Below are 115343 nucleotides of genomic sequence, written 5' to 3' on the forward strand. Positions count from 1 at the left end.
TTATTTTCCATTGATTACTCAAGATGTTAGCTAGAAAATAACTAATTAAATAGCAAAAAATGGGCATGATGTCAGTCATAAACCTTGGACCATAACTATGACCAGCCCACCATACTCTATAGAAACAATAACTTAAAAGTAAAATAATGCCAGCAATGGTCATACATCCTATTAGCTGTTCATCTTTATGAAATCTGAGTTTAAAAACTTTATAGGCTCCAAATATTGAAAATAAAACTACAGGGGAAAATATGACAATTCCTCGGCTAGGACTAATTAGTGTACCTAAAGATGCCTCTATGAAATTGTTCAACGTAAAAATATAAGGTGATGCTGAAAATAGATTTGAATAACCACCCGTTAAATTACCAAAGTAGTATAAATTCCATACAAAACTGGGTATAGCTGTAATTAAGCCACATAACAAAAAAATAGCTTTAAATCTATAGATAAAAACTGAATAAAAAATAGTCGCTATAGCATATATAGCACTTGTTGGACGAATACCAGGAAGAAGCCCACAAAACAATCCTGCTAATAACAACCATTTTTGTTGATATTGATCCGTGGCTCGATTGGCTTTGAGTAAACAAAATATAATGATTATAAGAGCTAAATTAGATATTCCGTGCTGCCATAGTCCTTGAGAACTTGTCATCCAAGTATTAGTAGCAAAAGCAAATATAAAGGTAGAAAGTAAAGATAATCCTTGATTAAATTTTAATCTAAGAGATAAATAGAAGATAGTAACTGTTATCGCTGTAGTTATTGATGCAGCCAATTTTTCAAAAAACAATCTATGTACTTCAAAATTTACAGATGTTAAATCTACTGAAATAGATATATAATGTGTGAATTTTAAATATATATAAAACAATAAATATAGAGGAAAAGTAACTATGGCAGGAACTATAGGATATGAAGAACTTAGATGACCATTATTAGCTTCTGAAAAAAAGTAACAATTTGCATAATCTCGGCAAAGATAGCTTGTCCTGAAAGCATCAAAGTGCAAAGTATGATTTTCAATAAGGTTAAAAGCTAACAAAGTATTAGGAATAGTGTCACCAGCACTTATTGTTACTCCATTTGCAAGATATACTACAACAGAGAAAAATAATATTAAAATGCTAGTTAATAATAAATTTGAATTATATATTTCTTTCATTCTCAAAATTAAAATATATTATATTTAAATATACAATAAATAGCTCTAAAACCATCTTTCCAACCAATCTTTTTCCCCTCTTTATATGTACGTCCATAATAAGAAATACCTACTTCGTAAATGCGACATTCCATTTTTGCCACCTTCGCTGTAATTTCAGGTTCAAAGCCAAATCTATTCTCTCTAATTCTGATAGATTGAATAATTTCCCGGCGAAAGGCTTTATAACATGTTTCCATATCTGTAAGGTTGATATTAGTAAACATATTAGACAACATGGTCAAGAATCCATTACCTACTCTGTGCCAGTAGTAAACAACCCTGTGAGGTCTACCACCTTGAAAACGAGAACCAAAGACCACATCAGCTCTATGGGACAAAATAGGTTCAATTACTAAAGGGTATTCTTGGGGGTCATATTCTAAATCAGCATCTTGGACAATTACAATATCTCCTGTCGCTGCGGCAAACCCTGTCCGTAAAGCTGCACCTTTACCCTGATTTTTTTTGTGATAAATAACTTGGTCTACCTCTAGTTCTAATTTAGACTGTAGTAATTCTCTAGTTCCATCTGTAGAACAATCATCAACAATAATTATTTCTAAGTTTTTAATAGGAGAAGCTTTAACCGATCGTATTACTTGGTCGATTGTTCCTAGTTCGTTATAGCAGGGAATAACAACAGATAATTTCATGTCATCAAATCAACTACGCTTAACAACAGTACAAAAATTATTCATTCCTAACTGAAAGTAGTGATGCTGAAAATCTTGAAACTGAGTAATATCAATTAAAACTTTTTTAAGCTTTTTGCGATTATAGTATCTTTTATGGTCTCGGATTTCAGCTTCACTAACAATTTTTAACTTATATGCTAAAAACTCCAGAACAGGCTGAGACCAAACTGATGGAACTGTTAATACTAATTTTCCACCTGGAATCAGGACTCGGTGAATTTCTTGTAATATTTCCTTTTCATTATCGATGTGTTCCAGCACTGCAAGCATAGTTACTACTTGGAAGCTTTCATCTGCAAAGGGTAGATTATTTTCTAGCCTTAGTTGTTTAGTTTGTATATTCCCACTCTGAAACTCTTTGACTTTAAAATCAACACCAAAACCCTGTTTAATATGAGGTGACATGGTTTTCAGAAAACTGGCTTTAGTACCACAACCTATATCTAATATCACAGAGCCTTTAGGAATATGTTTTTTAACTCTATGCAGTCTTAGTTGCCTTAATATTGGTTCTAAAAATGGCTCACTCATACTCTGTTGTAATTTATATACGTTTATGTTCTTTATTTGAGTCTGAATCATTTGATTAAAATCTTTAATTTATAAGATGATTGGCTAATACACAATTTATAATCATCTACATTAATCTAATTAATCTAATGAATTTTTACTAACTATTTCATTTACACAATCTATTTTTTATTCCTCTAAATCTATCAAAAAACATTTATTTTTCAAAGTAATTTTTAGCATTGCAACCCAAAGCAGCTAAAACAGACTTTTCACGCATGAGATAATTTAGACAACCTTCTGCTTCCATCTCATTTGCATAGAATAGACCAGATTGACTACCACGACAAAGGTTTACAAGTTGATGATTCGTCTCAGGAACTAATAAAGGTCGCCCTTTTTTCAGGGCATTAACTATATCTTGCTGATTGCCTTGCTCATCGACTATCCATAGTAGATCAACTAAATCCCAGTCTTCAGGACTAATCCAGTCACTCATAATAAACTTGCAGTAATTACTATGGTTACTTTGATTGAATAAAGTTATGGCACGGAAACAATCTGGAGAAACTTGTTTACCACTACACAGAATAACCCGATTTAAGTCATGATTTAATGTATTATCATTTTTTTCTAGATAAACTTGGGAAATTCGCTGTACATAATTTTCTAAAGTATCTTTAGCTATTTGCTGATAAGCATTGTGTCCCATTAATCTAACGCGATCATGGTCAAGAGCCATTCCCAGCATCTTTTCTGCTAGCATCTGAGCATTACCTGACTCGAATAAGCAACCATTTACGCCATCAACTACAAGATTGAGATTACCTCCGAGTGCAGACGCAAGTACAGGTATCCCAGTAGCCATTGCTTCCATGATTGTGACTGGTTCGTTTTCAGGCCATATTGATGGATTAATTAATACGTCAGTGGATTGATAAACAGTTTCAATTTCCGAATGCTTAACTTTTCCCCATAGTTTGACAACAGAATTTAATTGATTTTCGGTAACAAATTTTTCTAAATCTTCTAACATGCCACCTGTACCAACAATATTGATTGTGCAAAGATTACCAAGATGACCTCCTTTAAATAAAAGCTTGATAGCTGCCATTAAAACGTGAACGCCTTTATGAACACCTAGATAGCCAATAAACGTAAATCGCATGACAGCTTCAGGCAATTTCTTGGTAATCTGAGAAAAGCGTGGAACATTTACACCATAAGATATGACAGTCAGCTTATCTGACGAAAAACCAGCTTTAATATAAGCTGAAGCTAAATATGAACTTGGTGATATTAATTGCTCTACCTTGCTGAGTTGTAATGCAATGTAATCGTTACGCATCCGGATATGAAGCCGTCGCTGTTGTTTATCTATTAACTCTGGCAAACAATCTTCACACTGAGAAAAATCTTGGCAAACGAAATCATATCCCTTCAATAACGTATTTTTAAAACAAAAGCCCCAATGATCATGTAGGGTGAGTACAGTTTTAATTTTATGTCTATATGCTATTTCGACAATTCCCATTGATAAGCCAATAATATTATGCAAATGAATAACATCTGGCTGAAATTGCTCAATTACAGTGTTAAATAGTTGATTGATTTCTGGTTTATAAAAATTATGATCAACTTGATAGTCTTGTGCGTGTTGGATAACTCGAAAAACTTGTAGACCATCAAAAGTTTCCCGTTTCATAGAATAGCGGCGATCGCTATCATTATGTTTGGCACAGAATACAGCTACCTCGTAACCAGCATTTCTCAATTGACATGCTTGTTCATGGGCAATAATTTCAGCACCACCGACAAAAAAAGGTGGATAGAAATTACTACAAATCAATATTTTATTAACCATAATTACTGCATATATAACAATATTAACGGCGTGACTTGAGAGCTAATTCATAAAAACTATTTGCTGATGCAGAAATAGTCAGATTACCATGTCTTGGCTTGGGAGATAAAAGTGCTAGTGCTAGTCCACCCCACATTTCACCTTGGAAAGCATTGTCATATTCAATAATTCGTCCCGGTACAAAATCTACATCAATCCAGGCTACATAAGGTGAAATTTGCCAGTTGGCAGTCATGATTCCGCGCCGACACTCTGGGTTAAAAGAATCATGCATCATCACAAACATTGGTTTTTTGGGTACATAAGTCAACACAGTTTCAATGTCCCTACGAACTCCATCAGCCGTGTGATCACCGTCGATGAGCAAGAAATCAATTGGTATATTTGCTTCATCAAGTGCTTGAAAAAGCATTGGTAATACAATTTTGGATGGGGCAATTAAATAACTGACATTATCTCTAGGTGGTAACCGTGAAGGTACTTCAGGATCAATGTCAATAGAAAATACCATCTGTGAGTACTGCGAAATTAGAGACAAACTACCGCCATAATAAGTACCAATTTCGACACTACATCTAGGCTGATGCCTTGCGAGTAAACCAGTCAAAGCCATGCGCTCTGAATCTGTCATTTGCCAGCGTTGAATCAGGCAATTGGGATATAGTAGTTCTTCGTAATTAATTACATTCAAATTGATGTCACCCTTATTTAAGTCTGCAGTTTTTATTGTTTTCAAACCCAAAATATTTAAAACTTCTACAGCATAATCATCCCAAGTTTTTAATTGGCGATCGCCGGCCGCTTGAGATAGCTTAGTCAGCAAATCTTGATCAGACGACAAGGTATAAATAGCTTGGGCAATTGCTGAGGCATCTGTCATATCTACTACTAAGCAACCTCCCTCGGTTGCTAGTTCCGCCATGACTCCTTGGGAATGACACAGACAGGCTCTACCATACCAAATACTTTCTAATATGGGCATCCCAAAGCCTTCAACTAGTGAACTGTAAATTGTAAATGTTGCTTCCTCATACAAACGATGTAAGGTAGCATCATCTACTATCCCTAGCCAACGAATCCGAGAGTCTTTAGCTGATGCCTTTTCTACAGATTTGTATACCTCTGGCGCACCTTCATAGCGATTTCCTACCAGTGTTAATTGCCAATCTATTTCCGGATGTTCCTTTGCCAGAATTTCACAGGCTTTTAAGAGTATTAAATGATTTTTACGTGGCTCTAATGTAGAAACGCATAATATTTTTACAGTAATTGACTGTAAGTTAGGCATATTAACATGACGAGAATGCTGTCCAAATTGCCCTGGTAATAATGCTGTACTAACTTGTCCATGAGAGCTTTGATTTTGTTGCCAATAATCCAAAACGCATTGGGCAGAAAATTCAGAAATAGGAATAATAAAATCGACTTGAGATAACATCTCCAAATAAGGAGGAAACAGGGAACTCACAGTATGACTACAAAACTGTGGGTACATCACTGGTATTAAGTCATATAAAATAGCTGCTGTTTTCCACTCTTTTTGTTTTGCATAGGCAACAGCTTGAACACCGCGAGTATCTAATATTGTTTCTGCCAAGAAAAGTATTGCGGATCTTCCTTGTATACTAGGTTCAACTGCAAGGAATTCATCTAATGAAATTGTTCCACGACTGTTGAGTATATCTTTTCCTATACTGGGAATCTCTGGTCCGTTAAACTGTGCTAACTGAGCATAACCACTGGGGGAAGGCAATGTATAAATTTGTGTTGCGAAATCCCAAACTACAAATACCAAATCATAATATTTTTGTAGAGTCCGGCACAGTTGGCGTGTTACCCTAATGACACCAGAGTTAGCAGGATCTCTAGAGCTATTAGTAACATCAATAATTAGCAGTGGGTGATGGGATATATTTTGATTTGAACTGACAATATTCTCGAAATAGTCACAATAGTTTTTAACTACATTTTTCCAGCGAAATTTGCTCTGGAACTGTTCATAATTGATTATATTGATAGCTGCATCAGGAATTTTATCGGATAAAATACAATCCGCTTTTTCTACCATTTCACCGATGTCAGTACAGAGAAACCAAGGATGAACAACAACTTCAGCATGAGCAGCAAGATTAAATGCTAACGTAGGGCGTTTTAACCACTGCATTTCTGCTAACGGTAAATTGAAACCTTCCCACAATGAAACAGATAGTCCCAAAGTGGTAAATTGCATAATTTTTTGCAATTCTCTATCATCTGGAAATCCTATTGGCTGGATATGTTCTTTAATATCTGCGGGAATATTAATATTATTGGCATCTGTTAATACTATTAATACAACTGCTGGATGTCGCTGTATTAACTGGCGTATAATATCGAAACAATCTTCAGAGTTTTTATAACAATTTGGTTCCCAGCGCCCAAGGTTAAAAATAATAGTTTTTCCTCGTTTTTGCAGCTTCTCAACCAATGATAAACTAGTGACATGACGCTTTTCTTGACCAACCATCTGTGCTTGCCAAATGGATAGTTCCATGTGGTCTGCACCTAATAGTATTGTTTGGATACCTTGATTAAACCCCCGGTCAGGTAAACTTTGGGATTTAGCAATAAATTCACTAATAGGTAGAATACCTGTTGTTTGGCTCAAATACTCTTGGCGGAATTTTCTCAGTTTCTGTTGAATAAACAACCCATGACCACTAAAACCATCAAGTGGTACTGCTCCAGGGTCAATGAAAACAACATTTGGGCAAACCTGAGAGAAGAAATTAATTGCCTGAAAAAACGGCCAGCCACCAATTACTATGACATCTGGTCTTTCCGTATTACTAAATAATTTAGACCAGTTAGTTTCTAACCATTGAGCCGTGAACTCATTAGAATTAGCATAATCATCTGGTGCTGATGGCAGGAAAATGAATTTTTTAGCAAACTGATTTATTATATTTTCATCACAACGAGATCCCATCATATAAACATGATGTCCTCGTTCTGCCATACCCTTACCAATAATAATCAGGACACGGTCAAGACCAAACCTAAATAGAAATCGCTCGTTACAAATTAATATGTTCATAAATATACCCGATTCACGCTTTCCACCCAATTACTGCATAATCTTGACAACCCAGGAGTAGACTATTCAAAAACGCATTATCTAGATGATGATTTTCATTCATCGGATGGATACGGCGAATTTCAACTGGAGTAAATCCCCGATTTTCTAAGATAAATTGTGCGGTTGGTGGGGGAATTGGGTTGCGGTGAGTTGGATCTAGATAAAAATTACAAGCTCCTACTATTAAATTTTCAGGGTTGGGTGTTTCTAAAATGATAGTGCCGCCAGGACGTAAAACACGCAATACTTCATCCAATAAAGCCATAAATTGTTGCATTTGTAAATGCTCAATCACGTGAAATGAAGATACAACAGCCAAAGAATTATTTGGTAATGAGCGCAAAAATTGTAGCCCATCCCCTAAAACAGCATTAAGACCAAGACTTTGGCATTGATGTACCATCGCATTATTAATATCAATGCCAGATGTTTGAAAGCCTTGCTCAGAAAGCATCTCTATCCATTCACCACGCCCACATCCTATGTCCAGAGTAGGAGAATTATCTGTGGCTGATACGGCTTTTTCTACTACGGAGATATAAGATAACAATCGGTTTTTGATTTCCTCTCGACTACCGCGAAATTGATCTTCAAAAGCTACGTAAAAAGCATCTAGTGAATGTTGATTCTCGTCAACAAAACTTTGTAGTTGCTCTTGATTGAATGGTTCTGGTAGTCTTCGCTGCGCTTCTTCCAAAAATAAAGATATCAAACGTTTTTGCTGTATTAAATCATTTTTCAGGTAACTATCATTTTTGTGGTAACGTTCATCTATCCTTTGAATACTGCTATCAACACCACCTAAACGTTTTTCCATCCCTTGAAAACGACTATCTATATGATCTAGACGTTCATTGTGTCTTTGAATGTTGTTATCTACAACACTCAGCCGTTCATGCATCCCTTGGAAACGAGTATCCAAAGAACTCAGCCGTTCATGCATCTCCAAAAAGTGCATATCAACAATACTTAAGCGCTCATTTATTCCTTGAACGTTGTTATCTAAATTACCTAAAAATTCATTTATTTCCTGGCAACTATTATCGGGAGCAGCATTAGGTATTTCATTTATCTCTTGCAGACTATTTTTTACCTCAGTAAATTGCTCAGATGTCTGAGTTGTTAAAGTTTGAATCTGTTCTATTAATTGGCGATTTAGCTTTACAGATTCTTTTACAGCTAGCAGTAAATTAAAGTTAACTTCTCGTTGGTCTTTGAATACAAAATTTATAGCTTTTAAAATATTTTTTTGGAGCTTTGAGCTTATATTAAAAGGAAACCGATTTAGTTTATCAGGCCATTTACTGCGGGCATAAGATCTAGATTCTGCATTAATCAGCAAAGATTCGATATAGCTAATATTTGACTTTAAGATTGATATGTCTATATTGTTATTTTTGGTTTCCGTTCGCTGAGAATTTACTTGACGTTTAGCTACTTCTTGGCGAATTTTTTGCATTAACTCATCTACATTAATTTCTGGATTATTAGAATCAATCATGATTTAATTATTGTTACAGTAATTCTTTCAGTTTTAAATTAAAATCAATATTTTTCTAAGCTGGGCGCTATCGCATATTTTTCTGGATAATTAAATGTAATTGTAGATTGTAAATCTATTAAGCCGTCGCAGTAAATACTGTTATTTACTTCAAAGACTACTAATTCATCTACCCAATCATAACTTAAACCTTCTTCAGAATGTACGCCTACGCTAACTGTGTAAACCCCCTTATTGAGATAGCAAGGGACTTGAAACAAGACTTTTAGCCCTTGATTTTCCTGGAGTCCTGGCAAGTTAATTTTTTGTAGATGCGTGTTAGTTCCATAAATTACCAACCCCATTAAATTTCTAATAGAAATACCAACAATTAAATCTGAAATTTCTGCCTTTGCTTCGACTAATATACTAATTTGAAAATATTCCCCAGTTTCTATTTTTTTTATTTCTTTACCTTTTTCATCAAGAATTTTCACATTTTTTACAATAGCTAGTTTATTCCCATGCCTGTGCAAAGTTTGATCTTGATTTTCTTTAATAAAATCATTATCTTCTTCAATTAATGTTACTTCATCAGATTTTATCTTTTCAATTACAACTTCATTATTATCTGAGCTTAATAAAGCAATATAGTGGTTTACTACATCCTTCGGGTCACCAACCTCTAGCATTCTGCCATTATTCATTAATACAGCACTATTGCACAACATTTTTACACTGCCAGAATCATGGGAAACAAATAATATAGTGACACCCTGTTCTTTAAGATGACGAATCCTTTTCATACAGCGAGCTTGAAACTTTGCATCTCCGACAGCCAAGGCTTCATCTACTATTAAAATACTTGGTTTAGTATTAGCAACTACGGCAAAAGCTAGTCTAACTACCATCCCACTAGAATAGGTTTTAACCGGATGCTCAATAAAATCACCAATTTCAGCGAAAGCAGTAATTTCATCAAACTTAGCTTCTATTTCTTCTCGACTTAAACCTAAAATTTGACCATTAAAAAATACGTTTTGCCTTCCAGTAAACTCAGGGTTAAATCCACTACCTAGTTCGAGTAGAGCTGAAACTCGCCCATTTACAAACACTTCACCTGTCGTTGGTGTCAATGTGCCAGCAATAATTTGTAGTAATGTACTTTTACCAGAACCGTTTTGACCAATGATTCCTAAAGTCTCTCCTTGATAAACTTTCAAACTAATATCCCTTAATGCCCAAAACTCTTGCGCGTGGCTGTTACCGGGGAGCAAAATTTCCTTGAGCCGATCTACCGGGCGAGCATAACGCTTGTAGCATTTCGAGATATTCGTCAGCGAAATTGCAATTTCCTCACTCATACCACCACACACTCAACATCATCTAAGCAGCGCATATTTCATAACTGTTCATTTATGAAACTTGTTACAAAACATCCGCAAAAGCCGGGCGCAAACGTTTATAAACTAAGAAACCACAACAAAACATAGTCACTGCGATCGCACTCGCAACTCCCCATTCTCCCCAATGCTTTACCTCCCCCACTAAAATTAAATCACGATAAACCTCAGCGATCGCAGTCAACGGATTTAACCAAAATACCCAATTTCGCCACCCTTCGGGAATTGCTGAGGCAGGATAAATAATTGGTGTTAAATACATCCAAATATTTAAAGCTACTCCCAGTGTCTGCGGAACATCACGTAAAAAAACCGTTAATCCCGCAGCTAAATAACCCAAACCTGCCGTTAACAACAATTGAGTTAGCCAGACTAAGGGTAGCAGTGCCAAGGTATTATGTAAAGTATGAGTGTGTACAGCCACAAAAAAAATCAAGGCCATTAAGCCAAAAGAACTTTCAATGAAGGTTGATAAAATTGGCACTAAGGGTAACAAAGCTAACGGAAATACTACCTTCTTGATCAAATTTGGCTGCCCTACCACTGAACCAGCCGACTGCATGAGTCCACCTGAAAAAGCAATCCACGGAAGCAAACCCGCAAATAACCACAAACCAAAAGTAAAGTTATTTTCTGGCAAACTACTAATGGTAAGCTTGACTCTCAGGACAATAGAAAACACATAAGTATAAATCAGTAATTGTGAAAGCTGATTTACCAAAGGCCAAAAATTGCCCAGAATAGAACCTTTGTACCGCGCCTCTAAATCTCGCCTTACTAGAGTTCGCAGTAAATCGAACTTTGCCCACAATTGCTCATCTATTGGCAGTATAAGCCTCAGTTTACCTGCTTTACTGACAGCACGTCGCATGATTCGCACCAATTCCCGTTTCCTCGCTCACTACACTCACACACCTAATCAATAATCCCACTATTCTAAGTAAATTGCCTCTAATGGCTATTAGTATAAAGCAGACTAAGAACAGAGGCTCATAGCTGCCATTTATCCGCTTGGTTGCAGAATTAATCAACTATACACAAATATTAGGATTACATCACACTCACTGCCCAGAAGATTATTTTGCCTTTAAATTTCCGGACAGTTTCTGCTTAACTTAAACTCTCAGGGTCAACACCCAAAGCACGCAAACGTTCCGCTAGTCGTTCAGCCCGTTGATGTTCCTGTTCAGCCCGTTGTCGTTCTCGTTCAGCCAATTCTGCCAGTTCTGTGGGAATCAGTAATTTAGCCCCCGTATCTAAGCGATAAAACCTTAACAGTTCCCCTTCTACTTCGAGGCGCAATCCCAAAGGCTGAGATAAAGTGTCAGTAATTGGGTGATAAATTTCATTCTGTAAACGATACCCCTGCAATTTTTCGTTAATCCATTCGCCTTTCGGGTCGAATAACCAGTATTCTAAAATACCTAATTGTTCATATAGTAATTTTTTTTGCTCTTGATCCTGCTTTTGAGTACCTGTACTGGTCATCTCAAATACAACTTGCGGCACTTGACCTTCTTCCCAAACTTTATAGTTATCTCTCCCCCCAGGTTGCACATCAAAAATTACCATCACATCTGGTGCAACTCTTAATCTGGGAAAACCCTGAGCATAATAGAGAAATTGATTTGCCAGTACTGTCGCCTGTCTACCTGTGAAATACTGTTTTAGCACTTCCAATGTAGTCAGAATTGCATAGAGGTGTAAATATGTTTCTGCCACAGGCTCTCCATCAGTACTAGGATATTCAATATTTGGATCTGCTAAATTGATTGTGGTAGTCATAGTTGTTACCTAATCAAGGAAACTATCTTGGTTAACTCCTAGAGTCAAACAATTTTAGATTTTGAATTTTGGATTTGGGTTCGATTCACAGATAAATCAGAGGCTTGTACCATCAAGGAACTATGGTTTAGCCTATGTTGCGCTCATTGTTGCCCTTGTCGTCCATTATCGCGGAAATCTATTACCGAAGGGACACCGATTCGGCTAAACTGAGACTTGGTTTATTGCATTGTGACTAGGCATGGAAATCGGACAAAAGGTTAAAGTTTTTCGTCTGCGCGATCGCGTATCTGCTTCTATTGCGAAAAAACTCGGACAAATAGGCATTATTCAAGGCTACAAAGTTACGGATGGTGCTGGAATTGGTGTAGTGGTGCTGTTTGACGATAATTCTTCCACTTGGTTTTTTGAAGATGAAATCAAACTTGTGTAATAGATAGAACTCAACGCGGAAGCTAAGAGTATTTGCCTAGTGCTAAGTTGGAGTGGAAAAGATTGGCGGTGAATATAGGAATCAAGTAATGTCCCTGATATTGACATTTTTGGGCAAAGGCGGTGTAGCGCGGACTAAAATTGCGATCGCCGCCGCCAAGTTATTGGCAAGCCAAGGCAAGCGTGTACTTCTAGCAGGGTTGGCAGAACCAGTTTTACCCATTTTACTGGATCAGACCCTGACTGCTGATCCCCAGGAAATTGCGCCCAATTTACAAGTGGTGCAGTTTCAATCATCTGTATTGCTAGAACGCAACTGGGAAGAAGTGAAAAAACTGGAGGCGCAATACCTCCGCACGCCTATCGTCAAAGATGTTTATGGTCAAGAACTGGTAGTATTACCGGGGATGGACAGCGCCCTGGCCTTGAATGCTATCCGCGAATATGAAGCCAGTGGCAAATATGACGCGATTATCTACGATGGCACAGGTGATTCCTTTACCCTGCGAATGCTAGGGATGCCAGAATCTCTGAGTTGGTATGTACGGCGATTTCAGCAATTATTTGTTAACTCAGATTTGGGAAAGACTATTGCGGAATCGCCTTTAATTCAGCCGCTAATTAGCAGCTTTTTTAATGTCAACTGGACAGCAGATAACTTTGCTCTCCCCACCAACCAAGTGAATAGTTTTTTAGATAAAGGAAAAGCTGCCCTTGCTGACCCCAATCGCGTTGCTGCCTTCTTGGTGAGTACAGCAGACCCCCTAGAAGTGGCAAGCTCCCGTTATTTGTGGGGTAGCGCTCAACAAATTGGTTTAACCGTTGGTGGTGTAATTTTGATATCACCTGAGCCAAACGTCAACCTGTCAGAAGAGTTTACACCTCTAACTGTGAGCGTTGTTCCTGACTCTCCTACAGGCGAATGGCAACCTTTGATAGATGCTCTACCCAACTTTACCGAACAAGCACGACAGGCTCCCAAACCCATAGAAATTGACATCCACAATCGTCAAGTCCGCTTATTCTTGCCAGGATTTGACAAAAAGCAAGTCAAACTTACCCAGTATGGTCCCGAAGTTACAATAGATGCCGGAGATCATCGGCGTAATCTCTTCTTACCCCCAGCATTAACTGGCAGACAAGTTACTGGAGCCAAATTTCAGAATAATTATTTGATAATTTCTTTTTAAGTCCGGCTGGGTAGAGGGGATGAGGTATTGAAAAAATTCTTTCCTATTCCCCATTTCCCATTTCCTATTCATAAGTAAGTTTAGTTTTATGTCAGAATCAACCCCAATTAACCCTAATTCCCAGCCAGCAGAGGCGATAGAGTCAGTGAAACCCAACGAGGAAATTACAGCAGTTGCCGATCGCAGTGCCAAGGCTCGGCAATTACTAGGCATGAAAGGCGCAGCAGCAGGGGAAAAATCTATCTGGAAAATTCGCCTGCAACTGATGAAACCTATCACCTGGATTCCTCTGATTTGGGGTGTGGTCTGTGGTGCGGCTTCTTCGGGTAACTATACTTGGACACTAGAAAATGTCTTGATGTCAGCAGCTTGTATGTTGCTTTCAGGGCCTTTACTCGCAGGTTATACGCAAACCTTAAATGAGTATTATGACCGAGAAATTGATGCGGTGAATGAACCATACCGTCCCATTCCTTCCGGTGCAATTCCCTTACCTCAAGTGATTACACAAATTTGGGTATTGTTAATTTCCGGAAATCTTCTGGCTTTTGCCCTAGATGTTTGGGCTGGTAATGAATATCCGACGATTACAACTATAGCTATACTGGGTTCCTTTATTGCCTATATTTATTCTGCGCCCCCATTAAAGCTGAAACAAAACGGTTGGTTAGGCGGTTATGCCCTTGGTGCTAGCTATATGGCTTTTCCTTGGTGTACTGGTCATGCGCTGTTTGGTGAACTCAATTGGAAAATTGTGGTGATTACCGTGGTTTATAGCTTGGCTGGCTTGGGTATTGCCATTGTGAATGATTTTAAGAGTGTGGAAGGCGATCGCCAGTTCGGATTAAAATCATTACCTGTGATGTTTGGTGTCACCAGAGCTGCTTGGGTCTGTGCCGTGATGATTGATGTCTTTCAAGCTGTGATTGCAGTTTATCTCATCACTCTTCACGAAAACTTGTATGCTGCTATTTTGCTACTGTTAATCATCCCGCAAATCACCTTCCAGGATATGTATTTCCTGCGTGACCCCCTCAAAAATGATGTGAAATATCAAGCCAGCGCCCAACCGTTCCTAGTATTGGGAATGCTTGTAGCTGGTATAGCTCTGGGTCATGCTGGCGTTTAATTGTCATTGCTCAAGGGGAAGAAACTTCTCTCCTGCACCAAATTTATACCTCTGTAGTCAGAAGTAAATAATGAGGAGTTAGGAGTTAAAATACTTCTAACTCTTAATTTTTATCAGGACTTACCGTGTTAGAGTTGACAAATTTTCTGATTCGGGGAATTCAACCATTATTAGTCCCTATTTGCTTTGTTGCGGCTTGGACTGTAATTATTTTGCTGGTAGGGAGTCTTTGGACAGCAGTTCGAGATGGTGTCAGCACAGCCAAACAAATGCATCAAATTCCCTGTGCTAACTGCCAATTTTTTACCGACAATTACCGATTGAAATGCACTGTACACCCATCCACCGCTAGTACAGAAGAGGCTATTGACTGTTGTGACTATCAACCAAAGACCAATCCTATGCTCTACTAGAGATGACACTTAAAAATTGATGCTAATTCAAAAGCTTAACGACTGTCAAGAATTTATTGCTGGGGATAATACCATTCTACGGGAACTACTGCATCCCGATAAGCAACCCCTGGCATTAGGCTATAGTTTAGCTCACGCAACGTTGCCAGTGGGAAAAACTTCTCAACCCCACTCACTTACTACTTCAGAAGTTTATTACATTCTGAGTGGCAAGGGAGAAATGCATATTGATGATGAAACTCAAATTGTTGAACCAGGAGACGCTGTATATATTCCTCCTAATACACGACAATTTATTCGTAACTCTGGTAAGGAACTCTTGGTCTTTATTTGTATTGTAGATCCAGCATGGCGTAAACAAGATGAAACAGTCTATGAAGAAATAGTTTAGTTGGAAGCTACTTCTCTTTTACTGAGCCAAATTACGAAATCATCTGAATGAATTACAATCTCCTTACCCAACGTTTTGATATACACAAGTCCATTGCTAATGTTTAAATCTCTAATTGGGTACCAAGATTCTCGTTTTTGGATTAAAAGCTCCAGGGGAATCCCTGATTTTAAAGTATTTTTGCGATATTTCCACCAAGCTCTCCAGAGCATCACAGATTGAGTGCAATGTGCCTTATAGCCTTGGGGAATTTGAAAGTATAGATACTTATAAAAACCACGTTGGTCTATTTCTAGTACTCCTTTGAGCAAATAATTGTGATCTGCTAAGGCTTCATTCATCAGTTCCCAATGAGATGACTTTGGATTAACCCAGAATTCAGATACTGAGTTATTTAGTTTGTATGTAGCAATCACTCCTTCAGTTTTAGCGGTTAGTTGGTTACTTTTATAGACGGTTTGTGCTGTCAAAGAAGGGTTTGACAACAAAACATCTTTCTTTTGGGTAGAACTTTGTACGAACTCTCGAATTAAATCTAGACTAGACAGCATGAACTTGTTTTATACTCGATGTTGTGGTGTAAAGGAAGTACTCACACACTGCAAAGAAGTAACAATATTAAACTTTGATTTAAATTTCTAAATTTTTGATAACTGGTGTAAATATTGGTACTAATTCCGGACGACTTACAACCAAGGTAGGGAAAGAGCGATCGCTATAATCTTCTCCTGATGACAAAGGAAATGGTTCATCCTTCAGAGGTGTCCAAATACCACCAGCAGCCTGAACAATTACCCAAGCCCCGGCGATGTCCCAAACTTTTGGTGTGGCTTCAATACCACCTAATGTCGCTCCTGTAGCAACTGTGAGAAAATTATAGCTAGCTACACCCAGCATCCGAATTTTGCAGGGAAAGCCTGTTTGAATAACTGAGGTGCTACGGGAACAGAGGTTAAAAAAGTGATTTTTACTAACAGCATCATTACTGCTATGGATGGGGTGGTGGTTAAGAAATGCCCCAGAAGGTGTTGACAATCCCGATGAACCTGCCCAAAAACCATGAAAAGCTTGAGCTAGTGGTGGTAAGTAAATATAACCAAAAACGGGAATGCCTTGATATAGCAATCCCAGTGAAATTGACCAAATGGGCAGACCCCTCGTAAAGTTGGTCGTGCCATCAAGAGGGTCTATTACCCAGCACCATTCCGTACCAGGAAAAATTTTGTCACTTTCTTCGCTCAAAATGCCATAGCCAGAAAAACGAGCCGCTATCGCATCCCGAATTTCCTGATCTGCCCATTTGTCGGCTCGTGTGACTAAACTACCATCAGCTTTTTGGTCAGCTTGGACTTTACCAAAATCTTGCATAAGTTGCTTTCCCACTCTGGTCGTGGTGGTTTCGGCAAAGTCCAGAATTGTTGTCCAAAAATCATTCATGAATTAATTCTCTCGCAAAGAGGCTCCTAAGCCAAGACAAGATACGTATATTTACATAACTAGTCTAAATCATTTTCTAAAACAGCAGCGATCGCTTGTTTAGCATTCCTTTGAAATTCCTTCACATTGACTCGGCGGAGGAACCCAACAGCCAGCAACATTCCCAACGCTTGGATAGCAAAGACTAAACTATAAGCCATAACTAGTTCTGGGAAAATCCTTTTGCCCAAATCCAATATTGCGCCGCCACTCACCGTCGCCACACCCCGCGAAATCGCCTGGGCTAAACCCCACGCCCCGATAAATGTCCCAGCAGTCTCTGCTGCGGTTAAATCTAGCATCAAGCTGATAGCCCCCGTGGTAGTAACACCAGAAGCTAAACCGAAACAAAATAACGCGCTCCTGAGCAGTTGCTGATTAGCAGTGAATCCCGATGAAATCACCAATATAAAGGAAAAAGCCACCAGAAAACATCCCAATCTGGTAGTCTTTTGTTTACCTATGCGTGGCACAACTAAAAATCCTGTGGAAACCAGACCAATCAGCGTCCCCACTCCAGAATAAGCATTAAGTCTAGTACTTTCTGATACAGACATTCCAAAAACTTCACCACCATAAGGTTCCATCACAGATTCTTGCATAAACAAGCTGATGGTCATCACCAACAAAAAGCTAAAAAATAAACCTGTTTGGCGGCTAGCAGTCAGTACCTTGAAAGCTTTTTGCAGAGTAATTTTGTCTTCCCGTTCTACCGCAGTCGAGCGCAAGCGGTAGCGAGAATATTTTTTTTCTACATTATATGTAGATAGTAAAGATAGCCCAAAAACCCCGGCAGGCAGGACTAAAAATACAAGGTTAATCGAGTTTTGCAGTGCTGCTAACTTTTCAGGTTGACTGTAAAAAGATGTTAATGTTGTTCCTAGTAATTCCTGTCCAGTTGTCTCTGCTGGCAATAACAGCGAAATAATGATTGCACCGATGACAATCCCCACTATTAACATTGACCAGACGACACCAACTAATTGAGAACGGTTGTCTTCGTCGGAAACATCGACTAGCAAAGCTGCAAAGGGAGTAGAACTAGAACTCAATGCCAATCCATAGAAGGCAAAAATCCCTGCTAACAGAGCAATCCAGCCATAAGTTGGCAAAGTCCAACCCTGAGCATAAAAACTAGCTCCTAATTGCCAGGTTGCTTGTACAGCTAAAAAGGATGTAATCACAAATACAGCCGCACCGAGGCAAACGTAACCAGTGCGATGATATCCCAGGAAGGGTTTAGCATCCGACATTTGTCCAAACCATAGCCTTGCAGGCGCAACTAATTGGTGCATAGCTATAGTTCCGGCTACCAACGTCGCTGGAATCGCTAATTCTTTAATCATAATCCGATTCAGCACTCCCAGAGTCAGAACTGACATGATGCCTAATCCCATCTGAAATAAGCCGAGGCGAAACATGGTCAGCAGGTTGACTTTGGGTAAAACCTGGGAGTTTATTGAAGAATCAAATACGTCACCACTTGCCATAGATACTTTTTTATTTGGTTTACTGAATCTAGTCTCTACTTAAATAAGGATAAACCGTTCAATAAAACTTAACTCCCAAATTCCCAAATTATTCACCAATTTGGGTAAATATAAATGTATTATTGATATCTAAGTATGTCAAATATTACTCAGGTTATCAGGTATATGGAACAAATATTAAACGAATACTGTAGACAAACTCATCCTGGACTGCTGCTCCTGAGTATGCCGACTGGATTTGGTAAAACCTACAACGTCCTCAACTTTATCTATTCTAATTACCAAGAATTTGCCCAGCAAAACAGAAAAATAATTTTTATTACCAACCTCAAGAAAAACTTACCAATTAACGAACTAAAAAACCGTTTCATTGCTGACGGAAATAAAAAAGAATTTGAAAATCATGTTTTATTTATTGATTCTAACGTTGAGACTGTTATTAACAACCTACTCGCCATTGATCATGAAATTCCTGCTCACTTTAAGACAGAAAACTATAAAAAGCTCAAGTCTCATATAGAAATAATTCAAAATAATAAATTTAATAAAACAGTTAAAGAAATTCTTGAAAAAGAAATTAGCCAAGATATTGAACCAAAATTTCGACGAAGTATTCAAAAAGAATTAAAAAAAGACTTCAAAACAAAAAAAGCTCGGCTGTCAGCCACCAAAAATGATCAAAAATATCAATGGATTGGAAAATTATATCCCGCAGTATTTACAGATGAGAAAACGGTTTTTTTTCTTAGTGTAGATAAGTTTGTCGCTCAAAATAGCACTCTTATCGAGCCATCATATTATTTTAGTGAACGCTTTATTGATAAAGCCCTAATTTTTATTGATGAGTTTGATACAACCAAAGAAGCTGTACTCAACAATATTATTAAATCAGGCTTACGACATCGCGTGGATCTTCTTGATTTATTTTTAAACATTCATAATCATCTGATGCAGAACGAATGTCCTGAATTGCTTATTAAAGAATCCGAATGGCTCAATAAAAAATCTTCAGGTAAAAATTGGTTATCCCCACGACAAAAGATTGAATCTTTCAAACAAAAAGCTAACGACATATTCAATATATATAAATTACAGCACACTTGTAAATCTCATTACGAATTTTCGACAAAAAAAAGGAACTTTTTGTTTTATGATTATCAATTCCATAATGTCATGGATCGTCATCAGCGTATTGAGATTATACAAGATGCACAAAACCTGACAAATTGGATTAAGGGTTCTGATACTAAAAACAAAAAAACTGGTGTTGATATTCACCAACTGCTGAATAAGATTACCGGATTTTTAACCTACTTTCAGACAGGAATTAAGTATTTAGCGGATAACTATCGTCATCTGAAAGAGGAAGATCAAAGCATTCAGGAAACATTTACCCTGGAATTTGCAGTTAAGACGGTTCTTAATAATTTTCGTCTTGATGATACAGATGTCGAATTTTTGACTAGTAAAATTTTGGAAGATGACTTTGCATATAACTATCCAACGGACAAAGGAACAATCCAACGTCAAGGATTTTATGATACAGGATTTCGTTACCATGATATCGTCGATAGTGATGAGCATGATACGTTATCGAAAATATATATGTTCAACTTTAGCCGCACACCTGAATCATTTTTGGCTGGAGTTTGCTCAAAGGCTATGGTAGTTGGTATTTCTGCAACTGCTGGACTCTATACAAACATTGGAAATTACGATCTTGAATATCTAAAATCCCGTTTAGGAAATTCATTTATACATCTTAAAGACGATGATATTATTCAACTCAAGGATGCCTATTCTGAAGCAACTCAAGGATATGATCAAATCAAAATAAAACCTGAATTTATTGGTACAGATTCACAAGAAGAAGCAATTAAACAGCTTGTAGAGCTTTTAAATGATCAAGAAGCAGCCCAAGCTCTATTGAACAAACTTCGCCATCAAATGAGTGATGATGATGATAAGAGTATTGAATTTTCATTTTGCCGTTATGTAAGAGCATTAACTGCATGGAAATATTTTTTAGATAACCCTGATTGTCATGCCTTTCTTTGTCTGTTTAATAAATTTCCGAAACCTTCTGATCCAAATTTCGATTTGAATATATTATATGAATATACAAAATACTTATTAGAAGGCAGAAAATATATCATTGATGGGAGTGTGGAAGATACTATTTTTGTGCTTAATTCAGATAATTTTAAGGAAAAAAAACAACAACTGCTGAATGAACTAAAAGATAACAAACGCCGATTTATTATCTCTGCTTACCAAACAATTGGAGTTGGGCAAAATTTACAATTTCCCATTCCTTCTGACCTAGAGCCATTACATATCAATAGTTTTCCCAAGCATTCGGATATGGATATAAATGGGATTTATCTAGATAAACCCACCCATCTACTTGTTAATATTTATGGAGACAAACTCAAAGATGATGATTTTATAAAATATATTTTTCAATTAGAATTTCTTCGGGAGAACGGAGCTATTTCACTAAACACATTTAAGAGCAAGTTGGATGCAGGCTTTCAAAGATATATAGGCAAATATCTACCAAAAAGAAAGGCTGAAGATTCAACCAAATTACATAATACAGACGCTTATTCACGCTTCTTGAATAAAATAATTATTCAAGCACTAGGTCGGATATGTCGGACTAATATGAAAGCTCCAAAAATTCATATTCTTGCTGATGCTTCAATCAAAAAACATCTCAACCGATTCTATCTACCTAAAGACATAATTCCTGTTCGTGAATATACTGCTCTGCTGGAATTAGTTGGTGAATCGACCAATCAATCAGAAGATTTGATAGAAGCGCAACACCGTGCATCTCACAGAAGTAATCAGACTTCTGCTTACATACGCCGCAAACTAAATCTACCGTGGACAGCTATAAGTGTTAAGGAATGGCAGGATTTAAGAGAGCAAGTTCTCCGTCAACCCGCTATTGCTCAAGAGTCAGAATGCAATGATAACTGGAATATTATTTACCTTAAATTACCCAAACCAGCATCTTCATATCTATATTCAGAGAAAAATGATTATGGAGAGATTCAAGTTTTCTTCTTTGAAGAATGCGGAAAAGAATCAGTGAAACAAGTAAGTGAAAAAACAGCCCGTCTTGCAGAATTGATGAAAATTGATATTTTACGTAAACTATTCATTAATTCTGGCTGGACAACTAGCTTCCCTGAATCTGAACTCATGCTGACACCTCCGATGTTCAATAATATTTATAAAGGAGCATTAGGCGAGGTATGCGGTAAACATATTTTGCAAAGTCTGTTAAATATTAATTTGCTAGAACTTAGCGTAGATGAATTTGAAATGTTTGACTTCAAAACAGATCAGAACATTTATGTAGACTTCAAGTTATGGAATGATCAGATTGCAGTATCATCTGAAGAATTAATTGAAAAAATTCGTGAAAAAATGGAGATAGTTAAAGCCGAAAAGGTTTTGATCATCAATATTCTTGGTACTTCAGACACAGCATTTCGTCCAACTACGTCATTTCGTGGCAAAATTGTCGAAGTTCCTTATCTATGTAAAAATGGTAGAATTGACGGTTCAGCAATTGAATATATTCGGAAGAATTTTTTAACATGAGCATTTTCACCAACAGATTAAAAATAGATTTTCATATTGATGCTATTGAGAGAGACTTTGTTTTTATTCGATTAAAACGAGAAAAAAATGGCAACTGGTGGGGAGCAGAAGAACTAGACCGTATTATTGGTGATGACTATAAAGCTATGTCTGTTGGCTATGCTCAATATGCTTATGCTATGTTTGAAAAAAAGTCAAATAATACTAATCAATTACTTCAAAAACTCAGAACAGATCCTAAATTTGGCGATGTAGCTGCAATTGAGGTCACGCCAGAGGCTGTTTATAAAGGTAATGATGAATGCATCTGTGGAGTAACACTAGCTCGCTTATTAATGAATTCTTTGGGTTCATCACGCTCAAGATTTAAGCAACGACATTTCTCAAATCTTACTGGAGCATTACTTAAAGTTCCATCTTTGACAAATAAGCTTAATGATGTAATTCCTGTTGCTGAAATAGCTCTTAGTCCTGCTGATAGTAAAAAAAACGAATTCTTATTGAATATTAGTGTAGTCTCTTACCGCAAAAAAGTTTCCATATTAAAAGAAGATAGAGGTACGAAATCAAAAAAAATTCCGAAAAGACCCGAATATGTGTTCCATAGTGGCACAGCATCTTTGAGAAGGTGGCTTCCTTCTGACGGTAAAGACCCAGATGCTACAAAGACTTACATAAAACGAGGTAAAGCAGGAACAAAACTGCATACTAATTTCCTTGAGTTTAAAACTATAAAAGACTTTGAGAACAGCCGAGCCGGGATTTTACAGCAAGTTTTTCAAAATATCCAAGACCATCTATCTGAATACATGAGAGTTGATTTCTCTCCCCTTGAAATCGACCACAGCATTGAACTAAAGAAGACTTTACTTAAAAAACCAAAAGAACTTCATTCAAAACTTGATGGACAACCAATAAATATAGTTGATACAGTTAATGATGAAGACTCTGCTGATTTAGTAATTAAGCTGAAAGAATCGCTGCGTCCTTATATCACTAATGAAAAGCTAATTACTGATGGTAAAGGTGATAAACAAGGCGCTCTAAATTTTAGAATTATACATGATGCCGACTTTTATGAACAAAAGGAGCAGAAGGACGAATATCTCCCTTCAACAGATAAATTTCAGAGACAGCACCTCACAATTGAATCAAGCAGAAATATCTCTGACGCTATTGTTAAAACAATTATCAAGGAACAGCTTATCAAACGTGATATTAGCACTCGAAAATTGAACCTGTTTGAGTGGGATAAACTGCAATTAAGTGGAGTTTGGACTTTTGCTGCTTGGGATGAAGATGAAAATGATGAAGATGAAAATCACGTTATTTTTATGGAGATTCAACCCAATGGTGATTTTGAATTTCATCAAATAAAAGGTCAAGACATATTTAACTGGCAGAAGTTTAAAACATATCAAAATTCCATGACAGATAGTAGCTCTGGAGCTAAACTTAGGAACTTAGAAGGTCTTGTTATTTGTGATACAGGGGATATAAATCAGATATTTCGCACCAATGAAATCACCATTCCTGACCTTTCTAAAATTGAAACTATTCTCAAAGAAGTTGAAACAGAACTTCCCGAAAACCAGCGAAGTGGAAACGCTTTGGCTGATATAGTTGAAGACTTTTTGCAAGAAGAATCTAAGCTTGATATTGAAAAATTTAAATCATTCTCATCGGAACTGAGAAAAGTTGGTAGGGAACCTATATCAAAAGCAGATTTCAAATCTTTAATCGCACAATACCTGGGAACAAAAAGAAAAGTGGGAGACAAGTACATTGATGTAAGTACAACGCGTGAGGCTACTAATTTTAGAGATTACCTTCTAGAAAAACATCAAATTAGATTGAAGTTGCCCCAGGATAACCAGAGTAAAGATGATTTATTCGATGCTTCTCTCAACATAAAATATTTCGGGGAAACGGAAAAAGAAGCTTATTACTTTGTTGGAGACCGAAGAGAAAAAGTACAATTTTCTTTCAAAGATGCCTGTCATCTCCGTAAAATCGTTGCGGTAGATGACTCGAAACTGATATTCACACAACTCCTTCCCACTATGGATGTTGATTTTGTCCGCACGGGACAAAGTACCGTAATCCCTTTTCCCTTTAAGTATATTAGGGAATATCAGAATTTTGGAGTTGCTAAATGACTCTATGAATCAATATGAATCAAGTGCTGTAGGGTGTGTTGTCGCGCAGCGCAACGCACCGTCAACAATTTAAGGTGGGTTACGCTATCGCTTTAGCGCAGCCATGCTCCTTGGGCTATACCCACCTTACTGGACTGACAAGCCTAAAATAGTGCATCAGCATAAATATTGTAGGGTGGGTTTATAGCCCGCCCAAAACAGGCAAGATGCCTGTTCTACAAAAGAAACATAATGCAACATTTTAAGCTTGCCACGCCACTACGGGCTAAAATTTGCAGAGGTTAGCTAGTTCAGAAAATCAACACATTTGTCAATTTTGTTAGTAGCGATAAACTATAAAGGTAAAGAAATGTAAATAAAATATATATTGCCACGTGGAAAATATCACATTAGGACAAAATGGCCCCAGTGTTACACCCCTTTGTATTGGAACTTGGGCTTGGGGTGATAAACTCTTTTGGAATTATGGCGATGGCTATGGCCCTGAACAGTTAGAGGCAGCTTTTACAGCAGCATTAGAGGCTGGGATAAATTTCTTTGATACTGCGGAAATTTATGGTTTTGGACTGTCAGAAGAGTTATTAGGGCAATTCATGCAAAAAGCCCAAAAACCTGTGCAAATGGCGACGAAATTTGGCCCTTTACCTTGGCGATTTACAGGTCAATCTGTCTCGGATGCTTTAACGGATAGTCTCAAACGCCTACAAGTAGCGCGAGTTGAACTGTATCAAGTCCATTGGCCATTTACCTTCTTTTTAAGTCAGGAAACTTTGATGAATACCCTAGCAGATGAAGTGAAGCAGGGTAGAATCGGCTCAGTCGGCGTGAGTAATTATTCAGCTACTCAAATGCGAGAGGCGCAGCAAATATTAGCGGCGCGTGGAGTACCTTTAGCTGTGAACCAAGTCCGCTACTCGTTGCTAACGCGTCAAATTGAAACCAATGGGATTTTAGCTACAGCTCGTGAGTTGGGCGTAACTATTTTGGCTTATAGTCCTTTAGCTCAGGGATTACTCACTGGTAAATATACACAAGATCAGACTGAAACCCCCGGTGGTGCGAGGAAGATAGATCCACGATTTAGTAAAGATGGGTTACAGAAAATTTCCCCAGTCATTTCTTTACTTAACAGCTTGGGAGAAAAATATGATCGCACTCCTGCCCAAGTAGCCCTCAATTGGTTAATATCTCAAGGAAATGTGATTCCTATTGCTGGGGTAAAAAATGCCCAACACGTCAAACAAAATGCAGGCGCTTTGGGCTGGACATTAGACACTGATGACATTGGGCAACTAGAACAAGTCAGTCGCCCTTTTCAATGAGGTTTGAGTTGCGAGTTTTGAATTAAAAACTATCTTCAAGTTTAATTCAAAACTCAAAACTTTTACTCAGCACTCTCTTGTACAGACGCGATAAATCGCGTCTCAGCACTTAAAAAGCGGTTTATTCTCTACCTGCATTTGAAGATGACACAGAAGTGTCGCGGCGACTACTGCTATTTGTCCGTAGCTTGGGCTTGGGACTACTTCCGTTGCTGTCTGATTTGTTCCAGGAGCGATTTCTATCGCTAGAAGATTCACCACCACGACGCTTGGCCAATTTTGGCTTGTTGGAAGGTGCGTCATCTTGGGGATCTACGCCTGATTGCAACCAAGCTGGACGAGTTTGATCATAAGCAATTTGTAATGCAGCTGCGGCGATCGCATGAGCATCATATTCTTCAATCAGTTCGCTGACTATGGGCAAGAATGAAGCTAAACGTTCGCCAGTTAAGGCTTCTTTCACTTGTTCTTGCAATTTCAGGATATGTCGTGCTTCAATCTGCGCCCGTGTGGGAATCGTCAGCAATTGCCAATTTTGGCGGTTATGGCGCTCAAATGCCTGCTGTTTGCGACGTTCAAAAGGTTGTACCAAGGAAATTGCAGTACCTTCCTTTCCAGCCCGACCAGTACGACCAATGCGGTGAACATAGGTTTCAGCGCTATCTGGTAAGTCGAAGTTAATTACATGGGATAGTAGATCGACATCTAACCCCCGTGCCGCAATATCAGTGGCTACCACCCAACGCACTTGACGATTCCGGAATCGATTCAATAATCGCTCCCGCGCCTGTTGGGATAAGTCACCGTGGTATTCGTCCACACTGTGACCGGCTCCTTGCAGTAGATTGGTGAGTTCTGCGGCTGTCCGTCTGGTACGCACAAAGATTAAAGCTGTTTCTGGATCTTCCATTTCCAGAATCGGCTGCAATGCTTTGGCTTTTGTCCAATGACGGGGGATCAGATAAGCTACTTGATTAATTTTGTTGGGTGAAGCTTTTGGCTGCTCAACGGTAACTGTAGCTGGATTTCGCAAGAATTTGTTCACAATCATGCGAATCGATGGTGGCATTGTCGCCGAGAATAAAGCTGTTTGGCGCTCTTTGGGGGCTTGAGACAAGATTTTGATCACGTCATCAATAAAGCCCATGCTCAACATTTCATCAGCTTCATCCAAAACAAACCACTTGACTTGATCAAGCTTCAAACAGCCCCGATCTAGTAAGTCGATCATTCGTCCTGGTGTACCCACAACCATGTGAACACCACGTTTGAGTTGCATCATTTGGCGTTCAATTGATTGACCGCCATAAATTGCTAGAATCCGCAATCCTTCATCGCCGACAAATTGGTTGATGGCATCGTGAACTTGAATTGCTAACTCACGGGTTGGGGCTAGTACCAAGGCTTGTACAGCTTTGTGATTAACATCTAGCTGTTCTAAGATTGGCAGGGAAAATGCTGCTGTTTTGCCTGTTCCGGTTTGGGATTGACCCACGACATCCCGACCTGCTAGCAGTTGGGGAATGGCTTGAGTTTGAATGTTTGTAGGTGTGGTAAAGCCGATGTTTTCTAGTTGCTCAACACGTTTTTGTGAAATACCTAGTTCTTGAAAGGAAAGTGTCATTAATTCTCCTAGATTTTGTTTTTTGGTTTGGAATTTTTAAATCTGACGGCATTTGCATTTAGTAGCCAGATTTAAAGCAAGTGTGTGAAACCCTCTTTTGGCAGAGGGAGTGTTAGCGTAGCGTGTGGTAAACACGCAATAGTGTGGAAAGAGGGTCAGCGATTTGACGTGACTTCTCTTTTGTCCGAGACCCTGCGTTCACGCAGTGCTGGACTCACCCTGCGGCCTCTACTTGTGGTAACTATTAACAACTTGACCGTAGAGGTCATAAGTATCAGCGCTATGGATCGCTACTGGCACGATGGTTCCTAATTTTGCTTCCCCATCGATATAAATCTGACCATCGACTTCTGGGGAAAACCTACCTGAGCGACCTATGAGCTTTCCAGTTTCAGGGTGTTCTTGCTCAATCAGGACTTCAACTATTTTGCCGATTTCCTGTTGATTTTTTTTACCCGCAATCGGCTCTTGAAGCGCCATTAATCTATGCCAGCGCTCATCCATCACGGATTGGGGTAACTGATTGGCTAGCTTATAAGCGGGCGTTCCTTCTTCCGGTGAAAAAGTGAATACTCCAACATGGTCAAATTCGTGTTTCTGAACGAATTCTAGTAGATGCTCAAAATGCTCTGCGGTTTCTCCGGGGAAACCAACTATAAATGTTGTCCTGAGTACCGCATTTGGTAGGGCTGCTTTGATGCGTTCAATAATCCCATCATTTACCCGTCCTTGCCAGGGACGATTCATTGAGCGAAGAATATCTGGATGAGAATGTTGAAGGGGCAAATCTAGATATGGTAAGACGTTGTGGGTTTCTTGGATTGCCTCTATGACATCTGGGGTTAACCCGGTGGGATATGCATAATGCATTCTGATCCACGGTACATCTACTTTACCCAAAGCTCGAAGTAATTCGGCTAACTTTGGCTTTCCATAGATATCTAACCCGTAATTGGTGGTGATTTGGGAAATTAATATAATTTCCTGCACCCCTTGGCTAGCTAACTGCTCCGCTTCAGCAACTATAGATTCAATAGTACGCGATCGCTGGTTCCCTCTGAGATAAGGAATAATACAAAATGCACAACGATAATCACATCCTTCGGCTACCCGCAGATAGGCAACGCCTTCGGTTGTAGTGCGATAACGCGGTGTAGTTTCGTCGGCGATGTAGGTTGGTTCTAGACTAACCTCTTTGACCTGCTCACCTTGTTCTACACGCTCAATTACATTAACAATTTTGTGATAATCACCAGTGCCTACCAGTGCCACTGCTTCGGGCAGTTCTTCTAATAATTGTTCTTGGAAGTGCTGCGCCATACAGCCAGTGATCACGACTTTCTTGTTGGCTTCTGCCAGTTCTACTAAAGTTCTGACAGATTCTTGTCTTGCTGCTTCTATAAAACTACAAGTATTAACTATAACGTAATCGGCTAACTCTTCATTTGTATCTACACCATAGCCCGCTTCTGCAAGCAGCCCCAGCATATGCTCTGTATCAATTCGATTTTTTTCGCAGCCTAGGTGCGAAATTGCAATCGTTGGCTTTTCACCCATATTTTGAAAACATTTTCTGTTTTTTGTAGTCAGATAAGCAAGTTGCGATCATTTCGCTCCTTGTGATACACACCTTTACATAGTCAAGGCTAGAATAACAGGTTTCCACTGCCAGCTACTACCTGTCGGTATATGACATGGTTAGTTTCCGGCCATGTTATGATATTTGTACTATTTAGTCTATTTCCCAGGGTAAGGTGAGTGTCTTTGAGTACAATTGACACTTGTATTTTTTTTAACAATTTTTCTGTTGGTATTTTTCATTACCGCAGCGTGTGTTTTGTTAATTTACCCGTCGGGAAGCCGCCCAAAGGGCTTGTTGTGAGAAGTCGCTACCCCCAGGGAAACCGCGCTCTCTGGGTAGTTTTTCCACCCAGGAGTACGAAACCACGCCTAATAAAGCAGTAATGCTACCCTAACGTTCAGGCTTTGCCGACGACTATGCGCGGACGAGTGCCTAAACCGGGGAAAGCTGCCTTGCGTCTTGTGAGTGGCAAACTCCTCTTCTAGCCTAGTTTTATCTTAACATATCTTAGGGGAGGTTTTACGATAATTTCCATCCTAGGGAAGAGGTAGTAAGACAACCAAACTTAAAACACATTTGAGCAATTAGTTAAAAGTCAAGAGGAGCCAGCGCCATCAGCAGGTTCGGTTGACTTGAGGTGACTGGCGTTCAATAGTCAATAGTCAAACTAATTCTGGACTCTCGACTGGTGGACACTAGACCCCGCAAAGCGGATTAAAGACGTGGATTTATATCAGTTATTTAAAACTCGAACACCGATTATTGGCGTGGTTCATCTACTTCCACTGCCCACCTCGCCCCGTTGGGGAGGTAATCTGAAAGCGGTAATTCACCGTGCCGAACAAGAAGCCGCAGCCTTAGCCAGTGGTGGGGTAGACGGCATTATTGTGGAAAACTTTTTTGACGCGCCCTTTGCCAAAAACCAAGTTGATCCAGCAGTTGTGAGTGCCATGACTGTGGTCGTGCAACGCATCCAAAATTTGGTGGCACTACCCATAGGCTTAAATGTTTTACGGAATGATGGCAAAAGTGCAATGGCGATCGCTAGCTGTGTGCGCGCCGAATTCATTCGCGTCAATGTATTGACAGGGGTAATGGCAACTGACCAAGGATTAATTGAAGGAGAAGCTCATCAATTACTCCGTTATCGGCGAGAATTGGGCTGCGATGTCAAAATTCTAGCTGATGTGTTGGTGAAGCACGCCCGGCCATTGGGTTCCCCCAATCTCACAGTTGCCGTAAAAGACACCATTGAAAGAGGTTTGGCAGATGCCGTCATTTTGTCTGGCTGGGCTACCGGTAGCCCTCCTAATCAAGAAGACCTGGAACTAGCTTGTGGTGCGGCAAATGGAACTCCAGTTTTCATTGGCAGTGGAGCCAATTGGGAAAATATTGCTACACTTATGCAGGCAGCAAATGGTGTAATTGTTTCCAGTTCTCTCAAGCGCCACGGTCGAATTGAGCAACCAATTGACCCAATTCGCGTCAGTCAATTTGTAGAAGCCGCCCATAGTCTTTGGAATTCTCCCGGTGAGATTCAATCTATTTCTCCACCCATGAAAATACATTCTTAGGGAGCAAGAGGCAGGGGAGCAGGGAGCAGGGAGCAGGGGGGAAAGATTGTGAGTTCCCAATGATTAATGACTAATGACCAATAACTAATGACCAATAGCAGTTTATGATTCGCCGCCGTTCTACTCCTTGGATTCACAAATGGTCGCGTCCATTGATTGCCGCGATCGCTGGACTTGGTGCCTTAACTACAGGTTATATCGCCATCGAAAAGCTCACAGGAGGCACTGCCGCTTGTGTAGCCGAAGCAGGAACCAAAGGCTGTAATGATGTCCTTTCCAGCCCTTGGGCAACCATACCAATCTTTGGTGGTCAGCCGTTAGCTTTATTTGGGTTGTTGGCTTATGTGAGTATGGTGATTTTAGCTCTTACTCCCTTAGCATGGAAACCAGATGATAAAAATAGCCAGAAAAAACTGGAAAACTCAACTTGGTGGTTGCTGCTGGTAGGAGCGATCGCGATGTCGGTTTTCAGTGGCTATTTAATGTATGTTTTGGCGTTCCAAATCCAAGCCGTTTGTTATTACTGTATTGCTTCCGCTTTGTTCTCGTTAAGTCTTTTAGTCTTGACGATTATCGGTCGTTCTTGGGAGGACATAGGGCAAATCTTCTTTACTGCCATTATTGTGGGGATGGTAACTTTGATTGGGACTTTAGGTGTTTATGCTGGCGTGAATACATCAGGTGTAACATCAGACTCAACTCCTGGACAAGCTCAAAAAATCACCTTTATACCCAAAGAACAACCTAATCCAGCTTTTGGTTGGGAAATCACCACTACCTCTGGTGAAGCAGAAATTGAACTAGCACGCCATCTGGCGACCACAGATGCTAAGGAATATGTTGCCTATTGGTGTCCTCATTGTCACGAACAAAAACAACTATTTGGCAAAGAAGCTTACCAAATTCTTGAAGAAAATCAGATTCCAGTAGAATGTGCTGCTGATAGCCCTAAAGGTCAACCAGAAGTTTGTCAAGCAGCGAAAATCGAGGGCTTCCCTAGTTGGATTATTAATGGTCAAATCTATAGTGGAGTTCAAAACCTCGAACAACTGGCAAAAATTTCTGGTTATACAGGCCCCAGGAACTTCAAGTATTTCCGATAATTGCCGGCAATAAGTCTTTTTTGTCATCAAAACTCGGATTAAATATAGTCAACTGGTTGACGTGCAGCTAAAGTCTGTCCCAGTTGACTTTTTTGTGGCTATATTTTAAGTGCTGAGTGCTGAGTGGGGAGAGTTCTGAGTTTAAAACCAGTTACTATAAATCCTAAAAAAAGGTTTGTGAAGTTGAATAAGCAATAGATAATATAGCGGTTTGTAATTGAGTGCAATATGCCTAAAGGAAGAAAATATTAATTAGATAATCATGTTTTTTTTACGTAGCTATACTTACGATAAATAAGTTTATTTAAATAAAAACAGCTATATTTATATTTAACTTGTAAGGAACATAACTCAAGGGGAAAAATTCTTAGAAACTAAATCAATTTTATATCAAGACTATATTTGCTAGCTAATTGATAGCTATGAAAATATTTTCTCTGCTAGGTAATGGGCATGATTAAGCATCTAAATAAATGTCTTGTCAAGTTAATTGTTAAAGTCAAACAAACCCTTGGTCGAGGACATAAAGAATTGATTACAGCCTTTGCTGTTGCGGCTTGTATTTTGATTTTGCGTTCTGTGGGATTGTTGCAATCCTTAGAGTTAGCAGCCTTGGATCAATTGTTTTACTTACGTCCAAATGAACCACCTGATACTCGAATCACTATTGTCGCCATTGATGAGGCTTCTTTAAACCACATAGGTTCCTGGCCAATTCCAGATGGTGTGATTGCTGATTTATTACACAAGTTACAAGTCTATAAACCCCGTGCTATTGGTTTAGATATCTACCGGAATTTGCCAGTCAAGTCTGGTAACGACAAACTGGTTGCAGCTTATCAGTCAATGCCTAACTTGATTGGCAATAAACTGCTGACAAATAATCAAAATGGTATTGTTTCACCCCCACAAGAACTGAATCATGAGCAAGTGGGTTTTAATAACGTATTATATGATTCTGATGGCAAAGTACGTCGCAGCTTGTTATATTGGCACGTTGGTCAACAGCCACACGAAAGTTTTGCTTTGAAGCTGGCTTTATTGTATTTAAAAGCGGAAGGCATTACTCCCCAAAGAGCAGCTCATAATTCTGAGTATTTACAGTTGGGGAAGGCGGTATTTACTCGTTTTAAGAGCAATGATGCTGCTTATGTCAGAGCTGATGCTAAAGGCTACCAAATTGTGTCTAACTTTCCTAAACCAGCTTGTCACAGTTCATCTGTAGAATCTTGTGGTTATCGTCAGGTGAGTATGAGGGATGTGTTGGAAAATAAAGTTCCTCAAAGCTTAATTAGCGATCGCATTGTACTCATTGGTTCTACTGCTCCTAGTATCCAGGATTTTGTGTTTATTCCTCATTCTCTGCGTTTTATAGGTACAGCAAAGCCTATTCCTGGTATCCAACTACAAGCTTATTTTATTAGTGAGTTAATCTCAGCAGCTCTAGAAGGGCGACCATTACTCAAAATCTGGTCTTCGTCATGGGAATGCTTATGGATTTTTACTTGGTCTTATGTGGGATCTGTGATCACATGGCGAATACGATACCCCATTCAAAGCATCCTCAGTACCTTACTATCTTGCTTGGTGCTGATTCTATTTACTTACTGGGCGTTTTTATCCGGTTGGTGGATACCAATCATACCAGCGTTATTAGCTTTTAGCATTTCAGCTATTTGGATTACTTCTCATCTGGCTTATAAACAAGATGAGTTGAAACGTTCTAAAGAATTTTTGCAGCAAGTGATCAATACGATCGCTGACCCGATTTTTGTCAAAAATGAACAATATCAGGGGATTGTTTTGAATGATGCCTATTGTCAATTAATCGGTTATCCCAATACTGTATTACTTGAAAAGTCAGACTATGATCTGTTTCCGCAACATGAAGCTGATGTGTTTCGACAACAAGCTCAACTGGTTTTCAAAACTCAGAAACCCCAGGAAAATGAAGAAGAATTGACGGATGCTACAGGTAATACTCATTTCATTGCTACTAAGCGATCGCTCCACAAAGATGCAGCTGGGAATTTCTTTTTGGTAGGAGTTATCCGAGATATTACACAGCGTAAGTTAATGGAAGAACAACTTAAGCGCACTGCTGCTGAGTTATACCGTTCCAATCATGAATTAAAGCTGCAAGAAGACCACTTACGTTATCTGGCTGATCATGATCCTTTAACAGGCTTAACTAATCGGAAATATTTTGCAGAACAGCTGCACAAATCGTTAATTTGGGCGCAAAATCATAATTTATTCCTGGGATTGCTGTTTATTGACTTAGATGGCTTTAAGCAAATCAATGATACTTTAGGACATGAAATAGGCGATCGCCTGCTAGTATCCATCGCTCAAAGACTCAGTAATACTTTACGCGGTAGCGATACTGTGTGCCGATTAGGTGGTGATGAATTTACAATCATTTTACGAACAATTCCTGACGTGCAAGTAGCAGCTAATATCGCTGAAAAGATTTTAGCCAGAATCGCCCATCCCATTGTTTTGGAAGAATGTAATATTATAGTCTCCGCCAGTATTGGTATTAGCATATATCCAAATGATGGGCAAGATGCTGAAACACTGATGAAACAAGCAGATGCTGCTATGTACAGTGCCAAGCGCCTCGGTAAAAATCGTTATGAATTTGCTTAAAAAGTTATAAATAAAAATAAAAGAAATTCTATTAACAGGTTTTAAGTAAAATTACGGTTGCAGTAGGAATTTCATCTAAAGTTTATTTGTATTTGGCGTTATGGATATTTTTAGGTAAGTAGACGACACGCTAGGGGCGCAAGGCCTTGCGCCCTTACAACTTAAGGATTTTATTCCTTAGAAGTCCCTTATATTCGCCCAAAACTTTTAAAACAGCCTCTTCATTACGTATTTACACTGTCATAAAATAAAGTTTTAGTAAAGATTTCTAACTTTAGGCAGATGTTAAAAATGCTTAATAAGCATATCACTAAAGTATCAAGAATAATTTGCCAGCTACTAAGCATTTGTCACAGTAGTTATGTATTTATTTAAGATTTAATTTTTTAGACAAATAACTACAACTGCTGTAGATAAAGAACATCCATAAACAAAATTAATCCTTACGCACAAGTAAGGAAAAAACGTAGCCGCTACTGCGGCTATGGAACAGGATATTACAGAGGACAGAGAATAGATCCATTTACTGTCTAAGTGGTAATACTGCGCTTGTTGAAGTGAGGCTTCTGTGATCACCTTCGTCAACCAAGAGCTTTTTTACATAAGTTATGAAAATCAAAATTCATGGAATTCACCAAAACTTATGGGAAGGAAATTGAGAATTATGAAAGCTGTGATATTTTTTATCAGTGTTTATTTGTTAGTTCCTAAAATAATTGATATCACAGTCAGCGTTAATGCTATGACGATTAATGAGTTAAATTCCTCTGACAGTATGAGTTTAACAACTTATGAGGATTTTCAAGAGATATATATTCCACCAAATTATGGCGGGCCTGATAGTCAGAATGGTAGTGGTACAAGGTGATATGGGAAAGGGCTGAGTCCTGAGTGCGGTAAAGCCCTGCGGACATGGCTGCGCTTAAAGCGGTAGCGGGGCGTTTAGCCCGTGCTGAGTGCTGAGTGTTGAAATAGTCCTTATTTACACCCTGCTGTACTAGTAAGAATTCCATAGAAAATTTCTAATCTTGTAAGATTAAAGATTTCTGCCATTGGCGTTTTTGTACCAGTGTATGGACTTCCCAATCAGGGTTTGGTTGAGGATAGTCTAGGCGATAATGTCCGCCCCGGCTTTCAGTTCTAAAAGCTGCACTTTTGAGAATTAAATCAGCTACATCTAGTAAATTACGGGTTTCTGCCCATAGTCGCAATTGCCTTTCTACATCTGGGATGTCGAAATGCACTGGTTCGTTGGAATTTAAAGAAAGTAAGAATTGACTCAAAGGTAAAGCCGCAAAATCTTGTTGCCAAGATTCAACAGTAGCGATCGCTGTTTCTAAACCTGACTGTTGCCGGCAAATCCCCGCACTTTCCCAAACCAAACGGGGTAGCTTTTCTCTAAGTATTTCTAGCTGGGTTTTTTGGCTTTGCCATTCACTAACATCGGCGCTAAATTCTCGTAATGGCAGCATCGGAACTGCTGAGGGTGGTGTAATATCTGCTAGATCAAGATTAGCCATTTGTGCGCCAAACACAATACATTCCAGCAAAGAGTTACTCGCCAAACGATTCGCCCCATGCACTCCAGTGTTGGCCGTTTCTCCCACTGCATACAAACCAGGAATGTTTGTGCGGTTCATTAAATCAGCAACAATACCACCCATCCAATAATGGGCAGCCGGGGCTACAGGAATGGGTTCGTGGAAGACATCAATACCCCAATATTGACAAACCTTCACAATGTTGGGAAAGCGATGACGAATTTTTTCTGGGGGTATAGGGCGCATATCTAACCAGACATGGGCAGTAGCCAGATCGACTGCGGTGTGTTGCAGATGGCTGAAAATCGCCCTACTCACGACATCTCTGGGTGCTAGTTCACCCGCAGGATGATAGTCAAAGGCAAAACGCCGCCCTGTGTCATCAACCAGATGTGCGCCTTCACCTCGTACAGCTTCACTAATCAGAAAGTGGTCTGCACCCGGTTTAGTTAGGGATGTGGGGTGAAACTGTACAAATTCTAAATCCCGGAGGATCGCCCCCGCCCGCCAAGCGATCGCGACTCCATCGCCTGTACTCACAGCTGGGTTAGTGGTTTGGGCAAATACTTGTCCACCGCCACCAGTTGCCAAAATCACGGCACTAGCTCTGATCCAGGTAATTTTACCTTGATAAAATAGGCTAATTCCTTGACATCTTCCAGTTTGGGGTTCAATCCACAAATTCAAAGCTAAAGCTTGCTGGATGACTTGAATGTTTTGGCGACGTAATACTTGGGTTGTGAGGGTAGTAGTCACTGCCCTACCTGTAGTATCGGCAGTATGAAGAACGCGATGACGAGAATGGGCGGCTTCTAAAGTTAAAGCTAAGGATTTACCGTGACGGTCAAAAGCCACTCCCAAGTTAACCAGGGATTGAATACACCGAGGGGCTTCTTCAGCCAAAAATTCTACGGCTGGGCGATCGCACAAACCTGCACCGGCGTGTAATGTATCTTCAACGTGCAGCGAAGGCGAATCTTCCGGATCGATGGCGGCCGCAATGCCGCCTTGCGCCCAATCACTGGCAGATAAAGACACAGTTTCTTTAGTAATCAAGCCGACTCGCAAGTTTTCTGGTATACACAGTGCTGTGTACAGTCCAGCAGCGCCAGCACCGACTACTAAAACATCAAATTGGCTAGGAATATCTATTTGAGGCAAAGTCAAACAATTTTGGGTTTTAGATTTGGGATTTTGCTGAAGCAGCGCGGTCTTCTCCCCAGGGGAGAGGCTAACGCCGAGGAAGTTGCCCTGATCAAGCACTGCTGTAGAACCGCTTTACACGGCTTCTCGTCGATTCGCCGCAGGGTTAGACTCACAGATAAAAGGAATGAAGGAAATGGGAAAAGGAGATAATTCCCCGTTTCCCAAGCCCGATTTACTTTTTAGTTATCTGTAGATCCCGTTGTTAAAGCGATCATCTCCGGCGTTGAAGATAACATCTAGTTCGGTGACAGTGAAATTATCTAAGTTGGTTTGCAAAAGTTGTTTTTGGCGATCGCTCAATCCTTCCAAATCCAATACATCCTCTACGTTCTTGTAAGGAGCATTAAGGACAATTTTCTTAGCTAGGGTAGGATACAGACCAGGAAACTGTTGAAAAGCTCGCACGTTGGTATTATTCAAATCAACTTTTTTACCAAATGCTGTCCCTAACTTTGCGTCAGCTCCATTCTGCCTTTCAATTGCTAAAACTGGAACTTGTGTAAAAGCAAAACTGTTGATATTGGCAGCAGTGGCTATCTGACTTGTGTTGAGCGCAGATGCAGCAGGTGTTCCCAGCCATCCCCAAGAGCCAATTAATAAGCTAAATACTGTTAATAAACGTACCAATGTTTTCATCATTTTTCTCCTTCTTTCCATCAAACTGAAATAACCACGTTAAGTCAAATACTCTCAACTTTAAGCTGAATTCAAACCTATGAAGTCAAGCACAGTGATTAGGACTGTGAGCTTCTATTTTGTCTTAGCCTGAGAATAGACACTTTGAGTGTATATTCTCTTGGCTCCTTCACCTGGGGTTGAGAGCTTCTGGCTGACCAAGCCCCGTTGGTGCGGGGTGTAGGGTGTGGGTTTGCAGATTCGAGACAGTCCCAACAAAGAAAGGGGTTCCAAGCCCCGACCAATGCTATCTTCCCTACACCCTAACCCCTACCCCCTACACCCTATACTTGACTCAATACACAACAGTCATCAAAAACTAATATACAGCGTATTAATACCCGCAATATTTGCTGCTACTGGGTTTGATACTATTTTTACAAAAAGTTATCTACACAGGTGAAATATTGGGCAAAAACTATTGATTAGGCATCGTTTTATACCGCATTTGTCTGGATAGCATCTTTACGCAGCATTTGCAGCTATTAAGAATAGGCTATCTACCAAAATTGTACTTAAGACTGCTCCACCAAAGGCGTACCAATGTGTTGATTTTGTCCGTAAAGGTAAAATTCCTGCCGTTAATAGCAAGGTAGCTAAAACTACTGCCCAGCCTTGTCCCCACGGTGTTTGGACTTGGATTAAAGCAGTTTGTAAGATTGGTGACACGCTATCAGGTTCTACTAGCATAATTTGCCGCCAATAAGGCATCAAGTCTACTAGATAAAAATACACATCAGTTAAAACAGTACCGAGTAAAGAACCTAAGTAAAACCAGTTACCAACTTTGCCCCAATTCTTGACTAAACACCAACAAGCAAAGGGTAAACCAATAGATTCTACAGGTAAATGCCAAAGAGGTTCCCAACGTAGCCAACCCCAGTAAATCGCTCCGGTTAACCAACTCCAGCTAAAGCCTAAGAGCAAATCTCCCCAGACATAAGTTACCGGACGTGACATTAAGCTAAAACTCAACCACACCCAAAATCCTGTAAGCGCTACACTCAAAACTGGCAGCGATCGCACTAAGGGCGCTTCTATAAATACTGGTACTGTTACCAAGAACACCGCAGCCGCCAACACTAACCAAGTTTGGCGCACAGACGTAGATATAGGTATAGAAGGAGATAAAGCGAGTGTAGATTCTAACTCCCTGATGCTTTTTTGCCCCACTTCAGTTGTGGGTAAATCAGTATTGATCGGTGTAGTAGGACTGGTGTAGGAAGACCAGGTATTATTAATCAACGTTTTTAATATTTGTTACTAAACTTTATTTTACTTAAGATATCACACTTAAAAATCCCCCCCCTAGGCATTTTTATTTTACCTAGATTTTGCCTAGATTGTTTATTGCACACAAATTTGGCACATTATGAGTGCTGGATTGTCTAATTTTTTTGGATTCCTTAATCAGCGGACGCTTTCTTGGGCTATTTTCCTGGAAAGGAACCCAGATAGCTGTTGGTGTAATTGGTTGTCAAAAGAAGCAGGGGAGCAGGGAGCAAGGGGGAGTAAGAAATTACTTTCATGCGGTTCTTAACAACTATTCCTCTTCTCCCCTGCCCCTCTGCCTCTTCGGTAATCACAGCACACGCGATCGCTAACACAGGTAAATTAAATGGCTATATCAAAACGAAAACGTCAATGGTTCATGCTCTTAAGTGCAGTATCTGCCATTTTCGCAGTTACAGTATTTCCGACAAAGGTTTTAAGTACCCAAGCTAACCCAGCTTTAGAGGGGGTACAGCAACCAATGAATATCTTGCAAGCTATTTTTTTAGGCTTTGTGCAGGGAATGACCGAATTCCTCCCCATCAGCAGTTCAGCACATTTAAAAGTTGTGCCTGTAGCATTGGGTTGGGGCGATCCCGGAGTAGCTTTTACCGCAATTATTCAGCTTGGTAGTATTGTTGCCGTGCTGTGGTATTTCTGGGAAGATATGACGCAAATTATTAAAGGAGCAATAAAAGCGATCGCTGCTAAAGATTACCAAAACCTTGACTTGCAGCTATTTTTGGGTATTGCTTTAGGAACAGTGCCAATCCTGGTTTTGGGACTGTTAATTAAAAGATTTATCCCAGACTACGATAATTCACCCTTGAGAAGTTTAACAGCGATCGCCATTGCCTCTATACTCATGTCGCTGTTATTGGGAATAGCTGAAAAATTCGGGAAACGTCAACGTGACTTTGAACATCTCACCATGAAAGATGGGCTATGGATGGGTTTAGCTCAAGCTGTAGCATTAATCCCTGGCGTATCTCGTTCAGGTTCCACCATCACCGGGGGACTATTTATGAGTTTAGAACGAGAAACAGCCGCCAGATTCTCATTTTTGCTAGGAATTCCCGCCATCACCCTGGCTGGATTAATCGAATTAAAAGGTTTTTTAGAAGTAGGCGTAGCTAATGTAGCTATGGCTCCGATGGTTGTCGGCACAATTTCATCTGGGATATTTTCATATATAGCGATCGCTGGCTTAATACAATTCCTCAAAACCCAAAGCACCTGGGTATTTATTTGGTATCGCCTAGCATTTGGTATCGTCATCTTAGGTGCAATCAGCGCCGGATTGTTAAAAAATAGTTAATAGTCATTGGTCATTGGTCATTGGGAAGTTACCCTCTTCTTCCCCCCTGCACCCTGCCCCCCTGCCTCTTCTCCTCATCCTAATCATGTCTACCATCCGTCCTGCTCAAATTACCAAAGTATTACCCGATTCCATAGCCGCAGAAGTTGGCTTTGATGCGGGGGATGCCATAGTTGCTATCAATGGCACACAACCCCGTGATTTAATTGATTATCAATTTCTATGTGCTGATGAAGTTCTCGAACTAGAAGTTTTAGACGCATCGGGAAATACTCATTATGTTGAAATTGAAAAAGATTACGACGAAGACCTGGGGCTAGAATTTGCCACAGCTTTATTTGATGGGTTAATTCAATGCAATAACCGTTGTCCATTTTGCTTTATTGACCAGCAGCCACCCGGTAAGCGTTCTAGCTTGTATTTAAAAGATGATGATTACCGTCTCAGCTTTTTATATGGTTCCTATTTAACCCTTACCAATTTGTCAGAAAGAGAATGGCAACGTATTGAACAAATGCGCCTATCTCCCTTGTTTGTTTCTGTTCATGCAACCGAACCTGAAATCAGAATTAGACTGCTGAAAAATCAGCGTGCAGGACAAATTCTGCAACAAATCAAATGGTTCCAAGACCGCAGATTGCAAATTCACGCCCAAGTAGTGGTTTGTCCTGGTATAAACGATGGTCAACACCTGGAACAAACCCTTAAGGATTTAGCGTCTTTCCATAAAGGTGATGTACCTGCTGTGGCATCAGTCGCAGTCGTTCCCGTGGGCTTGACACGCTTTCGCCCACAATTCGATGAACTTATCCCCGTAACCAAGGAAAAAGCTCAAGAAGTGATTTCCCAAGTGCAAAATATATCCCAGCAATTTCGCCAACAATTCGGTTCCGGTTTTGCTTGGTTAGCTGATGAGTGGTTTTTGATTGCAGGACAAGAATTACCCAGCGAGGCGGAATATGAAGAATATCCGCAAATTGATAATGGTGTGGGTTCCATTCGTTTATTTATTAAGCAATTTGCATCTACAGCCGCAGAATTATTACCGCCAAAGCTTAATCATCCCAAAAAATTAACTTGGGTAGTTGGTAATGCAGTTAAACAAGCATTTAAACCGATTTTGGCACGTTTAAATGCTGTTGAAGGTTTAGAAGTGAATATGCAAGCTTTATCTAGTGATTACTGGGGACAAAATATTAGTGTAACTGGGTTAATTACAGGTCATGATTTACTTTTAAATCTCCCTGGAAAAGATTTAGGTGATGGAATTTTGTTGCCAAAAGTTATGCTAAAAAATGGCGAATTGGTATTTTTGGATGATATGACTGTTGCCGAAGTCGCTGAAAAACTGAATACAGAAATATTTCCCGTTTCTGGGATTGAAGAATTAATAAATGCTTGTATTGCTGAATTAGTGATGGTTTAGCTAGCAAATATCAGTTGTTTTTCGGAGGTCATTGATGGATAGATGGAATAAATAAAGGGAAGAGTGGTAAATAATAAATTTAGGGGTGAGTAGTGAAGAATCAAAATCAATGCGATAAAAAAGTCAAAAAAGCTGGATTCTTCATTTTCACTTTTAAACTTTTAATTTTTAATAGCTTTGGGATCTTACCAGCAACGGCAACCACTGGGGAACCTGTATTAAGTGTGGTACATAGCCAAGAAAATCAGCAGCAATGGGCAGAAATTACCCAGCGTTTGCAAGCAATAAATGTGAAATATTGCGTGATTCCCATCGCTAATGTCAGGAGTGCGGCAGACTGGGGCGATCGCAAGGTGTTATTTTTGCCGAATGTTGAGAAATTAACATCCGTGCAAGCGATCGCTCTCCAAGAATGGATGAGCAAGGGCGGAAACCTGATTGCTAGCGGTCCTGTAGGGAGTTTGTCAGATCCCGGAGTCCGTCAATTAATGCGATCGCTCTTGGGCAGTTATTGGGGTTTCAGTCTCAATCAGACGCACCAGATACAATCTTCAAAAACTCAGAATCATCAATGGGCAAACCAAAAGGAACTTTTTGGTCAAGCACATGGTGGTGTTTTAATTCCTAATAATGTTACCAGTCAAGCTGCTGCTGTGTGGAATTCCCCAGATCATCCCGCCGCAGTGGTAACAACCGAGAGTTCTACCTTCTTCGGCTGGCGTTGGGGAACAAATACAGCCTCAACAGCAGATTTAGATCGCAACTGGTTAAAAGCTGCCCTGACTCGCCATACTTCCAGGTCATCCAATCGCCAGCATAAAATAGCCGGAGGTTCCCCAAACTGCTCAACTTCAGTAGCCGCAGCCCCTTCATCTCCAGCCCCCAGTTCTCATTCCCCAGTTCCAACTCGCCCCACGCCTCAGTCCCCAGTCTCCACTCGCCCCAGTCCTCAGTCCCCAGTCTCCACTCGCCCCAGTTCTCCCGACGAACTCGACCAACTACAACAAGCAATACCCTGGGATGTTTCACCCAACTCCAATGCCCCGATTGATCGGAATCAAGCCATCGCCCTGCAACAAGAGCTAGAAAATTTGATTGGTCGGGTAGAAAGCGCCCATCTAGCAGCATCAGCTTATGCTAGTAGTGTGGGTGACGTAATCACTAATAACCCATCCCTGAAGGGACAGACGCAAGTAGCATCCAGCAGAGCTAGAACTGGAATTCTTCACCAAGAACCAAACACCACACAAGCCAGAGCATTTGTCAAGACATTACCTCAATTAATTGCCCAAAAGAAATACGCCTTAGCTCGCCAACAGTGGCTAGCAACCAAGGCAAATTTATGGAAACAATTTCCTGTCAATAGCAGACTAGCTCAAGCCGAAATTCGGGCTGTATGGTTAGACAGAGGAACGATTGTTCGGGCTGGTAGCGAGAAAGAACTAGCCAAAATTTTTGACCGACTGGCAAAGTCGGGAATTAACACCGTATTTTTTGAAACTGTCAACGCTGGTTATACGATTTATCCCAGCCAAGTTGCACCCCAAGCCAACCCATTAATTCGCGGTTGGGACCCCTTAGCGGCTGGGGTGAAATTAGCCCACGCAAGGGGCATGGAATTACACGCTTGGGTCTGGGTATTTGCGGCTGGGAACCAGATGCACAATCAGCTAATTAATGCCAGTCCTGATTATCCTGGCCCAGTGCTAGCGGCTAATCCTGATTGGGCAAATTACGATCACCAAGGTAAAACAATTCCAGATCGACAAACCAAGCCATTTTACGACCCAGCTAATCCGGAATTGCGGCAATATTTACTCAAGCTGTATGAAGAAATTGTTACCCGCTATCAAGTGGATGGTATACAACTAGACTACATTCGCTATCCTTTCCAAGATCCTCATGCGGGACGAAGTTATGGCTATGGTAAAGCCGCAAGAGCGCAGTTTCAGCAACTGCATGGCGTAGATCCCCTAAATATTTCTCCTAGTAACAGAGATTTGTGGCAACAGTGGACGGCATTTCGGACTGAACAAGTTGATAGTTTTGTGAGCCAAGTCACACAGCAATTACGAAAAAAACGTCCAGATTTGATTTTTTCAGTGGCTGTTTTTCCTTTACCGGAAATAGAACGCATTCAAAAACTGCAACAAAATTGGGAAGTTTGGGCGAGGCGAGGAGATATAGATTTAATTGTGCCAATGACTTATGCTCAAGATACATCTCGTTTCCAACGCCTAGCCCAACCCTGGATAGCTTCCAGAAAATTAGGTTCTACCTTGTTATTGCCAGGTATTCGTTTACTTTCTTTGCCCAATGTGGGAGCATTTGACCAACTGCAATTAATTAGAGATTTACCAGTTAGTGGTTATGCACTTTTTGCGGCGGAGAATTTTAATCATGAGTTAGAAGAAATTTTTAATAATACCCAAGGACAGGTTTCATCCAGAACTAATGAACCTATTCCTCATCGCCAACCTTTTAAAAGTGCTGCTGTCCGTTATACTGCGCTACAAAGAGAATGGCAATTAGTTTTACAAAACGACGAATTACAAATTTCTGCTGCGACAATTGCCGATTTTAATCAGCAGGTAAAAGTTGTACAAGCTGCTTTAAATCAACTGGCAGTTTCTCCTTCTGCTGCTAATTTAATCGCTGCCAGAGCAACGTTAACTCGATTTCAGTCGCGATTTCGGATATGGATGCGCCAACAAGCTACGGTTCATCCCTATCAAGTCAACGCCTGGGAAAATCGGATTGTAACTATAGAAAGGCTATTGCGTTATGGGGAAAGGCGATCGCAAGCAGCACAATGAATTCAAAGACGCGATTAATTAGGGCAAAAACCAATATCCAAGCCACGCCCCAATGCCTAATATTTTGAGTGTTGCTTCATATAAACTTTACCGTAAATTCATATAAATTCTAATTTAGGTATTCTTGTTTATTTTGCCCCAAAATATTAGAAGATTATTAAATATATAATTTTCTTTTTTAATTAACTATTTTTTCATAATAGCTATCATAATCGTCTATGCAAGCTTTACCTCAGCTTCCCTGTCTACAGTGCTTAAAGTCAATTATTGACTTTTATCCAGTCACGGTAGATTCAAAAACTTCAGTGTTAGACGCAATTTTGCTGATGGCAAATCATGACGTTAGTATTTTGGTGATGTCAGTCTCCCAGGTAGTGGGATGGTTGACGCAAAAAGATGTGGTACAGCTTTTAACTTCCGGAGTTGACTTAAAAACAACTGCAATTTCTGAAGTTATGCACGCTCTCACGATTAGCCTCAAACTTGCAGAATTTCAGAATATGGCAACTGTGTTTTTACTGTTGCAGCAGCATCAATTGGATATTTTACCAGTTATAGATGATTATAATCAGCTGATTGGGGCAGTAACTCCTGCAAGTATTTGTCAAGCTTTAGTAAAAGCAGAGACAGAAACTCCAGATGAATATTCACAAACCTCAGCAGAAAGATTGCATTTGCTAGAGTCTGCAATGCTAAATGCTAACGACGCTATTTTGATTACCGAAGCTGATAATTTAGAGGAACCTGATGGACCGAAAATAGTTTATGTCAATGCAGGCTTTACTCAAATGACTGGCTACACTGCGGCTGAAGTGATTGGCAAAACACCACGTATTCTTCAAGGTGAACTGACTTGTCGGACTCAACTCGATAAAATTCGCACTGCACTGCAAGCAGGTTCGTCTATCAGGACGGAACTTATTAATTACCATAAAAATGGTTCTACATACTGGGTGGAAGTGAATCTAGTTCCAATACTGGATAAACAAGGGCAAGTCATTCATTTTGTATCTGTGCAAAGAAATATAAGCGACTGCAAACGCAAGGAAGCAGCGCTGCGATGGAGTGAAGAGCTATTTCGGCAAGTTACAGAAAATATTCCTCAAGTTTTTTTCGTCCTAGACGCTCATAATCACAAACTTTATTATCTCAGCCCAGGTTACGAAAAAATTTGGGGAAGAAGTAGCGACTCAGCACATCTGCAAGCAGATCGCCGATACGGAAATTTACGAGAAAATCTACTTGATTCTATTCATCCATTAGATCGCGATCGCTACACGGATGTTTTAGATAATTTATTATCAGGCAATCATATCACCGTGGAATTTCGGATTGTCCGGCCTAGCGCTGAGGTGCGTTGGATTTCGGCAAAAACTTTTCCTGTAAATAATGAAAAAGGAGAACTTTACCGTTTTGCTGGTATTGCTGAAGATATTACCGAACTTAAACAAGCACAAGTAGCCCTGACTCAGGTAAACCAAGAACTAGAAATGCGTGTGGCCCAAAGAACTATCGCTTTAACTCAACTTAATCAACAGCTAGTCTCTGAAATTGCCGAACGTCATGAGAGCGAAGAACGCTTTCGCTTTTTAGCAGAATCTATTCCCCAACAAGTCTGGATTGCTCAAGCTAACGGCGAACTTGAGTATGTGAACCAACGAGCTATTGATTACTTTGTTTGCAGATCCGAACAACTTCTAGGGGTGGAATGGCAGCAATGGATACATCCTGATGATGTGTCTAATACTTTAGCTGGCTGGCAGCACTCTCTCTCAACTGGACAACCTTATGAAACTGAATTTCGTTGCCTCCGAGGCAGTGATCAAACCTATCGCTGGCATTTAATCCGGGCTTTACCTATGCGTGATCAACAAGGTAAAGTTGTCCAGTGGTTCGGTACGAATACGGATATTGATGATCGCGTATCCACAGAAATGGCTCTGCGACAAACACAACAACAGCTACAAGCAATTTTAGACAACTCTCCGGCGGTGATTTATCTCATTGATACTAATGGTAAAAATCTCCTGGTTAACCGCAAGTATGAACAGTTATTAAACCTCCCTAAAGAGCAAATTGTGGGCAAAAGTGTGTATGAACTTTGGCCTGATCATATTGCACACGAGTTTGCCACGAATAACCGTCAAGTAATTACAGATGGTGTGGCTATAGAAACTGAAGAAATCGTTCCTCAAAACGATGGTTTACACACCTACTTGTCGATCAAATTTCCTTTAAAAGATGCCAATGGCGTTGCTTATGCTGTTGGTGGCATTTCTACTGATATTACACAACGCAAGTTAGCGAAAGAATCATTAATACGTTTTCGCAAAGCCTTAGACAGTACCAGTGATGCTGTAGTTATTGGAGATATGACAGGTGCAGCTATCTATGTGAACCCAGCGTTTGTCGAACAGTATGAATACACCTTGGAGGAATTACAGGCGGCAGGGGGATGTACAGTAATTTTTGAGCATCCAGCAGATTATGACAAGATTTGCGCGACTGTGAGGATTGCTGAGTCTTGGCGTGGTGAAGCGTCATTTCGAGCCTGTAGTGGTCGCCTGATGCAAGTTTACCTGCGGTCTGATGCCATTAAAGATGCCACGGGTAAATTTGTCGGGACAATTTGTATTCATACAGATATTACTCAACGCAAACGGACAGAAGCAGGTTTAAGATTACGTAATCGAGCGATCGCTGCTAGTAGTAATGGCATTATTATTGCTGATGCCAGTCTTCCGAATACTCCTATTATCTATGTTAATCCTGCCTTTGAGCGGATGACTGGCTACTATGCCGCAGAGGTGATTGGCAAAAACTTTTGCTCGTTCCAAAGTGCTGATATTAATCAATCTGGGTTAGCAAAACTATCTGCTGCCATGCAAGCCGGAAGAGACTGCACTGTGACTTTAAGCAACTACCGTAAAGATGGCAGTCTGTTATGGAATGAGTTGAGTATTTCTCCAGTCTATGATTTTACTGGCAAACTCACCCACTATATCACCATCCAAACCAATATAACTGAGCGTAAGCAGGCAGAAACAGCCCTATTGGTGAGTCAACAACGGCTGCAATATCTACTCTCTTCTAGCCCTGCTGTCATCTATACAAGCACGACTACCGGGGATTTAGATAGTACCTTTATCAGTGAAAATGTCACTGCCATGACAGGATATGAAGCATGGGAAATTATCGAAAATTCTGGCTTTTGGATGAATCATATCCATCAAGAAGACTTACCTTATGTTTTTGCTGAAATTTCCCAAGCACTGCATAAAGAACATTACGCTATAGAATATCGCTTTTTACATCAAGATGGGACTTATCGCTGGTTATATGACAAAGGTAAGCTCGTGCGCGATGAAGCGGGAAATCCATTAGAATTTGTCGGTTACTTGGCAGATATTACAGAACATAAGCAATTAGAAGCAGAACTGAAAGTAGCACTAGAGACAGAAAAAGAGCTTCACGAACTCAAATCCCGTTTTGTTTCCATGACTTCCCACGAGTTCCGCACGCCTTTAAGTACCATTCTCTCTTCGTCGGAATTACTAGAACATTACCGCCACAAATGGACAGAGGAAAAACAACTGACTCACTTGCATCGTATTCAAACTGCTGTTAAGCGAATGACAGAAATGTTAAATGATGTGTTGGTTATTGGCAAGGTGGAAGCGGGAAAACTAGACTATAAACCAAAATTATTTGATTTAGTCGAATACTGCCATGATTTGTTATCAGAGGCACAAGTGAATCAACACAATATGTGCGTAGTGCATTTTTCTAGTCAACATCAATCTATGCCATGCTGCATGGATGACAAGTTACTAGGACATATTCTGAATAATTTACTTTCAAATGCGATCAAATATTCGCCCAATCAAAGCATAATCAAATTCAGTCTTGCTTGTCAAAATGAGCAGGCAACATTTGAAATTCAAGATCAAGGAATTGGTATTCCAGAAGATGACCTACCACGCTTGTTTGAATCTTTTCATCGTGCCAGGAATGTCGGCAATATTCTAGGCACTGGCTTAGGATTAGCGATAGTGAAAAACTGTGTAGATTTACACCAAGGTAAAATATCTGTCGCTAGCACCCTGGGAATTGGCACAGTATTTACTGTTACATTACCATTAAATAAACATTTAAACATTGAGGGAACACATGACTAAAATTTTAGTGATTGAAGATGAAGAGTCAGTGCGTGAAAACTTGTTAGATTTACTAGAGTCTGAAAATTTTGAGACTATTACAGCTGCCAATGGCACAATTGGCATCGATTTAGCCATATCGGTGGTTCCTGACTTAATTTTGTGCGATATGATGATGCCGGAAATTGACGGTTACGGAGTGCTAAAAGCATTACGTCAAGAACCTTTAACGGCCACAATTCCGTTTATTTTTTTGACGGCTAAATCTGCTAAATCTGATTTTCGCCAAGGTATGGATATGGGTGCAGATGATTATCTGACTAAACCATTTACTCGCGCTGAACTTTTAGGTGCAATCATCAATCGCTTAGAAAGACAAGCTACTTTAAAAAAGTATTTATCTGTATCCAATCAAACTATCAGTAACACATTGTCTCCCAAAATGCAGTTGCTGGAAATGAACTTATACAGAGTTGTCAAACAGGAAAAATTTGAGGAATTTGAAGTTTATTATCAACCCATTATTAATATGGCTTCTGGAGAAATAATTGCTGCTGAAGGTTTATTACGTTGGCACAGTCCTGAATTGGGTTTTGTTTTTCCGGCAGAATTTATTCCAGTAGCAGAATCTACGGGTTTAATTATCTCTATTGGGCAATGGGTATTAAAAAAAGTATGTCAACAAATTAAAGCCTGGCAAGATATTCGGGGTATCTCCTTACGACTGGCTGTAAATGTATCAGTAATGGAATTTAATCATCCAGATTTTATCAAAAAACTCATTAAATTTCTTTATCTGAATAACTTAGAACCCAAATATTTAGAGCTAGAACTTACTGAAAGCATGATTATGCAAAATGCCAATGTCGCGATCGCGACCATGAACGAATTACAAAATTTGGGGGTAAGAATTGCTATAGATGATTTTGGTACAGGTTATTCTTCTTTAATTTATCTAAAAAATTTACCAATTAATACGCTGAAAATTGATCGTTATTTTATTCACAATGTGGCCAATGACCCGCAAAAGTCTGCCATTACCAGGGCATTAATAGAAATGTCTCACAATCTGAATTTACAGGTAATTGCTGAAGGTATAGAAACAGAATCTGAACTATCTTTTTTACGCCTAAATAACTGTGATGCCGTACAAGGTTTTTTATTCAGTCGTCCCTTACCAGCATCTGAATTGGAAAACTTTTTGTGGAACAATCGACGTTTATATGTATAGTTGAATGCTGGAAAGACATCCGGACATAGCTTTGCTTAGGTTAGAGTTATACCTTGGTGTATTATTTTCACGCTAAAAAAATCAAATATTTGTGGTGTTGAGTCTTGTTCTTCAACCCAATCTACATTTTTTATGCAAATTCTTCACCCTAGCTTCATCTGGTTTAAGCTAAATTACTGATTGATAGTTATAGTTATCTAGTTGAGAAATTTATTTATGGCTCAGAATGAAAATGATAGTCAGTTAGATATCAATGAATCCTCTTCCCATTCAGGTGAAAGATACTGGGGTACTGTCGATGTCATAGAAGAAGGGGAAAGCTATAGAATTAGCCGGGTTGAAATTAAGCCTAGACACGGCATTAAACCACAAATTCATTATCACCGTAATGAACATTGGGTTGTCGTCTCTGGTGTAGCTAAGGTAACTTGTGGAGACGAAGAAAAATTACTGAATCGCAATGAATCAACTTTTGTTCCTGCCGCTACTCTCCATAAGGTAGACAACCCCGGACAGATTCCACTGGTGATTTTAGAAATTCAAAATGGTGAATACTTGGGTGAGGATGACATCGAACGCCCGTATGAACTGAATGTAGTCAAGCCTACGACTGAAAATAAACAAGTTTAAAAGATTCAAAACTAAAAATAGTAGAAGTTCCGCATTGACAAATAACATTAGATATGCGTTCTCAAAAACCATGTCTTCCGTAGGGGTTTAGCAATGCTAAACCCCTACAATGTTGGTCTATTTACAATCAAAATCATCGGGGGTAAAAGTCTGAAACGACTTATTTTAGTGAAATTTATTGTAATTACGAATTACGAATTACGAATTACGAATTACGAATTATCTAAAACCATCCCTCTTGTTCTAGGGTTTCAATTAACTGCAAACCACGAGGATCACCTACGCCTAATAGTGAGGCTTTAGCGTCTTCTCGGACTCCTAAATCTTGATCTTCGGCAAAAGCTTGAATTAAGGCATCGATGGCTGTGGCATAAACTATGTTAGATGGCAATTCTCGGCACAATTGCCCAATTGTCCAAGCAGAGTTACTCCGTACAGCTGCGACGGGATCTTGAACTAAAGCTTCTATTAGGGCTGGGATGGCTCCCACAACGGCTTCATAACCCACTCCTGCCATCTGCGCTAAGGCACTAGCAGACCATAAACGCACGGCGGAAATATCAGTTCTTAAGGCATCTGCTAGAGGTGCTAGACAACGGCGATCGCGACAATTTCCTAATGCCCAAACGACACCTTTACGTACATAGCCGTTCCAGTCTTTGTGCAGTTGAATAATTAACGGTTCTACTGCTTCTCGACTGGGATTGCGTCCAATACCATAAGCCGCACTGACTCGCACTAAGGGACAGGTATCAGTTAGCAGGCGAATTAAATGGGGTGTAGCTCGTTTATCTTCAATATCACAAAAAGCACGAGCGGCTAACATCCGTTGCTGGGGCTGATCATTTTCCAAAAGCGCTAGCATCTCTTCTGGATCGGGTTTTGCCACTTCAGATTCAGCAGTTAGCGGCGCTATTTTATCCAGGGGGCTTTCTAGCTCCACCTCGGCATCAAGTAAGCTTAGGTCTTCTTCGTCATACATATTTCATATAAATGCGCGAGTAGGATTTAATGGAATCCCCCGTGCTAATAAGTCTAAATCTGAGAAATGTCAGCTAAATTATTGTACACCTATTTGATCCGAGATAATGGTAGCCCCGAAGTATGAGGATATTTATCTGTTATTTATATGGGGGTGGAAAAATAGTTGATATATCAACTATCTTATTCATCGTGCAGTGATTTTAACATCCATAGGGATTGGGTTTGATAACCTAGATGATTGTAAAGATTTAAGGCGGCTGAGTTTGATTGCCAAACTTGCAAGCCGATTTGGCGATCGCCTCTTTGAATTGCCCAATTTTCGACATACTGCATTAAAGCTGTACCCACACCCCGCCGCCGATGTTCTGGGACGACGTAGAGCAGAAAAATGTGAGCATGGCGATCGCCTTGGACTTGATCTATGGCATTTCCTACCCAGAGGCCAGCAATGGGAGATTGGGGGAAATTTTCCTCACCCAAAAAATCTACCCACCACAAAGGTGTGTCCTGGGAGAAATACTGCTCTACTGTTCTGGCTAAGTGAGCAAAATCTTGCTGGGGAAATAGTTCCTGGTAAGTTTGCTGCATGAACTTGACTAGTAGCGATCGCTCTAGTGTGGAACCGCGACGAATATAGTAACTCGGTAGCAGTTGCTCAGACAAACTCAGTTTCCATTTCTATGAGAGCAGTGGAGATTGTGTAAGGGCAAATACTTCTGACTCCCCATTTCCCCATTGTCCTATCTCGCCATTTTCTTCAATGGGTGCCGGTGCTGCCATATCAGAGGGTAGAAAAATGCGGGCGCTGACTGCCACAAGGGCTAATGAAAATACCAACACTGCCAGTAATGGGGCAATGTATTGACGAATTATGGTCATAGTTTAATTGAAATCGGCTAGGCTTTTGTCTAAAAATCTAGCTGAAGATTTGTGAAGTTTTCTTAATTTATTTTAGCGACTTTTGGGACTGGTTAACGTTGATCGCGTTCCAAATCATCAATTACTCTTTCGCAATACCAGGTTTCTGGCATTCCCGGATAGTTGAGCTTGGCCTGCTCAATTAAACGCTCGGCTGCGGCAACATCACCTCCTAACTTGGCAATGAGTTTATTTTTGAGATGACTATCGGCTATTTGTTCGGTGATTTGTGTCTCTGCCTGTTCCGGTCTGGTTTCTGGTACTACCTGCGATTGTTCTCGACCTAGCTGCCAAAATAAAACGTAATAAAGTGTACCAAAAATTAGAATTAGGCTGAATGTGCCAAACAGAGTTAGAAGGTTAAACGCTAGAAATCCTAAAACTAACTGTGAGAGAACATAGCCTAGTAACAAGCCGGTGATTAAGAGAATAAATGTACCGACAATAATAACTACTTGGTTCCCCATAAATCCTCGTCTTCTTCCTCTAGTCCTGGTCTGGATATTGCCACTGGTTTAGGGTTCCAAGGGGCAAACAATGGTAACAGCAGTAGTCCTGGGATAGCAGCGACCATACTAATAATGAAAAATAATGGCCAACCTGTGCTTTTTGCTAACGTGCCAGCTGGCGCAACTAGAATATCACGACTTACAGCCATAAAACTGGATAATAAAGCATATTGAGTGGCAGAAAAGCGCTGATTACACATATTCATCAAAAAGGCCACAAAGGCTGCTGTTCCCAAGCCACCACAAAAGTTTTCGATATTGATTGTTAGTACTAAAGCCTGGTAGTTTTGACCTACGTTGGCTAGAACATAATAAGCTAAATTACTGACGGCTTGCAAAGCACCAAATAACCAAAGTGAGCGATTCAGACCAATTTTACTCAAAATCACGCCACCTGAGAGAGTGCCAACGATGGTAGCAATTAACCCCATACCACCTTGAATGGCCCCGATATCGGTTTGAGTGAATCCAGTTTGCAACAGAAAGGGTGTAGACATATTGTTGACAAAGGAATCGCCCAGTTTATACAGGACGATGAACACCAGCATTAAAATGGCTTGGACTACACCCTGACGCTGGAAAAATTCCCCAAAGGGTAAAATTACAGCAGCCTTTAAAGATTCTGGTGGGGTTGTTTCTTTGGGTTCTGGGGCAAATACGGTGGCAATAATCCCAATTACCATGCCCAAGGACATTAATAGGTAGACTGATGGCCAAGGTAAATTATCGGCCAGAATCAATGCCAAAGATCCGGTGAATAAAAGTGCTATCCGATAACCTAAGACAAAAACAGCAGCACCTGCCCCCAATTCTAATTCTTCGAGAACGTCGGTGCGGTAGGCATCAGCAGCAATGTCTTGACTCGCGCTTAAAAAGGCGATCGCTACAGCGTTAATCGCTAATAATTGTAGTGCTTCTGTGGGTTCTTGGAACGCCATGAGAGCGATCGCAATCAATAACCCAATTTGCAGTGTAATTAACCAACCGCGTCGCCTCCCTAAAATTGGGATTGTAAACCTGTCTATTAAAGGCGACCAGATAAATTTCAACGAGTAGGGTATACCCACAAGGCTAAATAAACCAATGGCGGTTAAATCCACCCCTTCGACAGTCATCCAAGCTTGCAGGGTTCTACTGGTTAAGAACAATGGTAAACCGGAGGAAAAACCGATTACTGTCAAAGCCGCCATCTTACGGCTACCGAAAACTGTCAGTAGCGATCGCACTGGTTTCATGTTGTGCAGGTTCCTCTCAATCTTGTGAATTGCAGTTATATTGCCATAGCTGCTGTGTCATTCTACGCAAACATGAGAATTTGCCCAGGTTTTTTCAACTGAGATAATTATCAAAGATGCCGTCACAGCCTCAGTAATTCCTTAATTTTCCTGATTTTGCTCAATTTGATGACCGTTAATTTTTACCCCGTGTGCAGCCAGACATTTTTCCCAACCGGCACGAGTCCCTATTTCGCTTTTCTGCTTGAGTAGTCCTAACTGCTGTTCTTGTTGGGTAAGTTGAGCAAATTCCTCATAGCGGGGGTAGTTAGAAGTGACAAAATTTTCTTTGCGGTGCAGAATTGGCGGATTAGTTCTTTCTGCATAATCACGGTGAGTAATGTATAAAGTTTTTAAGTCAATAGTGATACTAGCTTTTAAAGCTGGATGGGGATCACTGTCAAATTCAGGGTAAAACAAATAGGATATTTGCGGTTTGTCGATATTGTATTTAATTAATGTCGCTCCATCGACACGCCCAATAGTGCGACTAGCACAGCTTTCGTAAATGCGTAATAAGGGGTCTAATGCTGGGAGTGCCGAAACATGAACGTAAAGTGCGCCTCGTGTGTGTTTACCAATTTTACTTTTTTCACAAGCAGTTTTGACAACTTTGGGATCACCTAAACTGAAAAGTTTTTGGTCAGCTACTTGACAGGCTTCTGCATAGCTACCAAAAAAGGCTTTGATATCGTGACGCATTTCTGGGGCTAGTTTTTGCCATGACGGACGTTGATCAAAGTGGCTCAAAGCGAGATATACTTGGATATCTAAAGAACGACGATAGGCGATCGCATCCCATTCTGCTTCATCGGTAGCTTGTAAAACCACATTAAAAGCCCGACGGTAACTACCAAATTCACTCAGTAATTCTGTTTGGTTAGCTAATTCACCTTTAACGGGTAATCTGCCTCGTTTGGCAAAAAAGTCCATCAGTGGTTGCAGTTGTGCTTCGTAGTCTTCAAACCGCTTGCTGGGGATACGAACTCTGGGTGTAGCAGTGCTAGAAAAGAAGCGAATGGCTTTAAAACTTTCTTTAGCAGCATCATCACGGAAAACAAAATACACACCCAAAGCTACAGGTACTGCATCGACATTTAGCACCTCATCGATGTAAGTTTTCAGTTCTTGTTGTTCATAATATTTCTGAAAAGTATTACGACGCGTGACAATACCATCGCTGTAAGCTAGTTGTGCTTTGCTGGGGGCATTAATTAATACTTGAGCCGAGACAATTAACACCTGCTGAGTCAATTCCCAAGCGTGGATGAGACTTTGACGGCGTTCCTCTTGGTCTTCAATGACATTCAGGACATAGCCCAAATTGACCACATCGGCGGAAGTAATGGTGTCATGGGGAAAATAGTACGGGTCCCAGCCAGCGCTAGTGTAGCCTAAATTGCCGACTCGCTGCACATCACCACCGTAGCCGCAGCCATAATCAAAGAATGAGGTTTCCTGATGAAGGATTGCCCATTCTATTGCCAACCGCACGGGGCGAGAGATATCATTACGAGCGATCGCAGCTCGATGACGCTCAATTTCTAAAGATTCAGGCATATCAGTTATCAGTTAACAGTTAACAGTTAACAGTTAATTAATATCCTTTCCATCTTTGAGCACCAGTTGGATTAAATCTTCAATTTTCTTGATATTTGGATCGCCAGCTAAGTAACCAATCCCACGATGCAAGTGCAGGCGAAATTGGCTAGCGAGGCTGTCTTTATCAATGGGGTAACCGTCATTGTGACAGCGTTGCTTGAGGGCGAGGAGGAGGATATCAGACATTTCGCCCCCAAATACCCGCCAAGTCATTTCCACGTTGCTATCTTGGGGAATTGGTACCGGTGAGGGTGCAGTTGGTTCAGCGAGGGAACGACAAAAAGCCCAACGACATAAAATGTTCCATTGGTCAATTTTTGTAGTGCGTCTGAGTTTAAGAAGTTGGTCTTTAGCTGTTTGGGAAAGTTTAATTCTTTCAATTGGAGATTCCATAATAATTCCACAATATTAATTTTTACTTGAGTCATAAACCCAAACAGTAGCGAACCGCAGCTTCAACTTCAAGCATCTTTGAATCAGAAATTTTGCCCGTTGATTTAGCAGCAAAGCGATTTGGATCTAAAGAGCGAATTTGAAAACATAAAAATACAGTTTCTATCAGCAATCCACTGTCACTGGGAGATACTCTAATATTAGTGGGATAATCGCGCTTAATATTTGTGCCTTTCGTCCCTACAACTACAGTCACTACCAAAGGTAATTGGTTAATAGCGTCTACAGATAAAACTAATACAGGTCTTGTCCCTGACTGTTCTCGACCTATAACTGGATTAAGATTAACAAAATAAATTTGCCCTCTCTCGATACTCACGGCTGTGATAAACCATCCATTTCGGTAACAATAAATTCCTGATTAATATTGGATATTTCTGTTTGTATATCTGAATCAATAGCCATCGCAGCTAATTGTTCGTGCATATATTTCATATTTATAAATATATCTGATGTTTGCTGCTTTTCTTTCATTTGTTTCTGGATACGTTCTAAAAGCCATTCTAGTTCTTCTAATGACAAACCACTTAAATCACGTTCGATTTCTCGTAAATTTGATGACATCATAATTAACTAGCGATTTTTACCTGTGAGTGAGATATCTATTATTTTAAACAACATCTACTACCAAAAATATTTATTTTCTATGATTGTAGTTTGGCGGGTGGAAGAGTCGTATTTGAGCAGATATTCACGAGCGATCGCCTCATTATTTCTCAGTGTTTCTACTTCGTATTTACCGATTTCAGTATCCGTAGATAACAGTATTACTTGATGACTAGCAGATGGGAAGTAGCGTTCTACGAGGTTTCCCCGGTGGGATGAGTCTAATCTCCCCAGAGGCGTGTCTATGGCTACAGGTAAGCGGTGTCCAGAGACTCGCGCCAGTCCCCAGAGGAAGGCGATCGCTAAGAGTTGTTTTTCGCCGGCTGACAGTCGATGTTTGGGAACTGGTTTACCATTAAAGTCATACAGTGACAGGCTGAAACTATCGGTATGAATGGCGACACGATGCACTAAATCTGATTTATGCAATAGGTAGCGGAAACATTCTGTAACTTCAACTTCTAGTTTATTCAGTTTGCGGAGAGTCAGTTTCTCTCGGAAAAGTTTGAGTGTATCTTGAACTTTAGCTGTTGCTGTAATAATATGTTCGTTATATTTGCGATCAATATTGGTTTCTGTATATTTTTCCAAGGTTTGTTTAGTAGTCCGAATTTGATTTTCTAATTCGTTTAAATTTTGTTTCGCTATTTCACAAGCTGCTTGCGCTTCTGCAACTTCTTTTTGGGCTGCTTGCAATTCATCTACCAACCTTTGATAATCTTCTGGAGATGCGGCTGTTTGAATTTGTCTTTCTAGGGTAATAACTTCTTCTTCTTGAGTTTGGTGCAGTTCTAACTGCTTCTGCGTAGCATTTTTTGTATGAGGTAAATAATGATGAATAATATTATCTAAATGATGTAGTGTTTCTGTATCAGATAATAGCCAAACTTCTCCTGTGGTATCTTGTTTAATTAGATTATTTTCTTCGTCAATAAAATCTTGAATCTTCTCAACTTGTTGGTCAGCAATAGTTAATTGTTTAATTAAATCAATTAAGCGGTGATCTCGTTCTAATAATAAATCATAAGCGACCTTGGCTTGTTGAGTCCTAAATTCATTTTGTCCTTGGATATAAGTTTCATTTAGCAAAGGTTCAATTAAAGCTAAAGGTAAAATGTCAGCAGCTAATCCGCGCATGGCTTGACGAGTATTTTCTGACTCCGCAAGCATTTGAGATTTTTGTTTTTCTAAATAAGTGCGATCGCCTGCAATTTTACCACCTTCAGAGATGAAATTATCCACAGCTTCTTGCTGCTTCTTTTCCGCCTTTCCTAAATTTTCAGTCAGTTCCTGAAATTGAATTTCAACTTCCTGATATTCCTCTTGTTGTAGCTTAAGTTCTTGTTCAATTTCTTCTAAATTCGCCAAGTCTTGAGTATCAGCAATTTCTTTGCGCTTGCGGTTGAGGATAATTTCTAAATCACCGCCTAAACGTTCAGCTAGTTCTAAACCTAAAAGTCCGCGAATTGCATCAACTACAATCGATGGAGGTATTTCTTGTTCTGCGAGTTCCTTAACTTGTTCACCATCAAATAAAAACAGATTAGAAATTCCTAAAGGTAAGAGATTTTCTATATACTCATCCCAAATATTAACTAAAGCCGTATCCAGCCATTCTTGAGCATCTAAAATTCCTAATTGGTCTTTACCATCTTTAGGGTTTTTTGTCCAACGCCGGACAACTCTATATTTTACTGGTTGGTCATTTTCAATATGTTCAAAAACTAATTCAATGCGAGTATCTTCAATGGGTGAACTGTGACTATTAACGCATTGGTTGAGAAAATCATTATAACTCAAGTTCCCACGAGTAGAACATTGGGCGCGATGACCATATAATGCTAGGCGAAGTGCATCCATCAGGGTAGTTTTTCCGCCCCCATTCATCCCACCTAAGAGGATAATTGGATAAGAATTTTCCTCATCAATTTTTGGGTCCAGGTTGATGACCTGACGACCACAGTAAGGGCCAAAATTTTGTAATACGAGTTCAAGAAATATCATTTATCTTTGAGTTTTTAAGAGACAATACCGGGCGAATAAAAGACCGGGCGAATGAATTCGCGGCTACACAGGCGAAGTCCACCTCCGTGGACTAATGGAAAAGTGAAGTTTTTAACCCGCGCAGGCGGGTTTTGTTTGTGTAGCCGCGATTTCTAATCGCCAGGGCTAGTTTAAGAACAAGTGAAGTTTTTAACCCGCGCAGGCGGGTTTTGTTTGTATAGCCGCGATTTCTAATCGCCAGGGCTAGTTTAAGTAGGGGTAAGTTCCCATAAAGGAATGATAGATTTTTCACTATGATGTATGGCTTGGTTCCTAATATAATTAGCTACATTGTCAATAGCATCATGACTAACTGTAAATGCTCCATAACTACCTTGCCATTTAAAAAAATCATCTGGTTTAACTTCATGAGTAATAAAGTGAGAAGAACTACCTTTAATTTGTTTAATCACTTCAGATACACTAACAGTTGCTGGAAAGCCTGTTAAAGGATGAACATGATCTTCAACACTACCGATGGCAATAACCGTGCATTTTAATCGTTCACATTCTCGAACAATTGCCGCATAAACTAATTTTTGAATATTAGGTGTAATTAGCGGTAATCTATCCCATGTTGCCCAAACATAATGTAAATACAATTGCGTAAAATTTGCTCTCATTTCTCCTTAACCCGCGCAGGCGGGTTTCGTTTGTGTAGCCGCGAATTCCATTCGCCCGGTATTTTATGGTAAATACTCCTTAACTCTTTTTAAACTTTATACTTCCCCAAGTGGGCGGTTTATCGCTTGCGTCGTCACTTTCATCCTTAGCGTCGCCTAAAGTCAACTGCTTGACCTTTTTCACATCCCCTTGGTCAACAGCTGTTTTTAAATCACGTTTCAAATGAGCATTTTTAATCGCTTCCTCTGGAGAATGGGAACTGGTGACAAAACATTTCTCTAAACTGTCATAGATTCCCACCCGACGACCTTTTTTCCTGTACTGGCGTTCTGTGTCTAACAGCTTAGACATAAGTTCTAAGTGCATCGCATCATCGGCACAAATTTCCTCTAGCACTTCCCATTCATCGCTACCCAATAGACTATAGCCAGCACCGGGACGAGGGTCTTTGAATATTTCACCAGTCACTTCTTCATAAATCCGGGGTAAACTATCATCAAATTCATGCTTGTCTTCTAACCAAATACGACGAATTTCGCTAAGTTCCTCCTGAGTCATTAGAGTAATATCGCGCATATTTTCTGGTGCTGTTTTACGGGTTTCTGTTTGCGCTTCTAATACTTTTCTTAACCAATATTCTCGCCAATATTTGGTATAAGGGCCATGAATCGGTTCAACAGAGACTTCACCATCTACATTACGTTCAAAAAGTTGAACTTCGCCCCAGATGCGGCGAAAGTCTCTCTTGTCTCGGTCATCTCTAATATCTAGTTCATTGCGAATATCAAGTAAAGGCTGCATCCATTCTTTCTCTTCATCATTTTGGATCATTGCCTCCATTGATTTATCTTTATTAACGATGGTGCAAACCCAGCATCCAAAACGAGAGCTACCACAACTAGGAGTAGAAGTATCAACAACTAAAGGACATTCATTATCTGCTGTTGCACCTCGATACATAATAAATAAATCTTTGTTGCTATACCCCCAAGGATTTTGCCACTGATTTAGGTAAATCCAGATTTCATCTGTTTGCCAGTCTTCGATAGGCAGATAAATCAGTGAGTTAGGTCTGTTGGGATTAGTATTTATGTGATCGCGTATTCGCGATTCTCGATGTTTAGCCATCGTGGCAGCACGTTTTGTGCTTTCAGCTTTGCGAGTACCCAATACGAGAATTACTTCACCATTAGCTTGAATTACTTCACGAATGAAGCTGTCAGTTGGTTTAATTTTTAATCGGTCAGTACACCAACGCATACGATTACGTGGTGCTGGGTAGCCTTTACCAATTAAGTTAACCCAAAAGGTATCTTTGACTGCGGGATACAACAAATGGGCTTGAATTGGCATATTTTGCTCTTTAGCAGCCACTTTCATCTGTTCTATAGAGTTACGTACCCAAGCTGAAACTACAGGGTTTTCTACTAACGTATCAGTTGTAATTACATGGACTGGCTTTACCCGTTTTGCCTCTGGTAGTGCGCTGAGTGCATTCCAGATCAACTGTAAAGTTGCTGTACTGTCCTTACCACCTGAATAACCAATCACCCAAGGGATCTCATCTAAACAATACAGTTCTTGAATTTCAGTTGTTAGCGTTTGGATATCATCCACTAAATCTGCTACAGTACGCTTTTGCTGACCTTTTTTTTCCGGTTGTTGTGCTGTAGTCATAATCTCTCTATATTTTTAAATATGGGCGTGACTTCATTTTCACCATCCCAGCGAATAGAATTAGCTGGTATACAGGCAAAATTTACCTATGTGGGTGCAAAAAATTTTTAAAAACCTTACTACTCTTACTCAATTTTTAGACCATTAGACTATCCTAACACCATTTAGTTTTTAAAAATTAATATGAAGAAGAATGTATCAGATCAAACTGCTGACATCGCTCAAGAGTACCTGGAAAGAGAAAACAAGGATAAACAGGTACTCGCCTTACTGCTAGAGAAGTTTCTGGGTAAGAAAGACCAGATTCTAGTCCAAAAAACCGAGATGGGAGGTACAGAGGCTTTTGTTGGTTCTGTCACCTTGGAATGGTTGGCTGGTCGTGTTCACTTCGCCTCTGGTTTACCCTTACTTGAAAAAAAGTACAATCCAGACACTGGTAACATTGAAATTGACGCAGATAGCATTGATGAAATTCAGCAACGTCCCATTGACTGGACACGTCAAGCGCCTCTAGTACAATATTTAGCAGCGCGTAAAAGTCACAAATTCCCACCTGTACTGGTAGTAATTAATCAACCCTGGGTAGATAACCCCAAAGCGGCTGAGTGGGATAGTCAGGGAATAGCTTTAAAATCTACGACTGATTTCACCCCTCTAGATAAAGATGGTAAAGTTGGTCTGCTGAATATTTCTGAAGATAATGTGACAATTTATGCTTTGGATGGTCAGCACCGACTGATGAGTGTACAAGGGTTGATGGAGTTAATCAAAACTCGCAAATTGCAGCGCTATAAAAAAGATAAAACTGCTGACGATAACTTTATTACCTTAGATGATTTGAGAGATCAATACCAAGTAGACCTTGATTACTTGCAAACCTTACCCAAAGAAAAAATTGGGATTGAATTTATCTGTGCGGTTGCGGCTGGGGAAACTCGCACCGAAGCCAGACGAAGAGTGAGGTCTATCTTTGTTCATGTTAACTTAATGGCTGCACCATTGACTAAAGGTCAGTTAGCACAGCTAAATGAGGATGATGGGTTTTCCATTGTCGCTAGAAAAATTGCAGTTACTCATCCGCTTTTGGAACAACGAAAAGACCGCAATCCTCGTGTTAATTGGAATAGTGGGACAGTAGCATCTAATTCTACTGTTTTAACCACCTTGCAAGCTCTCCATGATATGTGTGAGCGCTATTTGGGGCAAAAGTTTCCTCACTGGAAACCGTTGGAAAAAGGCTTAATTCCCATGCGTCCAGAGGATGAAGAACTTGAGGAGGGAATTGCGGAATTTAGCCAGCTATTTGATAATTTAGCTAGCCTTCCCAGTTATAAGTTATTGGATGAAGAAGACACCCCAGCTTTGCGACGCTTTAGTTTTGAAAAAGATGGGGGGGAAGGAAATTTGCTTTTCCGTCCTGTTGCACAAGTGGCTTTAGCGCAAGCTTTGGGAATCTTGGTTTTTCAAAAAGGTTTTACACTAGCAAATGTCTTTAAGAAGTTGCGGAAATTCGACCAGCAAGGCGGTTTGAGTGGTATGGAGTATCCACAATCTTTATGGTATGGCGTTTTGTATGACCCCAATAAAAAGCGAGTCCAAGTTTCTGGACGGGAATTAGCGGCGAAGTTATTCATCTATATTTTGGGTGGAGTTCAGGATCAAATGGAACGTGCTGAACTGCGAAAGGCTTTAGCTGATGCGAGAACTACAGAAAATAAAACTATTGGTTTTGATGGTAATTTTGTGGAACCCAAGCAAGTAGGACTTCCACCAGTGCTGTAATTAGGCTTGAAATATATTTTGGCGATGCCATTGAAGTGCTTCCATTTCTGGAAAGTATTGTTCTGTATTTGGTAGAAGTATTTTTTCCCCATGAAAATCTTTCATAGGTTTAGCGTGAGGAGAAACTTCTGCCAAATCTTCGCTCACAATAATTTTGTATTGCTCATCTATAGTAAACCAACCACGGTCAAATGCCCAATGATGATTTTTACAGAGTGCTATTCCATTGTGAATTCTGCTGTCATAGAATTGGGAAAATGGTTTAATATGTGCGCCATCAACAATACTTTGATTTATAGTTTGAGATACTTTCAGTCCACAAAAAGCACATCTAGAATCATAAATATATACAATAGCTTTCCTGAAAAAAGCATTTCTAATTATTGCTCTTTTTAAGTTCCATTTAGGCTGATTTTGTAAATTGATTAACTTTTCGCTAAATGCTTCTGTTTCTAAACTTGTAGATTGAAAATTTTGATTTATTTTGAGAATGTCTCCTTCATTAGAAGAAAGCCAGGCTAAAACAAGTGAATCAATTAATTCTTTTCTGGAAATTTCATCTTGTATAAAATTAAATAATTCATCATCTAAATACGCATAATCAACATCTTCTCTTAGTTTAGGAATAGTTTGAGAACGACCCCCATCATATTCAGAACTATATTTGAGATGCCAAAATTTACATTTATCATTTTTTAAATGAAAAAAAGGCAAAGCAAAATCACTGCCTTTAAAAGAATCTGCTGTAAATATATTCCAATATTTTCTAAAAGTATCAATTAGTTCATCTGAAACACGAATGCATTTATCCTGTATGATATTTTGTGTAACTAAGTCAATTATAGATAAAATTAATATAGGCTTATTGAGAGCATCACCTTTCTTTTGGCTTTTGTATACTTTAAGATTAGCAAAGCAATCACAATAATACGCCAAATTTCGTTTTCCTGATGGCTGTTTATCTTTATTCATGATTTTCTGAATTAATAGGTATTTTTGAACTTTCTATAAAATCATCATATAAACTTCCTCAAATCAAATTCTTCTTCCTCATAATCATTTTGAAATCTTTGAGAACTTAAAACCAATAACAATCTCTCTGAATAGTCTACTGCTCCCCTTAACTCTTGCTGTAATATTTCTAGCCCACCATTAGCATATTCTTCAAAAATATAATTACGTTTTTCGTTATGATTATCTTCATTAAAAGATAAAATTTTGATATCTTTAGTTTCAGTAATTGATAATAAATTGACAACTGTATCATATCCTCTGACAATAAATTGTTCTTGAGGAATGGGCGAAGGTTCTCGTTTAGAAATTTCCACCAGAGGTACTCGCTTTTTATGCTTTGCACCCAAAGCAGCTGCAAACACAATCACATCAGCAAACGTTTGAAAAGGTCCCGTTCCCCCATCTGAAGTTGTTAAATCTTTAACTAATTGAGCCTTATCTTTAGCAACCCTGATTCTACCAGTTTCCGCCATAATAATGATATCTATATTGTGACCATTTTAACCGAATATTAGAAGCGATCGCCTATTCCCCTCTCTTCTCTGTGTTCTCTGCGCCTCTGTGGTTCGTCAACTCCACATCCTCATAAACCAGAGATAGAGGAAAGCGAAAATCAACACTAGTTAAATGAACCTCATCCCCCTCAGAGTAAGGATGTAACTCCCATAAACCCCTATCATTCAATCGAAAACAATCCAAACTCATTTTTTGAGCATCAATCAGCACATACTCTTGTAAAGTTGCTATCCGGCGATACTGCGTAAACTTACCCCCTCTGTCGTAAGCTTCCGTACCTGGGGAAAGAACCTCAACAATCAGACAAGGATACTGAATAAACTTAATAGCTTTTTTATCCCTGGGATGACAACTAACAACAACATCTGGATAGTGAAATGGACCATTTTGCGATACACCTACTTTTGCATCTGCAATATTGACACGACATCCTCCCCCACGTAAGTGTCCTTTTAACGCCGAAGCCAAGTTGAAAGCTATATCATTATGAGGAATAGTCCCTCCAGTCATGGCGAAAACTTCACCATTAATATATTCGTGCTTAACCTCCTGCGTCTCCTCCCATTCCAAATACTCCTGGGGAGACATATAAATTTGTTCTCGACTAGCAATCATAACCCTACCTCAAAAACAACCACCCATCTTAACTTTACCTCTTCCCTCCGCGCCTCTGCGTGAGAAATTCACCCCTGTGTCCTCACAGTCAAAACCTGCGGTGGAGTAGCATCAGGAGGATACAAAAAATCCACTTGAACTTGTCGCCTCTCTCCCCCTTGCATTTCCAACCTCAGCAAAGGTTCACCAGTTTGTCCCCGTCGCTGTACCAAATGCACATAGCGGGTTCTTTCCACGCCATTATCATCGGGATAACGCACCCTCACCGTTCCCCGAAAAAATACCTGTTCCACCCGTGGCTTTAAAAACAGTAACCTATCACTTCCCCCTTCATCCTTCACAGGAGTTTGAATAGATACAGTTACAGTCCGGGTTTGACTGCTAGAATTACGTAAAGGCAAACTGAGATTGTATTCTATGCCATAGTTACTGTGAGCATAATAAGCCGTATCAGAATAACGTTTCAGCATCGGCGCACTTTGAATTTGCCCAGTACTGAGAGTAACTAAATGTATAGTCGCCAAAGGATAAGAAAACGCCTGTCCTCGCTGCGGTATCGTCAAATCATACACACTAGAATTATCTGTTATTTGGGCTTGCCATTGCGTCCCTTGGGAGACACCAGCCACCCGACTAAATACTGTTGGTTCTCTGGGCGGGTCGAGAGGCGTAGGAATAGCATCGCGCTTTCCTGCTAAACTGCCAGTATCCAGAAGCCTTTGCCACTGGGCTAAACTGGGCGCAGTACTGCTACTCTGAGATAATTTTGCCATATAAAGCGGGCGATCGCTCTCCAATCTGATCATCGTACTGCGACCACTAGAAGATGGAGACTGTACTGAAATCGGTAAATTTGCTAAAATCTGACTTTTCCCTGGTTCTATGACCAATCTTTCTGGAAAATTAGCTTGTCTCACCCCCCGCAACACATCATTCATAGTCCGACTACCAGGGCCAGAGTAAACTGTACTTTGGGGATTATCTACCATATCTGGCAGACTGATAAACGGTGATTCCCTAGTAAGATAACTAGCAGCTTGTAATACTTGCAATGTTGCAGGTTGATTTCCAGGATTATGGACAATGATACCTTGGTAAACCGTGCGGCTTTGAGATGGTGTTTCTGCCCTGACGATATGATGGGCGAAGACATCAAATCTGCCTTGAAAGGGATAATTTAAATGTGCTTCTGGTGTTTGTTTCCCATCTGGGGGAAACGTTGATAGTAAAATGCCATCAGTTGTCACCAATTCGGGGCTATTACTGTTAAATGTGGGAATAAGATTTAGTTTTCCTGGTAAACGGCGCACCTCTTGGGGATGTACTTCTATTCCGGCAATATATTCTGGGGGGACACTGTAGATATTTAACGCCCGACACATTAAAGTGGCAACTTCTCCCCTGGTAGCACTTTGCAGGGGTTTTAGCTGTTTAATGTTAGGATAATTAACAATAATACTATTAATTGCCCCTTGAGCGATCGCACTTTGAGCATAGTTAGGAATTTGCGCCGCATCATCAAAATACTGTTGTAATGTTTGCGCTGGGTTAGGTACAGAGTTATAATTTTTCGCCCCAGCTAGCACACCGATAATTTGCGCCCTGGGAATTGCTTGATTTGGTTGAAAAATTTGCCCTGGATAACCAGCAAAGAATCCTTTTTGATAAGCTCTAGCGATGGCTTGATTTGCCCAATGATTGGGAGGTACATCTTTAAATATAATGCTTGGGCGCTGTATTGGTGCGTCGGGGAAAGCATTTAACATTAATACAGCTGCTTCGGCGCGGGTGACGGTTGCATTAGGGCGAAAACTTCCGTCGGGGTAGCCTGTAATTAGTTTGCGTTCTCCTAATTCTTGAAGACAATCTTTTCCCCAGTGGTTTTGGGTGTCAAGGAAGGCGAGGGTGTGGGTGTGGGATAAGGTTAGGAGAATGGTGAGTGTTGCTAGGGTATATTGGTTCATGATTGTTTCACGCATCAGCGAAGCGAAGTACGAAGTACGTTAGGCGCAAAGGCGCAAAGAAGAGAGGAAGAAGAATTACGAATTACGAACTACGAATTACGAATTACGAATTACTTCGATGATTTCGGTGTATTCAAATTCGTTGGGACTTTGCTTGACTAAGGGGTATCTTTGTCCTGCTAATTGGATATAATTTTGTTCACAATCTGGTTTTGAGGAATAATAGGTAAGTACGTATTCTCTACCTATTCTTTCTGTCATTTCTGCTTCTACTTCACCTCGCCATTGAGTTTTACTGGCTAAGACAATTAATTGGTTAGCTAATTTGGGAATTGTCCCCGCTATATGTCTCCGTGACATTTCATCTAAGCTGCCAAAGGGGGAATCCATAACAATAGGAAATGTGCTACTGTCGGGAAGCATCATCATTTTGCGCTTTTGACTCCACTCTCTCACTTTATCAATGATGCTGGCAATAAAGGATAAGCTGAGAATTTGATTTTCTCCTGTGGAAGCTGCAACTGGTGCTTCTATTCCCGCAGTATGTTCTACTAAGGTTAATTCATATTTTTCGCTGATTTTGGGAATATATGGTTTGACTGAAAGCTGATTGAATATCTCCTGGACTCGTTTTTCTAGTTGCAGACGAAATTGTTTTTCTTGCCGATTTTTAACTTCGGTTAACCGTTCAATTGCATCTTGAGTCGCGTTAATGCGTCGCTGTGCTAATATTTGTCTTTCTTCATTCAGTTTCTGCTTAGATATTTGTTTACCTAAAGCATCAATTTCTGTTTTTAATTGAATAATTTTCTGCTGGTTTGCACCTTGTTCTCGATTTAATTCATCAATTTTGCTGGAAATTTCATCTAAGCGTTTTTGTAAACTGCTAATTTCTTCATTCGCATCTTTTCGCAGTTTGTCTTGAAGGTTATCTAATTCACCTTCAACTTGGGATATGGTTTCTCTTAACTGCTTAATTCTGGCTTGTTCTCTATCAACTTCTTCCCAAAAAGCCGCAGCTTGTTTATCAATTTCATCGACTTGAACACCCATGCGAATAGCGGTTTCTTCAACGGCGGAAGAACCAGCTTTATCTAGCCAAGTTCGGACACTTTCATGATTATCAGTACCTGCGCTTAAGTCTGCACCACAAATACAGCGTTGAGTTTTTAATAATTCATTGACAAATTCCCGCGAAATTCCAGAGGTTAACTCACCTCGCTGTTTTAAATCATCAATTATTTTCCGAAATTGTGATGTTGTCTCCCCCAGTAAAACTGTATAACCCCGTGAGGAAATTATTTTTTTCAGGGCTTCTTTATTTTTCTTGAATGCTTCCTGGTTTTCGGCTTTCTGCAATTCTAAATTTTGCCACCTGTCTTGTAATTCTTTAGCCGCAACCAGTTCTAACAAACGGTTACTTGTCTCTTTTTTAAACGTTTGTTGATATTCTAACTCTTGTTTAATTTCTGTTTGGCGGTTGGTGAGGCGTTCACTTTCTTGTTCTATCTGTTCTTGCTGTTTTAGCAGTTTCTTAGTTTCTGCATCACCAATGGCTTTCAACTCATTCTCTAAAGTTTTTTTCGCCTCTCCTAAATGTCTAATAGAACGGTTAATTACTTCCACACCCAAGAAAATCTTAGTAGCTTCCGCAATTTCAGCTTTTTTATCAGAACGCACGATTTCTTCTATGCGTTCACCGTCAAAGAAAAAATATTGATGTAAACTTGCAGGTAAAATTTGATTAATAATATCATCTGGTTGTTGTGGTGGTAAATACCATTTCCCATCATCTTCACCTACCCACATCCGTAACTCGGTTTTACCAGCTTCAAAGTCGCTGTCATTTTTATAAACCCGACAGGAACGTTTAACTTTGTAGCGTTTACCTTCGTGTTCCCAGCCAACTTCTACCCAACATTCTACCGGTTGTCCTTTTTGGGCTTCAGCTATTGAACGTTTATTAACTAGCTGTTCGGCGGAGGCGAAAGCTGCACTAAATTTTTCATATAATACCCAAGTGAAGGCATTGAGTAAACTGGTTTTTCCAGAACCGTTATTACCATGAATAATTGTGGTGTTCAGGGTATCTCCTACAGCAAGCAGTATTTCTGGGGTTGTACCATAAAAGGAGCGAAAGTTGCACAGCTTAATTGAAGTTAGCTTCATTGCACTTCTTCCTTGACAATATCTAATATCTCTTCGTTAATATGGCTATTGATTTTTTTATCTAGTCTGCCTTTTTCCAATTTCCAAACTCGCTCAATAATCTGTCGCACTTCTGGCGACGCACTAGAAATTGGTTCCTGCACATCTTCAATATTTGTGTCTGGGAGCATTTGGCGGCTTTTCAATAGGTTTTCTTTATATTTTAGCTGCTATAAGTCCTGCATTTACATCAGTGAAGGTACTATTACTCTCGGTTTTAGGTATTGCGGAAATTTTTGCAGTTTATTGGGCAAAAAAGAATGCTTGATTTTGAGTGTTGGTTGTGGTAGATTAAAGATGGATTTACTTTATAATCGGGCATAAGGTAAATTTTTAAAGCAAACTACATCCAATTATAATTAACCTTAATATTATTCTCCCACACTTTCTGCTATTTACTACAAATTTTTTTTGAAGAGGAACGAACCGCCAAGGCGCATTCGCGTAGCGTCTCCCCTTGGGAGAAGAACGCCAAGGAAGAGGAGGAAGAGGAAGTATTATCAAATATCTAATAATCCGTAACGTTTTTGTAGGTTGAGTAGTTTCATTCTAGCTTCGCCTGCGTTATCGGCTAAGTCGGCAAATTCTACGAAGCGGCGTAGTTCTTTTTTTAATAGGTTGCGTTCTATTTCTATGGTTTCTCTATCTAGGTCTGGTGGTAAGACTATCATATCGAATATGGTGGCGCGTTCTTTACCAATGTGAGGACGTAATACTCTCCCCCGGCGTTGTATGAATTGGCGCGGGTTTCCAGAACTTGATAAAATTACGGCTGTTTGAATGGCTGGTATATCCACTCCTTCGTCTAAACAGCGAATTGCGACTAAACCCTGTAATTCTCCACTTTCAAATTGACGGCGTAAGGTTTCTCTTTCTTTGAGGGAGGTGTGGGCTGTGTATGTGCTGACTCTATATCCTAAGTCTACACCGAGTATTTTGGCTACGGCTTTGAGTTGACGCAAGGACGAACGTTGTCCGGTTTCTTGGGAACCATCGCTACAATAAAATAATGTGTGGGTGCTTTCTCGCCGAGTTGTCATTAATTCTCGCAAAGCGGTTAATTTATTCTCTGCTGTGCCAATTAATCTGGCGCGTTGCATTAATAAGGGTTTTAAGTCTTCGTTGTCTTCAAAGTTTCTGGCTGCGCCATTTTCTCGTTCTCTATATAATAGAGCGCGCCCAATCTTTTTTGTTAACTTTAAATAAGCAATGCTTTCGACCTCGGTCAGTTCTACAAGTATGGGATAATACAAATAATGTACTAAAGCCCCTTGAGCGATCGCATCCTTTAAGTTAAACTCTGGTTGTAGCACTGAACCAAAGTAATCAAATAACGATTGCGTCCCATAGTCATCAAAATACCTTTCTGGTGTCGCTGATAAAGCCAGTCGCAACCCTACCCGACGCGGTAAACTTTCCTCTAACTTCGGTGCGCCTAAATTATGCGCCTCATCACCAATAATTAATGTTTTGGGGGGAAAATACTTAAGTTGGGACTGAAAACCATCACCAATTAATGTCGAGTTGGTAGTAATTACCGTGACAAAGTTTTGCGAACCGGAACGCAGATTATACAGTTGGGTAGAGAGTTGACTTTGCCAAGTGCGTAAATTCTCGAAAGCTAAGATAGGCTGTAAGTTAAACTTCTCACATTCTCGCGCCCATTGGGTGACAAGATGACGATAAGGACACACCACCAATAACACTTGTAAGTTAATTTGCTGGTATAATTCACAAGCGATCGCTAAAGCTGTAATAGTCTTACCACTACCAGTAGCCATTTTCAGCGTCCCTCTACCATTGTTAGCAAACCAGCTAGTAATAGCCTGTCGCTGATATGAACGTAATTGCAGAGATGCAGGCAAAATTGGACATCCTGGTAATGGTTGACGAGTTTGATAACTCCCCTGACGTTCCCGAAAAAATGGAACTTTCAGCCTAAAAGTAGACCGTTCCTGTACTAAATAATTAATCATTAGTTATAAGAAATTTATAATCTTTTACCCAATACCCAGTAGGGGACGGGTTTACAGACATCATTCAACATGAACGAGGATATTCTAAACCCGCCCCGACGACCCATTCAATAATTGCGCCAAACTCCCACCAGAGAACCCTGCACCTGGACTTGTGTAGCGAGTACCTCAATAGGCTGATACTTAGAATTCGCAGGCTTGAGGGTGACGCGATCGCCTTGGCGATAAAAACGTTTTAAAGTAGTACCGTATCCATCAACTCTCGCAGCGACGATAGTACCATTTTTTAACTGATCTGGTTCTAAGACTGGATGCAGAAATACCAAATCGCCATCAGCAATTAAATCCTCAATCATGCTATCGCCAGCTACCCGTAAACCGTAGCTTTGGGGAGGTAAAGAAATATTAGAAAAGTCTAAATGGTCTATAGCATCAGTAAAAGGTTCAATTAAACCACCAGCCGCAATTGTGCCTAAAATTGGAATACCTTGTTTAACAGGATGCAAAATCCGAATCGTTCGCGCCTTACCTTCATTCCAGTCTATATAACCTTTGGTACGTAAATGCTCTAAACGACTTTGAATCGGTGCAGGCGATTTCAGCTTCATTGCTTCCATCATTTGCCGAATAGAAGGAGAATACTGATGAATTTTGATATATTCTACCAACCAATCGTATAATTCTTGTTGAGCTTCTGTGAGACGTTCCATAAATTTATTGGGAATTAAATACAAATGTCTTTAGAACATTAGTACTACAAAAAATCCCAGATAACAAGATAAAAGTAAAAATATGAAAGGCAAAAGCAAGACAAATCTCTTTACTTCTGCCCGATAAATTTTTACTCTGCGCCTAAAATACCCGCCAGTAAAGCTTTTTGGGCGTGTAAGCGATTTTCGGCTTGTTCCCAAACTCGCGACTGAGAACCTTCTAGAACTGCTTCGGTAATTTCTTCACCACGATGGGCTGGTAAGCAGTGTAAAACAATTGCCTCTGGGTCTGCAAGACTTAATAACTCTTCGGAAATTTGGTAAGGCTGGAAAATTGGCAAGCGATTATCAGCTTCGGTTTCTTGCCCCATACTTGCCCAAACATCACTATAAAGCACAGCAGAACCCTTGGCTGCTAATTCTGGGTCATGAGTCAGCATAACTTCAGTTTGATCACCTGCGATGGTTCGTGCTTGTTCTACAATGCCCAAATCAGGTTCATACCCTTTAGGGGTAGCAACTCTCACATTCATTCCTGCTAAAGCGCACCCTAGCATCAGAGAGTTAGCGACATTATTGCCATCACCAACGTAGGTCAAAGTTAGACCAGAGATATCACCAAAGCATTCTTGAATGGTCAATAAATCAGCTAAAATCTGACAAGGATGTTCTAAATCAGTCAGTGCATTAATTACAGGAATCTTGGCGTAACTAGCAAAAGTTTCCAAATCTTGCTGTGCAAAGGTGCGAATTGCTAAAACATCCAAATATCGGTCTAATACCCGTGCGGTATCCTGTAAAGGTTCGCCCCGACTAACTTGAGTCACATTAGGGTTAAGATCAATTACCTGTCCACCCAATTGGTACATTGCTACTGTAAAACTGACTCGCGTGCGAGTGGAAGCTTTAGAGAACAACAAACCCAACACCTGATTGCAATGCAATTTCAACTCTTGTGATTTCAGTTGAGTTGCGAGTTGCAGGAGTTCTTGAAGTTCCTGGGGACTGAAGTCCGCTAGACTTAATAAATCTCGTCCTATCAACGCTGCCATGCTTCCGATTTGTAAAGAACAATCATCGATTTCTGTTCCTTGACCTAGCTGGGTCAAAAAAAGTACAGTTTTAAAGCTGTACCTCATATTTTTGCATCCAGTCCAGTATTTGAGTTAGTTTTTGCTATGGATATTAATTTAGCAACTTTACCAGTATTAAATTCACTAATATTTTCGGGTTGACTACGCTTTCATCACACCGTTAACTATAGGTTCCCCGGTCAGGATATCAATAAATATTTTTTTTGCCCTTGACTATAGACAACCAGATTATATATGCTAAAATAGGAAGTCGGTTAACGCTTTGAAAGCAATAACCATGCTCGCCAGCATAGCACAGTGGTAGTGCATCCGACTTGTAATCGGAAGGTCGTCGGTTCAAATCCGACTGCTGGCTTTGGATAAATTCGCACATTATATGTCGCAATAGCTGTTTTTTAGAATCAATTTAATTCTGTCGAGTTTTAGCAAATTAATGTCGTTCATACTAGAAGCTTTTGTGGCAGAGGCAAATGTATAATTGCAAAGTTTCCTGTTGATGCCCCTAAATCGAAAGTAATTAAGGTGCTTGAGGTTTTGGGATTTTCAATAGTCAGAGAAAAAGAACATATTTCTATGATTTAGACAGAATCCTGATGGCACAAATACTCTTTTAACTTTGCCAAATTATAAACTTATTAAAGGTTCTACCCTCAGAAGTATCTGCACTCAATCTGGTATTTCACGGGATGATTTTATTGCTGCTTATGAACAAATGTAGAAATATAGTGGCTTTCAATGCGGAGAGTTCAGAGATTTTGGCTGGTATTGGGGGGATGGTATGCAGTTGACAGTGGGTTGGGAGATTAAAACCAGGCGTTAATTCTGCCGTAAATTCAAATTCTTCGTCAATAATCACCGATTTTGAGAGTTACCTCCAATGGAACCCATTTATTAGGGAGGCTGAGGGTGAGATTAAGAAAGGACAAAAATTAACAGTTTTTATTCAGCCTTCAGAGAGTGGAGGAATGAAGTTTAAACCTATTATCTTAGAAGCCGAGGCAAATCGAGAACTGCGCTGGCGAGGTAATCTTCCCATCCCTGGATTATTTATAGGTGAGCATATTTTTACGATTAAACCATTAGACAAAAATCGAGTGTAATTCATTCACCGAGAAAATTTTGCTGATTTATTGATTCCCTGGATGAAAAAATGCCTGAATACAGATACTAATAAGGGTTTTCAATCAATGAATCAGGCGTTAAGAATCCCAGCATAAAGTATCACCTAGTTGATTCAAATAGGAACTATTGCATGGCTAATACAGACGCAAATCCAAAGCAGCCACTATTACCAGCGCTGAGGTCAAGAAACTATCGTCTGTTTTTTGCCGGACAAGGCGTTTCCTTGATTGGTTCATGGATGACACATATTGCCACAATTTGGCTAGTGTATTATTTAACAAATTCCCCAGTCATGTTGGGAGTTGTGGGATTTTCTAGTCAAATTCCTAGCTTTTTTCTTGCGCCTTTTGGGGGAGTTTTTGTAGACCGTTTTTCGCGATATCGGACTTTAATTGGGACACAAATATTTTCGATGATTCAGTCTTTAGCCTTAGCAGTGCTAGCGCTAACTGGTACGATTCAGGTATGGCATATCATCGGTTTAAGCTTATTTCAAGGATTGATTAACTCAGTGGATTCCCCCGCACGACAAGCATTTGTGCCGGAATTAGTGGAACGGAGAGAAGATTTAGCCAATGCGATCGCCATGAATTCAACTATGATTAATACAGCACAATTAATCGGCCCAGCTATTGGCGGTTTACTCATAGCCAGTATTGGTGCTGCTTATTGTTTTTTAATTGATGGTTTAAGCTATATTGCTGTCATCACTGCCTTATTGGCAATGAATATTAAACCCAGACAAATTGCAATAACAATTGGTAATCCTTTCCAAAAAGTGGCAGAGGGGTTTGTTTATGCTTTTAGCTTTCCAGCAATTCGCGCCATATTATTATTATCAGCCTTAATCAGTTTTATGGGACTGCAATACACGATTCTGCTGACAATTTTTGCAGAAGACATCCTCAAAGGTAGTGCCGAAACATTGGGATTTTTGATGACTGCATCGGGGGTTGGAGCCTCATTTGGTGGTATTTATCTAGCTACACGCAGAACAATACTCGGACTTGGTAAATTAATTGCCTTAGCACCAGGAATTTTAGGAATTGCTCTTATTGCCTTTTCTTTATCTCGGTTTTTATCACTTTCCTTATTCATCATGCTGTTTGTTGGCTTGGGAACAATTTTACAAATCGCTGCTAGCAATACATTTCTGCAAACAATTGTTGAAGATGACAAACGGGGGCGATTGATGAGCTTATACACAATGTCCTTTTTAGGAATGTTACCGTTAGGAAATCTAGTAGGTGGCTTCTTAGCCAATCAAATTGGCGCTCCCAATACATTAATTATTAATGGAATAGTTTGTATTTTAGGGTCTATATTGTTTTACAGAAAACTCCCTGTATTAAAACAAGCTATCAGTGCATTTTATGAGCAAAAAAGCATTGTATTAATAAAAAATACTTCCAAGTAACTATTTTTATAGGTGTACAGCCATCGACAGAATACAGACTATTTGAGAGTAAAATCCTCTAGAAACTGAATTTCAGGAAATTTCAGTTTCATCGGCTGTTTTTAACCGTTGCAAAATTTGCTCTATTTGAAAAACTCTTTCATTTCTACTTTGTGATTTAAAGATATCTAAAGCTTGTTCTAAAGCAGCTATTCCCTCATTTTGTTGATTGGTTTGTAAAAGTGCCACGGCTGAATTAGCCAGAGCATCGGCATATTTAGGGTTAATTTCTAAAGCTTTCTGATAAGCCGCAATAGCTTCTTCCCAACGACTTTGACTAGCATAAACAATACCAATACCGTTGTAAGCTAGAGCATAATTGGAATTGAGGCGAATGGCTTCTTGATAAGCCTTAATAGCCTCTTCTGCCTTGTTTTGTCGAAACAACACATTCCCCAATTCAAAGTGTCCAAAGGCGTGTCTGGGGAATCTCTTGATTAATTTACGGAGGTTTTCTTCTGCACCTGTGAAATCGCCCTGACTAGATAAAGCATTAGCTTGTTGTATGAGTTGCGATCGCTCTTCTTGTTGTGAACCGCCAAATTGAGCTAGTTTTTCAACTCTATTGTTGACACGTTCTTGTGAAATCAACTGATTAGTCAAATTTCCAGGATGCGCTAATACTAATGGTGATAGAGCAACTGTAGTGATGATACTCAGCGTTATGTAGCTCAGGGTAGGAACAAATGCTGATTTCATGGGCTATTTACCTCAATAATGTTCTATAGGTTCAAAATGAGTAGATATGGAGTAGGAAAGAAGAATCACCGATGAACCTCACTCCCAACCCCTCTCCTTCTCCCAAAGGGAGACGCTACGCTAAAGCAAGGAGAGGGGAGACTTAGACGCAAGTTAAAGATGGTCTGGGGTAAAAAAATCGATTTGCAGGTTATTTAAGCACCTTCGCGCAATTTATCTAAAACACTGCGATCTTCTAAAGTAGAAGTATCACCAGATATCTCTTGACCGGATGCTAAATTCCGCAACAAGCGCCGCATAATTTTACCCGATCGCGTTTTGGGCAAAGCATCCGTAAAGCGAATTTCTCCCGGACGAGCGATCGCCCCAATTTCTTTAACAACGTGCTGCTTGAGTTCCTTACTCAGTTCCTCACTAGCTTGATATGTTCCCTCTAAAGTCACAAAAGCTACAACCTCCTCACCCTTAATTTCATCTGGCTTACCCACTACCGCAGCTTCCGCCACAGCTGGATGAGAAACTAACGCTGATTCGACTTCCATTGTTCCCAAGCGGTGTCCTGAGACATTCAAGACATCATCAACCCGACCCATTACCCAGAAATAGCCATCTTCATCTTGTCTCGCACCATCACCAGCAAAGTAGATATAGTTACCATCTTTGGGGGGGATATGTTCCCAATAAGTGCGACGGAAGCGTTCTGGGTCATTATAAACTGTCCGCATCATCCCCGGCCAGGGATAACGCACTGCTAAATAACCACCTTCGTTGTTAGGGACGGTATTACCTTCTAAATCGACGATATCTGCAAGAATACCAGGGAAGGGCAGAGTTGCTGAACCTGGTTTGGTGGCAATGGCTCCGGGTAGTGGTGTAATCATAATACCGCCGGTTTCTGTTTGCCACCAAGTATCCACAATGGGACAGCGTTCACCACCAATTATTTTGTGATACCACATCCAGGCTTCTGGGTTAATTGGTTCACCGACTGTTCCTAACAAGCGCAAGGAAGATAAATTACGGGATTTGGGATGGTGTTCACCCATCTTGATAAATGCCCGAATTGCCGTAGGTGCGGTATAAAAGATATTTACCCCATATTTCTCAATTACATCCCAAAAGCAGCCAGGATTAGACGCACGGGGCGCACCTTCGTACATTAAAGTCGTTGCACCATTGGAAAGGGGTCCGTAAACGATGTAGCTGTGTCCAGTAATCCAACCGACATCGGCAGTACACCAGTATACATCTGTCTCTTGCAGGTCAAAGATCCATTTGGTGGTGATATGGCTATACAAGTTATAACCAGCAGTGGTATGCACAACACCCTTTGGTTTGCCGGTGCTACCAGAAGTGTAGAGAACAAATAGCATATCTTCGCTGTCCATCGGTTCCGCCGGACAATCGGCTGATACGCCTTTTTGTAAATCATGCCACCAATGGTCACGCCCTGGTTCCATGTGTGTTTCTTGACAGGTGCGTTTAACTACTAGCACATCTGTAATGGAAGGGACAGCGTGATCTGCTAAGGCTTTATCTACTTCTGCTTTGAGAGGAACGATCGCATCTTTACGCCAACCACCATCAGCAGTAATCACTATTTTAGCTTCGGCATCGTTGAGGCGATCGCGCAAAGCTTCGGCACTGAAACCACCAAATACGACGCTGTGGGGTGCGCCAATTCTCGCACAGGCTAACATCGCGATCGCCGCTTCGGGAATCATTGGCATATATATCCCAATGCGATCGCCTTTTTTCGCCCCCAATTGCTTCAGCACATTGGCAAACTGGCACACTTCCCGATGTAATTGAGCATAAGTTAGTGTACGCGAATCGCCTGGTTCTCCTTCCCAAATCAGCGCCGCTTTATTTTTGCGCCAAGTAGTCAGGTGTCGATCCAGACAATTATAAGAAATGTTAATTTTACCACCGCCAAACCACTTAGCAAACGGTGGTTGCCAATCTAGCACCGTGTCCCATTTTTGGAACCAATCTAATTCGGTTTCGGCTAATTCTGCCCAAAATTGCGGCGGATTAGCTTTAGCCTTGGCGTATAATTGTTGATATTCTGCCAAACTTTTGATTTGGGCGTTTTGGGCAAATTCGCTGCTAGGAGGGAATGAGCGCTTCTCTTGTAGGATTGATTCTATCGTTGGCTGAGACATAACTAACCTTTGTCTGTAATAGCGTTGTGACTGATAACTATCTTGTACTGAAATTTATGCAGGATTGCTTTGAATTTCATTAAGAGATACAGTATTTTAGGCATAAGTAATTCCACACCCAACTGTTTTGGTATGGCAATTAGCCCAAAATTCTGATATCCTGCCCAGGATAGAATAGAATATACAGTCTATGGTGCATTGTTTTTTTACAAGACATTTACCACTGCATTTAGTTATAAAGTATTCACCAAAGCGTTAGTTATTGAAAGTAGGGCATCGTTTGCAAGCACAAGAGATTAAGGATCAGTTAAAACACCTTATCGAGCAAGCTTCCTCGATAGACCCTAACTTGTCGAAAAAATTAGATGAAATTAATCGGTGGGTAAAAAATACTAGGCCAGGTTCCTTGACTGCGAAACCATTTGTCCTCGCCTTTCTCCTAGAAGTCATCACAGACTCTACCATTTGGCTGATGATTAAATCATCATCTTCTGAAGCAGAACAAAAAGCTAAGTTCGAGCAGATGACCCCAAATGAGAAATATTGGTATGGCTGTCTTTTTCCCAGATGGATAAATGCTAATGACTCCAAATTTTACATTTGGAAACAAAAACTCATGGCTGGGGAATTTAATCAGGAAGATGATGATATCATTAAAGCAATAGCCCAAGATATTGTGCAGCGTGAAGGTAGTGTGTGGAAGCGTTATATTGCCGACCTGTCTATGGCAACGGATTTAATTGTTAGTAGTCGTCAGCACAAACCACTATGTATTCAAGTTACCAGTGTATCGGAAGAGTTTAATCATCAAAAGTATCATTTTTGGCAAAACACACTCCATTCATGGGAAATCGAGAGAGGAATATTTTTAAGTTACAATCCCAAAGATGCCAATTTCATTAAGCAGTTAGTCAACGTAGCACTGCACAACAGTGACTATCTTTCTGGTGGCAAGTATTTGAAGTTTGATTGATGCTGTCAACAGTTCAATACTTGAAGATTTGTGTTTTTACCCTACATACTCATCAGCTAATCACAGCTTTTATGGCTAACCGACAACAAACTCACAGCTACGAAACTTCTGTGGAAGAATTTGCTCAAGCTTTGACAACCGCCCGCCGAATGCAGCATGACTGGCTAACTTACGGGGTAGATTATGTTCATTTTTATGTTGAGGATGCAGATAGTAATTGGTTAGAGACTTGGGGTGATGATGAAATTTTAGGTAATAAGTTATTAGATGCTATTAAGGAGTTTTTAGTTAGTAGTGATGATGTAGCTATCCGAATCAGGCAAAATTTAGGAGAGCGTTCTTTGTTTGATTTAGCTGTAAATTTAGAAGTATGTTGGCGAATTGGCGAAAGTCGTGACAGGTTATGTTTGGTGAGAAATCTGTTAGCTGGTGAGGACAATGTTGATTTAAATAATGGGGAATTATTGAATTTAGCAGAGAGTCTGTTGGAAAAATTGGCAGAGTTTTCTGAGTAAATAGTTAAAGTTTCGTAGTGAGGACTTCAGTCCTCTCTATTTTTTTTAACGAACCGCCAAGTACGCCAAGGACGCAGAGGAAGAAGGAAGCATCTCATTTTGTGAGTGAACTTCATGAAACCTCACCCCAACCCTCTCCTTAGTAAGGAGAGGGAGCAGGAATAGGAATCTATATGAGTTCTACAATAAATTTATCAATTTACTATTTTTACGACGTTTACCGCCATGATATGAATAGATAGCCATTTTACAAGCTGTATGTCTATGTCTAAAGATTTGTTAAAGTCCTTTCAAGAAGCCTACCGCAACTTAGAATTGCTTCCTTTGTCCCAGGAGAAAGATTTGAGAGATTTCCGGGTTGATTATGGTGGGAATACTATTGATGAATTAGAACAGTTAGTGGAAGATAGCCCTAGCAGTGATGGCAAAATAATTTTTACGGGACATCGTGGTTGTGGTAAATCAACTTTGCTGGCGGAATTTAGCCGCAATATTCACGATAGATACTTTGTGGTGTTTTTCTCCATTGCCGAAACTATCGAAATGTCTGATGTAAATCACATCAATATTCTGTTTGCTATCGGTCTTAATTTAATGCTAGAGGCAGAAGCACGTCAAGTAAATATCCCTCAATCTACAAAAGATGCTTTAGAGAATTGGTTTACTACCCGCACCCGGACTGAAGCAAATAGCATTCAAGCTGAAGCAACTAGCGACAACAGTATATTAAAAGTACTTAGCACTAAATTAAAAGTAGATTCGACAATTCGCTACGAAATTAAACAGGAATTTGAACGCAAAATATCTGAATTAGTTGCTCAGTTAAATATTATCGCTGCATCGATTCAAGCAGCATATAAAAAAGATGTCTTAGTGATTATCGATGATTTAGATAAACTTGATTTGAGTGTTGTTAATCATATTTATAAGGATAACATTAAAGCCCTGTGTTTACCAGGGTTTCGGATTATCTACACAATTCCGATTGCGGCACTGCGAGAAACTGCACTCAAGCCAATTATTGAAAATGAAACAAATGACCAAGTTGTGGTTATGCCTGTTTTAAAATTATTTGCTAAAGGTGATAGTCGCCAGCCAGATGCACAACCACGTCAAGAAACATTTGATATTCTCTGTAAAATTCTACAAAAACGTATTCCCTCAGAGTTAATTGAACCGCAAATAGCCAAAAATATCGCTATAAATAGTGGTGGTGTCCTGCGGGAATTAATTCGGATTGCTAACGAATGTTGCCGAATTTGTTTGCGGTTAATTCGTCGCCAACCAGACGAAACTGTGGTGATTAATGCAGATATTTTAGACCAAGCAATTAATAAAATTCGCAACGACTTTTCTTTACCATTAGGTAGTGCAGAATATAAAATTTTGCAAAATACTTATCAAAACTTTAAACCCGAAGACCCCAAAGAACAAGAATTTCTCGATTTATTACATGGTTTGTACGTTCTGGAATATCGCAATAGTAAAAACTGGTATGACGTACATCCCATAGTAGTGGAATTGTTGCGCGATGAGGGTTTGATATGATGACAAATCCAGCATCAAATAATCTGGATGAGCAAAATCAAGACGCTTACGATGATTTAATTGTTTCCATTGAAGCTGGTGTGGGACGGTTAAATTTATTAATTGCAGTTTGCGATTATGAAAATTATCGTCAAGAAATTATTTCTCGTTATCAAGCGGAATTACAACCAGATATTCGTTGCTATCATGTTACTTTAGCACGAAATGAACCCAGTTTAAAAGCTGCAATTCAGCAATTAGTTGAAAGCGAAGAATATTTACAGCAACATCAACCCGCAGTAATTACAGTGACTGGTGTAGAACAACTTTATTTTTTGAGGCTAGGCGAGTCACAATCTGAACAAGAAAAGTTTTTTGGTTACTTGCAATGGACAAGGGAAGCACTCAGAGAATTTCCTTTTGCAATTGTGCTGTGGGTAACGAATCAGGTTTTAGTTAACTTAATTAAAAAAGCCCCAGATTTTTGGAGTTGGCGCAATGGAGTATTTCATTTTATCTGCAAGCCTAAAAATATTGTTCATGTTCAAGACTTTGAACAAATTAGGAATATATTAGAAAATGGTGAGTTGTCAAATTTAGATGATAGTAAATATTCGGGATTACCAATTGCCGATTTAGAAAGATTAGTTGAGCAGTTAGAAAAGCAAGATAATCACCAAGATCCAAAATTACTAATTAGTTTATATTCGCAATTAGGAAATATTTATAACCGACGACTAGATAAAGGAGAAGCACTAGATTATCAACAAGAAGAGAATCTAGCAATTAAATATTATTCGCAAGCGATTAATTTGCAAACCGAATTGGGTTTAGAAATCGATTTAGCAACCAGCCTCAACAACTTGGCAAATCTCTACTTTTCCCAAGGACGGTACGACCAAGCTGAACCCCTGTATCTCCAAGCTTTAGAACTCTGTAAACGCCTACTGGGAGACAATCATCCCGATGTCGCCTCCAGCCTCAGCAACCTGGCATATCTCTACGATTCTCAAGGACGCTATGACCAAGCCGAACCCCTGTTTCTCCAAGCTTTAGAACTTAGAAAACGCCTGCTGGGAGACAATCATCCCTCAGTCGCCACCAGCCTCAACAACCTGGCATATCTCTACGAATCCCAAGGACGCTACGACCAAGCCGAAACCCTATATCTCCAAGCTTTAGAACTAAGCAAACGCCTGCTGGGAGACAATCATCCCTCAGTCGCCACCAGCCTCAACAACCTAGCAAATCTCTACGAATCACAAGGAAGGTACGACCAAGCCGAACCCCTTTTACTGCGAGCCTTAGAACTGTTTAAACGCCTGCTGGGAGACAATCATCCCTCAGTCGCCACCAGCCTCAACAACCTAGCAAATCTCTATGACTCCCAAGGACGCTACGACGAAGCTGAACCCCTGTATTTCCAGGCTTTAGAACTAAGCAAACGCCTGCTGGGAGAGAATCATCCCTCAGTCGCCACCAGCCTTAACAACCTAGCAAATCTATACGACTCCCAAGGACGCTACGACCAAGCCGAAACCCTGTTTTTAGAAGCTTTAGAACTGAGAAAACATCTATTGGGAGACAATCATTTCCATGTCGCCACCAGCCTTAACAACTTAGCAGGACTCTACGAATCCCAAGGACGCTATGACCAAGGCGAACCCCTGTATCTCCAAGCTTTAGAAATTTGTCAGCAGGTGTTAGGTGATGATCATCCAACTACAGTGACTGTTCGCAAAAATTTAGCACATCTTCTGGCTAATTTGAGTGATAGTCCTCAGTCTGAAAACTTTGATAACAATCATATTTGATTTGGAAGCATCGCGAGGCTCAGATCCCCGACTTTTTGGAAAAGTCGGGGATCTTTTTTCTTTTTACCCGCAAAGTAAATGTTAAAACTTTTGGTGTATTGAATAATACTGAGAAATCCTTAACCGTAAAGCGATCGCCTGGATATCCTCCCCATGAGAATGGGGCAGCAACACGTTAAGCTGTATAAGAGTAGCATTTGGTTGCACTTTTCAGATAATTTTTATTTTTCTTGCTTGAGAAACCCGGAATGCTAGACCAAATTTTTGATTATCTTCACTTTCATTTCAGCGTAGAAGCCCCGATAGTGCTGCTAATCCTGGTTTTATTAGAGGCGGTGCTATCTGCTGACAACGCGATCGCCCTCGCTGCGATCGCCCAAGGATTAGAAGACAAGGAACTCGAACGAAAAGCTCTCAACTTCGGTTTAGTCGTTGCTTATGTGCTGCGAATTAGTCTGATTCTCACTGCCACTTGGATACAAAAATACTGGCAATTTGAGTTATTAGGTGCTGGCTATCTGTTGTGGTTGGTATTCCAACACTTTACCTCAGAAGAAGCCAAAGACGACCATCATCACGGCCCCCGGTTTAACTCTTTGTTGCAAGCCATCCCTGTAATTGCCTTTACAGATTTAGCATTTTCCTTGGATAGCGTGACAACTGCGATCGCGGTTTCTCAAGAAAAGTGGCTAGTCCTGACTGGTGCAACAATTGGCATCATCACCCTGCGATTTATGACCGGATTGTTTATCCGGTGGTTAGACGAATTTAAAAACCTCGAAGATGCCGGCTATATCACCGTGGCGTTTGTCGGTTTGCGTCTGTTAATGAGAGTCATCAACGAAAACTTAGTTCCACCAGAATGGGTCGTAATTTCGGCGATCGCGATAATCCTAGTTTGGGGATTCTCTGTGCGTAATGATATTGAAGTACCCGCAGTAGAACCAGAGAAAAGTGAGATGTCCAAATAAGGGTAAGGTGAGGGACGTGAAGTACCCCACCCCCTTGTAGAGACGCGATTCATCGCGTCTTAGATTGATCGCTTAAATTATTCTTGCAACCAAGGCGTTAAATGTGGTTGCCAACTAACCAATTCTTCCTCTTTAAACCACAAAGCTATTTCTCTCTGTGCAGTTTCCAAAGCATCAGAACCGTGGATCAGGTTGCGGCCAATGCTAGTGCCAAAATCGCCCCGAATGGTTCCAGGTTCTGCCGTTAAAGGGTTAGTAGCACCAATAATTTTGCGCGCAGAAGCCACAACACCATCACCTTCCCAAACCATCGCTACGACAGGGCCAGAGGTGATGAAATCCACTAAACTAGGAAAAAATGGTCGTTCCTTGTGAACATCATAATGCTGTTCAGCCAACTCGCGGCTGACTTTCATGAATTTCAAACCCACAAGAGTAAAACCTTTAGTTTCATAGCGACGGATAATTTCCGCTACCAGTCCACGCTGTACACCATCAGGTTTAATTGCTAAAAATGTGCGTTCCAAAGCTATCTCCCAAAACTTAATACGTTTTTTATCTAGTCATAGTTTTGATCCTTTGCTTCTTGTCTTGGAGATTTCACACCATTGACAAATGACAAATGACCAATGACTACTGACCAATCAGAGTTTATCTCAGAAATTATCTTTGAGTGCATATCCGTGGCAACTTGAATGCGTTAAATTGTTAATTCGTGGGTGCAAAACAGAGGTCACGACAAATGGGTGCTGAATCAACTGCTACATCTGAAGAGGTAGTCATGCCTTCCAATGGACATAAATCGGAATTGAAAAACCACAAGCAAAAAAAGCTGCTACCACCTAGTAACACTACAGGTGCTTTGCCTGGGTCTTGGAAAATTGAGGATAGCGAAGCCTTATACCGGATAGAAGGCTGGGGAGAGCCATATTTCTCCATTAACGCTGCTGGTCATATTACAGTTTCTCCCAAGGGCGATCGCGGTGGTTCGCTAGACTTGTTTGAATTAGTTAACGCCTTGAAGCAGCGTAACTTGGGACTACCGATGTTAATTCGCTTCTCCGATATTTTGGAAGACCGAATTGAGCGGTTGAATGCTTGTTTTAACAAAGCGATCGCCCGCTATAATTACCCAGGCGTATATCGTGGCGTGTTTCCTGTCAAGTGCAACCAAGAACGCCATTTAATCGAAGATTTAGTCAAATTTGGCAAACCGCATCAATTTGGCTTAGAAGCCGGTTCTAAGCCGGAATTAATGATTGCTCTAGCTTTGTTGGATACACCGGGAGCATTGCTAATTTGCAACGGCTACAAAGACCGGGAATACATCGAAACGGCAATGTTAGCCCAAAGACTAGGGCAAACCTCAATCATCGTCATAGAACAGGTTGAGGAAGTCGATTTGGTAATTGCGGCACACCGTCAGTTAGGTATTAAACCCATTGTCGGAGTTCGCGCCAAATTAAGTACCCAAGGAATGGGACGCTGGGGAACATCCACAGGCGATCGCGCTAAGTTTGGTTTGACAATTCCCGAAATCATGGGGGCTGTGAACAAACTCCGCGAAGCTAATTTGCTCGATTGTTTGCAATTGATGCACTTCCATATTGGCTCCCAAATCTCAGCCATCAATGTGATTAAAGATGCCATTCAAGAAGCCAGCCGCATTTATGTAGAGTTAGCCATGTTGGGGGCAGATATGAAATACCTCGATGTTGGCGGCGGTTTGGGTGTAGATTATGACGGTTCCCAAACCAACTTCTACGCCTCAAAAAACTACAATATGCAAAACTATGCTAACGACATCGTGGCAGAGTTAAAAGATACCTGTGCAGAGAGACAGATTCCCGTACCAACACTGATTAGTGAAAGTGGAAGAGCGATCGCCTCCCATCAGTCTGTACTAATTTTTGATGTTCTCAGCACCAGCGATGTACCCCTAGATTTACCAGAACCCCCACAAGAAGAAGAATCACCCGTAATCAAATACTTGTGGGAAACTTACCAATCCATCAATCAAGATAATTACCAAGAATTTTACCACGACGCAGCCCAATTTAAAGAAGAAGCCATCAGCCGCTTCAACTTAGGAATCCTGCGCCTCGAAGAACGAGCCAAAGCCGAGAGACTTTACTGGGCTTGCTGTCAGAAAATCCTCAATATCACCAGACAGCAAGAATACGTACCTGATGAATTGGAAGACCTAGAAAAAATCATGGCTTCCATTTATTACATTAATTTGTCAGTGTTTCAATCAGCACCAGATTGTTGGGCAATAGATCAACTATTTCCCATTATGCCCATACACAGACTAGACGAAGAACCTATACGCAGAGGAATATTAGCAGACCTCACCTGTGATAGTGATGGCAAAATCGACCGCTTTATTGACCTCCGCGATGTCAAATCAGTTTTAGAACTGCATACCTTCAAGCCAGGAGAACCCTATTATCTGGGGATGTTCCTCAATGGAGCCTATCAAGAAATCATGGGCAATTTGCACAACTTGTTTGGGAATACCAACGCAGTTCATATCCAGTTAACACCCAAAGGCTACCAAATCCAACACATCGTTAAGGGTGACACCATGAGCGAAGTTGTCAGCTATGTGCAGTATGACTCTGAAGATATGGTCGAAAGTATCCGTCAGCGTTGTGAAAAAGCCTTAGAAGAAAAACACATCACCCTAGCTGAATCTCAGCGATTGCTACAAACCTACGAGCAGAGTTTAGGGAGATATACTTATCTGAATAGCTAGAGGGAGAAGAGGCAGGGTGCAGGGGGGAAGAAGCAGGGGTGCAGGGTGCAGGGTGCAGGGTGCAGGGGGGAAAATACTTCTTTTCCCAATCCCCAATCCCCATGAAAAGCCTATAGAATAAGTTTTTTGACTTTTGACTTCCGCCCTGCGGTCTCCTAAGTTACATTCGTTCCCAGCAAATCCTCAATCGCTTGGCGTTCAAAAGGTGTTTCAGACGGTGGTGTATTACGGGCATCAGTAATCAGCCAATCCAAAGCAGCAGCTTGAACATCGATGGCATCACCGGTTTTATCCACGCAATAACGACCAAAAACTAACTTATCAACTAGTCTGACTCCTGGGCCTAATCGCGACCATTCAAAAATTACACTGTTCTCCACAGTTGCGCCACTGCATATCCAGCAATTCGGGCCAATCATTGCCGGTCCAACAATTTTAGCCCCATCTTCAATCCTGGTCATGCCACCAATGTACACTGGGCCAGTGATATCCACCTTATCCCAATTCACCGCCACATTTAAGCCAGTGTAGATCCCAGGGGCGACTTCATTACCAGGAATTTGCACATTTTTAATTTCGCCTGACAGTACACCATTAATTGCCCGCCAGTAGTCTGGTACTTTACCAATATCTACCCATTCAAAGTCCATCGCAATGGCGTAGAAAGGCGCACCAACTTCTACTAATTTGGGAAATAACTGGCCACCGATATCAAATTCTACCCCAGAAGGTATGTACTCAAACACCTCTGGCTCAAAAATATAAATACCTGTGTTGATGTTGGTACTAATAGCTTCCTCTTGCGAGGGTTTTTCTTGGAAATCTATAACGCGACTATCTTCATCAGTGACTACCACACCGTAACTAGACACTTCCTCTAGTGGCACAGATTTGGTAATGATGGTAGCAATTGACCCTTTAGATTTATGCCACTTCACAGCCGCAGACAAATCTAAGTCAATCAGAGCATCACCACACAACACCACAAAGGTATCATCGAAGAATGGTGAGAAGTCTTGGATACGCCGCATTCCACCAGCCGAACCAACGGCTTCTCCGACTAGTTTGCCATCATCATCAATTTTGCCTTCAAAAGAATAAGCGATTTCTACGCCAAACCGTTGACCATCCCGAAAATAGTTTTCAATTTCCTCCGCCAAATGGCTGACATTAACCATAATTTGGTTAAATCCATGTTGGCGCAAAAGTTCCAAGAGAAATTCCATCACTGGCTTTTGCAGGATAGGAATCATCGGTTTGGGAATTGTATAGGTAATGGGACGCACACGAGTACCCTTACCCGCCGCGAGAATCATGGCTTTCATAAAATTTTATTCCTCAAACACAAGCCAGTTTACCGAAAAATTGGGTTTAAAACTCCGTCTTTTTACGACGGCTTTCAATTCATTAGTGTACCAATATGCTCCTATACTCATAATAGTGGAAACGCATATTCCATTTTCACCCGATGTCAAGTAGCTATATCTGTAAGTAACCGAATTTTAATTTCCTGGTAAAATTCGTCTTGTAATAACTCGACTTTGGATTGAGATGAGAGCAGTAGTAGCGCCCAAAAAACACTAACTGTGGAGCTATTTTCTGACTCATGGGGCGAATGATGTTGGTGTGGTTGCTTTGTTTGAGTCCACAAATCTACCAGTTGTTCTAGATTTAAACAATTTTGTGTGAGAAATAGCTCTTTTGCGGAACAATGCAACACTTGCTCTAGTTCCCCCGCTACTTCCGTCAAATTTTCCTGGTGAGCTAACTCTAGCGTCTGTCGCATATTTTGGGCGCTAGACTGACGCTTGGGGCGAACAGATTTGCTGGATTTCTGCACAAGTTTGAGCTGGTTCGCCATAATCTGCAATTGCTTAATTAACTCTTGCTGAGTCACACGGCGCTTAGGCGGTGGCATTGCAGAGGGACGGCGGCGCAGGTGTCGCTCTAATTGCAGACGATGAGCATGATGTAATAGCCCATCTTCACTTTCCGCAGCATCATCTGCTAGATCATCCTGTGCGTCTTCTACTGAAGTTAACTGCATCAAAGTGTTAGCCTTGAATAACACCAGCATTGATGCTGACAAAAAAGCTTGCCCCGATTGCGATAAATCGGACTCATAGCCTTTAGCTGTGGCTTCCGGTGCCATTAGTTCTAAGTAACGGTCAATCACCTCAATTACCTGCACATCCCAAGGATCAATATCGCCTTGTTCCGCCTGTGAAATCAGGTGTGTGATGGTTTCTAATAACTCGGAAGCATCCATAAAATTTTGTAAAAAACCTTGAGCCTGCTTTTGCAGGCTTTGTTCCTATATAGCAACCGCCAAGCAGCTTAGGACATTGTTGATTGCTGAAAGCCTTGAAGCAAATTGGTTTCTACTCAGCACTCAGCACGGGCTAAACGCCCCGCTACCGCTTTAAGCGCAGCCATGCCCTTGTTATAGCCGTGACTTCAGTCATTCGGCGCTGATTTTAAATTCTAGAAATCCACGGCGATACCTGAAACCTAGGCATCGCGGATTTTAGATAAAAATCTAAAATCCCCAACCGATTTATCGATTCACTGCCGCAGCTTCTCGCGCCGCAGTCGCCTGGTCTGGGTGGATACCCAAACGTGTGAGATTAATTCGTCCTTTATTGTCAATTTCTCGCACTTTGACAATGACTTCATCCCCAACAGCTACTTCATCTTCAACTTTGCCAACGCGATAGTCAGCTAATTGAGAAATGTGAATCATGCCTTCTTTTCCAGGCAGAAATTCTACAAATGCACCAATGGGGATAATCCGAGTCACACGCCCGGCATAAACGTCACCTTCGTGTAACTTACGAGTCATGCCTTGAATGATATTACGGGCTTTCTTCGCCTTGCTTTCATCCACAGCCGAAATCGTCACGGTGCCATCGTCTTCGATGTCAATCTTCGCACCAGTTTCTTCAGTGATGCCCTTGATGGTTTTACCTCCGGGGCCAATGACCAGACCAATCATGTCTGAATCAATCTTGATGGTCAATAGACGTGGGGCATAGGGTGAGGTTTCAACTCGTGGTTCTTCGATAGTCTGGAGCATTTTATCCAGAATATGCAACCGGGCTGATTTAGCTTGATGGACGGCTTGGGCAATAACGTCCAATGACAAACCAGAGATTTTCATATCCATTTGCAAAGCGGTAATCCCGGTATCTGTCCCGGCGACTTTAAAGTCCATATCGCCCAAGAAGTCTTCAATCCCCTGAATATCAGTCAGGACTCGTACTTCGTCACCTTCTTTAATCAGACCCATTGCTGCACCGCTAACGGGTTTGAGAATTGGTACACCAGCATCCATCAAGGATAGAGTGGAACCGCATACCGAACCCATAGAAGTGGAACCGTTGGAAGAAAGGACTTCCGAGACTACACGAATCACGTAGGGGAATGCTTCTTTTGAGGGTAGGACAGGTAGCAGCGCTCGTTCGGCTAAAGCACCATGACCAATTTCGCGCCTTCCTGGGAAACGCATCGGTTTAGTTTCCCCAACTGAGAACGGAGGAAAGTTGTAATGATGCAAGTAACGTTTGGATTGGTCTGTTTGCAGGTCATCGTTGAGGTTTTGAGCATCTCCAGGAGTACCCAAGGTACAGGCGGACAATACTTGGGTTAATCCCCGATTAAATAAACCACTACCGTGGACTCGCTTGGGTAAAACACCAACTTGACAAGAGACAGGACGGACTTCATCGAGTTTGCGACCATCAACGCGCACGTTGTCGTCCACGATTTGACGGCGCATAAAGTGTTTTGTGATGTCTTTAAAAGTGTTACCAAGTGCCTTGCTGTTTGCAGTTGCAGCCAGTCGAACTTCGTTTTCTTCTGGTAATTCAGCGATCGCACTCGCAACTTGATCCTTGACAATATCCAAAGCGTTATCCCGTTGGGCTTTGGTGTATTCAAATTGAGACAAAATTTTCTTAATTTCATCGCTGACGCGATCGCGGATATAATTGCTGAGGGTGGGGTCTTCCTCTGGTGGTGCTTCTTGCACAATTTTCAGACCCATTTCCGCTAACAAATCTTGTTGCGCTTTAATTAAATCTCTGACCGCTTCATAACCAAAATCAATTGCTTCAATAATATCCTGCTCTGGCAATTGATTGGCTCCCGCCTCCACCATGATGACACCGTGGGGTGAACCAGCCACAATCAGATCCAAGTCTCCGTTCTCAGTTTCGGCATAGGTGGGGTTAATAATGAAATCATCACCCACTAAACCAACTCGCACTGCGGCCATTGGTCCATTAAACGGAATTTGTGCCATCAGAGTAGCAATGGAAGCACCAGTCACTGCTAAAACGTCAGGTGGTACTAACTCATCCATCGACAGCGTAAAGGCGATAATTTGCAGATCATCCCGCAACCATGAAGGAAACAAAGGTCTCATGGGGCGGTCAATCAGACGGCTAGTCAGAATGGTTTTTTCTGGTGGACGACCTTCTCTCCGCATGATTCCTCCGGGAATCCTACCTGCGGCATACAGTCTTTCTTCATAATCCACCGTCAGGGGAAGAAAATCAATTCCTTCTCTGCCTTTGGCTCGCGTAGCTGTCACTAAAACAGATGTATCCCCTGATTCTATTAAAACCGACCCACCAGCTTGGGGAGCTAGTAAGCCTACTTTCAGCCTAATATCCCTACCATCAAAGGATATTGACTTATCAACTTCTGCCATTCAGTTTTTTTTCCTTCTCTTTCGCTTTTCTCTTTCTGTGGCAATCCTAACATTTCTGCCCTCAGACTGACTTCTGGTATACACAAAGATAAACAAGTTGTTCAACCCAAAGCCCGATAGAAAATGAGCGCCTCTACTACCTGTCCATCTGCTAGCTTCACCGCACGCGGAATATTGCCAATAATCTCAAATCCCAAGGACTGCCAAAGTTGAACTGAAGGTATATTAGTTGCAAAGACCAAATTGAACATCACCGCCTCATAGCCCAGGTTGGCTGCTATGACTAGCATCGACTCGCCCATAAACCTTCCAATACCCTGACCGCGCAACCCAGGTTGTACAATAAAACCAGCGTTGCAAATATGGCTACACATACCGGGGAAGTTAGGCTTTAGATAAAATGCCCCTAGCACTTCTTTTGGCTTGTGTGTCATATCTTGAGCAGATGTCCTCACTACGAAGGCATCCTGACTCAACCAGTAAGCTGCAAATGCTTCCTGCGACAGAGGTTTATTTTGGGGGTAGGTTTTGCCTTCATTAATTACGCTATTTAGTAATGACCTCACTTCCTCCTGTTCTTGGGGTTTCATATAATCTAGTTCGACGGATAAGTTATTTTTTAAAACTTGTTCAAAAGGGAATTTCATTACCAATAAATTTTATGAACTTTGATTATTACTTAAATTTACCTTATCCAATATTTGAATGCTTGTATTCTGTCCGATATACAATAAGTAATTCGTCGTAAACAATGCCAGGTTGGTAGTCAGGAATTTAGTCCCGAATTAAGGGCTAAATAACAATACTTTTACATTACTGCACACCGCACATAGTTAGGTCTATTCTCGCCCACTTACTTGTTTTTCCAGTAGGAAACTTCTACAACATAGAAGTAATTATGTTTCTTCATATTACAGGAAAAGTAGATAATTAATAATTTTAGTTTAATTAAACTTTGAGTAGTTAATACATGGCAATTCTACACGGTAATTGGTTAGTAATAAATCAAAATAGTTGTTTATTTATTTGGGGTGAAACTTGGCGTTCATCACGAGTTGATTTTGCTCTGAGTGTATCTCAAGATATACCACTACATCCATTGGCAATGTCACCAATTGAGTTGAGTGAGTGGTTAAGTTCTCAGAATATTAAAATTGCTAGCTTAATACAGCAAACCCAAGTTGCTGTAGCTGCAACTGGACGAACTCGTAAAAGTACAAGTGCTACGAAAATCAGCTTGCCTACGCATTCTCAAATTATTGATTTACCAACTCATATCTCAGAAAATAATCAGCAAGAAATAGAATTTATTTCCCCTTTGCATTCTGCTACTTTGGGTTCGGAAATCAATTCACCCCAATACCTCCAACCGTGGCGAGTTGAAGGTTTTTGTCTCAACCCCACTGAAGCGATAAAATTTCTCGCTGCTGTTCCTTTGAATGCTGCTAGAGAAGAAGATACTTTGTTTGGTGGAGACTTACGTTTTTGGTCACAAATTGCCCGTTGGAGTTTAGATTTAATCTCTCGGTGTAAGTTTCTGCCAACTATCCAAAGGCAAGCTGATAGTTCTCTTGTTGCTAGATGGCAAGTGCTTTTAGATAGTGCTGTGGATGGAACACGCCTGGAAAAATTTGCGGCAAAGATGCCCTTAGCTTGTCGTACTTATGAAAAAAGTGCGGAGTTGGAAGAAAAATATTTGGCAGTAGATTTCCCCACTCAACCCCAAGAATTATTATTAGAATTTCTCAACACTACAATAGATGTTCAAGTGCGGGAGATGTTAGCTTCTCAACCGCTACTAGAAACTAGGATGTTGGCATCTCTACCATCTGCGGTACGACAGTGGTTGCAAGGTTTAAGCAGTGCATCTCACACAGTCAATGCAGATGCAATGGAAGTAGAAAGATTAGAAGCAGCGCTGAAATCTTGGACTATGCCGTTGCAATATCAACTGGTAGGAAAAGCTTTATTTCGTGCTTGTTTTCAACTGCTTCCCCCTGCGTCTGGCGCAACAGATTGGATATTGTCCTATTTTCTCCAAGCTGCGGATGATGAAAATTTCTTAGTGGATGCAGCAACTATTTGGCATCACCCAGTTGAACAATTAGTTTATCAAAATCGCACCATTGATCAACCCCAAGAAACTTTATTGCGGGGGTTGGGGTTAGCTTCCCGATTATATCCAGTTCTTACACCGAGTTTAGAAACAGAATATCCCCAATCTTGTAGACTCAACCCATTACAAGCTTATGAATTTATCAAGTCTGTAGCTTGGCGATTTGAAGATAGTGGTTTGGGGGTAATTTTACCTCCTAGTTTAACTAACCGAGAAGGATGGGCGAATCGTTTAGGTTTAAAAATCAGTGCGGAAACCCAAAAGAAAAAGCAGGGACGCTTGGGTTTACAAAGTTTACTAAATTTTCAATGGCAATTGGCTATTGGGGGGCAAACAATTTCTAAAACTGAGTTTAATAAACTGGTAGCTTTAAATAGTCCATTAGTAGAAATTAACGGCGAATGGGTGGAATTGCGACCCCAGGATATTAAAACGGCACAGACATTTTTTGCTTCTCGCAAAGACGAAATGACGCTTTCTTTGGAAGATGCTTTACGTCTGAGTTCTGGAGATACCCAGGCGATTGAAAAGTTACCTGTGGTCAGTTTTGAAGCATCTGGCACATTGCAAGAGTTAATTGGGGCGTTAACGAATAATCAAAGCATTGCACCCCTCCCCACACCTACCAATTTTCAAGGACAGTTACGACCTTATCAAGAAAGAGGGGCGGCTTGGCTGGCTTTCCTAGAACGTTGGGGTTTGGGTGCTTGTCTAGCTGATGATATGGGACTGGGAAAAACAGTTCAGTTAATTGCCTTTTTACTGCACCTCAAAGAACAAGATGCACTGGAAAATCCCACCTTACTTGTTTGCCCAACTTCTATTTTAGGTAACTGGGAACGGGAAATTAAAAAGTTTGCGCCTACTCTGAAAGTTTTACAGCATCACGGCGATAAACGTCTCAAAGGTAAAGCGTTTACAGCAGCAGTCGAAAAACACGATGTCATTATCACTAGTTACTCACTCGTTCACCGGGATATTAAGTCTTTGCAAACTGTAGATTGGCAGACGGTTGTATTAGATGAAGCTCAAAATGTCAAAAATCCCGAAGCTAAACAATCACAGGCTGTGAGGGAATTAAAAACTACATTTCGGATAGCTTTAACAGGGACACCAGTAGAAAATAAACTCCAGGAATTGTGGTCTATTTTAGATTTCCTGAATCCTGGGTATTTGGGAAATCGCCAATTTTTCCAGAGACGGTTTGCTATGCCAATTGAAAAGTATGGTGACACGGCATCTTTAAATCAATTGCGGGGTTTAGTTCAACCTTTTATTCTACGTCGTCTGAAAACAGATCGTGATATTATTCAAGATTTGCCAGAAAAGCAAGAAATGGCGGTTTTCTGTGGTCTTGCGGCTGAACAGGCTGCACTTTATCAACAAGTTGTGGAAGCATCTTTGGCAGAAATTGAATCGGCGGAGGGTTTGCAACGTCGAGGCATGATTTTAGCTTTACTCGTTAAATTGAAACAAATTTGTAATCATCCAGCCCAATATTTGAAAGCTGCGACATTACAAGAACATAGTTCTGCCAAACTGCAACGGCTAGATGAAATGTTAAATGTGGCTTTGGAGGAGGGCGATAGGGCTTTAATTTTTACTCAATTTGCTGAATGGGGTAAGTTACTAAAAGCTCATTTACAGCAAACACTTGGGAAAGAAATATTCTTTTTATATGGTGGTAGCACGAAAAAACAACGAGAGGAAATGATTGACCGTTTCCAACACGACCCCCAAGGACCTCCGATTATGATTCTTTCTTTAAAAGCGGGTGGCGTAGGCTTGAATTTAACCAGGGCTAATCATGTATTTCACTTTGATAGATGGTGGAATCCCGCAGTGGAAAATCAAGCGACAGATAGAGTATTTAGAATTGGTCAAACGCGGAATGTGCAAGTGCATAAATTTGTCTGTACTGGCACATTAGAAGAGAAAATTCATGACATGATTGAAAGTAAAAAACAATTGGCTGAACAAGTAGTTAATACTGGTGAGGAGTGGCTAACTGAAATGGATACCGACCAATTGCGTGATTTACTCATTCTTGATCGCAGTGCGATAATTGATGAGGATGAAGTTTAGTGCATTAGAAGTAGGTTGGGTTATGCGCAGCGCAACCCAACGCTGTCAATGATGTTGGGTTTCCTTACGTCAACCCAACCTACAATTTTTTGCAACATTTTCAGATGACCAAGCCACTACGTTTTTGTCAGTTCCAAGCGCAGGCTACGCCAACAATAATCAAATAGTAGTCCTATAGATAACAAGATGACAAACAAGATAGACCATGACCGCTTATTCAAAGAACTAATATCAAATTTTTTCGTAGAGTTTCTAGAATTATTCTTTCCTCAAGTTATCGAATATATAGACACCACATCGATTACATTTTTAGACAAAGAAATATTTACGGATGTCACCGCAGGCGACAAATATGAAACTGACCTAATAGTTAAAGTTAAATTTCTCGGTCAACCTTCTTATTTTGTGATTCATATTGAAGCCGAATCAGGTGCAAGACCAAAATTTAATCAAAGAATGTTTCGTTATTTTGCGAGGTTAGATGAAAAATTGGATTTGCCAATATATCCGATAGTTATATTTTCTTACGACTCACCCAAAACCGTAGCCGTGAATAACTATCAAATCAACTTTCCTGATTTTGAAGTGCTAAAATTTAATTATCAAGTAGTGCAACTGAATCAACTCAACTGGCGAGACTTTTTAATTCGTCCAAATCCAGTTGCATCGGCTTTGATGTCAAAAATGAATATAGCACCAGAAGATAGGCCAAAAGTCAAATCGGAATGTTTAAGGTTATTAGTTACCTTAAAATTAAATCCAGCTAAAATGCAATTGATATCAGGGTTCATTGACACGTATTTGAGATTGAATAAAATAGAAGAAGAGAAATTTCAAGCAGAAATAGGTATATTAATCAAGGAAGAGAAGGAGGAAGTTATGCAAATTGTCACAAGTTGGATGGAAGAAGGAATCGAGACAGGAATTGAAAGAGGCATTGAAAGAGAAAAAAACTTAATTATCAGGTTAATTAATAAAAAAATTGGACAAATTGAGGGAGACTTAGAAACCGAAATTAGGAGTTTAAATATAGAAGTTATTGAGGCTTTAGGAGAGGCAATATTTGATTTAAATACTGTAGAAGATTTGCAAGGTTGGTTAAATAATGTATAACAAATTTAGAATAGGTAGATATGGCTTGCTATAAGCCTTTTATTACTAGGATTTTGGTTGTATATAGCGGTTATCAGTTAAGTGAGATATAAGAGAACCCCACCCCCAACCCCCTCCCCGCAAGCGAGGAGGGGGCTATGATGTACTTGATTCAAGTGCATACCGCTATATCATTAGGATTTTGCTTGTATACCTGAGCCAATTTTTTGCATTTATTTATGAATAACGATACCTTACAAGCAAGTAGAGAATGGTGGTCACAAAAGTGGCTGGAGTTACTCGATTCTTATCGGTTTAAAAAGCGTTTGGAACGGGCGAGAAATTATTCTCGTCAGGGTAATGTTTTAAATATTGAGTTTAAAGGGGCAAAGGTTTTAGCTAGAGTTCAAGGTAGCGAACCTGAACCTTATAAGGTTTCTCTTTCTATTGACCATTTTAGTGAGGAAGAATGGGGTTATGTAATTGAAACTATGTCCCAAAGAGCCATTTTTGCGGCCAAGTTGTTAGCTGGGGAAATGCCGCAAAATATTGAGGAGGTGTTTACAGCCAATGGTTTGTCTTTGTTTCCGTTTACACTTTCTGATGTTCACAGTAAATGCTCTTGCCCTGATAAGGCCAATCCTTGTAAACATATTGGTGCAGTATACTATCAGTTAGGCGATCGCTTCAGTGAAGACCCATTTGTGCTGTTTCAATTACGTGGACGCACTAAAGAGCAAATTATCAGTGATTTACGTCAATTACGTGGTGCTAAGGTGGATGTGACAGCACCTGAAACACCTGAGACTAAACCACCGACTCAGCCATCATTGTCTGTAAATCTGGGTTCTTTTTGGGAATATCAGGAACCGCTAGAATCTTCTTTGGTAGTAATTGCGCCGTCGGGTAGCGAAACGGTATTAGATGTATTGGGGGCGATTCCTTTAGCCAAAACTGAAGAAAGTACAGTTAGTTCCACATCTGGCGATGTGGTGACTAAATATTTAGATACTGTTTATCAGCAGGTAAGTCAGCAAGCAATGTTAGTTGCGATGAATATGGGAGGCGGTTGATGGGATTGGGAGCATCTGGATTTTGTAGAAATCCTGAGAAAACCTCACCCCAACCCTCTCCTTAGTAAGGAGAGGGAGCCGGAGTCTGGAACCTTTTATAATCCTGTAATGGAAAACTGTCCTCGCAGCAAAGGAAGCCCCGGAGAAGAACCAGGAATTAGGAAAGATTGTTGCAGGTTCCAAATTCTTCTAAACTGACTAAATAAGTTTTAAATCTCAATAGCTCCTCGTGATGGATAACGATTCGGAATATATCAGGGAAACGGAAGCTACTCGTGTCCGTGTACTCAGTGAAGCCCTACCTTACATTCAACAATTTGTGGGTCGGACTGTTGTTGTCAAATATGGTGGTGCGGCTATGAAAGATAGCACCCTCAAAGACAAAGTAATGCGGGATATTGTCTTTTTATCCTGCGTTGGCTTGCGTCCCATTCTGGTACATGGTGGTGGACCGGAAATCAATAGTTGGTTAACTAAACTGGGTATTGAAGCACAATTTAAAAATGGTCTGCGTGTCACCGATGCGCCCACTATGGATGTGGTGGAGATGGTTTTGGTCGGCCGAGTCAATAAGGAAATTGTTTCGCTGATTAGCCGGGCTGGGGGTTTGGCTGTGGGACTTTGTGGTAAGGATGGTAACTTGATTACAGCCCGTCCCCAGGATCAAGAAGGTATCGGTTTTGTGGGCGAAGTCAGTGGTGTAAATATCAAAATTTTGGAAACCCTCTCCAGTAGCGGCTATATTCCGGTGGTGTCTAGTGTAGCTACTGATGAGAATGGTCAAGCTTATAATATTAACGCTGATACGGTAGCTGGGGAAATCGCCGCCGCTTTGGGTGCGGAAAAGTTAATTTTACTGACTGACACGCCAGGTATTCTCAAGGATTACAAAGACCCATCTAGCTTGATTCCGAAGGTAGATATTCGTCAAGCCCGTGAATTGATTGCCAATGGTATCGTTAGCGGTGGGATGATTCCAAAAGTGAATTGTTGTGTGCGATCGCTTGCCCAAGGCGTAAGTGCAGCACACATCATTGATGGTCGCATTCCCCACGCGTTACTCCTAGAAGTATTTACTGACGGTGGTATTGGTACGATGATCCTCGGTTCTCAATTCACTTAAAACGGTGATTAATCTGAGTTTTACCTGGGACAATTGAAAATCACCTGCGATATAGAGATACTACAAGAAGATTGCCCTGTGGATCTTACACGGTGACGATTCATTCTCACTTGCGATCGCCCTTTATATGATGTAGGTTGCCGTGAATTATGATTGAAAATCACTGGATTCACGAAGGTGGAGTTAGGAATTACGGGATTAATTAAGGTTGGATTAATTAACCCAGAATTACTACCCCGATTTGACCTAGGCCTAACCACAGGATAGGAGTGATAATCGCGATCGCTGTGCCGGGGAATTAACCTTCTCCTTGGATTTACAGGCCTAACCACAGGATAGGAGTGATAGTCGCGATCGCTGTGCCTCGGCATTAACCCTGTCGCTGGGTTTACAGGCATGGGGGTAGAAATCGGACTACCATAAATAAAAGAACCAACAGCAGGCTGCTGATTGATTCTCACAGTCTGATTAATGATGATGCGCTGGGCAGCAGCTGGGGTAATTGTAGCGCTGATTACAGAGCAAATTATTCCTATCCCTAGCCAATTAAGTTGTAAATGCTTGATTTTTAGCATATTTTTGCTCCTTGCATTTGATAACCTAAATTTTTATTCCGTAAATAGCCGCAGCTACTTGGTTAAAATTTTAAACGTTGATTAACTTCCATTGTATAAAGTTCTCCAAAAATTGCTGACATGGACAAATTCAAAGTAGTGCTGATTGGTGGGTAAAACGTGAGTACAGAAAGTTTAGAAATTGCCAGAAGTCGTTATCAGGCTGGAAAACTTAACTTTGAAAATGGGAAATATCGAGAAGCTGTGGAGAATCTGGAAAAAGCCAGCGCCCTGTTATCTCGAAATTCTCGCCTTGGGGGTGAAGTTCAAATTTGGCTGGTAACAGCTTATGAAGCAGCTGGAAAGACCGAAGAAGCGATCGCCCTTTGTCAACAACTCCAACGTCATCCTTTCCCAGAAACCAGCAAACAGGCAAAGGAGTTACTTTATATTTTAAAAGCCCCGAAACTCCAACGCCCCAGTGAGTGGATGACGGAAATCCCAGATTTAGGCACATTGTCTGATAATGATGCCAAAATTCGGGCATCTGGAAATTACGCAAAAGCTTCTCGTCAAGCACCTGCTGAACCAGAATTGGAAGACCTTAGCCAAGTGAATACCCAAGATAATCGCTTTATTGGGGTAGCACTAATTGTTATTGTGTTAACACTCTCGTACTTGGCTTGGTTGAGTTTTTAGTTTTTGGGAGATATGATGAATTATTCTATTTTCAGAAAGATTTTAGTGAGATTCACCAAAGCATTGAGTTTTGTGTTAATCAAAGTGGCATTATTCATCAAGCTAATCAGTCGGAATCTCATTCGTCGGATTTTTCCAATCAAAAATCCTATTTTGTGGCTGGTTCTGTTATCGTCACTGCTGCTAACTGGTTGTGTTGATTACGATGCCGGTGTTACCTTCAATAACTCAAATAGTGGCGAAATAGTACAGCATATTAAATTGGGTGAACGACTCACCAGTTTTAGTGGTGATTATGTATATGAATGGTTACACAGCATAGAACGTCGCACCCGTCAACTAGAAGGTAGAACACAACGGATTTCTCCAGAAGAAATTATTGTAAAAATTCCTTTTAGTAATGGTCAAGAGTTGCAAGAAAAATTCAATGACTTTTTCAACTCTCGGACTAATGAAAAATCTGAAACGTTGCAGAAAGCATCTGCATCAGAATTACCAAAAATTGAATCTAATTTACTGATCAATCAGAACAATTTTCTGCTGTTAGTGAGGAATCGCTTAATTTATGATTTAGACTTGCGATCCCTTTCCTTAATTGCCAGCAAAGGTAACGTCTTATCTGACACTGGCTCAATTCTTGATCTAGAGTTTAGCTTAAAAACCCCTTGGGGAGCTAGAAATATTCAACGAACTGAAACTGCTATCCCACCGCAAAAGCAAGGTAAGCAATTAGTATGGCAGATCAAACCCGGTGAACTCAACCACATAGAAGTAGTATTTTGGCTACCTAGTCCCCTCGGTATTGGTGGTTTGTTAATTATCCTGTTCATCTGGGGAGGAATTTATCTGAGATATACTTTTATGCCAGATCCCAGAGTTCAGTTTGCGCCTGATCCCAAAGTAGCAGCTACGGAGTAAGCCGGGGTGAAAAGGTAGGGTGTGTTATGGACGTTAGTCCTAACGCACCGATAATTTAGGATGGTGCGTTGCGCTACGCGACAACACACCCTACTTCTAAAATTGCAAATCCAAAATCCAAAATTCAAAATCCAAAATTGTTCATGGTGACAAGCGCTCAATTTTCCAATTGTGATTATCCCTGCGAGTATACAGCAAGCGATCGTGCAGACGACTGGAACGACCTTGCCAAAACTCAATTTCTCTGGGGATGACTCGGTAGCCTCCCCAATGAGGTGGACGAGGAACTTCCTGATTTTTATATTTGTCCTGAAATTCTTGCAATTGTCGTTCTAAAACTTCCCTCCCAACAATTACCTGACTTTGATTAGAAGCCCACGCACCTAAACGACTATTGGGCGGACGCATTTCAAAATAACTATCAGATTGTTCTGGGGAAATCTTCTCAACTGTCCCCACAATTCTGACTTGACGTTCCAATTCCGCCCACCAAAAAACTAAAGCTGCTTGAGGATTTGCTGCTAGTTCTTGTCCTTTATGACTGTTGTAATTAGTGAACAAAACAAAGCCCCGTTCATCGAAATCTTTCAGTAACACCATTCGGGCGGAAGGCTGGCCATCTGGTGTAGCAGTAGCCAGAGTCATCGCATTAGGTTCAGGAAGTTGGGCTGCTAGTGCTTGTTCAAACCATTTTTTAAACTGAATAAACGGATTAGGGTTAATTTCGGTTTCAGTCAAACCTTCCAAGGTGTAATCTTTGCGAAGGTCAGCTACGGTCTTGTCCATGTCAATTTGTATATTTTAGATAAGTTTGGTAAATAAAAGAAGTAGCCTATTTATTTGGCTGTTATCCCACACGTGACATAAAGCATTGTGAGTGCCAAACGTCTGCCAGAAACTACCGCCCATGTCAGAATTATCCGTCAATCGTGGCAACTCGGCTTTCTTGAGGGGGAAGTAAGTGCGGGTAGCTTCGAGTGGCATTTTAAATGGCATTTTCGCCGAGGAGAACTGTCTGTGAAGCCTTCCCAAGGTCGCGCCCTGATTAAAGAACCTCTTGGTCGTTTCTTAGAACAACAAGATTATCAGCTAGAACCTGGGGGAGATTATGCTTTTACTATTAGGGCAGAACTTTAGTCATCAGTTATCATTTATAGCAACCGCTAAGGTGGTTAGAACATTGTTGATTGCTGAAAGTCTTGATGTAGGGGCGGGTTTACAGATATGCTCGATTACTAATAATAATTTTCATCAACCCGCCCCTACTTGGTTTCTACTCAGCACTCCCTACTCAACACTCGTAGTTAGGCGATTTAAGTATCTTTCTATTAAGAGGAGGGCAACTATGTCGTCTATGGGTCGTGGTGGCTGTCTCATGCCCTGTGGTAAGAGTTTTGTTAGTCCTTTGGGTGGATACATCTGCCAGTAGCGATCGCGTGCTTCTAAGGTGCTGTAACGCTCATCTACTAAAATTATACTTAGCTGCTCTACTAATGCCTCTCGCAGTTGCTGTTTCCACTGTTTAGAGGTGGTTTGATTACCCATGACTAATAAGGAAACGGGAAACTGTTGACGCAGGGTTTCAATGGTGGCGATCGCTTTTTGTGCCGTCACGACTTGGTGATAGTACAATTGTCTATCTAGTCCCATGATGGCTAAACCACATTTATCTTTACCGGGATCGAAGCCTAAGATGACTGGTTGTGTTGGTGAAAATTCACTAAAAGTCATAAAAAATACACTTAAATTGTCTGGTATTATGTTTATTTTTTAAGTGCTAAAAACAACTACACCGTTAAAAATTGCCAATAGCTTGATTCTTAAAGGGCCGGATGTATAAGTATCCTCTCTAGCGATCGCTTTGATTTCTAATGGTTGATCATACTGTCTTAATTGTAAGAAAAAGCGTAAATGAGTCCCTTCTCTTAACAAACCCTCGACAATTCCGGCATTCCGCGCCCGAAATTCCGAAGCAGAAATCACCAAATCGAGTCTTTGCGATAGCTGATAAGGTGTCATAGTTTTGGGATCAGCAGTAGTTGTCGCTAGTACCTCACCTTCGGAAAATACCAGTTGATTTCTGGCTGCATCCGCAAAAAATTCTATCTGGTTTTCGCCTCTGACATAATTACCAGCAGAGAAGATTCGCACCACATACTCTCTACCATCGTTGATTTGCTGGCTGATTTGCTCTATCCTTTCCTGGGTAACGCGCAATAGTTCTTTATTTGTCGGATTTTCCCCCGGTTCAGTTAATTGAATATTGGCATTCTGGTTAGCTATTTGCAAAAGTTGTATAACTGCTTGACGAGCTGCACTGGCTTGATTGACACGAACCACGTTCGCAGCCAAAACTTGATTGCGAACCAGTGCCAGCTTACCTAGACGCAGGTCACGGTATGACTGATAAAATTGTTCCAGCCTTGCTACTTCTTGTTCTAAATAATTCTGTTGTTTTTCCAATTCTTTGAGGCGAGATTCCCTTGTGGCGATGACTTGTTCTCGCGCCGCAATTTCTTGATTGCGTTTTTTGATTAGTCCATCCAATTGGGCAATTTGGCGATCGCGCTGGTTAATAGCTGTTTTAGCTTCGTCAATGGCTGTTTTAGCTTCCGCATAAAGTCTTTGCCGTTCTGCCCTCAGTTCTTCAATCGCCCCCTGCAATGTCTCTCTCTCGTCGTAAACGCTTTGCAGTTCAGTTAAGGCTTTTTGATACTGACTGACTACTTCACCTAACTGCTTTTGGGTACGTTGAAGCTGATTTTGTGTTGCTTCTTGTTTGGCATTAGCCGCTTGCAAGGATTTATTAATTACCTGTAAGTCTTGCTGTGCCTGAGTTTTTTCAATTCTAGCTGTGCTTAATTCAGTCTCTATCTGACCTTTCTCAGTTTCCGCAATTTTGAGCTGTTCCCGCTTTTCTCTGAGGTCTTTTTGAATATCTTCTAGCTGAAATACCCCTTGGCGCAATCCTTCATCAGCCGCAAATAAGATCCCTAATGTTGATGCCGATATCAATCCACCTGTAAAGATTGTTACCAATACAGCCGTTTTTTTAGGGCGAAGGTTAAACAGTGAGAGGCGTGCTTTGCCAACTCGTGTGCCAATGCGATCGCCCACGGTGGCAATTACGCCCCCCAAAATTAACATTGCTGCTATAAGGATGTACCCGGTGGTCATCTTCAGCTACCAAAATGCTTCCAGATACAACCTACTACTTTCATACATTATCTTGTGAAGGGTGGAATTTTGGCAATAGCTGAAACTACTCACGATTTGAGATTTACCTCCAGCTATGGTTGTCAGCTTCAACAACACAACACGTGCCACTCCACCTCCCCAATTGATTTTAAGTGAACTGCTTACTTAAGGTAACAGGTTTATGCACGGTAATCTTCTTTTTGTGGATAGAAATCATCTGTTTCTCACGCAAGTCTCCTAGTAACCTAGTTACGGTGACACGAGTAGAACCAATTGCTTCTGCGATCGCCTGATGAGATAGCTTCAGATCAATCGTAATCCCATCGGCACAAGGAACCCCAAAATCACGACAAAGAATTAACAGAAAACTCACCAATCTCGAACCCATATCACGGTGCGCCAGGGTTTCAATCATCATCTCTGTTTGTAGAATCCGCGAAGAAAGGCCTCGCAGCATCAACATCGATAATTCTGGATTTTCCTTAAACGCTTGCTCAACTTGTTCAATTGGTGCTGACAACAACTCTACAGGCGTAAATGCCACCGCATGATAGAATCTATCTGACTTATTTCCCGTCAGTAATGACAACACACCAAAAACACTATTTTCCCGCAGCAGTGCTACCGTTATTTCCTCTCCTGCCTCATACACCCTGGAAAGTTTCACAGCACCCTTCAAAAGAAAATAAACTCGTTCAGCAGGATCGCCGGGAAAAAATATTGTTTTATTGCGTTCAAACGTTTCTACAACTGGAGGAAATGCCCCCGTTGCCATCTGGCGAAATACATTTGCTAGGGCTTTATCTTGTGTCACGATCATCTCCCTTCCCCTACCCAATGCCGGAAAAACAAAAACTGATTACCTAAGAATACACCTGAAAAATCAATAAAGCACCGTCAACCTTTCTGTACATTCCTATACTCAAAGCCACAAGTTCACAGTTATTTGTTCATAATGATACATAATTTTTGATGTTTTTCGCGAGTAGTTGTTATAAGTTCTTGCACATTTGTAGTCATCAGGTTTTTTACCAAAAATTTCACGATATCTTGAGAATATCTTCAGGATTATCTGGAGAAACTTTTCAAAAAACAGTCTCCCTAATCATCATTTTTACAAAAAATGTGCAGAACCAAGACAAACTCGCCTCAGATTCTAGTATGCTCCTAATGATTGATCACATTCATAATTTATATGCTGAATCTGACTGGAAAAAATGCCTTAGTTACAGGGATTGCTAACAACCGCTCCATAGCCTGGGGGATTGCTCAACAACTGCACAAAGCCGGAGCTAACTTGGGTATTACCTACTTGCCAGATGAGCGAGGCAAGATGGAGAAAAAAGTGGCGGAGTTGGTAGAACCTCTTAACCCCAGCCTATTTGTTCCCTGTAATGTCCAAGATGACGCACAGATTGAATCTACCTTTGCAGCCATTAAGGATAAGTGGGGCAAATTGGACATTCTCATTCACTGTTTAGCCTTCGCCAACAGAGACGATTTGACTGGTGGTTTTAGCCAAACCTCCCGTTCTGGTTTCAAAACCGCTTTAGAAATCAGCACTTACTCTCTGGTGCAGTTAAGTGGTGCAGCCAAACCTCTGATGACAGAAGGTGGTAGCATCATCACTTTGACATATTTGGGTGGCGTGAAAGCAATTCCTAACTACAACGTTATGGGAGTAGCTAAAGCCGGATTAGAATCTAGTGTACGTTATTTGGCTGCTGAACTGGGGCCAAATAACATTCGGGTAAATGCCATTTCCGCCGGTCCGATACGCACATTAGCCTCTTCAGCAGTGGGCGGAATTTTAGATATGATTCACCATGTAGAAGAAGTAGCTCCCCTGCGACGCACTGTGACGCAGCAAGAAGTAGGTAATACTGCTGCCTTCTTATCTAGCGATTTAGCCAGTGGTATTACAGGACAAGTTTTATACGTAGATGCAGGCTATGAAATAATGGGAATGTAGTCATTAGTCATTTGTCATTGGGAAGTTACCGTCTTCTCCCCCCTGCTCCCTGCCCCCCTGCCTTTTCCCCTCCCACTCCCCACTCCCCTTTACTATGCAAACAAGCGAACGCCTGAATTCGACTCAAACTGCTCGCATTGCCTCTGTTCATCGCACCACTGGCGAAACTGATATAAAAGTTACGATCAACTTAGATGGTACAGGCATCTGCACAGCAGCCACCGGGATTCCGTTTTTGGATCATATGTTGCATCAGATTTGCTCCCACGGGCTGATTGATTTAAATGTCCAAGCCCAGGGAGACTGGGAAATTGATGACCACCACACCAATGAAGATGTGGGTATCACTTTAGGACAGGCTTTTAGTCAAGCTCTAGGTAACAGAAAAGGTATCGTTCGGTTTGGGAATTTTCTCGCCCCATTAGATGAAGCTTTAGTGCAAGTGGCGCTGGACTTTTCTGGCAGACCTCATCTCAGCTATGGTTTGTCAATTCCTACCCAGCGAGTGGGAACCTATGACACCCAGCTAGTACGGGAATTTTTTGTCGCGTTGGTCAACCATAGCCAAATGACACTACACATTCGTCAACTGGATGGCATTAACTCCCATCATATTATTGAGGCGACATTTAAAGCTTTTGCGAGGGCTACCCGCATGGCGGTGGAAATTGACCCGCGTCGTGCTGGTACAATTCCCAGTTCTAAGGGTATTCTATAGAATGTCAAGGTTAAAGAAACCACTGAGTTACTCAATTTGTGATTATTGTCAAACTTAGTGGTGTATGGAAGTGCTGAGTGGGTAGGGGCGGGTTTTGGCAGTGAGTCTGTAATCCGTAGAAATCCTTGGTAAACCCGCCCGTACAGGAATGGGGAGTGCTGAGTATAAACCCAGCTAATTCAAGGACTTCCAGCAATCAACACTGACATAATCGCCTTGGCAGTTGTTATAATTGTGGCTATGAAGTCTGGTGTAAATATCCCTGATACTCAACTAAATACTATTGATAACCCGCCAGTAGTCCTAACTGCTGATTTGCGTAAAGTTTATCGCACGGGTTTTTGGCTGAATCAAAAAATTGTCTCTCTCAAAAGCTGTTCGGTTCAGGTCTACAAAGGCGAAACCTTTGGGTTATTAGGGCCAAATGGGGCTGGCAAAACTACGCTTTTAAAACTGTTATTGGGAATTATCCGCCCCAGTTCGGGTAAGGGTTTATTATTGGGTCAGCCATTAGGCGATCGCTCTACGAAGCAACTTATTGGCTACCTCCCAGAAAATCCCTATTTATATGACTATCTCACTGGGTGGGAATTTCTCCAGCTAGCGGCGGGTTTATTTCAGATTCCTCAAAGCTTGCAACGCGATCGCATTCCCCAATTACTAGAATTAGTGGGTTTATCCCTAACTGATGCCCGCAAAAAGCCGATGCGTCGCTATTCTAAAGGAATGTTACAGCGTGTCGGCATGGCACAGGCGCTGATTAATGATCCTGAACTAATCTTTCTCGACGAACCCATGTCTGGTTTAGATCCTATCGGACGCTACCAAATGCGGGAAATTATCTTATCGTTAAAAGCCGCAGGTAAAACCATTTTTTTCAATAGCCATGTTTTGAGTGAAGTCGAACAAATTTGCGATCGCGTCGCTATCCTCTCTCAAGGTGAAATAATTTGTTCTGGTTCTCTGAATGAACTATTAGGTAGTGACAACACATACCATATCAAAGGACGAGGTGGTGACTCCGAAGTTCTGAAACAGTGGATACCTAATCTAGCTTTTGAGGGTGATGGTACTTGGCAAGGCACACTCCAAGAAGATTACTATGATTTCCTTGCTAGTGTCCGTTTGATGAACGGACAAATAATTTCTATGAACTTAGCTCGCAGTTCCTTAGAAGATTTTTTTATGCAACAGTTACACCACAATAAATCTGTTCATTAGAATTACGTAGAAAAATCGCATATTTGGGGTTGATCAAGGGATACGTAAGTAAGTCAGCGCCGAATAAACGAAACGCTGTGCGGAATCATCTCATCTGCGCTTGATTACTTAATTACACCTGGATAACTCCATCCCTGAATCCCCCAGAAAGAAGATAAAGCAAGACTTTCTCTGGGGTGCAGCTAGAGTTGTCCTACTTCTAGCATTGGAGAAAGACAAAATGTTGCGTTCACAATTCACTAAAATTACTACGTTGGCTCTAAGTGTTATTACTTTTAGCTATATTTCTAACTTATCAATCAATCAACAAGGGCTGAAAATGCCATCGGCTCAAGCAGCTACCGCCCACTGTGGCCCTAGTGACAATCAAGCAGGAACTGCGGCCACGAAGTTTTTCTTATTTCCTTATTATGAAACCTTTGATCCTGCGTGTAAGCAGCATGATATTTGTTATGGCACATTGACGCAAACAGCTAAAACAAAAGAACAGTGCGAAACAGAATTTCGCAAGGATCTTTACAAGATTTGTGAAGATCGCTCTCTTTGGCAAAAAGTCAGCCAGGATGTGTTTGGCTATGTCACTAATCCTAAACTGTTTGTAACTCAGATTGGCTTGACTGGGCCTTGTAAGCGTCAGGCGGATTATGCTTATTGGGCAGTGAGTCGATTGGGTGAAACAGCTTTGGGTGATCAAGCCCTTCACAGCCTGAAAGTTGTCGGCGTGAGGGCTAATCGCATCTATGATCGCTGGAGTGATGATGAACTCAAGGTGTGTGTCAAAGTCCGCAACGACGGCAACTTAGGCACAGAGTGGGACTTAGTACTGCTGGATAAAAAAGGCGCGATTGTAGACACTGAGCCGGACACCTACGAACGCAATATCAAAGTAGGTCAAACCGATGAAGAATGTGTCGCCACCAGGGGAAGCAGATATTCTATTTCTGATTTGGGAACGACTGCACAAGTAGCAGTGCGAATGGACGATGATCCTAGTCCAGCACAATTTGCCCTCGTGACTAAAATTTCAGTGCCAACTCAACGCAAACGTGATCAATTTACGGCTGTATCCCACAATCGTAAGAGCCGGATGGAGGCATATAGAGAGTTACAGCAGATTAAGTCCGAAGCTAATAGATAACTTGACCTAGCAAAGTGCTGAGTCCTAACCCAATACAGTTCAGTTTTGTAGTGGCGTAGCAAGCTTACATCAGTTTTCATGTATTTGAACCACATTTGTCCTAGGGGCGCAAGGCCTTGCGCCCCTAGCGCGTGGTCTATTTACCTGAAAATACCTGTAAAATGTTGCAAAAAATTGTAGTGGCATGACAAGCCTCAATTAGTGCAAAAAATTGTAGGTTGGGTTGACGTAAGGAAACCCAACATTATTGGCAGCGTTGGGTTGCGCTGCGCTTAACCCAACCTACGTCTAAGGAGCTATTTTAAGCTTGCCAGTCCAGTAGGCTAATGCACCATCCTATAAATTAGGAGTGTAAATAAATTACATAAAATTGCTATATTTATATATATTAATCAGTTTTTATACAAGCTAATTTATACCAAATTAAAATCCTGATTCATCTTTAATTTAACTTTACTAAAAATTCAAGAATAAAAAATAATATCGCTCCGGAAAATTACACTTTGCTAGGAAAATAAGAATGTTGGGGCAATTGAATCGAGGAACTTGAATAATTAAGTATAGTCAAGATCAAAATATTTTAGACAACTATGCCAACCACAGTCTCCGCGTCTCAGGTAAATATGCTTAACACAGGTTTGATAAAATTCCTCACCCAGCCATTTTTAGGTGCAGCGTTGTTAACGAGTGTCAATATTGTTGTACCGCCTGCTAGCCTAGCTCAAGGACAACTGGTATCGCAAATAACACAAAATTTTCCCACAGTACAACCAGGATCGGCAGGTACACAACCTATCTTTTCAACACAACAACAAGCTTCACCAGGCATACAGATAGATACTAACTATACGTTAGGAGGCGGTGATCTGATTCGGGTAAATGTATTTGAAGTACCCGAATATACTGGCGAATATCAAGTACCTCCTGGTGGATCAATTAACCTACCTTTAATTGGCAGTGTCCCAGTTTTGGGTTTAACGACTGAACAAGCTGCTGATGAAATTGCTAACAGGTATTCTCGCTTTCTCAAACGTCCCCTGATTTCAGTTAACTTGTTATCGCCTCGTCCGATCAATGTTTTGGTGGCGGGAGAAGTTACCCGTCCAGGGGCTTATACTCTGAACTTACAAGGAGGCGCGGGTAATAATCCCGGTGTACAATACCCAACTGTATTATCTGCACTGACCACAGCCCAGGGTGTAACCTTGGCAGCAGATGTAACTCAAGTCCAATTAAGACGTAAGATAGGACGTTCCTCTGAGCAGGTGGTGAATCTGAATTTAAAGGAACTTATCCAGACAGGTAGGATTGATCAGGATATTACCTTACGAGATGGCGATACGATTGTTGTGCCAACTGCAACTACTTTTAATATCGCCGAAGCCCGGAATTTGTTTGCAGCTAACTTTGCGGCTAGCCCAACCACTCCCCGGACTGTCGCCATTATTGGTGAAGTCAATCGTCCTGGTTCATATCTGGTAGGACCTGGTGGTGGTGGAGCAGAAGGTGGTGGTGGTATCCCGACTCTGATGAGAGCGCTGCAATTAGCTGGGGGAATTACATCACAAGCTGATGTTCGTAATGTCAAGCTCCGCCGACCCACTAGAACTGGTTCAGCCCAAAATATAGATATTGACCTTTGGCAATTATTGCAATCTGGTGATATCGATCAAGATATTATCGTGCAGGATGGAGATACGATTGTTATCCCTACTGCCACTGAGGTGAATACAGCAGAAGCGACTCAATTAGCTACCACTACGTTGTCTCCAGCAACCATTCAAGTTGGTGTGGTGGGTGAAGTCAAAAGACCGGGAACCGTGGATGTTAAGCCTAATAGCTCCTTAAATCAGGCGTTGTTGGCTGCGGGTGGATTCAATGATTCTAGAGCCAGAACAACTACTGTGGATTTGGTTCGCCTTAATCCCAATGGTTCTGTAACTAAGCGGGAAGTCAAAGTTGATTTTTCTCAGGGAATTAATGAAGAGACTAATCCCATACTCCGCAATAATGATGTTGTTGTCGTTAATCGTTCTGGTTTAGCCCGAACTGGCGACAGTGTGGGCGCAGTACTGAATCCTCTAGGGGGTTTATTAGGAGTGTTCAGGGCTATATTCGGTTTCTTCTAAAGAATAAAATCATGAGTTTGAAGTTGTTGAGACTAACTAGCGATAGTCAAGCAGATCGCAACTTCAAACCCATAATGGTAGTCAATAGATTGACTTACCTTTTCAATGGTCTGAGCGTATGTACTCTTGGCTGGAAAAAAATCTACCTCAAATATCCTTGATTAAAGGATTACTGTGCAGTTTAACTCTGGCTGTGAGTTGCAGTGTGGGCATTCCCTCGGCTCAGGCGGCCGAAACAGTTACTATTCGCTTGGGGCCATTTCAGCAGTCCCTCGCGATCGCTGATTTAGAAAAATTTGCCAAAACGGGGAAATTACCAGAGCATCTGCAACTTTATAGCTTTGTTTTAACGCCCCAAGTAGGAGAATTACTAAATCGCAGGTTACAAGTAGACCCAGGTTTAGCAGATAAATTTGTTGATGAGCTAGTGCGATCGCCACAAGGTAAACAATTAGTTACTTCTTTGAGAACAGCAATCCCAGATAGCACCATAGAAGGTTTGCAATCAGCCCTCTATCTCTCCTTACGTCAAGTCAACGGTTTAAGTGCAATAGGTTTTTTGCGCGCCTATCCACAAAAAAATGTGACTGTAGATGCAACACAAGCTCTACAAATCGCCTTAGATTTTAACGCCAATAACTTGCAAAGCCAAGCTTTGGGGCTTTTGCTAGAACGAGAATTATTAGTAGAAAATAATTCGCCTTTTCAGCCCACCTTTGACCCAGCAACTACAGGAAAAAATCCAGTTCAACAGCAGACACTTACCTTAGAAGACAGAAAAAGGAATCGCAGCATTCCTGTAGACATTTATTGGAGTCAAAGTCAGGCCTCAGCCCCACTGGTGGTAATTTCCCACGGCTTTGGAGCCAACCGACGATTTTTTAGCTATTTAGCGCGTCATCTAGCTTCTCATGGCATCACAGTTGCAGCACTGGAACATCCTGGTAGTAACTCTGTAGCCATCAATAAAGCTGCAAATCAAATGAATTTGGCGCAACTACTACCAGCCAGTGAATTTATTGAACGACCAAAAGATGTCACTTTCCTGCTCAACGAATTAGAAAAAGTCAATATTCAACCGGGACAACTTCAAAGAAAACTGAATACAAAACAAGTCAATGTCATCGGTCACTCTTTAGGAGGCTATACTGCTTTAGCCTTAGTAGGTGGAAAAGTAGATTTAAAAGAATTACGAGAGTTCTGTAAAGCTTCTCTGTCCTTTGGCGAATCACCAGGCGATTGGTTACAGTGCGCCGCGACTGGTTTAAAAGAAAATCAACCACGTTTGCAAGATCAGCGAGTTAAGAGTGCGATCGCTCTCAACCCGCTTGTTGGTAAACTCTTTGGTACAAACGGTTTGGCTAAAGTTACCAAACCTGTATTAATTTTAGCGGCAACTGAAGATACACTCACCCCATCCTTAACTCATCAAATCAGACCTTTTAACCAACTCGCCGGTTCTAAGTATCTGTTAACCGCCATTGGTGCTACTCACTTGAGTATTACAGATCCAGCATATCCAATGAGTGCAGCCGCAGGCATCATCAGAGAAAAGCGAGGGCAAGAAACCGACTCCTTACGCCAATTAATTCGTGGTGTCACCTTAGCATTTATCAAACAAGACACACCAGAAGCCGAAATTTACCAACCATTTCTCACACCCGCTTACGCTCAATCTTTGTCTACAGCAGAACTACCCCTACGATTCAATTCCGATTTACCAGGAAATATAAAACCCTGGCTTAATCTTGTGAACAAGTGATTAAATAGCAGAATTAATTGAAGGTCAGAGTCAAAAGTGCTAACATGACTATCGTAAATTTAATCACATAATTTCTCCTTGTAAGCGTGTAATCAAGGTGCTTGAATAACCATTGCATTCGCCGAAAATATCCTGCTGCTTTAAGACTTGTCAGCCTGAAAGCAGCTTGTGAATAGATCACATGATTAATGTTCATAAAACTACAGGCTCAAAACATGAGACTGAAATGTATGGCTAAGGTAGTACCATATCCTTTTAGATGAAATTTGCCCAAAAGCTGAATAGGAGAATATATGGAGCCAATTATTGCCATAGTCTTAGCGCTCATAGGCTACGCTCTAGGATCTGCAAAACTAATTAACCAAGGTAATGAAGCCTTAGTAGAACGCTTGGGGCGGTATCATCGCAAACTTTCGCCAGGACTCAACTTTATTGTTCCTTTGGTCGATCAGATTGTCATGGAGGATACAACACGGGAGCAGTTTTTAGACATCAAACCTCAAAATGTGATCACTAGAGATAACATTTATCTAGAAGTTGATGCTGTTCTGTTTTGGCGCATCAGAGATATTGTTAAAAGTTTTTACGAGATTGATGACCTTCAAGGTTCTCTAACACAACTAGCCACAACCACACTCCGGGAAATCATCGCCCAAAACACTGTAGAACAAACCAATGTTTCCCGTGCAGAAATGGACACAGCCATTTTAACTCAGTTGAATCAAACCACAGAAGATTGGGGAGTTCAAATTATCAGGTTGGATATTCAGAGCATTACACCACCTGAGAGTGTGCGAAAGTCAATGGAAGAAGAGCGAGCTGCGGAAATCAAAAAACGGGCGTTGGCTTTTGAAGCAGAAGGGGAACGTGACGCTGCAATTAAGAGAGCGCAAGGAACTCAAACCTCAATGCAGATAATTGCTGAAGCTTTACGTTCTCACCCTGAAAGTCGGGAAATTCTCAGGTATCTCGTGGCTCAAGATTATGTCGTGGCTAGCCAAAGACTTGGTGAGAGTAATAATGCCAAAATTGTCTTCTTAGACCCTAGTAAAACCAATGAAGTGTATAACCAACTAATTGCTGATTCGATAGTTCAGGAAGTCCCTAGCACAAACACTGAAAACGGTAATGTCTAAGGTGAGCAGAACGAGAGGATGGGTTTGTCGGCGGTAATATGTTTGTTTATTACAGTCTGGCGCAGGTAAGGAACAAAGACTTTAAAGGGCCAGACTTTTTTGTTGTATTGGGAGTTCCTCGAAATATTATGTATCTAATAGGTCTCATTCTCATAGAAAAGTATGGCAAATATAATTTCCCGAACAGAGTATAAACGAACTTGGCAACAGGTTAACCAAAACACTCAATATCCAGACGAGTCTGATACTGCTGATTTCATCAATTACTGTCCGCAAAAGTTTGGCAGAGGATATCATCGTCATATTCAGTTACGAGGAATGCGTCTGCTGATTATTGATGAAGAATTTGATGATGATTTATATGTTGAATCTGAAGATATTCAAGATATTGAAGAAGAGCAGATAGAATTTGGGTTTAATTTGTCAGGATCATACTCTCGCAAAGAATGTGGACAAAGCTTTTTAGATTGGGTTGATACAGATGAAATATCTGAAATGGAAGATTGGAAAATCTTTGCTAAAAAGCGGAGGTTGAAAGTAGATATTCACTTAAAAAGTTCAAATTTACTGAATAGTTTTATTATTGATAACAGTAAAAACTTACCAACAATTTTAACAGATTTGATAGAAGGAA

Annotated in this window: 92 protein-coding genes, 1 tRNA gene and 1 pseudogene (2 of these 94 only partly in view); 44 read left to right on the plus strand and 50 right to left on the minus strand. The window is 40.7% G+C overall.

The window, feature by feature from the left end; all coding sequences use genetic code 11:
- From ACM0OW_RS01050 to ACM0OW_RS01090, 9 genes are all read right to left on the minus strand, one after another.
- Positions 1-1168, minus strand: partial view of a protein O-mannosyl-transferase family gene (locus ACM0OW_RS01050; protein WP_414548184.1) — the 5' portion only. The gene continues 644 nt to the left of window position 1, outside the view; the window shows 1168 of its 1812 coding nt (coding positions 1-1168); it begins with the start codon at positions 1166-1168; its stop codon lies beyond the left edge, outside the window.
- A gap of 8 nt (positions 1169-1176) precedes the next feature.
- Complete coding sequence (locus ACM0OW_RS01055) at positions 1177-1863, minus strand: glycosyltransferase family 2 protein (RefSeq protein ID WP_414548185.1); 687 nt, start codon at positions 1861-1863, stop codon at positions 1177-1179.
- A gap of 9 nt (positions 1864-1872) precedes the next feature.
- Positions 1873-2436: a class I SAM-dependent methyltransferase gene (locus ACM0OW_RS01060; RefSeq protein ID WP_414548186.1), complete on the minus strand. Its 564-nt coding sequence runs from the start codon at positions 2434-2436 to the stop codon at positions 1873-1875.
- Between the two features lie 196 nt (positions 2437-2632).
- Positions 2633-4279 (minus strand): glycosyltransferase family 4 protein, encoded by a 1647-nt coding sequence (locus ACM0OW_RS01065; RefSeq protein WP_414548187.1) that lies wholly within the window; start codon positions 4277-4279, stop codon positions 2633-2635.
- A 22-nt stretch (positions 4280-4301) separates the two neighbouring features.
- Positions 4302-7355 (minus strand): glycosyltransferase, encoded by a 3054-nt coding sequence (locus tag ACM0OW_RS01070; protein ID WP_414548188.1) that lies wholly within the window; start codon positions 7353-7355, stop codon positions 4302-4304.
- 13 nt (positions 7356-7368) lie between these two features.
- Positions 7369-8898: a class I SAM-dependent methyltransferase gene (locus ACM0OW_RS01075; protein WP_414548189.1), complete on the minus strand. Its 1530-nt coding sequence runs from the start codon at positions 8896-8898 to the stop codon at positions 7369-7371.
- A 44-nt stretch (positions 8899-8942) separates the two neighbouring features.
- A complete protein-coding gene (locus tag ACM0OW_RS01080; RefSeq protein WP_414548190.1) occupies positions 8943-10241 on the minus strand; it encodes an ABC transporter ATP-binding protein in 1299 nt (432 codons plus the stop codon).
- Positions 10242-10305: 64 nt separating this feature from the next.
- Positions 10306-11151, minus strand: coding sequence for an ABC transporter permease (locus ACM0OW_RS01085; protein WP_414548191.1), 846 nt, complete (start codon positions 11149-11151; stop codon positions 10306-10308).
- Positions 11152-11390: 239 nt separating this feature from the next.
- Positions 11391-12065 (minus strand): Uma2 family endonuclease, encoded by a 675-nt coding sequence (locus ACM0OW_RS01090; RefSeq protein WP_414548192.1) that lies wholly within the window; start codon positions 12063-12065, stop codon positions 11391-11393.
- 241 nt (positions 12066-12306) lie between these two features.
- On the opposite strand from ACM0OW_RS01090, the gene ACM0OW_RS01095 reads away from it, so the two are divergent.
- The 5 genes from ACM0OW_RS01095 (at position 12307) to ACM0OW_RS01115 (ending at position 15620) form a co-directional block, all read left to right on the plus strand.
- Entirely contained in the window at positions 12307-12498 is a 192-nt protein-coding gene (locus ACM0OW_RS01095; protein ID WP_414548193.1) for a DUF2862 domain-containing protein, read from the plus strand.
- 88 nt (positions 12499-12586) lie between these two features.
- A complete protein-coding gene (locus tag ACM0OW_RS01100; protein ID WP_414548194.1) occupies positions 12587-13687 on the plus strand; it encodes an ArsA family ATPase in 1101 nt (366 codons plus the stop codon).
- An 88-nt stretch (positions 13688-13775) separates the two neighbouring features.
- On the plus strand, positions 13776-14816 hold the full coding sequence (gene chlG, locus ACM0OW_RS01105) for a chlorophyll synthase ChlG (RefSeq protein WP_414548195.1): 1041 nt from the start codon (positions 13776-13778) through the stop codon (positions 14814-14816).
- Between the two features lie 125 nt (positions 14817-14941).
- Complete coding sequence (locus ACM0OW_RS01110) at positions 14942-15229, plus strand: hypothetical protein (RefSeq protein WP_414548196.1); 288 nt, start codon at positions 14942-14944, stop codon at positions 15227-15229.
- Between the two features lie 19 nt (positions 15230-15248).
- Positions 15249-15620, plus strand: a complete 372-nt coding sequence (locus tag ACM0OW_RS01115; RefSeq protein ID WP_414548197.1) for a cupin domain-containing protein — start codon at positions 15249-15251, stop codon at positions 15618-15620.
- Here the strand turns inward: ACM0OW_RS01115 and ACM0OW_RS01120 are convergent.
- The 3 genes from ACM0OW_RS01120 to ACM0OW_RS01130 form a co-directional block, all read right to left on the minus strand.
- Positions 15617-16171, minus strand: coding sequence for a hypothetical protein (locus ACM0OW_RS01120; protein WP_414548198.1), 555 nt, complete (start codon positions 16169-16171; stop codon positions 15617-15619). The genes ACM0OW_RS01115 and ACM0OW_RS01120 overlap by 4 nt on opposite strands.
- A 79-nt stretch (positions 16172-16250) precedes the next feature.
- Complete coding sequence (locus ACM0OW_RS01125; protein WP_414548199.1) at positions 16251-17057, minus strand: inositol monophosphatase family protein; 807 nt, start codon at positions 17055-17057, stop codon at positions 16251-16253.
- A gap of 59 nt (positions 17058-17116) precedes the next feature.
- Positions 17117-18586, minus strand: coding sequence for a BCD family MFS transporter (locus tag ACM0OW_RS01130; protein ID WP_414548200.1), 1470 nt, complete (start codon positions 18584-18586; stop codon positions 17117-17119).
- 165 nt (positions 18587-18751) lie between these two features.
- On the opposite strand from ACM0OW_RS01130, the gene ACM0OW_RS01135 reads away from it, so the two are divergent.
- From ACM0OW_RS01135 to ACM0OW_RS01145, 3 genes are all read left to right on the plus strand, one after another.
- Entirely contained in the window at positions 18752-22204 is a 3453-nt protein-coding gene (locus tag ACM0OW_RS01135) for a hypothetical protein (RefSeq protein WP_414548201.1), read from the plus strand.
- The gene (locus ACM0OW_RS01140) at positions 22201-24363 is read left to right on the plus strand and encodes a hypothetical protein (protein WP_414548202.1); all 2163 of its coding nucleotides are present in this window, start codon (positions 22201-22203) and stop codon (positions 24361-24363) included. The genes ACM0OW_RS01135 and ACM0OW_RS01140 overlap by 4 nt, the downstream gene beginning before the upstream one ends.
- Before the next feature lie 374 nt (positions 24364-24737).
- Positions 24738-25685, plus strand: a complete 948-nt coding sequence (locus tag ACM0OW_RS01145; RefSeq protein ID WP_414548203.1) for an aldo/keto reductase — start codon at positions 24738-24740, stop codon at positions 25683-25685.
- A gap of 121 nt (positions 25686-25806) precedes the next feature.
- Here ACM0OW_RS01145 and ACM0OW_RS01150 read toward each other — a convergent pair whose 3' ends face one another.
- Positions 25807-27309: a DEAD/DEAH box helicase gene (locus ACM0OW_RS01150; protein WP_414548204.1), complete on the minus strand. Its 1503-nt coding sequence runs from the start codon at positions 27307-27309 to the stop codon at positions 25807-25809.
- 228 nt (positions 27310-27537) lie between these two features.
- Complete coding sequence (rimO, locus tag ACM0OW_RS01155; RefSeq protein WP_414548205.1) at positions 27538-28866, minus strand: 30S ribosomal protein S12 methylthiotransferase RimO; 1329 nt, start codon at positions 28864-28866, stop codon at positions 27538-27540.
- Positions 28867-29613: 747 nt separating this feature from the next.
- Here rimO and btpA point away from each other — a divergent pair.
- The 4 genes from btpA (at position 29614) to ACM0OW_RS01175 (ending at position 35088) form a co-directional block, all read left to right on the plus strand.
- Positions 29614-30465: a photosystem I biogenesis protein BtpA gene (gene btpA / locus ACM0OW_RS01160; RefSeq protein ID WP_414548206.1), complete on the plus strand. Its 852-nt coding sequence runs from the start codon at positions 29614-29616 to the stop codon at positions 30463-30465.
- 104 nt (positions 30466-30569) lie between these two features.
- Positions 30570-31568 carry a vitamin K epoxide reductase family protein gene (locus ACM0OW_RS01165; RefSeq protein WP_414548207.1) on the plus strand — a complete coding sequence of 333 codons (999 nt, stop codon included), beginning with the start codon at positions 30570-30572 and terminating at the stop codon, positions 31566-31568.
- Positions 31569-32021: 453 nt separating this feature from the next.
- The gene (locus ACM0OW_RS01170) at positions 32022-34220 is read left to right on the plus strand and encodes a CHASE2 domain-containing protein (protein ID WP_414548208.1); all 2199 of its coding nucleotides are present in this window, start codon (positions 32022-32024) and stop codon (positions 34218-34220) included.
- 664 nt (positions 34221-34884) lie between these two features.
- The gene (locus ACM0OW_RS01175; protein ID WP_414548209.1) at positions 34885-35088 is read left to right on the plus strand and encodes a hypothetical protein; all 204 of its coding nucleotides are present in this window, start codon (positions 34885-34887) and stop codon (positions 35086-35088) included.
- A 154-nt stretch (positions 35089-35242) separates the two neighbouring features.
- On the opposite strand, the gene nadB is transcribed toward ACM0OW_RS01175, so the two are convergent.
- The 3 genes from nadB to ACM0OW_RS01190 all read right to left on the minus strand — a co-directional run bounded on the left by nadB (position 35243) and on the right by ACM0OW_RS01190 (position 38887).
- Positions 35243-36922, minus strand: a complete 1680-nt coding sequence (gene nadB / locus ACM0OW_RS01180) for an L-aspartate oxidase (RefSeq protein ID WP_414548210.1) — start codon at positions 36920-36922, stop codon at positions 35243-35245.
- Between the two features lie 228 nt (positions 36923-37150).
- Positions 37151-37603: a photosystem II complex extrinsic protein PsbU gene (psbU, locus tag ACM0OW_RS01185; protein ID WP_414548424.1), complete on the minus strand. Its 453-nt coding sequence runs from the start codon at positions 37601-37603 to the stop codon at positions 37151-37153.
- Positions 37604-38107: 504 nt separating this feature from the next.
- Positions 38108-38887, minus strand: a complete 780-nt coding sequence (locus ACM0OW_RS01190) for a DUF3120 domain-containing protein (protein ID WP_414548211.1) — start codon at positions 38885-38887, stop codon at positions 38108-38110.
- Between the two features lie 373 nt (positions 38888-39260).
- On the opposite strand from ACM0OW_RS01190, the gene ACM0OW_RS01195 reads away from it, so the two are divergent.
- From ACM0OW_RS01195 to ACM0OW_RS01220, 6 genes are all read left to right on the plus strand, one after another.
- Positions 39261-40232 (plus strand): undecaprenyl-diphosphate phosphatase, encoded by a 972-nt coding sequence (locus ACM0OW_RS01195; protein WP_414548212.1) that lies wholly within the window; start codon positions 39261-39263, stop codon positions 40230-40232.
- An 85-nt stretch (positions 40233-40317) separates the two neighbouring features.
- Positions 40318-41658 (plus strand): TIGR03279 family radical SAM protein, encoded by a 1341-nt coding sequence (locus ACM0OW_RS01200; RefSeq protein WP_414548213.1) that lies wholly within the window; start codon positions 40318-40320, stop codon positions 41656-41658.
- A gap of 92 nt (positions 41659-41750) precedes the next feature.
- Positions 41751-44474, plus strand: coding sequence for a glycoside hydrolase family 10 protein (locus ACM0OW_RS01205; RefSeq protein ID WP_414548214.1), 2724 nt, complete (start codon positions 41751-41753; stop codon positions 44472-44474).
- A gap of 218 nt (positions 44475-44692) precedes the next feature.
- Positions 44693-48652 (plus strand): PAS domain S-box protein, encoded by a 3960-nt coding sequence (locus tag ACM0OW_RS01210; protein WP_414548215.1) that lies wholly within the window; start codon positions 44693-44695, stop codon positions 48650-48652.
- The gene (locus ACM0OW_RS01215; protein ID WP_414548216.1) at positions 48645-49862 is read left to right on the plus strand and encodes an EAL domain-containing protein; all 1218 of its coding nucleotides are present in this window, start codon (positions 48645-48647) and stop codon (positions 49860-49862) included. Before ACM0OW_RS01210 ends, ACM0OW_RS01215 begins: the two co-directional genes overlap by 8 nt.
- A 216-nt stretch (positions 49863-50078) precedes the next feature.
- Positions 50079-50492, plus strand: a complete 414-nt coding sequence (locus tag ACM0OW_RS01220; RefSeq protein WP_414548217.1) for a phosphomannose isomerase type II C-terminal cupin domain — start codon at positions 50079-50081, stop codon at positions 50490-50492.
- Between the two features lie 223 nt (positions 50493-50715).
- On the opposite strand, the gene ACM0OW_RS01225 is transcribed toward ACM0OW_RS01220, so the two are convergent.
- The 12 genes from ACM0OW_RS01225 to dndC form a co-directional block, all read right to left on the minus strand.
- Positions 50716-51474: a HEAT repeat domain-containing protein gene (locus ACM0OW_RS01225; protein ID WP_414548218.1), complete on the minus strand. Its 759-nt coding sequence runs from the start codon at positions 51472-51474 to the stop codon at positions 50716-50718.
- Between the two features lie 182 nt (positions 51475-51656).
- Positions 51657-52064 (minus strand): GNAT family N-acetyltransferase, encoded by a 408-nt coding sequence (locus ACM0OW_RS01230; RefSeq protein WP_414548425.1) that lies wholly within the window; start codon positions 52062-52064, stop codon positions 51657-51659.
- 90 nt (positions 52065-52154) lie between these two features.
- On the minus strand, positions 52155-52355 hold the full coding sequence (locus tag ACM0OW_RS01235; protein ID WP_414548219.1) for a hypothetical protein: 201 nt from the start codon (positions 52353-52355) through the stop codon (positions 52155-52157).
- 92 nt (positions 52356-52447) lie between these two features.
- Positions 52448-52861: an ABC transporter permease gene (locus ACM0OW_RS01240; RefSeq protein ID WP_414548220.1), complete on the minus strand. Its 414-nt coding sequence runs from the start codon at positions 52859-52861 to the stop codon at positions 52448-52450.
- Positions 52846-54138 (minus strand): AmpG family muropeptide MFS transporter, encoded by a 1293-nt coding sequence (locus ACM0OW_RS01245; RefSeq protein ID WP_414548221.1) that lies wholly within the window; start codon positions 54136-54138, stop codon positions 52846-52848. The genes ACM0OW_RS01240 and ACM0OW_RS01245 overlap by 16 nt, the downstream gene beginning before the upstream one ends.
- A gap of 141 nt (positions 54139-54279) precedes the next feature.
- Positions 54280-55737, minus strand: a complete 1458-nt coding sequence (locus ACM0OW_RS01250; RefSeq protein ID WP_414548222.1) for a DNA phosphorothioation-associated putative methyltransferase — start codon at positions 55735-55737, stop codon at positions 54280-54282.
- 33 nt (positions 55738-55770) lie between these two features.
- Complete coding sequence (dndE, locus tag ACM0OW_RS01255; RefSeq protein WP_414548223.1) at positions 55771-56172, minus strand: DNA sulfur modification protein DndE; 402 nt, start codon at positions 56170-56172, stop codon at positions 55771-55773.
- 31 nt (positions 56173-56203) lie between these two features.
- A complete protein-coding gene (locus ACM0OW_RS01260) occupies positions 56204-56551 on the minus strand; it encodes a type II toxin-antitoxin system PemK/MazF family toxin (protein ID WP_239729996.1) in 348 nt (115 codons plus the stop codon).
- Entirely contained in the window at positions 56548-56799 is a 252-nt protein-coding gene (locus ACM0OW_RS01265; protein WP_414548224.1) for a hypothetical protein, read from the minus strand. The genes ACM0OW_RS01260 and ACM0OW_RS01265 overlap by 4 nt, the downstream gene beginning before the upstream one ends.
- A gap of 57 nt (positions 56800-56856) precedes the next feature.
- Positions 56857-58842, minus strand: coding sequence for a DNA sulfur modification protein DndD (dndD, locus tag ACM0OW_RS01270; protein ID WP_414548225.1), 1986 nt, complete (start codon positions 58840-58842; stop codon positions 56857-56859).
- Between the two features lie 248 nt (positions 58843-59090).
- Entirely contained in the window at positions 59091-59504 is a 414-nt protein-coding gene (gene tnpA, locus ACM0OW_RS01275; RefSeq protein ID WP_414548226.1) for an IS200/IS605 family transposase, read from the minus strand.
- A 79-nt stretch (positions 59505-59583) separates the two neighbouring features.
- Positions 59584-61182: a DNA phosphorothioation system sulfurtransferase DndC gene (gene dndC / locus ACM0OW_RS01280; protein ID WP_414548227.1), complete on the minus strand. Its 1599-nt coding sequence runs from the start codon at positions 61180-61182 to the stop codon at positions 59584-59586.
- A gap of 183 nt (positions 61183-61365) precedes the next feature.
- On the opposite strand from dndC, the gene ACM0OW_RS01285 reads away from it, so the two are divergent.
- Positions 61366-62964, plus strand: a complete 1599-nt coding sequence (locus ACM0OW_RS01285) for a DGQHR domain-containing protein (RefSeq protein ID WP_414548228.1) — start codon at positions 61366-61368, stop codon at positions 62962-62964.
- Here the strand turns inward: ACM0OW_RS01285 and ACM0OW_RS01290 are convergent, their stop codons facing one another.
- The 9 genes from ACM0OW_RS01290 to argF all read right to left on the minus strand — a co-directional run bounded on the left by ACM0OW_RS01290 (position 62965) and on the right by argF (position 73019).
- Complete coding sequence (locus ACM0OW_RS01290) at positions 62965-63936, minus strand: HNH endonuclease (protein WP_414548229.1); 972 nt, start codon at positions 63934-63936, stop codon at positions 62965-62967. It abuts the gene before it with no gap.
- A 44-nt stretch (positions 63937-63980) separates the two neighbouring features.
- Positions 63981-64451, minus strand: coding sequence for a DNA phosphorothioation-associated protein 4 (locus tag ACM0OW_RS01295; protein ID WP_063872879.1), 471 nt, complete (start codon positions 64449-64451; stop codon positions 63981-63983).
- A gap of 52 nt (positions 64452-64503) precedes the next feature.
- Positions 64504-65109, minus strand: coding sequence for a Uma2 family endonuclease (locus ACM0OW_RS01300; protein ID WP_414548230.1), 606 nt, complete (start codon positions 65107-65109; stop codon positions 64504-64506).
- Positions 65110-65177: 68 nt separating this feature from the next.
- Positions 65178-67073, minus strand: a complete 1896-nt coding sequence (locus ACM0OW_RS01305; protein ID WP_414548231.1) for a DUF3370 family protein — start codon at positions 67071-67073, stop codon at positions 65178-65180.
- A gap of 96 nt (positions 67074-67169) precedes the next feature.
- A complete protein-coding gene (locus tag ACM0OW_RS01310) occupies positions 67170-69242 on the minus strand; it encodes an AAA family ATPase (protein ID WP_414548232.1) in 2073 nt (690 codons plus the stop codon).
- On the minus strand, positions 69239-69412 hold the full coding sequence (locus ACM0OW_RS01315; protein WP_006195413.1) for a hypothetical protein: 174 nt from the start codon (positions 69410-69412) through the stop codon (positions 69239-69241). The genes ACM0OW_RS01310 and ACM0OW_RS01315 overlap by 4 nt, the downstream gene beginning before the upstream one ends.
- A gap of 369 nt (positions 69413-69781) precedes the next feature.
- Positions 69782-71257: a DNA phosphorothioation system restriction enzyme gene (locus ACM0OW_RS01320; protein ID WP_414548233.1), complete on the minus strand. Its 1476-nt coding sequence runs from the start codon at positions 71255-71257 to the stop codon at positions 69782-69784.
- Positions 71258-71364: 107 nt separating this feature from the next.
- The gene (gene lexA, locus ACM0OW_RS01325) at positions 71365-71967 is read right to left on the minus strand and encodes a transcriptional repressor LexA (RefSeq protein ID WP_414548234.1); all 603 of its coding nucleotides are present in this window, start codon (positions 71965-71967) and stop codon (positions 71365-71367) included.
- Between the two features lie 131 nt (positions 71968-72098).
- Positions 72099-73019, minus strand: coding sequence for an ornithine carbamoyltransferase (gene argF / locus ACM0OW_RS01330; RefSeq protein WP_414548426.1), 921 nt, complete (start codon positions 73017-73019; stop codon positions 72099-72101).
- A gap of 325 nt (positions 73020-73344) precedes the next feature.
- Here argF and ACM0OW_RS01335 point away from each other — a divergent pair.
- The 3 genes from ACM0OW_RS01335 to ACM0OW_RS01345 all read left to right on the plus strand — a co-directional run bounded on the left by ACM0OW_RS01335 (position 73345) and on the right by ACM0OW_RS01345 (position 75600).
- Positions 73345-73416, plus strand: a tRNA-Thr gene (locus ACM0OW_RS01335).
- Between the two features lie 610 nt (positions 73417-74026).
- Entirely contained in the window at positions 74027-74161 is a 135-nt protein-coding gene (locus ACM0OW_RS01340) for a hypothetical protein (RefSeq protein ID WP_414548235.1), read from the plus strand.
- A 152-nt stretch (positions 74162-74313) separates the two neighbouring features.
- On the plus strand, positions 74314-75600 hold the full coding sequence (locus ACM0OW_RS01345; RefSeq protein WP_414548236.1) for an MFS transporter: 1287 nt from the start codon (positions 74314-74316) through the stop codon (positions 75598-75600).
- Positions 75601-75672: 72 nt separating this feature from the next.
- Here ACM0OW_RS01345 and ACM0OW_RS01350 read toward each other — a convergent pair whose 3' ends face one another.
- Together ACM0OW_RS01350 and acs are read right to left on the minus strand one after the other, a co-directional pair.
- Positions 75673-76338, minus strand: a complete 666-nt coding sequence (locus tag ACM0OW_RS01350; RefSeq protein ID WP_414548237.1) for a tetratricopeptide repeat protein — start codon at positions 76336-76338, stop codon at positions 75673-75675.
- Between the two features lie 194 nt (positions 76339-76532).
- On the minus strand, positions 76533-78503 hold the full coding sequence (acs, locus tag ACM0OW_RS01355; RefSeq protein ID WP_414548238.1) for an acetate--CoA ligase: 1971 nt from the start codon (positions 78501-78503) through the stop codon (positions 76533-76535).
- A gap of 280 nt (positions 78504-78783) precedes the next feature.
- Here acs and ACM0OW_RS01360 point away from each other — a divergent pair, with 280 nt between their 5' ends.
- The 5 genes from ACM0OW_RS01360 (at position 78784) to ACM0OW_RS01380 (ending at position 84303) form a co-directional block, all read left to right on the plus strand.
- Entirely contained in the window at positions 78784-79476 is a 693-nt protein-coding gene (locus ACM0OW_RS01360; protein WP_414548427.1) for a hypothetical protein, read from the plus strand.
- Between the two features lie 71 nt (positions 79477-79547).
- Positions 79548-79991, plus strand: a complete 444-nt coding sequence (locus ACM0OW_RS01365) for a hypothetical protein (RefSeq protein ID WP_414548428.1) — start codon at positions 79548-79550, stop codon at positions 79989-79991.
- 264 nt (positions 79992-80255) lie between these two features.
- Positions 80256-81539 carry an ATP-binding protein gene (locus ACM0OW_RS01370; protein ID WP_414548239.1) on the plus strand — a complete coding sequence of 428 codons (1284 nt, stop codon included), beginning with the start codon at positions 80256-80258 and terminating at the stop codon, positions 81537-81539.
- Positions 81536-83332, plus strand: coding sequence for a tetratricopeptide repeat protein (locus ACM0OW_RS01375; RefSeq protein WP_414548240.1), 1797 nt, complete (start codon positions 81536-81538; stop codon positions 83330-83332). The genes ACM0OW_RS01370 and ACM0OW_RS01375 overlap by 4 nt, the downstream gene beginning before the upstream one ends.
- 248 nt (positions 83333-83580) lie before the next feature.
- A complete protein-coding gene (locus ACM0OW_RS01380) occupies positions 83581-84303 on the plus strand; it encodes a TerC family protein (protein WP_414548241.1) in 723 nt (240 codons plus the stop codon).
- A 77-nt stretch (positions 84304-84380) separates the two neighbouring features.
- Here the strand turns inward: ACM0OW_RS01380 and ndk are convergent, their stop codons facing one another.
- Positions 84381-84830: a nucleoside-diphosphate kinase gene (gene ndk, locus ACM0OW_RS01385; protein ID WP_414548242.1), complete on the minus strand. Its 450-nt coding sequence runs from the start codon at positions 84828-84830 to the stop codon at positions 84381-84383.
- Positions 84831-85045: 215 nt separating this feature from the next.
- Between ndk and speA the strand changes: the two genes are divergently transcribed.
- Positions 85046-87061, plus strand: a complete 2016-nt coding sequence (gene speA / locus ACM0OW_RS01390; RefSeq protein WP_414548243.1) for a biosynthetic arginine decarboxylase — start codon at positions 85046-85048, stop codon at positions 87059-87061.
- 155 nt (positions 87062-87216) lie between these two features.
- Here the strand turns inward: speA and ACM0OW_RS01395 are convergent, their stop codons facing one another.
- The 4 genes from ACM0OW_RS01395 to ACM0OW_RS01410 form a co-directional block, all read right to left on the minus strand.
- Complete coding sequence (locus ACM0OW_RS01395) at positions 87217-88386, minus strand: sugar phosphate nucleotidyltransferase (protein WP_414548244.1); 1170 nt, start codon at positions 88384-88386, stop codon at positions 87217-87219.
- 146 nt (positions 88387-88532) lie between these two features.
- Positions 88533-89330, minus strand: a complete 798-nt coding sequence (locus ACM0OW_RS01400; protein WP_414548245.1) for a segregation/condensation protein A — start codon at positions 89328-89330, stop codon at positions 88533-88535.
- A gap of 288 nt (positions 89331-89618) precedes the next feature.
- A complete protein-coding gene (locus ACM0OW_RS01405; RefSeq protein ID WP_414548246.1) occupies positions 89619-91775 on the minus strand; it encodes a polyribonucleotide nucleotidyltransferase in 2157 nt (718 codons plus the stop codon).
- Between the two features lie 101 nt (positions 91776-91876).
- A complete protein-coding gene (locus ACM0OW_RS01410) occupies positions 91877-92422 on the minus strand; it encodes an N-acetyltransferase family protein (RefSeq protein ID WP_414548247.1) in 546 nt (181 codons plus the stop codon).
- Positions 92423-92745: 323 nt separating this feature from the next.
- Between ACM0OW_RS01410 and ACM0OW_RS01415 the strand changes: the two genes are divergently transcribed.
- The 4 genes from ACM0OW_RS01415 (at position 92746) to argB (ending at position 99264) form a co-directional block, all read left to right on the plus strand.
- Positions 92746-95976, plus strand: a complete 3231-nt coding sequence (locus ACM0OW_RS01415; protein WP_414548248.1) for a DEAD/DEAH box helicase — start codon at positions 92746-92748, stop codon at positions 95974-95976.
- Positions 95977-96162: 186 nt separating this feature from the next.
- Positions 96163-97089 carry an Rpn family recombination-promoting nuclease/putative transposase gene (locus ACM0OW_RS01420; RefSeq protein ID WP_414548249.1) on the plus strand — a complete coding sequence of 309 codons (927 nt, stop codon included), beginning with the start codon at positions 96163-96165 and terminating at the stop codon, positions 97087-97089.
- 218 nt (positions 97090-97307) lie between these two features.
- Positions 97308-98141 (plus strand): SWIM zinc finger family protein, encoded by an 834-nt coding sequence (locus ACM0OW_RS01425; RefSeq protein WP_414548250.1) that lies wholly within the window; start codon positions 97308-97310, stop codon positions 98139-98141.
- Between the two features lie 229 nt (positions 98142-98370).
- A complete protein-coding gene (gene argB, locus ACM0OW_RS01430; protein WP_414548251.1) occupies positions 98371-99264 on the plus strand; it encodes an acetylglutamate kinase in 894 nt (297 codons plus the stop codon).
- 20 nt (positions 99265-99284) lie between these two features.
- Here argB and ACM0OW_RS01435 read toward each other — a convergent pair whose 3' ends face one another.
- Positions 99285-99839, minus strand: a complete 555-nt coding sequence (locus ACM0OW_RS01435) for a hypothetical protein (RefSeq protein ID WP_414548252.1) — start codon at positions 99837-99839, stop codon at positions 99285-99287.
- 159 nt (positions 99840-99998) lie between these two features.
- Here ACM0OW_RS01435 and ACM0OW_RS01440 point away from each other — a divergent pair, with 159 nt between their 5' ends.
- Entirely contained in the window at positions 99999-100517 is a 519-nt protein-coding gene (locus ACM0OW_RS01440; protein WP_414548253.1) for a tetratricopeptide repeat protein, read from the plus strand.
- A gap of 15 nt (positions 100518-100532) precedes the next feature.
- Positions 100533-101435 (plus strand): DUF3153 domain-containing protein, encoded by a 903-nt coding sequence (locus tag ACM0OW_RS01445; RefSeq protein WP_414548429.1) that lies wholly within the window; start codon positions 100533-100535, stop codon positions 101433-101435.
- Positions 101436-101576: 141 nt separating this feature from the next.
- Here ACM0OW_RS01445 and pdxH read toward each other — a convergent pair whose 3' ends face one another.
- Entirely contained in the window at positions 101577-102221 is a 645-nt protein-coding gene (gene pdxH / locus ACM0OW_RS01450) for a pyridoxamine 5'-phosphate oxidase (RefSeq protein WP_414548254.1), read from the minus strand.
- An 87-nt stretch (positions 102222-102308) separates the two neighbouring features.
- Between pdxH and ACM0OW_RS01455 the strand changes: the two genes are divergently transcribed.
- Entirely contained in the window at positions 102309-102572 is a 264-nt protein-coding gene (locus ACM0OW_RS01455; RefSeq protein WP_323212881.1) for a DUF3146 family protein, read from the plus strand.
- Between the two features lie 150 nt (positions 102573-102722).
- On the opposite strand, the gene ACM0OW_RS01460 is transcribed toward ACM0OW_RS01455, so the two are convergent.
- From ACM0OW_RS01460 to ntcA, 3 genes are all read right to left on the minus strand, one after another.
- On the minus strand, positions 102723-103166 hold the full coding sequence (locus tag ACM0OW_RS01460; RefSeq protein ID WP_414548255.1) for a pre-16S rRNA-processing nuclease YqgF: 444 nt from the start codon (positions 103164-103166) through the stop codon (positions 102723-102725).
- Between the two features lie 39 nt (positions 103167-103205).
- The gene (locus ACM0OW_RS01465; RefSeq protein WP_414548256.1) at positions 103206-104612 is read right to left on the minus strand and encodes a DUF3084 domain-containing protein; all 1407 of its coding nucleotides are present in this window, start codon (positions 104610-104612) and stop codon (positions 103206-103208) included.
- A 169-nt stretch (positions 104613-104781) separates the two neighbouring features.
- Positions 104782-105453, minus strand: coding sequence for a global nitrogen regulator NtcA (ntcA, locus tag ACM0OW_RS01470; RefSeq protein ID WP_271762028.1), 672 nt, complete (start codon positions 105451-105453; stop codon positions 104782-104784).
- A gap of 375 nt (positions 105454-105828) precedes the next feature.
- Here ntcA and fabI point away from each other — a divergent pair, with 375 nt between their 5' ends.
- The 9 genes and pseudogenes from fabI to ACM0OW_RS01515 form a co-directional block, all read left to right on the plus strand.
- Positions 105829-106605 carry an enoyl-ACP reductase FabI gene (gene fabI / locus ACM0OW_RS01475; RefSeq protein ID WP_414548257.1) on the plus strand — a complete coding sequence of 259 codons (777 nt, stop codon included), beginning with the start codon at positions 105829-105831 and terminating at the stop codon, positions 106603-106605.
- Between the two features lie 94 nt (positions 106606-106699).
- Positions 106700-107323: an imidazoleglycerol-phosphate dehydratase HisB gene (hisB, locus tag ACM0OW_RS01480; protein WP_414548258.1), complete on the plus strand. Its 624-nt coding sequence runs from the start codon at positions 106700-106702 to the stop codon at positions 107321-107323.
- Between the two features lie 240 nt (positions 107324-107563).
- Positions 107564-108544, plus strand: coding sequence for an ABC transporter ATP-binding protein (locus ACM0OW_RS01485; protein WP_414548430.1), 981 nt, complete (start codon positions 107564-107566; stop codon positions 108542-108544).
- Between the two features lie 220 nt (positions 108545-108764).
- On the plus strand, positions 108765-109682 hold the full coding sequence (locus tag ACM0OW_RS01490) for a hypothetical protein (protein ID WP_414548259.1): 918 nt from the start codon (positions 108765-108767) through the stop codon (positions 109680-109682).
- 623 nt (positions 109683-110305) lie between these two features.
- A complete protein-coding gene (locus ACM0OW_RS01495; RefSeq protein ID WP_414548431.1) occupies positions 110306-111811 on the plus strand; it encodes an SLBB domain-containing protein in 1506 nt (501 codons plus the stop codon).
- 118 nt (positions 111812-111929) lie between these two features.
- Positions 111930-113573 (plus strand): alpha/beta hydrolase, encoded by a 1644-nt coding sequence (locus ACM0OW_RS01500; RefSeq protein WP_414548260.1) that lies wholly within the window; start codon positions 111930-111932, stop codon positions 113571-113573.
- A 293-nt stretch (positions 113574-113866) separates the two neighbouring features.
- Positions 113867-114709 (plus strand): SPFH domain-containing protein, encoded by an 843-nt coding sequence (locus ACM0OW_RS01505; RefSeq protein WP_414548261.1) that lies wholly within the window; start codon positions 113867-113869, stop codon positions 114707-114709.
- Between the two features lie 8 nt (positions 114710-114717).
- A pseudogene (locus tag ACM0OW_RS01510) lies at positions 114718-114831 on the plus strand (Uma2 family endonuclease); the annotation flags it as partial.
- A 40-nt stretch (positions 114832-114871) separates the two neighbouring features.
- Positions 114872-115343 carry the 5' portion of a helix-turn-helix transcriptional regulator gene (locus ACM0OW_RS01515; RefSeq protein ID WP_414548262.1) on the plus strand. Its footprint extends 521 nt past the window's final position, so the window shows 472 of its 993 coding nt (coding positions 1-472); it begins with the start codon at positions 114872-114874; its stop codon lies beyond the right edge, outside the window.

Source organism: Anabaena sp. CCY 0017, from assembly GCF_963920885.1.
GTDB lineage: Bacteria > Cyanobacteriota > Cyanobacteriia > Cyanobacteriales > Nostocaceae > Nodularia.

Coding starts and splice junctions, on each gene's coding strand:
- ACM0OW_RS01200 (WP_414548213.1), top strand. CDS start 40,318: ATGTCTACCATCCGTCCTGCTCAAATTACCAAAGTATTACCCGATTCC.
- ACM0OW_RS01505 (WP_414548261.1), top strand. CDS start 113,867: ATGGAGCCAATTATTGCCATAGTCTTAGCGCTCATAGGCTACGCTCTA.
- ACM0OW_RS01315 (WP_006195413.1), bottom strand. CDS start 69,412: ATGCTCCCAGACACAAATATTGAAGATGTGCAGGAACCAATTTCTAGT.
- hisB (WP_414548258.1), top strand. CDS start 106,700: ATGCAAACAAGCGAACGCCTGAATTCGACTCAAACTGCTCGCATTGCC.
- ACM0OW_RS01290 (WP_414548229.1), bottom strand. CDS start 63,936: ATGAATAAAGATAAACAGCCATCAGGAAAACGAAATTTGGCGTATTAT.
- ACM0OW_RS01230 (WP_414548425.1), bottom strand. CDS start 52,064: ATGCAGCAAACTTACCAGGAACTATTTCCCCAGCAAGATTTTGCTCAC.
- ACM0OW_RS01150 (WP_414548204.1), bottom strand. CDS start 27,309: ATGACACTTTCCTTTCAAGAACTAGGTATTTCACAAAAACGTGTTGAG.
- ACM0OW_RS01115 (WP_414548197.1), top strand. CDS start 15,249: ATGCTAATTCAAAAGCTTAACGACTGTCAAGAATTTATTGCTGGGGAT.
- ACM0OW_RS01465 (WP_414548256.1), bottom strand. CDS start 104,612: ATGACCACCGGGTACATCCTTATAGCAGCAATGTTAATTTTGGGGGGC.
- ACM0OW_RS01210 (WP_414548215.1), top strand. CDS start 44,693: ATGCAAGCTTTACCTCAGCTTCCCTGTCTACAGTGCTTAAAGTCAATT.
- ntcA (WP_271762028.1), bottom strand. CDS start 105,453: ATGATCGTGACACAAGATAAAGCCCTAGCAAATGTATTTCGCCAGATG.
- rimO (WP_414548205.1), bottom strand. CDS start 28,866: ATGGGTGAAAAGCCAACGATTGCAATTTCGCACCTAGGCTGCGAAAAA.
- ACM0OW_RS01245 (WP_414548221.1), bottom strand. CDS start 54,138: ATGAAACCAGTGCGATCGCTACTGACAGTTTTCGGTAGCCGTAAGATG.
- ACM0OW_RS01375 (WP_414548240.1), top strand. CDS start 81,536: ATGATGACAAATCCAGCATCAAATAATCTGGATGAGCAAAATCAAGAC.
- dndC (WP_414548227.1), bottom strand. CDS start 61,182: ATGACTACAGCACAACAACCGGAAAAAAAAGGTCAGCAAAAGCGTACT.
- ACM0OW_RS01055 (WP_414548185.1), bottom strand. CDS start 1,863: ATGAAATTATCTGTTGTTATTCCCTGCTATAACGAACTAGGAACAATC.
- ACM0OW_RS01220 (WP_414548217.1), top strand. CDS start 50,079: ATGGCTCAGAATGAAAATGATAGTCAGTTAGATATCAATGAATCCTCT.
- ACM0OW_RS01485 (WP_414548430.1), top strand. CDS start 107,564: ATGAAGTCTGGTGTAAATATCCCTGATACTCAACTAAATACTATTGAT.
- ACM0OW_RS01300 (WP_414548230.1), bottom strand. CDS start 65,109: ATGATTGCTAGTCGAGAACAAATTTATATGTCTCCCCAGGAGTATTTG.
- dndE (WP_414548223.1), bottom strand. CDS start 56,172: ATGGAATCTCCAATTGAAAGAATTAAACTTTCCCAAACAGCTAAAGAC.
- chlG (WP_414548195.1), top strand. CDS start 13,776: ATGTCAGAATCAACCCCAATTAACCCTAATTCCCAGCCAGCAGAGGCG.
- ACM0OW_RS01490 (WP_414548259.1), top strand. CDS start 108,765: ATGTTGCGTTCACAATTCACTAAAATTACTACGTTGGCTCTAAGTGTT.
- psbU (WP_414548424.1), bottom strand. CDS start 37,603: ATGAAAACATTGGTACGTTTATTAACAGTATTTAGCTTATTAATTGGC.
- ACM0OW_RS01125 (WP_414548199.1), bottom strand. CDS start 17,057: ATGAATGATTTTTGGACAACAATTCTGGACTTTGCCGAAACCACCACG.
- ACM0OW_RS01405 (WP_414548246.1), bottom strand. CDS start 91,775: ATGGCAGAAGTTGATAAGTCAATATCCTTTGATGGTAGGGATATTAGG.
- ACM0OW_RS01195 (WP_414548212.1), top strand. CDS start 39,261: ATGGCTATATCAAAACGAAAACGTCAATGGTTCATGCTCTTAAGTGCA.
- ACM0OW_RS01400 (WP_414548245.1), bottom strand. CDS start 89,330: ATGGATGCTTCCGAGTTATTAGAAACCATCACACACCTGATTTCACAG.
- ACM0OW_RS01265 (WP_414548224.1), bottom strand. CDS start 56,799: ATGATGTCATCAAATTTACGAGAAATCGAACGTGATTTAAGTGGTTTG.
- ACM0OW_RS01170 (WP_414548208.1), top strand. CDS start 32,022: ATGATTAAGCATCTAAATAAATGTCTTGTCAAGTTAATTGTTAAAGTC.
- ACM0OW_RS01240 (WP_414548220.1), bottom strand. CDS start 52,861: ATGGGGAACCAAGTAGTTATTATTGTCGGTACATTTATTCTCTTAATC.
- ACM0OW_RS01095 (WP_414548193.1), top strand. CDS start 12,307: ATGGAAATCGGACAAAAGGTTAAAGTTTTTCGTCTGCGCGATCGCGTA.
- ACM0OW_RS01215 (WP_414548216.1), top strand. CDS start 48,645: ATGACTAAAATTTTAGTGATTGAAGATGAAGAGTCAGTGCGTGAAAAC.
- ACM0OW_RS01225 (WP_414548218.1), bottom strand. CDS start 51,474: ATGTATGACGAAGAAGACCTAAGCTTACTTGATGCCGAGGTGGAGCTA.
- ACM0OW_RS01435 (WP_414548252.1), bottom strand. CDS start 99,839: ATGCTAAAAATCAAGCATTTACAACTTAATTGGCTAGGGATAGGAATA.
- ACM0OW_RS01075 (WP_414548189.1), bottom strand. CDS start 8,898: ATGATTGATTCTAATAATCCAGAAATTAATGTAGATGAGTTAATGCAA.
- ACM0OW_RS01415 (WP_414548248.1), top strand. CDS start 92,746: ATGGCAATTCTACACGGTAATTGGTTAGTAATAAATCAAAATAGTTGT.
- ACM0OW_RS01060 (WP_414548186.1), bottom strand. CDS start 2,436: ATGAGTGAGCCATTTTTAGAACCAATATTAAGGCAACTAAGACTGCAT.
- ACM0OW_RS01120 (WP_414548198.1), bottom strand. CDS start 16,171: ATGCTGTCTAGTCTAGATTTAATTCGAGAGTTCGTACAAAGTTCTACC.
- ACM0OW_RS01285 (WP_414548228.1), top strand. CDS start 61,366: ATGAAGAAGAATGTATCAGATCAAACTGCTGACATCGCTCAAGAGTAC.
- ACM0OW_RS01410 (WP_414548247.1), bottom strand. CDS start 92,422: ATGAAATTCCCTTTTGAACAAGTTTTAAAAAATAACTTATCCGTCGAA.
- ACM0OW_RS01340 (WP_414548235.1), top strand. CDS start 74,027: ATGAAGTTTAAACCTATTATCTTAGAAGCCGAGGCAAATCGAGAACTG.
- ACM0OW_RS01090 (WP_414548192.1), bottom strand. CDS start 12,065: ATGACTACCACAATCAATTTAGCAGATCCAAATATTGAATATCCTAGT.
- ACM0OW_RS01165 (WP_414548207.1), top strand. CDS start 30,570: ATGATTCGCCGCCGTTCTACTCCTTGGATTCACAAATGGTCGCGTCCA.
- acs (WP_414548238.1), bottom strand. CDS start 78,503: ATGTCTCAGCCAACGATAGAATCAATCCTACAAGAGAAGCGCTCATTC.
- speA (WP_414548243.1), top strand. CDS start 85,046: ATGGGTGCTGAATCAACTGCTACATCTGAAGAGGTAGTCATGCCTTCC.
- ACM0OW_RS01350 (WP_414548237.1), bottom strand. CDS start 76,338: ATGAAATCAGCATTTGTTCCTACCCTGAGCTACATAACGCTGAGTATC.
- pdxH (WP_414548254.1), bottom strand. CDS start 102,221: ATGGACAAGACCGTAGCTGACCTTCGCAAAGATTACACCTTGGAAGGT.
- ACM0OW_RS01250 (WP_414548222.1), bottom strand. CDS start 55,737: ATGCCTGAATCTTTAGAAATTGAGCGTCATCGAGCTGCGATCGCTCGT.
- ACM0OW_RS01065 (WP_414548187.1), bottom strand. CDS start 4,279: ATGGTTAATAAAATATTGATTTGTAGTAATTTCTATCCACCTTTTTTT.
- ACM0OW_RS01080 (WP_414548190.1), bottom strand. CDS start 10,241: ATGAGTGAGGAAATTGCAATTTCGCTGACGAATATCTCGAAATGCTAC.
- ACM0OW_RS01070 (WP_414548188.1), bottom strand. CDS start 7,355: ATGAACATATTAATTTGTAACGAGCGATTTCTATTTAGGTTTGGTCTT.
- ACM0OW_RS01420 (WP_414548249.1), top strand. CDS start 96,163: ATGACAAACAAGATAGACCATGACCGCTTATTCAAAGAACTAATATCA.
- ACM0OW_RS01085 (WP_414548191.1), bottom strand. CDS start 11,151: ATGCGACGTGCTGTCAGTAAAGCAGGTAAACTGAGGCTTATACTGCCA.
- ACM0OW_RS01395 (WP_414548244.1), bottom strand. CDS start 88,386: ATGAAAGCCATGATTCTCGCGGCGGGTAAGGGTACTCGTGTGCGTCCC.
- ACM0OW_RS01175 (WP_414548209.1), top strand. CDS start 34,885: ATGAAAGCTGTGATATTTTTTATCAGTGTTTATTTGTTAGTTCCTAAA.
- ACM0OW_RS01495 (WP_414548431.1), top strand. CDS start 110,306: ATGCTTAACACAGGTTTGATAAAATTCCTCACCCAGCCATTTTTAGGT.
- fabI (WP_414548257.1), top strand. CDS start 105,829: ATGCTGAATCTGACTGGAAAAAATGCCTTAGTTACAGGGATTGCTAAC.
- ACM0OW_RS01425 (WP_414548250.1), top strand. CDS start 97,308: ATGAATAACGATACCTTACAAGCAAGTAGAGAATGGTGGTCACAAAAG.
- ACM0OW_RS01320 (WP_414548233.1), bottom strand. CDS start 71,257: ATGATTAATTATTTAGTACAGGAACGGTCTACTTTTAGGCTGAAAGTT.
- ACM0OW_RS01445 (WP_414548429.1), top strand. CDS start 100,533: ATGAATTATTCTATTTTCAGAAAGATTTTAGTGAGATTCACCAAAGCA.
- lexA (WP_414548234.1), bottom strand. CDS start 71,967: ATGGAACGTCTCACAGAAGCTCAACAAGAATTATACGATTGGTTGGTA.
- ACM0OW_RS01345 (WP_414548236.1), top strand. CDS start 74,314: ATGGCTAATACAGACGCAAATCCAAAGCAGCCACTATTACCAGCGCTG.
- ACM0OW_RS01460 (WP_414548255.1), bottom strand. CDS start 103,166: ATGACTTTTAGTGAATTTTCACCAACACAACCAGTCATCTTAGGCTTC.
- ACM0OW_RS01295 (WP_063872879.1), bottom strand. CDS start 64,451: ATGGCGGAAACTGGTAGAATCAGGGTTGCTAAAGATAAGGCTCAATTA.
- argF (WP_414548426.1), bottom strand. CDS start 73,019: ATGGCAGCGTTGATAGGACGAGATTTATTAAGTCTAGCGGACTTCAGT.
- ACM0OW_RS01140 (WP_414548202.1), top strand. CDS start 22,201: ATGAGCATTTTCACCAACAGATTAAAAATAGATTTTCATATTGATGCT.
- ACM0OW_RS01135 (WP_414548201.1), top strand. CDS start 18,752: ATGGAACAAATATTAAACGAATACTGTAGACAAACTCATCCTGGACTG.
- ACM0OW_RS01100 (WP_414548194.1), top strand. CDS start 12,587: ATGTCCCTGATATTGACATTTTTGGGCAAAGGCGGTGTAGCGCGGACT.
- ACM0OW_RS01305 (WP_414548231.1), bottom strand. CDS start 67,073: ATGAACCAATATACCCTAGCAACACTCACCATTCTCCTAACCTTATCC.
- ACM0OW_RS01500 (WP_414548260.1), top strand. CDS start 111,930: ATGTACTCTTGGCTGGAAAAAAATCTACCTCAAATATCCTTGATTAAA.
- tnpA (WP_414548226.1), bottom strand. CDS start 59,504: ATGAGAGCAAATTTTACGCAATTGTATTTACATTATGTTTGGGCAACA.
- ACM0OW_RS01310 (WP_414548232.1), bottom strand. CDS start 69,242: ATGAAGCTAACTTCAATTAAGCTGTGCAACTTTCGCTCCTTTTATGGT.
- ACM0OW_RS01365 (WP_414548428.1), top strand. CDS start 79,548: ATGGCTAACCGACAACAAACTCACAGCTACGAAACTTCTGTGGAAGAA.
- ACM0OW_RS01235 (WP_414548219.1), bottom strand. CDS start 52,355: ATGACCATAATTCGTCAATACATTGCCCCATTACTGGCAGTGTTGGTA.
- dndD (WP_414548225.1), bottom strand. CDS start 58,842: ATGATATTTCTTGAACTCGTATTACAAAATTTTGGCCCTTACTGTGGT.
- ACM0OW_RS01130 (WP_414548200.1), bottom strand. CDS start 18,586: ATGGCAAGTGGTGACGTATTTGATTCTTCAATAAACTCCCAGGTTTTA.
- ACM0OW_RS01380 (WP_414548241.1), top strand. CDS start 83,581: ATGCTAGACCAAATTTTTGATTATCTTCACTTTCATTTCAGCGTAGAA.
- ACM0OW_RS01370 (WP_414548239.1), top strand. CDS start 80,256: ATGTCTAAAGATTTGTTAAAGTCCTTTCAAGAAGCCTACCGCAACTTA.